This window comes from Proteiniborus ethanoligenes, assembly GCF_900107485.1.
In the GTDB taxonomy this organism is placed as follows: Bacteria; Bacillota; Clostridia; order Tissierellales; family Proteiniboraceae; genus Proteiniborus; species Proteiniborus ethanoligenes.
Map to the genome: position 1 here is coordinate 57,672 of NZ_FNQE01000003.1, position 82,254 is coordinate 139,925.

Annotated in this window: 66 protein-coding genes, 2 other RNA genes, 1 riboswitch and 1 other annotated feature; of the genes, 15 read left to right on the plus strand and 53 right to left on the minus strand. The window is 32.5% G+C overall.

Features of this window, described 5'->3' with window-relative positions; all coding sequences use genetic code 11:
• Positions 1-30 precede the first annotated feature (30 nt).
• Both BLV37_RS02265 and BLV37_RS02270 read right to left on the minus strand, forming a co-directional pair.
• Entirely contained in the window at positions 31-2,199 is a 2,169-nt protein-coding gene (locus BLV37_RS02265) for a diguanylate cyclase (protein ID WP_176967829.1), read from the minus strand.
• A 218-nt stretch (positions 2,200-2,417) separates the two neighbouring features.
• Entirely contained in the window at positions 2,418-3,032 is a 615-nt protein-coding gene (locus BLV37_RS02270; RefSeq protein ID WP_091726678.1) for an acetate uptake transporter, read from the minus strand.
• A 214-nt stretch (positions 3,033-3,246) separates the two neighbouring features.
• Between BLV37_RS02270 and BLV37_RS02275 the strand changes: the two genes are divergently transcribed.
• The gene (locus BLV37_RS02275; RefSeq protein ID WP_091726681.1) at positions 3,247-3,426 is read left to right on the plus strand and encodes an H-type small acid-soluble spore protein; all 180 of its coding nucleotides are present in this window, start codon (positions 3,247-3,249) and stop codon (positions 3,424-3,426) included.
• A gap of 81 nt (positions 3,427-3,507) precedes the next feature.
• On the opposite strand, the gene citG is transcribed toward BLV37_RS02275, so the two are convergent.
• The 10 genes from citG to glmS are packed head-to-tail and all read right to left on the minus strand — an operon-like array spanning position 3,508 to position 13,283.
• Positions 3,508-4,380 carry a triphosphoribosyl-dephospho-CoA synthase CitG gene (gene citG, locus BLV37_RS02280; protein ID WP_244270450.1) on the minus strand — a complete coding sequence of 291 codons (873 nt, stop codon included), beginning with the start codon at positions 4,378-4,380 and terminating at the stop codon, positions 3,508-3,510.
• Positions 4,381-4,432: 52 nt separating this feature from the next.
• Positions 4,433-4,921 (minus strand): citrate lyase holo-[acyl-carrier protein] synthase, encoded by a 489-nt coding sequence (gene citX, locus BLV37_RS02285; protein WP_091726682.1) that lies wholly within the window; start codon positions 4,919-4,921, stop codon positions 4,433-4,435.
• A complete protein-coding gene (gene citC / locus BLV37_RS02290) occupies positions 4,918-5,955 on the minus strand; it encodes a [citrate (pro-3S)-lyase] ligase (RefSeq protein WP_091726685.1) in 1,038 nt (345 codons plus the stop codon). The genes citX and citC overlap by 4 nt, the downstream gene beginning before the upstream one ends.
• A gap of 4 nt (positions 5,956-5,959) precedes the next feature.
• A complete protein-coding gene (citF, locus tag BLV37_RS02295; RefSeq protein ID WP_091726687.1) occupies positions 5,960-7,501 on the minus strand; it encodes a citrate lyase subunit alpha in 1,542 nt (513 codons plus the stop codon).
• A 13-nt stretch (positions 7,502-7,514) separates the two neighbouring features.
• Positions 7,515-8,387, minus strand: a complete 873-nt coding sequence (locus BLV37_RS02300; protein ID WP_091726690.1) for an HpcH/HpaI aldolase/citrate lyase family protein — start codon at positions 8,385-8,387, stop codon at positions 7,515-7,517.
• Positions 8,388-8,398: 11 nt separating this feature from the next.
• On the minus strand, positions 8,399-8,662 hold the full coding sequence (citD, locus tag BLV37_RS02305; RefSeq protein ID WP_091726692.1) for a citrate lyase acyl carrier protein: 264 nt from the start codon (positions 8,660-8,662) through the stop codon (positions 8,399-8,401).
• Between the two features lie 44 nt (positions 8,663-8,706).
• Complete coding sequence (locus BLV37_RS02310) at positions 8,707-9,954, minus strand: methylaspartate ammonia-lyase (RefSeq protein ID WP_091726695.1); 1,248 nt, start codon at positions 9,952-9,954, stop codon at positions 8,707-8,709.
• Positions 9,955-9,985: 31 nt separating this feature from the next.
• Positions 9,986-11,437: a methylaspartate mutase subunit E gene (locus BLV37_RS02315; protein WP_091726698.1), complete on the minus strand. Its 1,452-nt coding sequence runs from the start codon at positions 11,435-11,437 to the stop codon at positions 9,986-9,988.
• 11 nt (positions 11,438-11,448) lie between these two features.
• On the minus strand, positions 11,449-12,840 hold the full coding sequence (gene glmL / locus BLV37_RS02320; RefSeq protein ID WP_091726701.1) for a methylaspartate mutase accessory protein GlmL: 1,392 nt from the start codon (positions 12,838-12,840) through the stop codon (positions 11,449-11,451).
• Positions 12,841-12,872: 32 nt separating this feature from the next.
• Positions 12,873-13,283 (minus strand): methylaspartate mutase subunit S, encoded by a 411-nt coding sequence (gene glmS / locus BLV37_RS02325; protein ID WP_091726845.1) that lies wholly within the window; start codon positions 13,281-13,283, stop codon positions 12,873-12,875.
• A 646-nt stretch (positions 13,284-13,929) separates the two neighbouring features.
• Between glmS and spoVB the strand changes: the two genes are divergently transcribed.
• Entirely contained in the window at positions 13,930-15,471 is a 1,542-nt protein-coding gene (gene spoVB, locus BLV37_RS02330; protein WP_091726704.1) for a stage V sporulation protein B, read from the plus strand.
• A gap of 62 nt (positions 15,472-15,533) precedes the next feature.
• Here spoVB and BLV37_RS02335 read toward each other — a convergent pair whose 3' ends face one another.
• On the minus strand, positions 15,534-16,703 hold the full coding sequence (locus tag BLV37_RS02335; RefSeq protein ID WP_091726707.1) for an aminotransferase class I/II-fold pyridoxal phosphate-dependent enzyme: 1,170 nt from the start codon (positions 16,701-16,703) through the stop codon (positions 15,534-15,536).
• Positions 16,700-17,179 (minus strand): Lrp/AsnC family transcriptional regulator, encoded by a 480-nt coding sequence (locus BLV37_RS02340; protein WP_091726709.1) that lies wholly within the window; start codon positions 17,177-17,179, stop codon positions 16,700-16,702. Before BLV37_RS02340 ends, BLV37_RS02335 begins: the two co-directional genes overlap by 4 nt.
• Before the next feature lie 46 nt (positions 17,180-17,225).
• Positions 17,226-17,475, minus strand: a binding site (T-box leader).
• Positions 17,476-17,708: 233 nt separating this feature from the next.
• Here BLV37_RS02340 and BLV37_RS02345 point away from each other — a divergent pair.
• On the plus strand, positions 17,709-19,181 hold the full coding sequence (locus BLV37_RS02345) for a methyl-accepting chemotaxis protein (protein WP_091726711.1): 1,473 nt from the start codon (positions 17,709-17,711) through the stop codon (positions 19,179-19,181).
• A gap of 35 nt (positions 19,182-19,216) precedes the next feature.
• Here BLV37_RS02345 and ssrS read toward each other — a convergent pair.
• The 3 genes from ssrS to BLV37_RS02360 all read right to left on the minus strand — a co-directional run bounded on the left by ssrS (position 19,217) and on the right by BLV37_RS02360 (position 21,728).
• Positions 19,217-19,394, minus strand: a non-coding RNA gene (ssrS, locus tag BLV37_RS02350) — 6S RNA.
• 152 nt (positions 19,395-19,546) lie between these two features.
• Positions 19,547-21,310, minus strand: a complete 1,764-nt coding sequence (locus BLV37_RS02355; protein ID WP_091726713.1) for an ATP-dependent metallopeptidase FtsH/Yme1/Tma family protein — start codon at positions 21,308-21,310, stop codon at positions 19,547-19,549.
• Positions 21,311-21,437: 127 nt separating this feature from the next.
• Entirely contained in the window at positions 21,438-21,728 is a 291-nt protein-coding gene (locus BLV37_RS02360) for a hypothetical protein (RefSeq protein ID WP_091726716.1), read from the minus strand.
• A gap of 248 nt (positions 21,729-21,976) precedes the next feature.
• Here BLV37_RS02360 and BLV37_RS02365 point away from each other — a divergent pair, with 248 nt between their 5' ends.
• On the plus strand, positions 21,977-22,705 hold the full coding sequence (locus tag BLV37_RS02365; protein WP_091726719.1) for a hypothetical protein: 729 nt from the start codon (positions 21,977-21,979) through the stop codon (positions 22,703-22,705).
• Positions 22,706-22,984: 279 nt separating this feature from the next.
• Here BLV37_RS02365 and BLV37_RS02370 read toward each other — a convergent pair whose 3' ends face one another.
• Complete coding sequence (locus BLV37_RS02370) at positions 22,985-23,878, minus strand: RluA family pseudouridine synthase (RefSeq protein ID WP_091726721.1); 894 nt, start codon at positions 23,876-23,878, stop codon at positions 22,985-22,987.
• Between the two features lie 101 nt (positions 23,879-23,979).
• Here BLV37_RS02370 and BLV37_RS02375 point away from each other — a divergent pair, with 101 nt between their 5' ends.
• Positions 23,980-24,792, plus strand: coding sequence for an NAD(+)/NADH kinase (locus BLV37_RS02375; RefSeq protein ID WP_091726724.1), 813 nt, complete (start codon positions 23,980-23,982; stop codon positions 24,790-24,792).
• 42 nt (positions 24,793-24,834) lie between these two features.
• Here the strand turns inward: BLV37_RS02375 and BLV37_RS02380 are convergent, their stop codons facing one another.
• The 9 genes from BLV37_RS02380 to BLV37_RS02420 form a co-directional block, all read right to left on the minus strand.
• A complete protein-coding gene (locus BLV37_RS02380) occupies positions 24,835-25,431 on the minus strand; it encodes a hypothetical protein (protein WP_091726726.1) in 597 nt (198 codons plus the stop codon).
• A 17-nt stretch (positions 25,432-25,448) separates the two neighbouring features.
• Positions 25,449-26,630 carry an O-antigen ligase family protein gene (locus BLV37_RS02385; protein ID WP_176967830.1) on the minus strand — a complete coding sequence of 394 codons (1,182 nt, stop codon included), beginning with the start codon at positions 26,628-26,630 and terminating at the stop codon, positions 25,449-25,451.
• Positions 26,631-26,727: 97 nt separating this feature from the next.
• Complete coding sequence (gene pepF, locus BLV37_RS02390; RefSeq protein WP_208975181.1) at positions 26,728-28,533, minus strand: oligoendopeptidase F; 1,806 nt, start codon at positions 28,531-28,533, stop codon at positions 26,728-26,730.
• Between the two features lie 133 nt (positions 28,534-28,666).
• Positions 28,667-29,434: a zinc dependent phospholipase C family protein gene (locus BLV37_RS02395; protein WP_208975182.1), complete on the minus strand. Its 768-nt coding sequence runs from the start codon at positions 29,432-29,434 to the stop codon at positions 28,667-28,669.
• A gap of 49 nt (positions 29,435-29,483) precedes the next feature.
• The gene (locus tag BLV37_RS02400) at positions 29,484-29,915 is read right to left on the minus strand and encodes a hypothetical protein (protein WP_091726736.1); all 432 of its coding nucleotides are present in this window, start codon (positions 29,913-29,915) and stop codon (positions 29,484-29,486) included.
• A 14-nt stretch (positions 29,916-29,929) separates the two neighbouring features.
• Entirely contained in the window at positions 29,930-30,373 is a 444-nt protein-coding gene (locus tag BLV37_RS02405) for a cell wall hydrolase (protein ID WP_091726739.1), read from the minus strand.
• Positions 30,374-30,461: 88 nt separating this feature from the next.
• Positions 30,462-31,871, minus strand: a complete 1,410-nt coding sequence (locus tag BLV37_RS02410; RefSeq protein WP_091726741.1) for a peptidoglycan D,D-transpeptidase FtsI family protein — start codon at positions 31,869-31,871, stop codon at positions 30,462-30,464.
• On the minus strand, positions 31,843-33,090 hold the full coding sequence (locus BLV37_RS02415; protein ID WP_091726848.1) for an FtsW/RodA/SpoVE family cell cycle protein: 1,248 nt from the start codon (positions 33,088-33,090) through the stop codon (positions 31,843-31,845). Before BLV37_RS02415 ends, BLV37_RS02410 begins: the two co-directional genes overlap by 29 nt.
• 12 nt (positions 33,091-33,102) lie before the next feature.
• Positions 33,103-33,513: an FHA domain-containing protein gene (locus tag BLV37_RS02420; RefSeq protein ID WP_244270451.1), complete on the minus strand. Its 411-nt coding sequence runs from the start codon at positions 33,511-33,513 to the stop codon at positions 33,103-33,105.
• Positions 33,514-33,797: 284 nt separating this feature from the next.
• Here BLV37_RS02420 and BLV37_RS02425 point away from each other — a divergent pair, with 284 nt between their 5' ends.
• The 5 genes from BLV37_RS02425 (at position 33,798) to BLV37_RS02445 (ending at position 42,575) form a co-directional block, all read left to right on the plus strand.
• A complete protein-coding gene (locus BLV37_RS02425; protein WP_091726747.1) occupies positions 33,798-34,247 on the plus strand; it encodes a PspC domain-containing protein in 450 nt (149 codons plus the stop codon).
• Positions 34,234-35,136, plus strand: coding sequence for a LiaI-LiaF-like domain-containing protein (locus tag BLV37_RS02430; RefSeq protein WP_091726749.1), 903 nt, complete (start codon positions 34,234-34,236; stop codon positions 35,134-35,136). Before BLV37_RS02425 ends, BLV37_RS02430 begins: the two co-directional genes overlap by 14 nt.
• 179 nt (positions 35,137-35,315) lie before the next feature.
• Positions 35,316-40,232 (plus strand): cytidyltransferase, encoded by a 4,917-nt coding sequence (locus tag BLV37_RS02435; RefSeq protein ID WP_091726752.1) that lies wholly within the window; start codon positions 35,316-35,318, stop codon positions 40,230-40,232.
• 31 nt (positions 40,233-40,263) lie between these two features.
• Complete coding sequence (locus BLV37_RS02440; RefSeq protein ID WP_091726755.1) at positions 40,264-41,520, plus strand: Rossmann-fold NAD(P)-binding domain-containing protein; 1,257 nt, start codon at positions 40,264-40,266, stop codon at positions 41,518-41,520.
• Positions 41,517-42,575 (plus strand): flavodoxin family protein, encoded by a 1,059-nt coding sequence (locus BLV37_RS02445; protein WP_091726757.1) that lies wholly within the window; start codon positions 41,517-41,519, stop codon positions 42,573-42,575. The genes BLV37_RS02440 and BLV37_RS02445 overlap by 4 nt, the downstream gene beginning before the upstream one ends.
• Before the next feature lie 29 nt (positions 42,576-42,604).
• Here BLV37_RS02445 and BLV37_RS02450 read toward each other — a convergent pair whose 3' ends face one another.
• From BLV37_RS02450 to BLV37_RS02465, 4 genes are all read right to left on the minus strand, one after another.
• The gene (locus BLV37_RS02450) at positions 42,605-42,928 is read right to left on the minus strand and encodes a carboxymuconolactone decarboxylase family protein (RefSeq protein WP_091726759.1); all 324 of its coding nucleotides are present in this window, start codon (positions 42,926-42,928) and stop codon (positions 42,605-42,607) included.
• Positions 42,929-43,012: 84 nt separating this feature from the next.
• Complete coding sequence (yjbM, locus tag BLV37_RS02455) at positions 43,013-43,795, minus strand: GTP diphosphokinase (RefSeq protein ID WP_091726761.1); 783 nt, start codon at positions 43,793-43,795, stop codon at positions 43,013-43,015.
• Between the two features lie 189 nt (positions 43,796-43,984).
• Positions 43,985-44,554 carry a xanthine phosphoribosyltransferase gene (locus BLV37_RS02460; RefSeq protein WP_091726764.1) on the minus strand — a complete coding sequence of 190 codons (570 nt, stop codon included), beginning with the start codon at positions 44,552-44,554 and terminating at the stop codon, positions 43,985-43,987.
• 88 nt (positions 44,555-44,642) lie between these two features.
• Entirely contained in the window at positions 44,643-45,929 is a 1,287-nt protein-coding gene (locus BLV37_RS02465; RefSeq protein WP_091726766.1) for an L-cysteine desulfidase family protein, read from the minus strand.
• A gap of 309 nt (positions 45,930-46,238) precedes the next feature.
• Between BLV37_RS02465 and BLV37_RS02470 the strand changes: the two genes are divergently transcribed.
• Entirely contained in the window at positions 46,239-47,231 is a 993-nt protein-coding gene (locus BLV37_RS02470; protein WP_091726769.1) for an aspartate-semialdehyde dehydrogenase, read from the plus strand.
• Positions 47,232-47,309: 78 nt separating this feature from the next.
• Here the strand turns inward: BLV37_RS02470 and BLV37_RS02475 are convergent, their stop codons facing one another.
• The 6 genes from BLV37_RS02475 to BLV37_RS02500 all read right to left on the minus strand — a co-directional run bounded on the left by BLV37_RS02475 (position 47,310) and on the right by BLV37_RS02500 (position 52,618).
• Entirely contained in the window at positions 47,310-48,554 is a 1,245-nt protein-coding gene (locus tag BLV37_RS02475) for a M16 family metallopeptidase (protein WP_091726772.1), read from the minus strand.
• Positions 48,555-48,709: 155 nt separating this feature from the next.
• Positions 48,710-49,189 (minus strand): peroxiredoxin, encoded by a 480-nt coding sequence (locus tag BLV37_RS02480; RefSeq protein ID WP_091726775.1) that lies wholly within the window; start codon positions 49,187-49,189, stop codon positions 48,710-48,712.
• Between the two features lie 58 nt (positions 49,190-49,247).
• Positions 49,248-50,036 carry a M15 family metallopeptidase gene (locus tag BLV37_RS02485; RefSeq protein WP_244270452.1) on the minus strand — a complete coding sequence of 263 codons (789 nt, stop codon included), beginning with the start codon at positions 50,034-50,036 and terminating at the stop codon, positions 49,248-49,250.
• A 12-nt stretch (positions 50,037-50,048) separates the two neighbouring features.
• Positions 50,049-50,846 carry an ABC transporter permease gene (locus tag BLV37_RS02490; protein ID WP_091726778.1) on the minus strand — a complete coding sequence of 266 codons (798 nt, stop codon included), beginning with the start codon at positions 50,844-50,846 and terminating at the stop codon, positions 50,049-50,051.
• Positions 50,830-51,627: an ABC transporter permease gene (locus BLV37_RS02495; protein ID WP_091726781.1), complete on the minus strand. Its 798-nt coding sequence runs from the start codon at positions 51,625-51,627 to the stop codon at positions 50,830-50,832. The genes BLV37_RS02490 and BLV37_RS02495 overlap by 17 nt, the downstream gene beginning before the upstream one ends.
• Positions 51,611-52,618, minus strand: a complete 1,008-nt coding sequence (locus BLV37_RS02500; RefSeq protein ID WP_091726785.1) for an ABC transporter ATP-binding protein — start codon at positions 52,616-52,618, stop codon at positions 51,611-51,613. Before BLV37_RS02500 ends, BLV37_RS02495 begins: the two co-directional genes overlap by 17 nt.
• 293 nt (positions 52,619-52,911) lie before the next feature.
• Positions 52,912-53,045: riboswitch (cyclic di-AMP (ydaO/yuaA leader) on the plus strand.
• A 6-nt stretch (positions 53,046-53,051) separates the two neighbouring features.
• On the opposite strand from BLV37_RS02500, the gene BLV37_RS02505 reads away from it, so the two are divergent.
• Positions 53,052-53,774, plus strand: coding sequence for a cell wall hydrolase (locus BLV37_RS02505; RefSeq protein WP_208975183.1), 723 nt, complete (start codon positions 53,052-53,054; stop codon positions 53,772-53,774).
• Between the two features lie 95 nt (positions 53,775-53,869).
• Here BLV37_RS02505 and BLV37_RS02510 read toward each other — a convergent pair whose 3' ends face one another.
• The 11 genes from BLV37_RS02510 to BLV37_RS02560 form a co-directional block, all read right to left on the minus strand.
• On the minus strand, positions 53,870-54,625 hold the full coding sequence (locus tag BLV37_RS02510; protein WP_091726787.1) for an exodeoxyribonuclease III: 756 nt from the start codon (positions 54,623-54,625) through the stop codon (positions 53,870-53,872).
• An 18-nt stretch (positions 54,626-54,643) separates the two neighbouring features.
• Positions 54,644-55,819, minus strand: a complete 1,176-nt coding sequence (locus BLV37_RS02515; RefSeq protein ID WP_091726789.1) for an NAD(P)-dependent malic enzyme — start codon at positions 55,817-55,819, stop codon at positions 54,644-54,646.
• Positions 55,820-55,840: 21 nt separating this feature from the next.
• The gene (locus tag BLV37_RS02520) at positions 55,841-56,377 is read right to left on the minus strand and encodes a Fe-S-containing hydro-lyase (RefSeq protein ID WP_091726791.1); all 537 of its coding nucleotides are present in this window, start codon (positions 56,375-56,377) and stop codon (positions 55,841-55,843) included.
• Positions 56,378-56,405: 28 nt separating this feature from the next.
• Positions 56,406-57,248 carry a fumarate hydratase gene (locus tag BLV37_RS02525; protein ID WP_091726794.1) on the minus strand — a complete coding sequence of 281 codons (843 nt, stop codon included), beginning with the start codon at positions 57,246-57,248 and terminating at the stop codon, positions 56,406-56,408.
• A 225-nt stretch (positions 57,249-57,473) separates the two neighbouring features.
• Positions 57,474-60,467, minus strand: coding sequence for a hypothetical protein (locus BLV37_RS02530; RefSeq protein ID WP_091726796.1), 2,994 nt, complete (start codon positions 60,465-60,467; stop codon positions 57,474-57,476).
• A gap of 50 nt (positions 60,468-60,517) precedes the next feature.
• Positions 60,518-60,940 carry a hypothetical protein gene (locus tag BLV37_RS02535; protein WP_091726799.1) on the minus strand — a complete coding sequence of 141 codons (423 nt, stop codon included), beginning with the start codon at positions 60,938-60,940 and terminating at the stop codon, positions 60,518-60,520.
• A 34-nt stretch (positions 60,941-60,974) separates the two neighbouring features.
• A complete protein-coding gene (locus tag BLV37_RS02540; RefSeq protein ID WP_091726802.1) occupies positions 60,975-62,039 on the minus strand; it encodes a zinc ribbon domain-containing protein in 1,065 nt (354 codons plus the stop codon).
• A 12-nt stretch (positions 62,040-62,051) separates the two neighbouring features.
• Positions 62,052-64,775: a hypothetical protein gene (locus BLV37_RS02545; RefSeq protein WP_091726804.1), complete on the minus strand. Its 2,724-nt coding sequence runs from the start codon at positions 64,773-64,775 to the stop codon at positions 62,052-62,054.
• A gap of 71 nt (positions 64,776-64,846) precedes the next feature.
• Entirely contained in the window at positions 64,847-65,569 is a 723-nt protein-coding gene (locus BLV37_RS02550; RefSeq protein ID WP_091726806.1) for a zinc ribbon domain-containing protein, read from the minus strand.
• 55 nt (positions 65,570-65,624) lie between these two features.
• Positions 65,625-66,158 (minus strand): hypothetical protein, encoded by a 534-nt coding sequence (locus BLV37_RS02555; RefSeq protein ID WP_091726811.1) that lies wholly within the window; start codon positions 66,156-66,158, stop codon positions 65,625-65,627.
• A gap of 174 nt (positions 66,159-66,332) precedes the next feature.
• Positions 66,333-67,772: a helix-turn-helix domain-containing protein gene (locus tag BLV37_RS02560; RefSeq protein ID WP_208975184.1), complete on the minus strand. Its 1,440-nt coding sequence runs from the start codon at positions 67,770-67,772 to the stop codon at positions 66,333-66,335.
• Between the two features lie 347 nt (positions 67,773-68,119).
• On the opposite strand from BLV37_RS02560, the gene BLV37_RS02565 reads away from it, so the two are divergent.
• Both BLV37_RS02565 and BLV37_RS02570 read left to right on the plus strand, forming a co-directional pair.
• On the plus strand, positions 68,120-69,568 hold the full coding sequence (locus BLV37_RS02565; RefSeq protein WP_091726814.1) for an aspartate ammonia-lyase: 1,449 nt from the start codon (positions 68,120-68,122) through the stop codon (positions 69,566-69,568).
• Between the two features lie 172 nt (positions 69,569-69,740).
• A complete protein-coding gene (locus BLV37_RS02570; protein WP_091726816.1) occupies positions 69,741-70,832 on the plus strand; it encodes an NAD(P)H-dependent flavin oxidoreductase in 1,092 nt (363 codons plus the stop codon).
• A 112-nt stretch (positions 70,833-70,944) separates the two neighbouring features.
• Here BLV37_RS02570 and BLV37_RS02575 read toward each other — a convergent pair whose 3' ends face one another.
• The 5 genes from BLV37_RS02575 to BLV37_RS02600 form a co-directional block, all read right to left on the minus strand.
• Positions 70,945-72,591 carry a diguanylate cyclase gene (locus BLV37_RS02575; protein WP_176967831.1) on the minus strand — a complete coding sequence of 549 codons (1,647 nt, stop codon included), beginning with the start codon at positions 72,589-72,591 and terminating at the stop codon, positions 70,945-70,947.
• Positions 72,592-72,829: 238 nt separating this feature from the next.
• Positions 72,830-73,169: a transfer-messenger RNA gene (gene ssrA, locus BLV37_RS02580) on the minus strand.
• Between the two features lie 41 nt (positions 73,170-73,210).
• On the minus strand, positions 73,211-77,752 hold the full coding sequence (locus BLV37_RS02585; RefSeq protein WP_176967832.1) for an AAA domain-containing protein: 4,542 nt from the start codon (positions 77,750-77,752) through the stop codon (positions 73,211-73,213).
• Between the two features lie 1,452 nt (positions 77,753-79,204).
• Positions 79,205-79,459, minus strand: coding sequence for a DUF7662 domain-containing protein (locus BLV37_RS02595; RefSeq protein ID WP_143031470.1), 255 nt, complete (start codon positions 79,457-79,459; stop codon positions 79,205-79,207).
• 306 nt (positions 79,460-79,765) lie between these two features.
• Complete coding sequence (locus BLV37_RS02600) at positions 79,766-81,382, minus strand: hypothetical protein (protein WP_091726827.1); 1,617 nt, start codon at positions 81,380-81,382, stop codon at positions 79,766-79,768.
• A 588-nt stretch (positions 81,383-81,970) separates the two neighbouring features.
• Here BLV37_RS02600 and BLV37_RS02605 point away from each other — a divergent pair.
• Positions 81,971-82,254: transposase (locus BLV37_RS02605; protein ID WP_091726831.1), on the plus strand; the 284-nt coding region annotated here is incomplete at its 3' end.

Below are 82,254 nucleotides of genomic sequence, written 5' to 3' on the forward strand. Positions count from 1 at the left end.
AAGTATCTTTAGTTCTCTTTAGACCTTACCTCACTCCCCTATAACCTTATCCAAAAATACTTTTACTATTCTAGGATCAAATTGCTTTCCTGCTTCTTCTTTTAAAATTTTAATAACTTCACTTTTCTCTTTAGCCTTTCTATAGGGTCTATCATTAGTCATAGAATCATAGGCATCTGCAACAGCTATTATCCGAGAATTTAATGGTATCTCTTCACCTTTTAATCCTTTAGGGTATCCATTTCCATCATATCTCTCATGATGATATAGTACATCTTCAGCAAATATGCTGTATTCATTTGAAGAGCTTAGGATAGAATAGCTTACTTCTGGATGCCTTTTTATTTCTGTCCTTTCGCTTTCCTCTAGCAGCTCTATCTTTATAATAATGTCTTTATCTATGGCAATTTTCCCAATATCATGTAATAATCCAGACATCTTTAATTTGTTTAATTCTAACTCGTTTAATCCTAGTGCCTTGCCAATACTTACACTAATTTGACTTACTCCATTTGAATGCATTTCTTCTAAAGGTATCTCATGAAATAGTTTCTCAAGGATTATTTTTATTGTCTCCCTACGCAAGTTTGTACGTTGTGAAGTTTTAAGCTTATACATATTAGTTTCAGCTATCTTAAAAACATCCTCCATGCTCTCGCTTTTTTTTCTTTTAGTATCACAACCATATGAAATAGATAGATTGATAGCTTCAATGTTTTCTTTTTCAACTGCCTTATGAATTCTGTCCAGAATTATTACTGCATCAGAGTAGTTTGTTTTTGGCAATAATATGACAAATTCATCTCCACCAATTCTAGCTATAATGTCATCAGTCCTACATTCTTTTTTAATTATTTGTCCAACCTTTTTTAACATCCTATCTCCTGATTTATGACCAAAAGCATCATTTACGAGCTTTAGCCCATTTACGTCAATCATTGCTAAGCTCAAAGGTAGATTTCTCTCTGTGTCTAATCTTTTTAATTCTTCCTCAAAAAACCTTCGATTATACAGCCCTGTTAATTGATCGTGGAAGCTCAAGTATCTTATTTTATCTTCAATCTCTTTGAGATAGGTAATATCAATATCTATTCCACGAAAAGCTAATACTTCTCCATGCTCATCTAAGATAGGAAACCCATTGCTCAATAACCAAATAACCTTATTGTTTTTATTCTTTATTCTATATTCATAGTCAGAAAGAATTCCTTTTTGTTTTAGCACAGCATAACCATGCTCCATAATTTCCTCTCTATCTTCTTCCATGGCTAAATCATAAAAGTACATTTTACCTATAACTTCTTCTGGTTTGTATCCAAATACCTTTTCACAAACAGGACTAATATAAGTATACATCCCTTTTTTATCTACTTCCCAAGCGACAGAACGACTAGCCTCTGCTAGCTGCTCATATCTCAATTGACTTTCTTTAAGCAATTCTTCTGATTTTTTTCGCTCTGTTATATCTTCATAAATTCCCATCATACCATATATATTATTATTGTTATCGTATAAAGGAATTTTACTAGTTCTAAGGAATCTTGTTTCTCCATCACTATTAATTAGACATTGTTCATAGTCGAGCATGGAACAACCTGTTTCAAAAACATATTGGTCTTCTTTATGATATATATCCGCAAGCTTTCTCCAACTCATTTCATAGTCATCCTTGCCAATGACTTCTTTTGACGAGGAGAATCCTGCATCCCTTGCAAAGCTTTTGCTACAACCTAAATATTTAAAATCTAATCCCTTCCAAAATATTCTAGTGGGAATGGTATCCATTACATTCCATAGCATTCTTTCAGATGATTCTAGCTTTTCATGTAATAATTTTTGTTTTGTAATTTCAATAATGCTAGTAATAAAGTAATATTTTTCTGGTGAATAAACCTGAATTTTATACCATTTGCCAAAAGGCTCAAAATACTGCTCGTATTCTTCCTCTCCACCATTTAGAGCAATATTCCCATAGATTCCAACCCAGTTAAATTCACTTTCATATATTTGAGGTAATACTTCACTAATTCTTTTGCCTATGATATCTTCAGCTTTAAATCCTGTGTATTTCTCAAAGGCATTATTAATCTCAATATATTCATAGTCACAAGGGTTGCCTTTAGAATCGCATACTATTTTATGATAAGCATATCCTATAGGCGAATTATAAATTACACGTTTATAAAACTCTTCTCTCATAGCCATCCCCCTTTTAATGTCCCAATAGCTGTTAATTATTTTAAGTATCGTTTGCCTAAGGAATTATGTCGAATATGATTGTTATATCTTTACCCTATTAATGCTATTTTAAATAACATTTACAGTAATAGTTCCCTTTATTTTAAGTCAAGTTAAATTGCTTCTTTGCAATAAAAAAACTTCAATATGAATATTCATATTGAAGTTTTAGGTAGCTCTTATTTGAAAATACCAAAGGGTTTTCCTACTGGTAAAAATATCTTTCCAAAGTGTTCATTTAGTACTGAAGCAGCTGAACCATAAAAAGACAAAATAGCTATGATTAGTTCTGAATAAGCTGCTAATTTATGTGGAAGCTCGCCCATAATGCCAAAGCTGTCAAGGGTAAGTCCTATAAATAATAAATCAATAAAGAAGAAAATAATAAACAATACCTTGTGTGTCTCCATAGCACCTATAGTCATAAATATAGAGAATATCAAATAGCCTAAGAATGCAAAGCCTAATTGTTTTGGATCCACATTTAAAGCTAATTTTTCACCAAATACTCCCATTTTTATCATCCAAGATACAGCCATTCCCATCCAAAAGAATGCATATCCTCCAAAAGCCGTTGTACCAAAGACATTATTTTTCTTAGAGTCACCAATGCAAGCAAGTAGTTGCGCAAAAGCACCTAAAAATATTGCCCAAGGAATTACAAAGGATAACCCAGTTGTTATACCTAGCTTCTGTGATGATGCGACTAATGTTACCATTGCCAATCCAAAAAGACCTAGTGCTGATGGATCTGCAGTTACAATTTTGATGTTTTCTGTTTGATTTTTTACCATGATTTCCTCCTTTAGAATAACTTAACCTCATCAATAATACCATCTTTAAATATTTTTGCAAGTAAATAATTTCAAGATATACATACTCTGTGCTTTTATCAATGATATGATAGCTCCTGTCAAAGTTTTACATAGCATATTATGTTTAAAAAAGAATAAGTATTGGTTTTAATGTAGATAATATAGATGTTTAAATCACTAAGGAGGTAACTTTATGGATAACAAACGTGCAAAAGAAATTGTTTCTTCACCTGTTATGGTTAATGTCACATATGATGGTATTCCAGTTTATATCGACTCAGTAAACGAAGGTAATAATACAGCTAAAATTCACTTCCTTAATCAACCAGATTCTAAGCAAGAAGTATCTATTACAAATTTGGTAGAACATTAAAGGTCAATAAGAAAAGCCTTCAACATCATGCCTTTAAAAGAGCTGTTGAAAGCTTTTCTTTGTATTTGAAGCTTTATAATATTAGGAATAATTTTCCAAAAGGTAGAGCATTAATGTAACAGCTAAAAGATCTGCAGAGCCTCCAGGACTAATATTTCTATAAATAAAATCCTTATCTACTTCAAGAATTTTTTTCTTGCCTTTCTCTGTGAATATACCACCTAGAGCTAATACTTCCTTTGCTTTTGATTTAACATATTCTAGTGCGTCTACGCCATGTCTTCCTAATATGTTTACATCTTCTGTAATAGTCATAAGATGAAATATAACCTGTACTAGGTTGTCGTTTAAATTGCCTTCCCCTTTCATAAGCTCTCGAAATATGGGTAAAGAGTGGTATCTTACGGTTGAAAAACCTGATTCTGCTTCTCCTCGAATTCCTTTGATACCATGATTTTTATATAATATCTCTCCATAGGTTAAAGAATCCTTATTGTCTAATTTCCCTAGCTCTCTGCTGACAATGCCTTCTGCTATATCCTTCACTTTGTGGCAAATATCGTCTATATCCATTTTTTGTTTTTTTGTTTCTTTATGCTGTAATCCTGCAGCTGCTGCAATAATTCCTAATGAAAATATCAAGCCTTTATGGGTATTGATGCCCCTAGTTGCATTAAACATTTTATTCTCCCCCTCAATACCTATAGGACGAATAATATTTAATAACTCTTTATTTTCTTTGCCTTCAAATTTTAATCCTTCTAGTGCACAATTGTAGAAGGTATATACTTGGGATGCACTGCTTTCCATAAATGTATAAAAATCCATGTCCTTATGAGCCCCCGAATTATTACGATCTACAAGACCTGGCTTGGGTGTAGCGGCGACTTCCAGTAACATGGATTTAATAGCTATTTCACTAATATACTCACAAAACCCATAATTTATAGACACTTTATCTCCCCCTGTAAACTCTACAAAATTGCCTTAGTTTATTAGCTTCTAGTTATATATTATAATGAATTAATTGATTGACCCTGTCTACGACTTCCTGAAGGCTATGGCATCCTGTTCTCATGCATATCCTAGCATCATCGCTACAAATAATGCATCTTCTTGATTCAATACCTAAGCTTTCTCTGCTTATAGGACTTCCATCTGTTTCATAAACATCTATATCAAATATTCTGCCTAGTGAATGATTTGCTTCTAAGGATACTGCAATTTTTTTAGCTTCCAGTGATTTAAAATTAGTTGCAATTAATATACTACTTCCGTCATGACCAGATAATACCTGTATATGCTTACTATTTTCAGTAAATCTTTCCCTTAATAGCTGCTGCAAAATTCTAAAAGCACTTTGGGCTTCAATAGTGTTTTTGTTATCTCCAGGGTAATTTATTTTGCCACAAACTACAGGCATTGAATATTTGATTATTAAAGATAGTATTTCACAATATCTCTTCTCTCTATCTTGTAAAATATTATTAATCAATGGGGAGTTTCACTCCTTTTAGCTTTTTCTATAATTGGTCTAGCCTGAGTGGACATTAAATAATCATAGGTAACTTTAGGAACTAGATTTTTTAATATATAATAGTCTTCAGTTTTAATGAGTCTTCTTACATATGAAGCACTGATAGGTATGTTTTCTGAATTTAATCTGTTAACTTCTACTACTTCTATGCCATGCTTTGGCAATATATTTATTAGGGCTTCATTGTATCCATTTGTAATGCTACAATAGGGTTCTGTTCCTACATACCTCTTTTCTATATTGAAGGCAGGTCTTATGTATTTGCCAAATATCTCTGCATCTAGTTTAGCATAAGCATCCATCTTTATATCTTCTTGTCTTAAAAAATAGGATGGAAAGGTAGCAGATGAAATAATATAGCTACCACCAGACAAAACATGGACATTGTTCAAGTCCTCTGTTCCTGCTTTCACTAGTTTTTTTCTTACTTCAAAGGGAAATAGAGAACGATCCTCTTCAACAATAAAAACAACTACTTCATCATTTTCTATAGATGCCCTTTCTATTAGATATCTATGACCTAAAGTAAAAGGATTGCAGTTCATCACAAGAGCCGCTCTTTTCCTTTTATCTAAGCCACTATCCTTAAACATTTTTTCCACATATCTATTAACATTAGACATGCCACCCTCTAATAAAGCAACTTCCTCCACCCTTTCCACTTCGCTATAATTAAGCTCTTTAAATAAAGAAAGGTTTTTAGGCTCTGTGAATATAAAGGTTTCATAAATCCCCTTGTCAAAAAGTTGATCCGTAAGATAAGTTATAAGCTTAGAAGCTATGCCTTGCTCTCGAAATTTTTCACTTACGGCAAAACACTTTAATATTTTCCCAGCACTAGAGCAGGTTCCTATTATTTCATCCCCATACCTTGCTACAATTGTATGCTCTACATCTTTATCTAAAAGCAGATTAAAAGTTGATAGGAAGCTCTCAACTTTTAACCTTTCATCAGTATTTAAATCAATATTCCCAATTTTGATACTATACATAATATCAATCCTTTATCTTTCTTACAACATCTATGACAGTACCATCTCTATATTCAATAACAGCTACTACTTCGTCATATAGCTCTACTTTTTCTGGAACCCCTGTCATTTCCTCAGCCATATTTTTTAGAGCTTCAATAGACATAATTGGTAGGTTAGTCTTTTCTAATTTTTGTATCAAATCCTTCCTTGAAGGATTGATTGCTATGCCTCTTTCTGTAACCAGCACATCGATAGTCTCTCCTGGAGTAGTAACAGTTGTAACACGGTCAACTACAATAGGAAGCCTTCCCTTTATAAGCTGTGTAACCACAATAGCTAGCTTTGCTCCAGCAGCTGTATCGCTGTGACCTCCAGAACCTCCCATAATCATGCCGTTTGACCCTGTTGTTACATTGACATTGAAATCTACATCTATCTCAGTTGCCCCTAAAATCATAACATCAAGATTATTTACTACTGCACCTTTATTGTGAGGATTCCCATACATAGATGCAGACATTTTCTGATGCTTTTTATTATCTCTATAGGACTTTACTGCCTTTAAATCAAAGCATTGTACATCAAAAAGTGCATCGAATAATCCTTCTTCAAACATTTCAACCATGTATCCTGTAATTCCTCCAGCTGCAAAGCTTCCTTTTACATTATTTTTCTGCATCAATTCTTTTACATAAGCAGCCACTGCTAAGGATGTACCTCCTGCTCCAGTTTGAAATGAAAATCCATCCTTTAAAAGCCCTGATATCTGGATAAGTTCCGAAGTCATTTTAGCTATTCTAAGTCCTACTGGATCCTTAGTTATTTTTGTAGTACCTGATACAATCCCCTTTATATCACCGATGCTTTCTACTTCAACAACATAATCTACATACTCTTGACTAATCTCAATAGGACATGCAGGGTATGGTATAAGATTATCTGTTATAGCCACTGTTTTTTCTGCATATTGAGCATCTGGAACTGCATAGCCTAAAGCCCCACAGGCTGATTTACCTTCTACACCGTTAATATTGCCATAAGTATCACAGGTAGGAGCCGCAATAAAAGCTATATCTATTTCAACGTCTCCAGCTTCAATGGCTCTTGCTCTACCTCCATGGGTATGCATAATAGCTGGATTTTTTAATTGGCCTCTTGAAATAGCCTCTGCTACAGGTCCTGAAATATAGTTTGCATAAATTCCCGTAACTACACCAGTTTTAATATATTCCACAAGAGGCTCATGTATTGGAAAAATAGAACTGGCTGCCACTTTTATATCTTTAAGACCCATTTTAGATATTTCCTCTAAGACCATATTTAGCACATAATCACCATTTCTCAAATGATGATGGAAAGAAACTGTCATACCATCCTTAATGTTACATTTCTGAAGAGCATCTCTAATAGAATCCAATAGTTTTTCTTGTTTTGGAACAGCACTTTCAAGTTTTACAGGTTTTTTTACTACTTGCCCTAAGGATGCAAAAGCGCCTTTAAATGGTTCCACTTCTCCATACCCTTGAATGTATTCAGGGATTTCTCTTCCAAGTATATTCCTCATATATCTACACCCCTTACACCAAGCCTGCAAGCTTTGCTTTTTTTAGTACATTCTGAGCTCTCATAATAATTGGTGCATCGACCATTTTTCCATCTAATGAAAATACGCCCTTACCTTGTTTTTCTGCTTCTTTCATGGCGTTAATCACAGCCTGAGCATACTTTATTTCATCTTCAGAAGGTGCAAAGATTTCATGGATTGTATCTATTTGTCTTGGATTTATTGCAGCCTTTCCAGTCATACCTAGGGATTTTGCAGTAAAGATATCTTTTATAAATCCTTCCCTATCATTCATATCAGCAAAGGGCGTGTCTATGGCATCTATTCTACAAGCCTTACATGTGACAGCTATCTTGCTTCTTGCATAAAATATTTCTTTGCCTCCTGCTGTTCTTTTCACTCCAAGATCTGCGGTTAAATCCTCTGCTCCTAATAATACTCCTATTACTCTTTCAGAAGACTTGATTATATTATATACATTCTCAAGACCATATGCTGTTTCAATTAAAGGAAAAAGCTTGATATTCCCTAATTCAAATCCCTGTTCTTTTTCAATCTTAGTAAGCATTTCACAGGATTTTTGCACATCTTCTTCTGTTGCTTTAGTTACCATTAGAGCATCTGGCTGCACTCTAGCTATTTCCTCAATATCTTTAATACCAAAATCAGATGAAAGTGGATTAATTCTTACAACTATTTCAGTACCATAAAAATCTAAATCTTCTAGAGCATTTTTAACTAATAATCTTGCAGCATCTTTTTCTGTAATACTTACAGCATCCTCAAGATCTAATATAATACTATCCGCCCCGAGAATCCCTGCATTTTGTATCATGTTTGGATTGTTTCCTGGAATAAAAAGCATAGTTCTTCTAGGTCTCTCCACAAAATCACCCCTTATATTGCTCTTTTAATTGCTGTTTCAACTCTTGCCCTTATAGTGTAATCTAAAGCTCCTCTATCCTTGGCAACAAGGTGAATATTATTAATATTAAGCTTATCCAAGGTATTTAGGATTACTTCCTCAATCTGCTTTCCAAACTGTTTCATAACAATACTTTCAAGGTCAATTATGATTCCACCTTCATCATTTGGTTGAACCATAATATATATATCGCTTGATTCCATAGTACCTGCCTTTGCAGGAGTCTTGATATTCATAGATATCACCTACTCTTGTTTTTTTATACTCTTATTGTCCCTTCTTATAGCATATTTCTTCTATTTGCTAGTGCAAGAACCCTATTCATTTCGTTATGGACAATCATAAAACCTTCATCCACACCCATCCCTGGTTTTGCAAGACATTGATCAGCACCACAGGCAATGGCCACATTTACGCATACTTGAGCAGATCTATCTGTTTCATTACATGTTCCTCCACAATAAGCACCTATACCATTTTCTTTACAGTATAAAATAGCTTCTACTGTATTATTTATTCCTCCTAGGTCTGGTGTCTTGATTTGAACCATGTCTGCTGCCCCTTCATCTACAAATAACTTGATATCTTCTAATGTATTACACCATTCATCAGCAACAAGTTCGACTTTACTCTTTCTCTCTCTAAGCGCTAATCTTAGTTCCTTAAGAGCTTGTACTTGTTTTTCTCTATCTTCAACGTCCATTGGACCTTCTATACGAAGTTTAAAAGGTGATGCAATTTTTCCTAATTCTTCAAGATAATCTGCCATTTTTTCAGTATCATTATTAAAGGCAAGACCAATTGTTCCATAAACATCAATATGAAGAATAAATGTATCTTCTTCTCTAGCTCTTAAGGTTTCTATCCTTTTCTTTAGCCAAGCAATATATTCCTTTAGCTTTTCTCCCTTTTTTCCTAATTTGGTTTCAACATTGTTAAACAATGCATGCGGCAACACATCTGCACCTTTAATTATCATTTTATCTACATTGTTATATCTATCGTCACCTGATTGAGTAAAAATAGGAATTCTTTTTAATTCAATATTAGTATTATATTCTTCCTTAATAACTTCTGCCATTGTAACTTTTTTTACTTTAGAAGTAGCATCAAGAATAGCTTGGGTCACACCATATCTTATAGCTGTATGAAGTTTTTTACCTTCTACAGTCATATTATCAACTTCTTCAGCAAGCTCTTTAAAGCTGATTATTTCTCTTCCTATTAGTTTTGGCGCAATATGTTTTTCAATAATTGGAATAAATTCTTCAGCAAGAAATAGGGGGTCTCTTCCTCCTGCTCCTGAGTATTGCACTGCTGCACAATCTCCATGGGCTACTTGACCGTCCTCTAATACAAACATTACTGAGATAGACTCTCCCGCCTGCCTAATCTTTGAGAAACCTTCTGTAACAGCTTCACCTACATATGTAAAACCATCAAACTCTGCACCTTGTTTAATTGCTCTTTGATCGTCAAAATAAAATCCTGTTCTTCCCGGTGAGCATACAATGTCTACAATTTTCATTACAATGATTCCTCCCATATATTATCTATTATTATTTTTCAGGTTTCCCTACAAGTGTTCCTTTACCTACAGCATATATATCATCAACAACCATTTGGAAGCTAACTTGTCTTCCTTCTGATTTTGCTCTTTCCTCTAGTAATTGTTTATTAAAATCTTTTATTTCCTTTGTCATAGGAATGTTTCCGAATTCTAAATATCTCACTGCACCATTGTTGTCTCTTGCTGGTAGCATTTTCCCTACATTGTATTTGCTTGGTGCAAAGGGAACATCTATAACCCCTGCTTCAAAGGCTTTTACTGTGCCTATGGCAAAGTCTCCTTTACCTAATTCAAGTACCTTATCTAATATGCATTTTGTCTCAGCTTTTATTAACTTTATTTCTAATTCAAGCTCTTTTGACATCTGTAATCTTTGACCTTTTAGTAAATTCAATGTTTGCTTTGTTGCCTTTATCCCTTGTGCATTGGCTTCCATAGTCGGAATACCTACTGCTTCATGTGGTGTTTTTACGATTACCTTTGTTGCTCCTGCTAGAGCCGCTGTTGCTGCTCCCCATGAAATTACGCCAAAGGCCTTTGATTCATCAGCTGGAAAACCGCCCATCCATTGATGAAATACTGTTGTTAAATCTACCTTATATCCATAAGTTTTAAAATACTCTTCTGATAATTCTATAAGGCTTCTAATAGCAGCCACATCCTGTACTAAGTTTCCACACTGTCCATATCCTAGAGTAAGACTTTTCACACCTTGTTCTGCGGCAAGCAATCCTTCTATAATTGCTACGGCATTGGACATGCTTGGCGGTACAAGAGTTCCTGTTAATGGTCCAAAAGGCTCTCTATTAATTTCAATACCCATTTCCTCATATAAACCTGCAAGTCTATCGCAGTATTGCCAATCAAGTAGTGATCTTTCTACACTTACACTTTTAGCATAAGGAATATTATAAGATATTCCGCCACCTTCATTGGATGTCCAACCACCTGCATGAATAATTTCTGCCAATAGTCTTGAATCTGGCGTACCATGTCTTGCTTGCAAGGGAGTTTCTACTGCTGCCAATACTTTTCGGCAATTATGTACTCCATGATTTACTGCAGGAAATCCATTTAGCATAGAACGATTTGTTTTAATGCTTTCCTCTATACCTACTTGGCATTCATTATATCTATTTTGTCTTGTGTAGCTATCAATTGTACAAGGTAAAAAATCTGCTTCACCTTCATTTTGTAAGTGTTGTAAAAGCTTAATATGTTCATCCACTAATGCAACACCAGCCCTAGGCTGTGCAAGAGTAATTCCTTCTTGTTTTGCCTTTCTAAGCTTAGCTGCGAAGTTTTTATGCTCTGGAATACCCTTTAAAAATTGTGCTGCTTCTTGTAAATCTACATCTTTTCCAGTTGGCCAGTGGGTCAGCACTTCCTCTCTTACCTTATTAAATTCAGCCTCGGTCCATTTTTTGTTTTTAAGTTCCATTTCACTTCCTCCTATTGTAGGTTAATAAGATATTTTTTTAATATCCTAATTGCTTTATCAGGATATTTAACTGCCATAAGCCCCATTACAGAAAGAATATAGTTCTTATCTATTAACAGTTTTGGTTCTATTGGTTTTAAATATTTAGGGTTATCTTTGCTATATAAACCAGCTTTCAATATTTTTTCTGGATTTTTACTATGAACGAGGACCCCGCCTGTACCTATTAAATATTTAGTGTTTAATAAATCTTTTCCAGTCTGTGAATATATCTTGCCCATTGGAGTATAAACATCTTCTATCTTCCCTACATGTCGCTCCATTGCCACCTCTGTTGCTACCATACTCAAGGCTTCATCAAATTCTATTTCTTCATAGGTTTTTGGAACTTCGCTTACATTTTGTGCTAGATAATGACATCTTTCTTCTATGTTATATTTTAAATCTGGAGCAAATTTTTTTATTTTACGTGTTGCTACAGCTTGCCAAAGAGATTCTGCACTTACTCGCATACCAAGATCGCCTTCAACAGTTCTTTTCTCATAAGGTTCCTGTAGGCCCGTTAACATAACTCCTGCTTTTGTAGGCTCTCCCTCCGCTATAGAATGAATATCTGTTGTAGCACCTCCAATATCTACAACTATTAAATCACCTATACCATCCTCTTGGTCTGTTCCGTCTGCTAAAATTTTTGCTGCATTAAGCACGGCTGCAGGAGTTGGCATAAGAATACCATTTATAAGCTCTTCTGCTCCACTCATTCCCTTTGCTTCAACAATCTTATTCATAAATATTTCTCTTATAGCTTCTCTTGCAGGTTCAACATTCAGCACATTGAGCTTAGGCATTACATTATCTACTATGCGATAATACACGCCTTGCTTTTCAAACACTTCTTCGATCTCGTCACTAGCACTTTTATTTCCTGCCACTACAACAGGTACGTCTTTTATATTCATAGCTATCATCTTTGCATTATGTATGATACAGTCCTTATCTCCTCCATCTGTTCCCCCTGCTAATAAAATAATATCTGGTTTTTTCTGCAATATATCTCTAACTTCTCTTAGAGTCAGATGGTGACTATATACTTCCAGAATTCTAGAACCTGCACCTAGTGCAGCTCTCTTGGCAGCTTCTGCTGTAAGGTCTGGCACCAGACCAATAGCAACCATTTTTAGACCTCCTGCTGCACTGCTACATGCAAGTATTTCGTTAAATTTAACTTCTTTATCTTTATATTTTTCTTGCATTATCTTATATGCATTTTCAAATCCAATCATAATATCGCTTTCCACTGTTGTTAATGCCTTGGTACTACAAATAATTTCTTCGTTTTCTATGTCTACTGCCGTAAGCTTTGTATAAGTGCTGCCAAAATCAATTAATAATAGTGCGTCCATTTTTATCACCTTTAATATGTAAGATATTTTTTCTAAACTATTTTCAAATCTTCTTTTAAATCCCTTATTCCCATTTGTGGTGTTGTTCCTGGAGCATATACACGGTTAAAGCCCATATCCTTAAATCTTTTCTCTACTGATTCCCAATCCTGCTTCCCTACTACAAGATTGCCACCAGCATATAGTAATATATCCTTTAAGCCTGCTTCTTCACACTTTTCTCTCAATCCTCTACAGTCAATTTCTCCATGCCCATAAAGAGATGAAACTAAAATTGCACGTGCATTTGTTTCAATTGCTGCATTGATGAAATCTTCCTGTGAGCTTAGTACACCAATGTTTATTACTTCAAAACCAGCTTCTGTAAATGCATAATCAAGAATTCTATTTCCAACTGCATGACAATCTGCCCCTATAACTCCAAGTACTATGTTGTTTTTCATAATGTTTCCTCTCCTATCCCTATCTATGTTCATTGTGTGTAGAAACACCTCCTTAATATATTGGCTTATTGAGCTAAGCCAATCCATCTCTATAATAACACTCTTTAACAAACTGTCTAATGTAACATTAGGCTATAATATGTACTATATTGATGTTTTTAATTGATAATTCATTTTATAGTTGTATAGTTCCTTATTCCTTATGTTTTCTTTGTTTTAATCTGTTTTGGGAATGAAAGTCAAAAATATAACAATATGTTAAAAAATCTTTTAGAAAGTAATGCAGGATATTTATTTACAATCTCATAATTGGTTTGTTCTATATATAAAATTAGTATTATTTATGATGATTTTATACTCTGTATAATATGTTTAGGCTATCCAGCTACTAGTTTATAGCTATTATTTGTTTTGTTTTTATGATTATAATAGTTCTTAAAGCTTTACTCATCTTCTGCTTTTCAGGTTTTAATTGCAACTTTATTCTAATAGTCTTGCACTATTTGTATTTTTACACAGTAGCTTAGAATCTTGATTTAAATTGTTAAACTTTTGTCATATTCATCAAATAAATGGATTCGTAATATTCTACTTCTCATAAAAATATATATTATATAAGCTTAATTTGTTTTTATGGGGTGGTGTTTTGAATAAATCTAATTTTTTATATGGAGCATTTGTTCTTGCAATAGTTAATTTTATTGTAAGATTTATTGGATTTGGATATAAGATTATGCTATCAAAATTAATTGGCCCTGAAGGAATAGGGCTTTTTCAGATGGCTTCTCCAATTCTAATGTTTTTTATAACCTTCACTACAGCGGGGGTTCCCATAGCCGTATCTAAGCTAGTAGCTTCTCAAAAGGCTTCTGGAAATAATCAAGGTTGCAAAAAAGTTTTAAAAACTGCACTCCTTCTTGCTTTTTCTATGTCCTCTATATTTATTGCTATTATAGTTCTATTTGGGCAATTTATCTGCTCTAGAATATTAAAAAACGATGATCTATACTACTTAATAATAATGCTCACTCCTGCTATAATGATAATATCCATATCTGCAGCTATTAGAGGATATTTTTACGGTTTAAAAAAAGTCAGTCCTGCTGGAATTTCTCAAATTATTGAACAGCTTTCTAGAATACCCTTTGTTATAGTTACTATACACTTTTTCCAACCTATAAGCCCTAAGTATGGAGCAGCTATTGCAATTATTGGAATAAGTGTGGGAGAGATTTTAGGACTTTTGTGGTTAGTCCTTCATTACAAGCTATATTCTAGTTCGCAAGCACGTCTATCATTGAAAAGAGAGGTTCATGCTACTTTTCTATCTAGAATATTATTTATAGCTGCACCTATTACTTTTTCCAGATTAATAGGTATCATAATGCAATTAGCAAATACAGTTTTGATTCCACAGAAGCTTGTAGAGGCTGGTTATACTTCAAAAGAAGCAGTTTCAATATTGGGTAAGGTTATGGGAATGACTATGCCTATAATTTTTTTGCCATTTATAGTTACTTCAGCATTAATAGTAAACATTATTCCAAATTTATCGGAAGGTTTTGAGCGAAAAAGCTTTGGTTCTATTAGAGCTAATATAGAATTATGTATCAGACTCACTCTACTGATGGGCATACCACTTACTACTCTATTTGTTTTGTTTTCAAAGCCAATTGCATTGACCTTGTATAATGATAAGCAAATAGCTTCATATTTAAGTTTTTTAGGGCTAAGTACTGTTTTTATGTCTCTTCAAAGTACATTAGCAGGAATATTAAATGGAATTGGTAAGCAAGTCTCTGCAACATTAAACAGTTTTATTGGCATGTGTTTTCAGCTGTTTTTCACATACTCTTTAGTCAGCAATCCTTCATATGGAATTAATGGGTTTTTTATTGGATTTATTACTTCAAGCATAATAATATGCACTCTGAATTTCATAACATTAAGCAGAGTAATAAGTTTAAATGTAAAAATTCTAGATTATATAATAAAGCCAGTATTTGCTTCTATAGCTGGTATATTTTCAACAATTTTTTTATACAATCTGCTACTGAATTCAACTATTAGAAGCTTTATTACATTATTAATAAGCCTTGCAATTGGAGGCTTGGTTTACCTGTTCATTTTATTTTTCACAAGAGCTCTTCCAGCTTCTCTAACAAAAAGGCTTTTTAACCTTAAGTAATTAAAAAGCTGTAGAAAGATAAACACATCAGCAGGATAAAAGGCTGATGTGTTTATTTGGGATTAATTTTTATGACTTACAACAAATCTTTCTATTCTCTTTAGAGCTTCTACAATATTGCTCATGGAAGATGCATAGCAAGCCCTTATGAATCCTTCTCCACTTTCTCCAAATGCATTACCTGGTACTGCTAGGACTCTTTCCTCCATAAGGAGTTTTTCACAGAATTCATCTGAGGTCATGCCTGTTGATTCAACAGATGGAAACACATAAAAGGCACCTAAAGGCTCAAAGCAGTCTAAGCCTATTTTTCTAAATCCATCTACTAATACCCTTCTTCTTCTATTATATTCCTTTACCATTTGTGTGACGCTATTATCTCCGTGTTTTAAGGCTTCAATTGCAGCATATTGTGATACTGTAGGAGAGCACATAATAGCATATTGATGGATTTTTTTCATTGCTTCTATTAGGATTGGGTGCCCACACACATATCCTAGCCTCCAGCCTGTCATTGCATATGCCTTAGAAAACCCGTTTATTATTATGGTTTTATCCTTCATTTCTGGAAAGCTTCCTATGGATACATGTTCCTCGGAATATGATAGTTCTGCATATATTTCGTCAGATAATACAATTATATCCTTATCCTTTAGCACCTTTACAATCTTACTTAACTCTTCTCTATTCATAATAGCACCTGTCGGATTGTTAGGGTATGGAATTATAACTACCTTAGTTTTTGGAGTAATAGCCTCTTCTAACATTTCAGGTGTAAGCTTAAATTCGTCCTCTGCTCTAAGATTTAATACCTTTGGTGTAGCACCTGTAAAGGTAGTGCATCCTTTATATGCAACAAAGCTTGGCTCTGGTATAATAACTTCATCTCCAGGACCTACTAATGCTCTGAGAGCTATATCTATGCCTTCGCTGCCACCTACAGTAACTATTATCTCGGTTTCTGGATTGTAGGAAAGGTTAAATCTTCTATTTAAGTATTTTGAAATTTCATTACGCAACTCTATAAACCCAGCATTTGAAGAGTAATGAGTATGTCCTTCTTCAAGAGAATATATTCCAGCTTCCCTTACATTCCAAGGTGTAACAAAATCTGGTTCTCCTACACCTAAAGAGATTACATCATCCATTTCATTTATCATATCAAAATATTTTCTTATACCAGATGGAGGCATATTCCTTACATTATCTAAAATCATATTTTCTAGTATCATATAATAATTACCTCTCTATTGTCGATTTTCTTTGATTTAAATATAGTTCCATGCTCTTTATATTTTTTAAGAATAAAATGTGTAGACGTACTAAGAACATATTCTTGTACTGCTAGCTTTTGAGAGACAAATAAGGCTACTTCTTTCATGGTTTTTCCTTCAACTATAACTGTTAAATCAAAGCCCCCTGACATTAGGTAACAAGCCTTAACCTCTGAATACTTATATATTCTTTCAGCTACCTTATCAAACCCTACTCCTCTTTGTGGAGTTATTCTTACTTCTATTAATGCTGTAACAGTATCTTTCCCAGTATTTTCCCAATTTATCAATGTTGTGTAGCCAGCAATTATACTTTTTTCCTCAAAATCCCTAATGGCTTCTCTTACCTCTTCAACTGTTTTTCCAGACATTGTAGCTATTTCCTTGTCTGTATATCTACTATTTTTCTCTAAAATCTCAAGAATCTCTTCCATTTTACACTCCTCCTATTATTATATAATAAAAAAATCCTCCATCCCAGAAAGGGACGAAGGATTTACTTCGCGGTACCACCCTAATAAGCAAATAGATTGCTCTCTCAGTTAGAATATATAAATATTCTATCCTCTATAACGTGAGGACACGTCAGTATCTACATTAAGAGTAAAGCTCTTATTTTTCAACATGAGATTCAAAGACTGCTTCCATAAAGTTCCCTTACCAAAGTTCCACCAACCTTTAGCTCTCTAAAAAGGTCCCTAAATGTACTATTTCTTATCATTATCTTTAGTGATATTAATATTTCTATATATTATATCCTTTACTGAGATTAATATCAACTATTTTTTTATTTTAATAGAATTTACTATATCAAAAACCGACAAAAAGTTTAATTCCTTTCAATTTGGGTAGATATATATATTATGTGCGAAACAGTTTAGGCTTTTATAGCGTTTCAATGGATTTAAATTATAATTTATATTATTTTTAAAAATATATAAAATCTTTTAAGGGGTGAATTTTGTGTTTAAAAAAACTTTTCGTAAACCACCATGTGAAGAAGCAGAATGCATTGTAAAATATGTGGAAGACTCTTTAAGGGGTAAAAGAGTTGACAGTCCTGACGTTAAATATCCTCTTCATAATCGTGTATTAGAGCATTTTGAAAAGCTCCTTGATAATGAAAGTAAAATGTCTAAATCTGCAAAAGAAATTCTCAATATAGCTAGTTCATTAAGTAGCTTTGATGTAGGTATGTCCCATATTTCCTACCAACTAATGGACTTTGCTGGAGAGATGGCATCTGTTAGTGAATCTAACCTTGCAATAGTTCAAGAAACAACTGCAAGCATGAACCAAGTAAGTGAAACTATAGATACAACTACTGACACTTTAAACAATCTTGCAAAGGAATCTGATTCACTAGCACATAAGAATAATGAAAGTATGGGTTTGCTTAAGGAAGTCCAATCTCTTAAGGATAATGTTATACAGGATACAGGAGTTATGAGTGAAAAAATACAGCAATTAGTAGATTTAGCTACCGAGGTTGGAAGAATAGTAGAAAGCGTTCAAACAATTGCAGAGCAAACAAATTTATTAGCTCTAAATGCAGCTATAGAGGCAGCAAGAGCAGGAGAACATGGTCGTGGCTTTGCTGTAGTGGCTCAAGAGGTTCGAAAGCTAGCTGATGATACTAAAGAAAATCTACAGGGAATGCGACAGTTTGTAGAGCGTATTCACGAAGCAGCACAGGATGGAATAGAAAGCTTAGATAACACTTTAGAGTCTACTGGTCAGATGAGTGACAAAATTGAAATGGTATCAAAAACCGTTGGTGAAAACATGAAAATGCTTAATAGTGTAACTAATAATGTAGACGTAATACATAAATCTATGCAGGGCATAAGGGTGGCTGCTAATGAAATAAATCACGCTATGGAAGCTTCAAGTATTGATGCTGAAAAGCTTAGCCACATGACACAAAGCATACATAATGAAGCAACACAAAGCGTAGAGTTTGCTAAGCAAATATCCCAAATGGATAATAAGCTTTCTGAAATCGTTAGTAGCATTTTTGCTGGTCTTAAGGGTGGAAGCAATGCTATTACAAATGAGGAAATATTAGAGGTTATTAATAAAGCTAAGAAATCTCATGTTGAATGGGTGAAGGGACTAAATAAGATAGTAACCGAAATGCGCAGCTATCCAATTCAAACTGACTCTAAAAGATGTGCCTTCGGTCATTTTTATCATGCAATGCACATAGATCATCCAACAATCATAGATGATTGGAACCATATAGACAAAATTCACCATGATTTTCACGGCATAGGAGATGATGTAATAGCTGCAGTAAAGAATAATGATTCTGTAGCTGCACATAAGCTTTATGATGAAGCAGACAGCCTCTCAAAGCAAATGCTATCTCTCTTAGAAAAAGTTGAGAAAAAAATCGAAGGGCTTATTGAAGATGGAATAAAAATATGTAGATAAAATATAAAATCCTTAAGCAAATTGCTTAAGGATTTTATATTCCCGGGATGCCGTTTGCCTAGCTAATTCACACCCGCATATCTGCAGGTGGGTGTCCTGCCACTAGATTCTGATTACCAATGTAGTTAGGCCTATCATCCACTAATGAACTTAGACTCCCGTATAAACTATGTCGGTTGAATTACCATAGACTATCGCACATCTCAGGAAGAATTCTATAATTCAATTATACTATACTTTAGCAAAATATCAAATTAAAATCTTTAATTTTTTTTGCTATTATCTGCTATTATCTAGGTTTGATTAGATAACGGTAGTTATTTCTTAATATTTTAATGAATTCTTAGTCTGCTAAAACAAAATAATTAAGCACATTTATTAATTATTTTATCTAGTTCTTCTTCGTCTATACTTTCATTTTCCAACAAGCTATTGGTAATACTTTCCAATGTGTAAATATTCTCTTTTAATATTTGTAGAGTATTTGAATAAAGTTCATTTACTATGCTTTTTGCTCTGTCTAATATATAAGCATTGTTCCCAAGGCTATCTCCTAATAGCAGCTCATAATTTAATAATCCTGCTTCTTTATCCATACCGTATTTTGCAATCATTGCAAATATCATATCTGTAGTCTTTTGTAAGTCATTTGAAGCCCCTGTAGTTATTTTATCTTTACCAAAGATTAGCTCTTCAGCAGCCCTTCCACCAAGTGCAATCATAATATGGTTTAATATATCTTCTTTAGATTGATATAACTTATCTGGAGGAATGTTCATACTAAATCCTCCTGCTCCTTTAGTACTGGGAATAATACTAATTTTAGTTACCCTATTTAGTGGAGAAACAAGCTTAGTTACTAATGCATGTCCTGCCTCATGATAAGCAGTAACCTTTCTTTCTTCTAAGGATATATAGCTTCTATCCTTTTTTTCTTCTCCTGCAATAACAGTATAAAAAGCTTTGTCTATATGATTCATATCTATACTGCTGTGGTTGAATCTAGCAGCTATCATAGCTGATTCGTTCATAAGGCTTTCTAGCTTTGCACCACTGAAATATACTGTTTGGTAAGCAATTCTTTTTAAATCGACACTGTCGCTTATTGGCTTGTTTTTGCTATGGAGCTCTAATATTTTATATCTAGCATTAATATCTGGAAGGCCAACCTCTAGCTGTCTATCAAATCTGCCTGGCCTTAATAAGGCTTCGTCTAATGTGTCTATTCTGTTAGTGGCAGCAACTACTATAATGCCTTCATTTCCCTTAAAGCCTGACATTTCTGTTAGCAATGCATTAAGAGTTCTATCACTTTCATCAGATGCTCCATTAGCAGAGCTACCTTTTCTTTTTTTACCAAGAGCATCTATTTCATCTATAAAGATTACACATTTTTCAGCTCCTCTAGCTTTTTTAAATAAGCTCCTTATTCTGCTAGCTCCAAGTCCAGCATAGACTTGGATAAAATCCGAACCAGTTACTGCATAAAATGGAACCTTTGCTTCACCTGCTAAGGCCTTTGCGAGTAATGTTTTACCAGTTCCAGGAGGTCCATAAAGTAGTACCCCCCTAGGCATTCTAGCGCCATATCTTTCATATTTTTCAGGTTCTCTAATAAAATCTACCATCTCTCGCAGGTTTTCTTTTACTTCTTCGTTTCCCGCCACATCATCAAAGGTTGTAGAAAATGGTACATTTCCAGCATCTTCAATAGTTGACATTTGAGTCATTTCTTTTTGAGCCTGCTTCGATGAATTTTTATTTAAAAAGTAAAAAAATCCACCAAATACAATTAAAACAAAAAATATGGTTAATATATCCTTTATTGTGTTATTTCCATTAGTCTCCCATACATTTATTCCATAGCCTAAAAGCCTTTCTTTAAATCCTTCTGCTCTTGGATTATCTGTTTCAAACAGGCTTCCATCTTTGAATTCACCTGTTATTTTTGCGTCCTGACTCAAATAAACAGTTTTTATATTACTGTTTTCAAGGTTTTCATTAAATTCTACATAGGATATTTTTTTTATCTGTGTATCATTTCTAAAAAAAACAAATATAGAAACTAATACTAAAACCATAACAGCAATTAGTACAATTAAAACTTTTTTGCTTTTTAGTAATTCCATACTTGTCCCCTTTCTAGTTTACATAATATATAAAAATTATAACACAGTCTTGCTATTATGTCTATTTAAAACATTTTGGTTAACATAATTAATTTTAATTTAGAGGGTGTGAAAACCCTCTAAATTTTTATTCGTTTCCTTTTAATATTTTTAGTAATCTATCCAAATTTTGACTTTGCTCTTCATTTAGCATAGGTCGTAAGCTTTCTAGCTGCTTAAGCTTTGTTAGAAATTCTTCCCTTCCCATATCATCCTTTAGTTTTTTGTTCAGCTTTATTATTTCAAATACAATTTCTTCTCCTGACTTGTTTGAATATTGTTCCGCAATATTTTTGATTGTGTCTAGCTGCTCCTGCGTAGGTTCTATTTTTCCCTTAATCTCCTCTATTACTTCCTCTATTTTTTTATTATTGTCCATGCTTTTTCCTCCTCATTAATTTATATATAAATCTATGTAAAAAAGAGCATGTCATATTACACAATCAGGAAATTTAATTTCCCCTTTGCTAAATTTTCTTTTTCTTTACTTTTCTCCATATGAATATTTTGTAACCATATCTCTTATATCCACATACTATGGTTATATATTGACTAAAACCAAAGATAGTGTACGAATAATAAATTATATTTAAATAGTTTTTAAATTTTATATTAGGAGGAGTAAAAGTGAACGAAATTCTTTCAGTTCCTTCAGATGGAGAGATTACTACTCAATCAAATTTACATATTAATAAATTCATACTGCTCATACCTTTAATATTATTAGTAGTTAAAAGCATGGATGGGTTAAAAAGAAAAAGCAGTGATATATTTAGTCTCGGAAGTGAGCTGATAGCTTCCATAGATTATGAAAGTTTAAGTGAAAAAATAGACATGCTAAAAAAAATAGGTCCCTATTTACCTGAGAATCTTATATATTCTCTAAATTCAATTGTCCTCATAGGAGAAAAAGCAGTTAAAGTAATAGGGTTAATGGATTTTGTTTCTACTAATAAATCTTATCAGCCTATTTCGTCTATTGGAGAATTAAGCAGTAAGGATAGGATTAACGGTATTCTTTCTACTATAAAAGATGATATTTCTGATGAAAAAGTAAAAAATATAAAGCCTGCAATAGATATAATTTTGAATTTTGATAAGTACAAGGATCTGGTTAATATGTTTTCAAGCTTAAATTCTATGACAAATAAGATTGAAAAAAAACCAGCACCAACTGAAAAAACAGAATCAGTTATAGAGCCTAGTGAAAGTAATAAAAATCAATTAGAAAGCATGATAAATCTAATTAAGCCAATATTAGGAGATAATCCAAATATATCTACGGAAAAAATTAGTGATATGTTTAAAATGCTCCAAGTGCTGAATATGAATAATGCATCTGATAATAAAAATTAAAAATAAACTTTTCTCTTTGTCCTTTGTAACAAAAAAGTTAAATGATTAATATATTATACTAACCAAAGATTTGGTCACAATTAATTAAGGGGGTTTATTCATGGGAAATAATAATTGCTTTGGCGGTAATGGTGATTCCCTACTATTCTTCTTCCTACTTCTAGTAATAATCTTCTGTGGATTCTGGGGAGATAACGGTTGGGGATGCGGTAGATAAGGCTCAAAAAATTACAAAGTACAAAATGCGGAGCAAGTCATATGTTCTCCGCATTTTGTGATTTAATCCCTTAATTTATAGAGCAGCTCTTTCATATCCTCAGGTAAATTAGCCTTTACTTCTTTTTCTTCTCCTGTTCTTGGATGGTTAAATTTAAAATAATGTGCATGAAGTGCTTGCCTATTTATAAGATCGCTCTCTTTGTTATATAAAATATCTCCGATTATTGGATGACCAATATACTTCATATGTACCCTAATTTGATGGGTTCTTCCTGTTTCTATTTTTACTTGAACTAAGGTGGCGTCACTATATCTTTCTATCACTTTATATTTTGTTAATGCATGCTGCCCATCTTTCATTACTTCTCTTATCATAGGTTCATCTTCTTTTTTCCCAATAGGTGCATTTATTACACCATTTTCTACCTCTATAACACCTTTTACAACAGCAGTATACATCTTTTCTATACTATCTTCCTCCATTTGCTTAGATAACTGCTGATGAGTAAAGGAATTTTTTGCAATTACTAATATTCCTGATGTGCCCATGTCTAATCTATTAATAAATCTAACCTTTTTCTTTATATTTTTGCTTTTAAAATAATATGCTACACCATTTCCTATTGTATCATCTAGATGACTTTTAGTAGGATGTACTACTATATTAGGCTGTTTGTTTAAAATCAAAAGATCATAATCTTCATAGATAATATCTAGAGGTATATTTATTGGAATACTATTTTCTATCTCATCCTCCATTAATATAGCTATTTTATCTCCCCTTTTTACTATTGCATTACCTTTAGATAATTTCCCATTTAGGTATAGCTGATTATTTTTTTGAAGCCTTCTTGATAGTCTTCCAGATATTCCGCGATTTTCTCTTAATTCTTCCTCTATAGATAGACCTGGCGTCTTTACATCAAAAACTATAATGCTTTCACTTTCTTTCATATATTTTTGCCTCCATTTTATATTTGATAAGATTAGTGTATAATATACTTATATTATTTTATTCCTGCTATTTTTGCAAATAGGATTTGGGGGGAGATAGCTTGATTAAAGAAAATAAAAAGATAGTTAATATTATACATAATAATAATCCTCGCTCTAAAGAAACTTCAATTATTTTAGAAAAAACACTTAATCAATATGGATATATTGTCTCTGATGAATTTGATAACAATGCTATATTAAATATATGCATAGGTGGCGACGGTGCTTTTTTAAGAGCTGTTCATAAATATGGTTTTCCTTACATACCTTTTATTGGTGTAAATACAGGCCACCTAGGATTCTTTCACGAGATAACTCCAGAAAGAATTCATAACTTCGTTGAATGTTTTTCAAAAGGAAAATATAAGCTTGAGGATATATATTTAGCTGAAGCCATTGTGTGTACAAGAACTAGCTGTATAGAGCTTGTAGGAGTAAATGAAATTGTTATAAAAGGCATCGATTCAAAGGTCATTCACCTTGATGTTTCCATAGAGGATGATCTTTTAGAACGATTTAGTGGAGATGGATTAATTGTTTCTACTCCTAGTGGGAGCACTGCCTATAATCTTTCAGCAGGTGGAAGTATTGTATATCCAAGCTTGAAAACATTGCAGCTTACTCCTCTTTGTCCTATTAACTCAAAGGCTTATAGATCTTTGTTAAACAGTGTAATAATTCCTGATGGAATGACTATAAGAGTTAATCCTGAATACAGAGATGAAAATACTGTTTTAATAATCGTTGATGGAAATCAAATAAACTGTGACAATGTAGTAGAGATTAGCTTTAAGCTTTCTGATATGACACTAAGGAGACTTACTTTAGATAGTCAAAGCTTCTGGGCTAAGGTTAAGGATAGATTTATTTAACAAATCAGGACTGAAAACATTTCAGCTTTTCAGTCCTGATTTCTATATTGTATACTTATCTGTAATATTATAGTTTAAAACAAGCTTTGTTTTGTTTTTCATTTCCATTGCAATAATATAATGCCTAAAGTTACTTGAACAAAACCTGTCTAGCTCTTTGAAATTCATTTCAGCCTCTATTTCGTAAATGGACACATCAACCTTTTCCCATCCACAAGAGTACAATATATCGGCTGATTCTTTACTTATCAATTCTAAGGGTATTGACCCGAATACGTTTCCACCTTCAACGTTATTTGAGGTCCAAAACCTATTATGAAGCTCTAGTACCTTTGCTCTCTTAAGCTCATCTGTTCTTTTTTGATTAAATATTTCTAAATAGTCTCCATCATAATAGTTTTTAACTAAAATAGGCTTGTATAAAAAAGGTAATGTGCTTATATACATGAAGCCCGGATATTCTTCTACCGTATCCATATAGTCATGAAAACCATTAGAATTTGTACATTGTTTTTTTATCATATTAGTCATATCTAATAATTCATTAGCTAATTGATTTACTCTATCATAATTGTCACAATAAACATATGATTCCATTTCGCTTACAAGTCTTTTTATAGCTAGTATTGTATTTCGCATGTCATCACCTTTCCTACCTATTCATTTAATAAGCCTTTGTTTATACATGTGGTTATATCTTTTTCCCCTAGGCTTATTCCAATTAATAACCATAAAAAAATTGATAATTGTGATTGAAAGCTTGTTCCATCGAATAAGCCATTTGATAATATTGCAATATAAAAACCAAAGGAAATTAAGCCTATTTCTTTGTTTTTATACACATCCGTCTTAATTCTCTCCCAAACATATTTTATAAAACAAAAGAAAAAAAGCAAGCCAATTATACCTGTATCCACTAACTTTTGCAGATATATATTATGCACATGTGATACGTAAGCCTTTATTGTGCTTGAATATAGTGGAAGCCTTTCCCAAGTAGTCCCTGGCCCTATTCCTAAAATAAAATTATCCTTTATTATCCCTATAGATGCAGACCATATTTTCTTTCTATAGCCTATACTTGAATCAATCGCAATATTTTGTGGATATAGTCTTCCTACACCTCCTAATATATCAAAGGTTAAAAATACTATGGGAAAAAGCACTGCATATCTTATATATTTTTTATTTACTATAGATAAACCTGCTAATGATACAGATAAGGATAGCCAACCACTACGTGAGTAGGTTAAAAGCAAGCACATTAATGATAATATAAAGCATAATACTCCAATAAGATTATATTTCTTATTCTTATTTGATTCAAAATACACTAATCCAGCAAGGCTTGTTAGGTTTAAAAAAAGTGCTAAAATATTTGGGTTGAAAAATGTTGCATATGCTCTAAAGCTAATATTGTATACATTACTATCTACCCAGCTCTTTGGAATATCTCCATTAAAATAAAAATATTGGACTATTCCCATACTTGAAATCACTATACCCAACAATATTATTAATAATAAAATCTTATGGATACTATCATCATCTAAATAAGAACCTACGATTGAACAAAACAATATCTTCATAATATACAAAAGAGAAAAAAGTATGCTTATGTACCATAATTCAGAAAACAATGAAGACAACAGGGTTGATAAAACCATAATTATCAATATTTTATTATGGGATAGATAGCTCCATATGATTCTTTCCTGCTTAAATAAAATCAATAAAACTATTAATATTCCAATAAAAAAATATGATGCAACTGGTAATATTGCACCTAGTATTAGTATCAATGCTATTAAGTACAAAATAATTTTGTTAAGTTTCATTGTATGCATACTCTCCTATGTATATAATTTTATTATTAATACAGCATTAAATCAATAGTAAAGGCTTCCTCATTTTTTTTTGAGGAAGCCTTTACTATTATAACAATTCTTCCATTTTGTTTACAAGATCTCCAAAAAGCTTTAGTGCTTTTTCAATAGGTTCAGGTGTAGTCATATCAACGCCTGCCTTCTTTAAAACATTTATTGGATAATCTGAGCTTCCACTTTTCAAAAATCCAATATAATCATTGACTGCACTTTCTCCTTCTGAAAGTATCTTCTGTGATAGAGCAATAGCAGCAGAAAATCCAGTTGCATACTGATATACATAAAAATTGTAATAGAAATGTGGGATTCTAGCCCATTCTATAGCTATTTCATCATCTACTATAATGTCTGGTCCATAGTATTTCTTGTTAAGCTCTTTATACGTTTCACATAGCCAATCTGCAGTTAGAGACTGACCATTTTCAACATGCTGATGAATAGCAAGCTCAAACTCTGCAAACATTGTTTGGCGATAAACAGTTCCTCTAAATTGCTCTAGGAAATGGTTAAGAAGATATAGTTCTTCATCTTTACTCTTCACCTTTTTAAGCATATTGTCCATTAGTAATGCTTCATTAGTTGTAGATGCAACCTCTGCTAGGAAAATACTATATCTACCATATACAAATGGCTGGTTTTTCTTTGAATAATAGCTATGAAGCGAATGTCCCAATTCGTGAGCTAATGTATATACATTATCTAGTGTATCTTGATAATTCAATAATATAAATGGATTAGAGTCATAGGTTCCCCATGAATATGCACCACTTCTTTTTCCTCTATTCTCATACACATCAATCCATCTAGATTTTAATCCTTCTTCTACTATGCTTACATATTCTTCTCCAAGTGAATTTAAGCCCTCTAGAACCATTTCTTTTCCTTCTTCATATGGAATCTTCATATCTACATCCTTTACTATAGGTGTATATAAATCATACATATGAAGCTCGTCTAAGCCTAAAGCCTTCTTTCTCAAGGCTACATATTTATGTAATGAATCTAAGTTATTACTTACGGCTTTAATAAGATTGTGATAAACTTCAGCTGGTATGTTATTCTCATTTATTGAAGCTTCAAGGGCATTATTATAATTTCTAAGCTTTGAGTAGAAAATATTCTTCTTTACATTACCACTTAAGGTTGCTGCAAATGTGTTTTTAAACTTATAGAAGGTATCATAAAAGGCTTTGAAGGTATCATGTCTTACCCTTCTATCCTTGTTTTCCATTAATGGAATATAACTTCCATGAGTTATTTCAACATCATTTCCACTTTCATCCTTAATTGAAGGGAACTTCAAATCAGCATTGTTTAACATTCCATATACTGTTTCTGGCGAGACTGCTATTTCTCCTGTTTGAGCCAATATTGCTTCTTCTCTTGGTGAAAGAACATGTTTTTTCTTTCTCATAATATTGTCTATGCTGTGAGAATAAACCTTAAGCTCTTCTTTTTCTTGGAGATAGCTGTTTATCTTTTCACCGTCCATCATAAGAATTTCTGGAACTATAAAGGAAATACTTTCCTCTGCTTCTACCATTATTCCAGTTGCTCTATCTGTTAAAGCCTGGTATTTGCTGTTTCTAGTGTCTTCATCCTGCTTCATCTTTGCATATGTATATATATTTCCAACTAGTCTAGAGATTTCGTCATGTAGAGATAGTGCTTCAAATAAGGTTTCACTACTGTGGTCAAGCTGACCTTTGTATTTCTTAACCTCGTTGAAAAGGCTCTTTACCTTTTTAAAGTCTTCTTCCCAGGCTTCATCACTTACATATAGTGAATCTAAATCCCATTTATACCTAAGTTCAACATCTGCTCTTTCTCTTGGCTGTTTTAATTTATTTTCCATATTCATCCCTCCTTATGTTATATATATATTCTATACTTTTTCAATATTTTTTTCCATACTAAGCTAATTTATAAGATTAAAGTTTTACATTAACCTTGAAATATCTCATAAATACTATGTTTAATACTTATTGTTAAACCTTAACATCAACCTGTTCTACTTCCTTTAAAAACATTATCAGGCATCCAGCAGTTGTTCTCTGAGAAAGAGGTAATGAACAACGAGTTATTTTATAAAATCTAATTTGATCATCTTTTATTTTTTTGAACTGCTTATGAATTCTTAAAGCTACTTTAGTATTAAACCTTACATATTCTCCTATTTCATCAAATGTTATAGGCTTATCCTTAGTCCTAAATGTTTTTACCTTATCATAGGATATTTTAACAAAGTTTTCATATTGCCTATGATTGTCTAAAAGCCTTATGTTTACATGTTGAGGTATGGTAAGGTCTTGTATTATATGAACACAAGCCCCCAAGTAAAACATCGACTCTTCAATATGGTTTTCTCTAAAGCTTTGTACTGCTATTTTATAATATTTTTGAGTTAGCTTAAGAGCATTTCCATGGCCATATAGTCCTTTTTTCTTTTGAGGATTATAAAAATGGTTTATACTTTTAAAATCCTGATCTGCCCATACTGCTCCCTTGTTTATTTCTTCAATTTGCTCTGAGTACAATTTGAATTCATTATCATATCTGTATTCTTTTAGTAAATTAAGTGCATGTATATTGATAAATTGATGAACCTTTGCTTCTGTTTTTATCACAGTTTTTTTAAATGGATTTACTGCTTTTAATATGCTTCTAAAGGCTTTGCCATAATATATTTCTATAGCTTTCATAATATCTTCCTTTGCAATATAATATTCTTCATTTCTATGATGCCCAAAAAACAAAAAAAGAAGATTAACTTTTACATTAATCTTCGATATTTTAAATTAAATATTAATAAAATACGGTCACAAATTTAATTGAATACAAGTCACAAATAAGGAGATCATCAGTTCTGCTTTCCCTCATGACTATATGATCTATTCCTACATCTACAAGTATTCCCTCTCTATCTAAAAACATATTAGTTCCAAGAATAAACTCAGCCTTTATAGGTCTTCCTATTACAGTTTTTAAATAGCCCTGTATATATTCTTTGTCCATAACTGGTGGACCTGGTTGTTGAGGCATTGTACCTGTAGGTGGTTGAGATGGGACTGGCTGAACCCCTGGAGTGCCTGTTGGTGGTAAGCTTGGCTGTACACCAGCCCAAGGTGGAACACCTATAGGGTTATAAACAGTTCCTGGAGGATACATACATGGGGGCATCATTGGTGCTGCAGGTATCATATATTTATTGTTATCACCATTTTGTTGATTTCTCATAAAAACCCCTCCCTTTACGTGCTACTATATAGTTGTGTTGGGTCATAGAAGCAATGCTGACCTATTCTTGAGTTCCATGTCCCTGAGCCATTATAGGGAAATGTCCTTGGACAGTTTGGGACAAATGGATTCATATACCATAAGCTTCTACCAATGTTCCAAAGCTTATTTCCTGATAAAGCCCAATCTGCTATCTGATAATGAATATCCTCTGGAGGATTAGCCCAGATAGTCTGTGGATTAGTTCGCCCTCCTATAACACTTCTCATACAGTCAAATTGACCTTGTTGATTTATTACTTTTCTTAAGTCTCCTTGGCATACTCTTCTATATTCACCATCTGGTACATGGACTCGATTCATTACTACTGTGGCTACTGCTTTCATTCCAGTGTCTCCTTCTCCACCAGATTCGCATCTTATGATTCTAGCTAATAACTCTCTTTCTGAATACGCCATTGTGCCACCTCCCTTGTCTTTTGCTACTATTAATATATTTAAGTCCGTCCGTATTTGCTACAAAAAAATAAGGAGGTATAAATACTCCTTACTTTTTATTTAATACCTGTATTGCTTTTTTCATTAAATCTCCTGCTATTGGTGCTGCTTCAGTTCCTCCTGTTTTGCCGCTGTTTTCTATAATAACTACTACTGATACTAGTGGTTCATCTGCAGGTGCAAAGCCTACAAACCAAGCATGTTCTTTGCCTGTTTCGTTTTGTGCAGTTCCTGTTTTCCCAGCTACCTTTATGTTTTTAATTCTTGCTTTTTTTCCTGTACCTTTTTCTACAGTTTGAATCATCATTTCTTTTAGTCCTTGAGATACTTCCACGCTAGTCGCTTTTGATAAGATTTCTGTTTTACTGCTTTTTAATACTTTACCTTCATTATTTACTATTTCTTTTACTAGTATGGGCTTTACAATATCCCCATTATTAGCTATTGCTGAAGCTACCATGACCATATTTAAAGGAGTGACTAAAAGCTTCCCCTGACCAATTGCAGAAGCTCCAAGTTCTGGCTTATTGCTTATCTTTTCAGGAAAAATAGATTTAGCTGTTCGTAGGTCAAAGGGTATATTACTATTAAGCATGAATTTTTCTGAGGTTTTTCTAAGCTTATCTTCTCCCAGCTCAAGGCCTATTTGGCTAAAGGCAACATTACAAGATTGAGCTAAAGCTTCCCCTAAGTTGATTTCTCCATGTGCACTTCCTTGATAATCCTTAAGAATATATCCGTCTATATTTATTGAGCCTTCACAGTTATAAGTCTCAGATATCTTATCTCTTTCTAAGGCTGCTGCTGCAACTATTATCTTAAATATAGAGCCTGGAGTATAAACACCCATAGTTGCTCTATTTAATAAGGGACTATCTTCACTTGAAACGATATCCTCCCATTTTTCCTTTAAATTTGAGGGATTGAATGAAGGACTGCTTACCATTGCATATATCTCACCATTCTTAGGATTCATAAGCACTATTGCACCTTTTTTCCCATTAAGTAATTTGTATGCATAGCTTTGAATGTCATGATCTACAGTTAATATAAGGTTGTTTCCTAAGGCTTCACCATCTGTTAAAATGTTTTTCAATTCTTCAATAGGGTTCATGTCTTTTAATCCAAGTAGCTCTTTATTATAAACTGATTCAATTCCAGATTTACCATACTCTTTATAGCTATACCCTATTATATGACTGTATATCTCACTATACTTGTAGGCTCTAGCCTGTGTTCCATCCCTTTTCTCGCTACTTACTAGTACAACTCCTTTTCTGTCTGCTATATTACCTCTCAAGATATTCTCTTCATTAATCCATTGTCTTTTGTTATAGCTATTCCCCACTATTTTATCAGCAGTAAATATTTGAAAATAGCTAATATATAATATTAAGCTAATAAACATAGTACATAAAACTATTAGCAACCTAATTATCCTCTTGACTTCTGTGTTCATCTTCTTCCTCCTGTTCTATATCAAGCTCTTCAGAAGCAACCTGCAAAATCCCTAGAGCAGCAAAGCTAGATACTAATGAGCTTCCTCCATAGCTGACAAAAGGTAGTGTTAGTCCTGTTAGTGGAATCATTTTTATAACTCCCCCTAATATAATAAAAGCTTGATATCCTAGCATGGAGGTTATGCCTAATGCTATTATTCTGAAAAATTTATTTTGTTGAGAAATAGCTATCTTTAGTCCTCTGTATACTATTAGAAGAAACAAAAGAATTACTGCAATACCTATGAATATACCCATTTCCTCACATATTGCTGAAAAAATAAAATCATTATGGACTAATGGTATAAATTCAGGATGACCAAGACCAATTCCTGTACCAAAAAATCCACCTGATGCAATAGCAAATAAGGATTGAGTTATTTGATAGCCTTTCCCATCAATAAAAGCCCAAGGATTTAACCATGTCTCTACCCTAACCTTAACGTGGTTAAAGATAAAATAACTTATAAAACCTACAAATACAGCTCCTATCATATTGTATATTATCAATCTTCTATCCTCTTCATACACATACAACACAGTCATAAATAAAAGGAAAAAAATCAATGCAGTTCCTAAATCCTTTTGTATAAATAAAAAGCCAATATGTGCATAGACTACAGCTAAAAAAATAAGCTTATTGTTATATTTTTCTTTGTACACATAATAAGAGGCAAGAGAAAATACAAACAACAATTTAATCATTTCTGCAGGTTGAAAGCTAAAGCCATAGATAATTATCCAGTTTGTAGCACCTCTATTTGTAGTGCCAAAAATTAATGTAGCTAAAAATAAAAATAATGATGCTCCTAAATAAAAATAAAGCATTTTATCCCATTTTCTTATGTTTTTAACTATGAAATAAGACAAGAAAAATACTACTATTCCTACTCCAAACCAAATTGTTTGTCTAAAGCCAAATGCTGGGTTTATTCTGTAAATCATAATAATTCCAATACTAATCAGCATAGTAACTATTAGAAAAATATAGCTATCTCCATTTGAAATCTTATATAGAAGAAAGCTAGATAAATATATAGTTAATATTAATAGCACCGCTGAGTATAGAATGTTCTTTCCAATCCCAGCATTAAAAGTAACTAAAAGCAACAAAGCTAATATATTTATTATCATTAAAAGGTTCTGTGGTGCTTTATAGCTAAAAAGTTTTTTAATCAATACTAACACTCCTTAGTCTCCTTTTACAAAGAGAAACTCTACCTGTCCAAACTTTATTCTATCGCCATCCTTTAGCTTTACAACGTCTTCTACCTTTATATCATTAACTAAGGTTCCATTTACACTATTTAAATCTTCTAAGAAAAATTCATTTTCATCAAGAGAAATTTTAGCATGATTTTTAGAAATATAGGGATCTCTTAGAACAATACTATTTTGAGTTCCTCTTCCAATTGAGACGTCTTTTTCTAATACATATACTTCTCCAATTTTAAAAGATAAGGTATCCTTTCTGTTTATAAGCTTTAAATAAGAGGTTCCGTCGCTAATTGCTCCTCCCATACTCTTAATATCTAGGTATATCATTCTTATTATTCCTATAATGAATAGATAGATTAGCAATATGAGTAAATATCTAAACATTAATGAAAGTAAACTAAACACTAAACCACCACCATAAGCATATTGTCCTTATGCTACTAATCTATCATAAAGCATGGACTTTTAAAATACTTATTATAAAGCCAATAATGAGTATTCCCCAATTATCCCTTCGTAATCTTATATATATTATAATTTGTCATTAATTTTGAAGTACTATAAAATAAGATTACGTCTACATTTATGTTAAATGCTATAATAATATAAATTAAATAATATTATTTGCTAAATAGTAATTTGTGTAAGAGAGAAAGGAGTGTTTTTATATGGACAAAAGACTTTATCGTTCAAGAGATAACAGAATAATTAGTGGGGTTTGTGGTGGATTTGCAGATTATTTCCAGATGGATCCTGTTATTGTAAGGCTAATATGTGTATTGCTGTTTTTCGCAAAAGCTATTGGGGTTCTAGCATACCTATTATGCATGATTATTATTCCTGAAGCACCTTTAGGATATAGAAAAGAAGAGCATGGTGGAAATATAAATTCAGATTCAACCCAGTGGTATACACAAAATAATCAAAAGTCAGAAAAGGATTATGAAAGAAATAGAAGAATTTTTGGTCTTATTTTAATTGGATTAGGTGTTTTTGTCTTTGCAAGAAAGCTATTTGTTTGGTTTGACTATGTTAACTTTGGGGGCATTCTCCTAGTCCTTGTGGGATTATATATAATATTCAAGGGAAGAGGAGGAACAGGTAATGAAGAAAAGTAATATTACCTTGGGGATAGTTATAGTATTCATTGGAATATTTTTATTGCTTAACAATTTAAATCTAATTCAATGGTCCATAATTGATGTGGCACTTGATTTATGGCCTTTGGTTTTAGTAGCTGTTGGAGCATCTATAGTTTTTAATAGTGATAGAACTATAAAGACCATAATCTGGGTTTTGTTCTTCCTTATAATCATAGGCTATGGATTTTATCTACAGTATAAAGCCTCTGAGCTAAACTCTAATCTTAACAATAATATAGGTGTTGAATACACAATTGAAAGTAATATTAAATCATCAATCTTAAATCTAGATCTTGCTGCTGTTGACTTAAACCTTAATCCTTCAGAAAGCTTTTTGTTAGATGGATTTGTTGGTAGTCCAGATGTTAAGAAAAATGTTGAGTATTTTAACAATGGAGAAATTGCAAAGTTTACTTTTAAAGAAAATGTTACAAAAATGTTTTGGGGAAGAAGCTTTAACAATAAGAATAGCTACAAGGGTAATTTTTATCTTAATGATAAAATCTTCTGGGATATTAATGGCCATATTGGTGCCGTAAAAGGTAATATGGATTTAAGAAATCTAATGGTCAATAATATTGATATGGAATTTGGTGCTGGTGATTTAAAGCTGCTTTTAGGAACTAATGTCCCAAACTTAAATGTGGAAATTGAAGCAGGGGCAACAAATATTGATTTAGTTGTTCCAAAGGACTTAGGAGTAAGAGTGAAGCTTGAAGGCGGATTGAAGCACAGCAATCTTAAGGAATTAAATTGGAAGCTTATAAATGGCTGGTATGTTTCTCCTAACTATGAAGCTGCTTTATCTAAGGCAAGCATAAATATTGAAATAGGAGTAGGAAATTTAGATATAAAAGTTGAATAAAAAAAATTTCAGTATACTCTCTTCTTTAAAAATGCATTTTTAAGGAAAGAGAGTTTTTTTGTTGAAATAAAAGTATGAGAACATATTGCCCATGGATTACCTTTACTAAGAAGCTATTAAATGGTAAAATTATTTAAAAGAATATTCATTAGTCACCAACTACTTAACAGGAGGTCTCTATGGATACTAGAGCATTATATGAAAATATATATGATAAGCTAGTAAAAACTTTACTTCATGAAGGTTTTATAAATAGCTTTTCATTAAACAAAAAAAAGATTAGTGAGTACATATCAGATGAGTCATTTAAAAGCAAGGTCTACAGCTTAGCTCAAAAAAAGGATTTTAGCTGTTCTTCAGTACTTGACCTTTGTCAAGGCTTATTTGAACTAATAGATAATATTAACAAGCCCAATAACTGGCTAAATTATGCATACCAATATGCCCTTAATAAATCCTTTTCTAATGCTGTTGAGATAAGCTTTGAACCAATGTTTGAATCTCGGGTCAACCTTTATTTAAAGGTACTTCATGATATTTCTGAAATTGAAAAAACAATAGACACTGATACCTTTATAGGTACATATCCGCTTATTTTCCTACAATCTGAAGAAGAAAAAAGCTCCGTTAACTACTCCTCTGAGTACATGATATTTAAAAAAGCTTTCAATCAAAATTTTGTTTATGAAATGATGAAGCTACATCAAGAGCTGACTAATCATAATACTCTTGAGCATATTTGTGGTGTTCATTATTTAGCATTACATATAGGAAAACAGCTACAAAATAAGAAGCTTCCTATTGATCTTGAAAAGGTTTCAGGTGCTGCAGCTGGTCATGATATTGGGAAATATGGCTGCAGCAGAAAAGAGCTTGAAAAAGTTCCTTACCTGCACTATTACTATACTGACCAATGGTTTAAAAAATATGACATACATTATATAGGCCATATTGCTACATACCACTCTACTTGGGATCTAGAACTAGAAAACCTGCCTATAGAATCTCTAGTCCTAATATATTCTGACTTTAGAGTAAAAAACATGGAGCTTCCTAATGGTAATAGGAATATGCACATTTATTCCTTGAAGGATTCATTTGAAATAATATTAAATAAATTAGACAATGTAGATTTAGAAAAAGAAAATAGATATAAAAGAGTTTACGCAAAGCTAAAGGATTTTGAGGATTATATGATAAGCTTAGGAATAAATATAGACTTAGAAGAAATAATCATTTCGGAGCAAAAGAAAAAACATGTTTCATTAATGCAAGGTCAAGAAATAGTGGATAATATTAAATACAAAGCTATAAATCATAATATACACCTAATGAATATCTTTAGAAATGAAGCATCTTTAAATACTATTTTAGAAATGGTTGCTAGTGAAGGTGATTGGAAAAAACTTCGTGGATATATTAATATTTTTGAGGAGTATTCCACATTTTTAACACAAAAGCAAAAAATTATAACCTTAAATTTCCTTTATGATTTTTTAACCCATAAGGAGGAAGATGTAAGAAAGCAATGTGCTCAATTAATAGGAACCTTTATAGCTATTTTTGATGAGGTATATAGGAAGGAAGTACCCGATGATGTAGTATTGAGCCCACCAGGTATATCCAGCAGTGAGCTATTAAATAAATACATCAATTCATTCTTATTTCCTGATCATAAAATAATTGAAGCTCATCAGGAATGGATAGGGTTTAGCCTAGGAGATATGATTGCCTCACTATTTAAACATTGTAGCCTAGAGCAAGAAAAAAATTATATTTATGTGCTTTTAAACTACTACGAAAAAGTGCATGTATTTAACGAGGATACTGTTTTTTACTTAATTCAAACTATAAAACATATTCCCTTCAACAAACATAAGGACATAGAATTAGAAAAATTATTCAACTTTATATATAAAATACTCTTAATAGACAACCTAGACGTTGAGCTTTCTATTTTAGATTCTATATATTATTTAACCTATCAAATAGATAAAGGCAGTGAGTACTTTAACAAAATAATCCATATACTATCTCAGAAAACAGATTACTCCCAAGTGCCAGCAATCAACTATTTAAAATATAAAATATCCCAAAGCTTAAGTTTCCAAATTACAATAAAAGAAAAATTCAAAGGCTTTTTCTTAGCTGATTATGAAAAGTCACCAGATGTATTTCTTAAAAATCTTAAAACTGCAACAGGATGGATAACTAAAAAAATATCTGTAGATTTTCTTCTTGACCTTGCTCTAGAAGAAACAAAAAAAAATGGTCTTCATACAGCAATGCACTATTGCAATCTCATCAAGGTAAGTGCAACTGAAAATGTTAGGACTCATGCTGGTAAGGCTCTTCTACAGCTATTTCCTAGCTTATCCCTTGACGAACGAAATGATGTTAGTGTTGAGCTTTTACGTGCCCTTGAAATGCAAGGATTCCAGTTTACAAAATATATCCCTCCCTATTTAGGAAAAATGATGCTGTATTTACATCCTACAGAGCTAGATGAAATAATAGATGATTTTATTGAAAAAATTAGACAATCTAGTCCACAGATTACTTTTCTACTACTCAGAACTATTGGAAGTGCTGTTTCTAACTATCCTACATACAAGGAGAGATTTCTCGAGGAAGAAGAAAAGCGTATGGATAGATTGATGAAAATGCTTGGTATTCTTTTAAATGGTTTAGTTAACTACGACTATCAGATAAATCATGAAGCCTTCAGGGTAATAGGTAAGGAAATACTTGGTTCAGAAGACCTTAGCTTAAGAGAAAAGGGAGAAATATTCCATCTAATTTCAAAAAAAATCCTTACTTTACTAGATAAAATAGATGAAAATGAGCTTGTTTTCTTAAATAATTCTGCTGCCCTTAATCATATCTATAGATTTATATCTGATTATGTATTCTATTATGGAAAAATACAAGCTAAGGCTAATTACAATGTGGCATTTTTTCCAGGAACCTTTGATCCTTTTTCCTTGAGCCACAAAGAAATAGCAAAGGCGATAAGAGACTTAGGATTTGAGGTGTATTTGGCTGTTGATGAATTCTCCTGGTCTAAAAGAACTCAACCTAATCTATTGAGACGGGAAATAATAAATATGTCTATTGCTGATGAGCTTGGAATACATCTGTTCCCTGAGGATATACAGATAAATATAGTAAATGACCAAGATTTGAAAACCTTAAGAAGTTGTTTTCCTTATTCAAATGTTCATATGGTTGTAGGAAGTGACGTCATTTTAAATGCTTCTAGCTATAAAAAGGAAAAAACTATAGATTCAATCCATAGCTTTCCTCATATTATCTTTGATAGAAGAAGCTTTATTTCTACTGAGTATGATGATGCAAAGCTAGAGAAGGCTATAAAAAATATTCAAGCTGAAACTATAAGATTATCATTGCCACCACAATATGAGGAGATTAGCTCAACTCAAATCAGAACTTATATAGATGAAAACAGAGATATTTCTCAGTTGATAGATCCCCTTGCACAAAAATATATTTATGAATATGGAGTATATAGAAGAGAGCCCCAATATAAGACTTTATTTAAGGCTACTTCAAAAACTGTTGAAGTAATAAAAAACATTAATGATGACTTGCTTTTTAAACTATGTTCTCTCTTTTTTAAAGATGATGAAAGGGCCTTTGATAAAATATCAGGAATAAAATCTAAATCTGATTCACACATAATTTTGCTTAAGGATAATGAGAATGATGGGAAAATTCTGGGCTTTTCAATGTTTCATTGGATTAGATCTGGAACTCTATATAGTCAGTTCGAATCCCAGGAAATAGCTGAATACATTAGGACTAATACCCTAGGCAGAGTATTGTTGGTAGAAGGAATATATACTGACCCCCTATCTAATAATATCCATGACTTAAATCAAATATTGCTTACTGAAACCCTTGCTCTATGTATTTCAAAGGACTATACTTATACAGTTTATAGAAATCTAATAGATTATCCTGTGTATAAGCATATATATGAAACCTTAAGACTTCAAGGATTTCAGCCTTTACCCCTTTCCTGTGGAGATAATACTATATTTACAGTAAATATGGGCAATCCTTGTACTTTAAGCTTAGACATTGAAACAGTAATTAAGGAGCCTTTTAAAAGCAATCCTAATATAATTAAAGTCATTAAACTAGCTAGAAAAAAACTACAGCTTGCATTAACTAGTCTATATCCTGGAAATCTTATATTGTCATTTGATAGGGATATGATGCATAAAACCTTAATAGATAAAATTTGCGAAACTAATCATGTTCCAGTAGAGGTCATGGAGCCTAGGACTTTGGGAAGTCATGTATGCGTACCCTTTGGCTCCATATTAAAGGACTCTATAATTCCAAATACTGTGACTAAATCAATGCATATAGAAAAAATATTCCAGCCTGATTTAAAGTACTCTAATGTTGGCCCCTCTCAGTACTATATGAGTCTTAAAAATCAAATTAAGCTATTAGGCTCTTTTAATAAACCAGTAATCCTAGTAGATGATTTATTGCACAAAGGCTATAGAATAAGAGCAATAAGTCCCTATTTAGAAAAGGAAAAAATAAATGTAGAAGGGATAATAGTTGGTATTCTTTCTGGAAGAGGAAAGGAATTAATGGATATGCAAGGAAGAAAGGTTGATTTTGCTTATTTCATACCTAATTTGAGAGTATGGTTTAATGAAAGTGCAATGTATCCTTTTATTGGAGGAGATACAGTATGGAGGGGAGATTCGCCTCAAAGATATATGATGCCATCTATTAATTTTATTATGCCTTATATGTCTCCTACATTTATGAAAAATACAAGGGGCGATGCTATTATTAACTTGTCAGAAATATGTATATTAAATTCTATAGATGTATTAAATGCTATAGAAAGAGAATATCTTATTTCTAATGAAAGAAACTTTACTCTTAAACATCTAGGCGAAGTATTTACCTACCCTAGATGCCCTGATTTAGGCAAAAATATAGAGTATGACCTTAATCTTAAGCCTTCTGAATATTTGCAAAATGATTTAGAACGATTAGGAAGGATAAAGGATGTTGTTAGTTGTTGGTTAGAAAACAAGTATTAGATTAGCTACAACTATAATTCTGTTCAAAAATATTGGAGGGATGCATGTGTATTTTTATAAGGTAAATGAAAAAACATTGTTTTCTTTTAGAAAGTATAATGAGCTTTATGAAATACAAGAAAGAGAAGCTATAAATTCAGAAGGAATCCTCTATTTTCTTACAGAGCTAGAGTTAAAAGCATCTAGAAGGAGCTTCTCTGTTTCAGACCCTTCATTGTTATATTTAAAAAATGAAGACTTAAGCTTGCTAAAAACACCTGAAAAATTGGACTATGAAATTAATGATTGGATTCTTAAGAAAATCTACTCTAATAAGGTCATGGGAATTAATACAAACTATAGCTGGAGAAGCCTTTTAGACTACTCTCACCCAGCAAAGTGGAAAATAAACCTAGTAGGACTTGGTGATGTAGGAGGAATTCTATTAACGGGACTTAGGCTTTTAGGAAGTAGCTGTATATCCCAGATAGGTATATACTCAAGGTCTAAGGAGTCTACTACTAGATGGGAGCTAGAAGCAAACCAAATACTAGATGCCTTTAACGAAGAGGAATATCCCTTAGTCAAGGCCATACCTAAGGAGGAGCTGTTCAATTGTCATATGTTTGTATTTTGTGCTTCAAAAAATGTACCTCAGGTTGGAGAAGATGTAAAGGATGTTAGGCTTTATCAGTTTGAAAGCAACTCTAAAATCATAAGTGAATACGCCCATATGGCAAGAGAAAAAGGCTTTAAAGGAATATTTGCTGTAGTGTCAGACCCTGTTGATTTACTGTGTAAAGTTGCCCTTATAGAAAGCAATAAGGACTCTCAAGGCATAGTAGACTATAATGGACTTGCTCCAGAGCAAATAAGAGGCTATGGGCTTGGAGTAATGAATGGACGAGCTGCCTATTATGCTTCTAAAAATCCACTTACAGCATCATATGATGCTGAAGGACGAGCCTTTGGTCCACATGGTCAGGGCTTAATAATAGCTAATAGTATTGAAAATTATGATGAAAAGCTATCTGAATATCTAACTGAGAAAACCTTGGGAGCTAATCTAGAAGTTAGAGCTGTTGGATATAAGCCTTTTATAGCCCCTGCCCTATCCTCTGGTGCTCTTTCAATAATAGCAACCATAAAAGGTAACTGGCACTACAGTGCTACCTATATTGGTGGAGCTTATATGGGTGCTAAAAACAGATTAACCCCTTCTGGAACAGAGCTTGAAAGATTAAATCTCCCAGTTGAGCTAGAAAGAAAATTAGAGGAAACCTTTGAAAGGCTGGCTGATATTATATGATGGATCTATACCTAATAATACCTGAAAAGACCTCAGATGTATTATCTCAAATGATTGATGAGATTATAGAAGGCTGGAACCCAATATTTATTAGGGATGAAAAAAACCTTCCTAATCTACAAAACAAGAGAATAATTTTTGCTGTTGAGCTTAACGATGCAGGTATTAACTTAGGATTATATAGGATTCTTACAGAAATATTCAGAAGAGGAAAACAGGCCTTATATAGCTCCATAGGTGGAATCCTTATGCATAGTAATACTGAACTGTATACTAAAACAGTTGCAAGAGATATTATATTTTTAACTAATGAGCTTGGTCTTTCTTTCCTAGGAAGGCCCTTAGTAGAAGCAACTGGTTCTTTAAGTAATTTCTTAACTATGCAAAAGGTATCTAAAAAACCACTGATTGATGTCTGTTTAGATAGCTGTAGAGACTTAAGCATGAGACTTAAAGACCCTCATCTCTCAGCTGTTGAAAACCCTAAGATATTAGTGCTGCATGCAAGTAGTGAGCATACTTCTAATACCCTAATGCTATGGGATATGGTAAAGAAGCATTTAGGAAGTCATACTGTTAATGAGATACATATAGAAAATGGAACTGTACAAGATTGCATAGGATGTCCCTATAAAATATGTAAGCATTATGGACAACAGACTAGCTGCTTTTACGGTGGAATTATGGTGGAGGAAGTATATCCTGCAATACTTGATTCCGATGTTTTGATTTGGCTTTGTCCTAATTATAATGATGCTATTTCAGCAAATCTTTCAGCAGTAGTCAATCGTTTAACTGCTCTTTTCAGAAAAACAAAATTTTATAATAAAAGCTTTTTTAGTATTATAGTATCAGGAAACTCAGGCAGTGATTCTGTAGCAAAGCAGTTAATAGGCGCTTTAAATATAAATAAAACCTTTAGGCTTCCACCTTATTTTAGTCTAATGGCTACTGCAAATGATGCAGGCCATATAAATAAGGTTGAAAATATTCATGATTTAGCTAAAGAGTTTGCATTGAATGTAATAACAGAAACAGAAAAACGGCTAAGATAAAAAATAGCCGTTTTTGTTTATAGTAAATTTTATAACGCATCCTCATCAAGTTCTTCTCTTAAGCACATTAGTGCTTCCATAAAGGCAGGAAATCCAGCTGTAGGTGCTACTAGCATAAGAGAATGCTCTATTTCCTCTCTTGTACATCCACATTTTAATGCTTTTCTAATGTGAGTTCTTACAGAATAATGATGCTTGCATGCTGCAGATATTGCCACCTTTATTAACCAGCGAGATTTCTCATCAAGTGGCCCTCCATCATTATGTAATTTTTGCCCATAAGTTTCATATGCTTCGTATATGTGTCCGTATTTTTCTAAAAAATACTTAAAGTTCTTTTCTATTCTATCCATTCTAATACCTCCTTGGTTATTAATGCTTTGTTAATTATTATTACCCTTATGACAAAACATTAACCAAGCTAAATGAAAAGAATTTTATAATATCATATTATCTAATTCTCTACTAAATTTTTTAAGCTCATTTACATCTCCTATTTCCTGTAATATTAAAAATCTTTCTTGCACTCCTTCAAATTCCTTAATTCTTCCTGTAAAATATAGATTTTGTATTTTTCTTAGTATATCTACGATTAAAGAAGATTTCATCTGAAAAAGTTCTTGAGCATCTACAATATCATCCCTGATTTCAGACATTTCCTTATCTAAGAGAAAAGCTGCCTCTGCTGCATTTTTAAGACGTTCTTTTATATCCTTTGGAATATTTTTTGAGAATTTGTAGTTAAGAGAATGTTCAATAGTAGCCCAGAAATTCATAGCAAGTGTTCTTATCTGTATTTCAGCTAATATTTCCTTTTCTCCAAATACAGTATGAACCTTGTATTTAATTATTATGTGATAACTTCTATATCCGCTTTCCTTAATATTAGTTATATAGTCTCTTTCCTCAACTATTTTTATATCCTTGCCGTCCCTGTCTCTTATAAGCTGAACCACTTTTTCAATATCATCTACAAGCTGACACATAATACGGATACCTGCTATATCCTCAATTTCCTCTTCAATTCTATCCAGTGGAACATCTCTAAGTCTAGCCTTGTCAATAATGCTAGATATAGCCTTAACTCTTCCTGTTACAAATTCAATAGGCGAATATTCATCAAGTCTCCTATACTCATTTCTTATTGCCTTAAACTTTACCTTCAGCTCTTCTACAGCTTGTTCATATGGTATTAATATTTTCTCCCAATATAAAATCATATAATCCCCCCTGCCTTTATCCTATATTATTACAGCTAAATAAAAGCATATCTTAAAATCAGTTAAATTATTCAATCATTAATACAGCTTAAGGTCAAGATTATAGGATGGTATACTTGATGTTTCCCCAAAAATATTATACTACTTATTAGATAAATAAAGCAACTAGCTACCAATTCTCTTTTTAGCTTATCTAAATTTAATATTATTTTCCTCTAATGAATCTATTATAACTAGTGATTGTAGGTTAACACCTTTTTTTCTTAAAAGCTCTCCCCCATCTTGAAATCCTTTTTCAATTACTATACCTATTCCTTCTAGCTTTGCCCCTGCTTTATTTATAATATCCATTAGACCCAATGCAGCTTGGGCATTGGCTAGAAAATCATCTATTATTAGTATACGGTCTTCTGGGAGGATATATTTTTTTGAAACTCTTATCTTGTATGTTCTACCCTTTGTATAAGAATATACATCACTATCATATGTTTCTTTATCTAGGTTTTTAGTTTCTATTTTTTTTGCAAATACTACAGGTACATTGAAGTATTGAGCGGCTATGCTTGCTATAGCAATGCCTGAGGTTTCAAGAGTAAGTATTTTAGTGATATTGTTGTCATTAAATAATCTTTTAAATTCTTTTCCTACCTCATTTAAAAAAGCTATGTCTAGCTGATGATTTAAAAAGCTATCGACTTTTAAAATATGTCCCTCTTCTACTCCCGCTTCATCTAATATTTTTTTCTTTAGCAGCTCCATTTGATAACCTCCTATTATGAAGGGACATATCTACTAAGAACGTCCCTTAAATTAATATATATTATTCTTATAATATTTAATCTATATATTAACTCTTATTTAACATAATATCAAGAATTAACTTGTCTGTTTCACCCATTCCCTCTACACCAATATTGGCTAAGTTTATAATAGTATTTTCGATATCCCTGTCTATAATACCCTCCATATGAGAAACTTCTATGCCATCAATAGCTAATAATGCAGATTGTACAGCAGCACTTGCACCGGTGGATACCTTAAGAGCACATCCTATCTTAGCTCCATCACATATCATGCCTGAAATATTACCAACCATGTTTTTTATTGCATAGGAAATATTTTGTACATCTCCACCTAATATATATGTGATTCCACTGCTTGCACCACCTGCAGCAATTACACAGCCACATAAGGCAGAAAGCTTGCCTAGATGATGTTTAATATGGATTGCAACTAGATTACTTATGACTAGAGCCCTAATAAGCTTCTCTTCACTTACATTTAATCTCTCTCCCACTGCTACAACAGGTAGCATAACTGTTATACCTTGGTTTCCACTACCAGAGTTGCTCATAACAGGCATCATGCATCCTGCCATTCTTGCATCTGATGCTGCTGCAGTCAATGCCATAGCATGAGTCATGATATCATTAGATAAAATGCCTTTATGGATATTTTCAATTATTTTTTTACCTACCTGTAGACCATATTCTTTTGATAAGCCCTCTTCGGCTATTGCTTTATTAAGCCTCATACCTTCTAAAATAAATTTTACTTCTGATACATCTACACTTGTTGCAAAATCATATATTTTTTCTATGCTTAATTCTACTTCATTATCTTTTTTCTGTATAAGATTATCTAATTTTTCAGTATTGTTGCAGACTATATCCCCATTATGCTCTATGTACTCAATGTTAGAATGTTCTCTTCTAATAATTACCTTTGAGTACTCATCATCTTTTCTACAGATACATTCAATATATAGCTTTTCACATTTACTCTTTAAGCTTACTGATACTTTTTCAGACTTAACAAATTCTTTTGCTAATTTTATGTCTTTCTCTGATATATATTTTAGTACCTCTAAACCTTCCTCTGATCTACCTCCTATAGCACCTAAAGCTGCTGCTATACTAAGTCCTGTCATGTCTGTTCCTGGAATACCTACTCCCATTCCATTTTTTAAAATATTTCCACTTACTAGTATTTCAATCGTATCAGGAAAAGCATTTAATATCTCCTTTGCCTTTGCTGAAGCTAATGCAACTGCAATAGGCTCAGTGCACCCAAGAGCAGGAACTATTTCTCTTTTCAATAATTCTATAATTTTATCTTTCTCATAAAACTTCATATTATCATTCCTTTCAAACAATATGCCATAAACCTTTTGCTTTAATTTTATCATATTTACCTTAGAATAAAGAATCAATTACAAAAATATTATATTTTGCACAAATAGTATAATAGCTCATATGATAATATTAAATTATGGTCTAGGTTATTAATCTTCAATCATTCTAAAAATTTGTCAAATGATTATTATTCATGGATTTTAAATATATCATTTTATTTTCACGGGCTTTATGTGTATAATAGTATAAATAATAGTTCTATTCAATAGTGATAGAAGGTGTATTTTACTTATAGTGGAGGTGTTACTTTGAAAAAACTAAATGTTGCAGTAGTTGGTGCCACAGGAATGGTAGGAAGAACAATTATTAAAATGCTGGAGGAAAGAAGCTTTCCTATTAACAATTTATATCTTTATGCTTCTGCAAAATCAAAGGGTGCAACAGTTCAATTCAATAATTTGGAATATATTGTTGAAGAGCTAAATGATGCTTCCTTTGATAGGGACATAGATATTGCCCTATTTTCCGCAGGAGGAGATATAAGTAAAGACTATGCTCCCAAGGCAAAAGAAAAAGGTATAGTTGTAATAGATAATAGTAGTGCTTGGAGAATGGATAAGGATGTTCCTCTTATAGTGCCTGAGGTAAATCCACAGGATATAAAATGGCACAATGGTATAATATCTAATCCAAACTGCTCGACAATACAGGTAGTTGTGCCATTAAAGCCACTTCATGATGCTTTTAAGATAGAAAGAATTGTCTATTCAACTTATCAAGCTGTTTCAGGCTCAGGTGTAGGTGGCATTGCAGACTTAGAAAATGGAATAAATGGTATAGCTAACAAAAAATATCCTCATCCAATTGCGTACAATTGTATTCCACATATAGATACATTTATGGATAATGGATATACTAAAGAGGAGTTGAAAATGATTGAAGAAACAAAAAAAATTCTAAATGACCCTAGCCTTAAAATAACAGCTACTACGGTTAGGGTTCCAGTTAAGAATTGCCATAGTGTGTCTGTAAATCTCCAGTTTGAAAGAGCTTTCGAAATGCAAGAGATATATGAGGTTTTATATAAGAGTAATGGAGTCGTAGTTGAGGATAATACGGATAAGAACATATATCCTATGGCAATAACTGTAGACGGTCAAGACCAGGTATATGTAGGTAGGATTAGGAGAGACTTCAGTGTAGAAAATGGAATAAATCTATGGGTTGTGGCAGATAATGTTAGAAAAGGAGCTGCAACTAATGCAGTTCAAATAGCAGAACTAGTAGCAAAAAACTTATAAATACTTATGTAATAGTCTGAAATTCTAAAGTTCTACTATATAGGGCTGCTCAAAATGAGCAGTCCTATTATTATAATTTTATTTTTGGCTTAGTAGCATATGAATTGTAGGATTGATTAAAACTTTTTTAGCCACTTCATATACATCTTCCGCTTTAATATTATTTAAAGCCTCTAAGTCTTCAACAAATGCGTCTATTCTTTTATTCATAAGTCTTTGATGAAGAACATAATTGCCTAAGCCCTCAGAGTCCTCAAGAATAGAAGCTATACCTGTTTTCATTACTTTTTTCATTAAAGATATATTGCTCTCATTTATTAAAGCATGTTTGTTTACTATGCTTTCTATACAATAATCTATGGTTTTCTTAGCCTCAAATATATCTTCTTCAGATGTGGAAGAGTATATATACAATGTCTTAATATAATCAGTAATATCTATTTCAGAATATATGTCATAGGCAATGCCCCTTTCCTCTCTCAATGCTCTAAAAAGGATAGAATTTGGACTTTCACCTAGCTTATGGTTTAATATGTCTAAAGCAAGCTCTTCATCTCTAGTTAGATTATAAAAGGTGTAAAGATATACAATAGTGTTTTGCTCTATTTCCTTTTTATATGAAACTAATTCAACATTACGATTTTTTTCAACTATTATTTCTTTCTTCTTAAGTTCTTTACTTTCCCACTTTTCAAAAAACTCCCTTGTCTTTTCGAAAACCTCTTCGTGCTCCAATGATGATACTATACTTATTGCACTATTATTGGGGATATAGTATCTATTATAAAAAGCTATTATTTCATCCCTGGTAAAGCTTTTTACGAGGCTTTCTTTGCCTAATATATCGTATTTTAGAGGACTTTTTTCAAAGCCTGCTTTATTCACTTGGCTAAAGCTATATTGCTCTACATCATCATAGCCATTTCTAAATTCAGCTAGTATTACTCCTCTTTCCTTATCTATTTCCTCTGATGGAAAAGTTGAATTAACAATAATATCAGATAATATCTCCATAGATGCTTCAAGCTCATTAAAAAGAGCTGTTATAGAAAATACTGTGGAGGTATAGGTTGTGTAAGCATTGTATGAACCTGCTCTATTTTCTAGATCTTGATCTATATCTATGTTTGTCCTTGATTTAGTACCTTTAAAAAGCATATGCTCAATAAAATGACATAGTCCCTTTTCATTTTCCTCTTCATTAACAGGACCTATATCAACTCCTAAATGTATAGAACAAAGCTCTGTGTCTTTCTTTATAGTAATTATCTTAAGTCCGTTGTCTAAAACATACTCTTTCCAATCAAAAAACTGTCTTCCCATTAACAATACTCCTAACCTTAATATTAAAGGAATAATTTCTATCCCTAACTATGATATTATAAATGATTTATAGATAAAATGATAGTCTTTAATACTAAAATTTAAACTGGCTGTATTGAATACTTCATACAGCCAGTTTAAAAATTAAATAATAATTACATATTATTATTTATAAATTCCAGAACCTTCATTGCATGTCCACTTGCTTTTACTTTTCTAAATTCGCCTCTAATTATTCCCTCTTTATCGATTACGAAGGTTGACCTTTCCGTACCTATATACTCCCTTCCATAAAGCTTTTTAGGCTTTAACACATGATATAGCTCGTGTATTTTTAAATCTTCGTCACTAAGCAAAATAAAAGGCAATTCTAGCTTTTCACTAAATTTAATATGAGATTTAATACTGTCCTTGCTTATACCTAGTATTATTGTGTCTAGCTCCTCGAACTCAGAATGTAATTCTTTAAACTCTGAAGCCTCAGTAGTGCAGCCTGGTGTGTTGTCCCTAGGGTAAAAATAAAGCACCACATTTTTTTTCCCAACAAAATCAGATAATAAAATATCTTTTCCCATGTCTGATACAAGGCTAAAGCTTGGTGCCTTCTCTCCCGTCATAGAAGTGTTAATACTCATAAAATGGTCCCCCTTTTTAGTATCTATTTATAGGACCTAATACCCACAATTTATATCTCTAATCATCTTTTATCCTCTTTTCAAAATGCTGATAATCCTTTAAAGAGCTCCATTCTCCTCCCCAAGTCCATCCTCTAGTTATAAAGGCATTATAACAAACATCCCCTTTTATTATCATGCCTTGCCTTATATTATCTCTATCTAGATATTCCTTTCCTTCTTTGGGAAGTATAATCTCATCCTTTATATAAGGGTTTTGTACTGGATTTATATCAATGGCCACACCATAGCTATGGTTTGAAAACACTCCTTTTTTACCTGTTACCTCTCTTGAGCAAAACGCTGATGAGTTGTTGTCTGACATTGACAAATCATCGTCTGCACCATATTCATCAATTAGCCTAATCTTATCAATAGGGAATCTAGCCTCATAAAGCTCTTTAAATATTTCTATAACCTCCATGGCTAGTTTTTTGTGTACTATCAATTCTCCTACATGCTCTATATCATCAAAACCCCAATATGTAACACATATGTAGGATAGCTCATCTATATCCACAGGAGAATTCTCTTTGTAGGATAATCCAGATATTTTTTCTATAATGTCTTCTGTTAAGCTACTATACATAAAAACAGGTAATACATTTTCCTCATCAGCTTCATAATTATCACCTTTATTGATGACATTAGTATTCAATATGCTATTATCTTGTAGTATTATTTCCATATCTGATTTTTTCTTATTACCTTTATAAGCCTTGTTCAATACTAGTGACACCATTAGCAAAATTATTATTGCTAAGGCTAGAATCCTAATAATATCAATACTCCTTTTATTCTCCGCCATTAGTTACCCCCTTTAAAGCTTATTTACTATTAAGTTTCCTGATTCATATTTCTTTAAGCCTTTATAGAAAAACCAATATGCGAATATTATCCAAGCTGCTGTAAAAAATAAGAGCACTAAAAACCATTTAAAAGAAAAATATTGTAATAATCTGACAGGTACTAAGGATATAAAAGCTGCTGGGATAATAGTATATATAATATATTTTGCAACTCCCTTATATATTCCTTCTGGATATATACTAAATGTAATCATAAATTCAAGAACTAATCCACTAATTCCTTGTGAATTACCCATATAAAAAGTCAAGGAATTTACAAGTATCAAAACACTTGAAAAAATCAAAGCACCTGTAGTACAGAAAAATAGAAACAATAAAAAATCTGCTAAATTTACTCCATTAATGCCTATGAATAGGATAATACCGTATAATATATCTCCCCATGCAGAAACAACAGTACTAGATGAAATAATATTTATAAGAACATCTTTAGGCTGTAATAAGTATGGATCAAGCTCCCCATTAACTATCATGTGAGTTATTCTCCTTATGTTACCAAACAGGACAAAGCTAATTCCATAAGATACTGAAGATATAGCCCAAAGCATCATAACTTCCTTAAAGCCATAGCCTCCTATACTCTCTACATTTTCGAATAATATCCACCAGAAAAATATAAAGGAGGCATTATTTATAATCATACCAAAGGTTTGAATAATAAAGCTAGTTCTGTACTCCATAGATGCAGAAAGATTGAAGCAAAAATACTTAGCTATTAGATTTAAGGTTTTCTTAACCTCCGTTAACATTTAATGCCTTAACCCCCTTTCTGTAAATAAACATAGAAAGTAAAAAAAAGAATAATAAGTATCCAAGCTGAAAAAACAATGCTTTGGAAAAGCTAGAAAAAGAAAAATCAACTGCAAGCCTAGCAGGACTATAAGTTACATATGCAAAAGGAAGCTTTCTAGCTATTTTTTCTATCCATTCTGGGAACATTTCTAGGGGTATTAGCATACCACCCAATGTAAATACTAGCTTACTATAAATCCAATAAAAAGCACTGTTTTCTTCTACCCAAAAAGATGTTAAGGATAAAGATATATGGACGAAAAAATTTATCCCAATACCTAACAATAATGAAAGTATGACAAAAGGTAAATGAATTAGCTTAAATCCTGTTAAAGGGCCTACATAAAGAATACCTATGACTAATCCAATAGCTATATTAGTAATCAATTTAACTCCAATTTCTCCTAGAGAATTTGAAAAGCAATAAAGTATATAGTTATAAGGTTTGTTCAGCATATAAGCTATATTCCCATTTTTAACATCTGTAGAAACCTCATTAAATACATCTGAACGTGATAGAGTAACCATTTCTGTAACTATCAAATACCATATCATCTGGCTCAAGCTAAGCCCTGCAATAATATCTCCTTTTTGCCCATATATGTTTTCCCAAAGCATTAACATAATATAGATGATAAAGGCTAAGAAAAAATTTCGAGCTATAAAGTTTTCTACATATACAAGATTATTTGATAAACTTATTTTGCATATAAATAAATATTTATATAGTTTTTTCAAAATTATCACCACCTAAGCTCTTTTGCAGGTATATATGTGAAATTATTTCTTCTAAGGGTGGCTCAGATATGGTAATATCTGCAACTTTTCCTACTTTCATTAATTCGCCTATAACAGTATCAATATCATGAATAGAGCTATCCACCTTTACTTTAGCAGCGTATCCTCTATGCTTTATTACGTCTATTTTTTCACTTAATATCTCTACAGGCTCATTGTATTTAATATCTATAATCTTTTGATTCATATAATTATACTTTAAGTTTTTTACTGACTCATTTAGTACAATTTCACCATGGTTTACTATTAGTACTCTCTTACAAATTCGTTCTATATCTCCAGCATCATGAGAGGTTAAAAATATAGTAGTTTTATTTTCTTTATTTAATCTAATAATTAACTCACGTATTTTTTGCTTAACTACAACATCTAAGCCTATGGTTGGTTCATCTAGAAATATTACTTCAGGGTTATGTAAAAGAGAAGCTGCTATTTCACATCTAATCCTTTGTCCTAATGATAGCTTTCGCACAGGTATTTCAAGAAGCTCTTCTATTTCAAACAATTCAGTCAAATACATAATTCGTTGCTTAAGCTGAGAGTTTGAAATTTCATATATTCTACCTAGAAGCTGAAAGCTGTCTATAGGTGGTAGATGAAACCATAGCTGCGATTTCTGTCCAAATACCGTCCCTATTTTGTAGGCTAACATTTTTCTTTGAACTGACGGGTTAAGTCCAAGAACACTGATTTCTCCAGAAGAAGGATATAAAATTCCTGTAAGCATTTTTATCGTTGTAGATTTCCCTGCTCCATTTGGTCCAATGAATGCTAATACTTCTCCCTTTTCAACATTAAAGGAAACATTGTTGACAGCTTGAATCTCTCTGTATTCAGGATTTAATACTGCCTTCATACTACCTCTCAATCCTGCCTTCTTAGTTTTAACACGAAAAGTCTTTTGTAAATCTCTAACCTGTATAATGCTCATATTTACCCCCCTCAAATTATATAATTAAAGCCCGGAAGAAGAGTCAATGAGACTCCTCCTCCAGGCTTTTCTCCTAGAAGTGTAGATAATAATCATCCTGTATCGCTTGGACCAAGCACTTTAAATTAAAGCCGGAACCCTAGATACACTCTCAAATATTACCATATAATTTACCATCTAATTCCTTAAATGTCAAGTACAATATTATTTTTATTATAACTTTAGTATTCGTGGTAATTTTCACCATAGGTTGACATAATATCTTGGGGCTTATATAATATGAACTATGTTAAAACACATATTTGCTGAATCCTAGTTTTTCTAGGTACGGAGGAACCAACTAAGGGGTTAATCTATGGATGTCATAGTAGGGAGCCTTCTGTCCCGAACCCGTCAGCTAACTTCGGAAGCAAAAAAGAAGGGGTGTTTTCATATGAAAATGCATCAGAAGAGGTTTATCACTTCATTATTTCTTTTAACATTATTAATCTTACTGAACATAACTAGTGTCTATGCTGCTGGAAGTAATACAGGCTCTTATGTAACATTAAAACTTGGTAGTAGAGGTTCTGAGGTTTCAAGGCTACAGCAAGCTTTAAATAACAAAGGCTTCTGGGCAGGAAATGTTGATGGTATTTTTGGACCAAGAACTGAAAAAGCAGTAATTTCATTTCAAAAAGCTAACAGGATAACTATTGATGGAATAGCTGGTAAGCAGACTCAATCATTATTATATGGTTCATCTAGCTCAGTATCTCGTGGGACAAGTATAGGTAGAAGCTCAAGCTCATCAGATGACCTATATTGGCTTTCAAGGATAATACATGCAGAAGCTGGAGCTGAACCCTATAAGGGAAAAGTAGCAGTTGGAAGCGTTGTATTAAATAGAGTAGCTTCCAGTGCTTTTCCAAACACAGTAAAAGGTGTAATCTTTGAATACTACAAAGGCATACCTCAATTTAGTCCTGTAGCAGATGGAACTATATACAATACTCCATCAGCAGAAAGTGTACAAGCAGCTAAAGATTCTCTAAATGGTGTAAAGCCAGTTGGAAATTCAACTTATTTTTTCAATCCTGATAAAGCAGAAGGTAAATGGATTGTAAATAACAAAACATATGTAGCACGTATAGGTGATCACGTGTTTTACAAATAGTAAGATTAATAGCGCAACATATCCTTATGGAAAAATCATAAAAACCTTGGCCCGTTTTATCTAACCAAGGTTTTTATCTTTGCTTGCTATTTTTCTCAATAATTTATTTCTAGTAATACTGGACAATGGTCGCTACCCATTATCTCTGAATGAATTTCTGCACCCTTTAGCTTTTCCTTTAGCTTTTCAGATACAACAAAATAGTCAATTCTCCAGCCTACATTCCTTTCTCTAGCTCGTCCCATGTAGGACCACCAAGTATATGCATCCTCTAGGTCTGGATAAAAATATCTAAAGCTATCTATAAAGCCATTATCTAAAAGCACTGTCATTTTTTCTCTCTCTTCATCTGTAAAGCCTGCATTTTTTCTATTAGTACTAGGGTTTTTTAAGTCTATTTCTTTATGTGCTACATTTAAATCTCCACATAAGATTACAGGTTTTTTTGAGTCTAGTTCTTTAAGATAGCTTCTAAAGTCATCCTCCCAATTCATTCTATAATCCAGTCTTGCCAGCTCTCTTTGAGAGTTTGGAGTGTATACATTGACTAAAAAGAATTCTTCAAATTCTAAGGTTATTACTCTTCCCTCTTGATCATGCTCTTCAATTTCTATTCCATATTTTACAGATAAGGGTTTTTTCTTTGTAAATATAGCCGTACCTGAATAGCCTTTTTTTACTGCATAATTCCAGTACTGGTAATATCCTTCTAAATCTAATTCTATTTGGCCTTCCTGTAGCTTAGTTTCTTGAATACAAAACATATCTGCATTTATTTCATTAAAGTATTCTAAAAAACCTTTTTTAACACATGCCCTAAGCCCATTAACATTCCAAGAAATAAGTTTCATTCTTTTGCTCCTTTCAAACTATACTCTAGCCACTCCATCATCTATAGCAGCTTTTTTTACTGCTTCTGCCACTGCTATTGCAACTTCCTTGTTAAATGGACTCGGTATTATCATATCTACATTTAGCTCTTCTTCTTTAACTATATTTGCTATTCCATAGGCTGCTTGTATCTTCATGTTTTGGGTGATTCTACTAGCTCTTACGTCTAAAGCACCTCTAAATATGCCTGGGAATGCCAGTACGTTATTTATTTGATTAGCAAAGTCAGATCTTCCTGTGCCTACTATGAAGGCCCCTGCTTCCTTTGCATCATCTGGCATAATCTCTGGTATAGGGTTTGCCATTGCAAATATCATGGATTTTTCACCCATTGTTTTTACCATTTCCTTTGTTAAGCAATCTGCTGACGACACTCCTATGAACACATTTTTACCAACTATTACATCCTTTAATTCACCATCTAGTGAAGCTTTATTAGTTATTTCAGCCATTTCTTTTTTTATTGGGTTTAAATCCTGTCTATTTTTAGATATGGCTCCTTTTCTATCACACAATATTACATCCTTAACTCCAACACTTAATAATAACTTAGCTATTGCAATACCTGCTGCTCCAGAACCATTTATGACTACTTCTAAATCCTTAAACTCTTTTTCTGCTAATTTTAATCCATTAATAAGTCCAGCTAATACTACTATAGCTGTTCCATGCTGGTCATCATGAAATACTGGTATGTCTAATTCCTCATCTAGTCTTTTTTCTATTTCAAAGCATTTAGGTGCTGCTATATCTTCTAGGTTGATGCCTCCAAATACTGGCTCAAGCAATTTTACTGTTCTAATTATTTCTTCAGTATCAGTTGTTTTCAAGCAAATAGGAAAAGCATCTACATCTGCATAGGCTTTAAATAATATGGATTTTCCTTCCATAACTGGAATTGCACCATAGGGTCCTATATCTCCTAAGCCTAATACTGCTGTCCCATCACTTACTACAGCAACAGTGTTGCTTTTAAAAGTGTATTCATATACTTTTTCTTGATCATTAGCTATTTCTTTACAGGGTTGAGCTACTCCTGGAGTATATGCTATGGATAAATCATCTTTATTTTCTACCTTAACTTTACTTTGAATACTTACCTTGCCCTTATTATTTCTATGCATTTCTAACGAAAGCTTATTATAATCCTTCATTTAACCCAGCTCCCTTCAAGTTTATTTTGTATTTTCATATAAATTGTTACCATAAATATCTATACATACTATTAATGGCATATTTTCTACTGTTAGTTTTCTTATGGCTTCTGTGCCTAAATCATCATAGGCTATTACTTCTGACTCTTTAACTGAGCTTGCTATCAATGCGCCTGCTCCACCTACTGCTGCAAAATATACAGTTTCATTTTTTTTCATGCTTTCTATTACTTCCTTACTTCTTAATCCTTTTCCTATCATGCCCCCTAAGCCCAATTCAAGCAAAGGTATGGTCATAGTGTCCATTCTGTAGCTTGTTGTAGGTCCAGCAGAACCAATTACTTTTCCAGGCTTTGCTGGAGTTGGGCCTACATAATATATTATAGAATCTTTTATATCAAAAGGTAAAGCTTCTCCTTTATTTAATGCTTCCATCATTCTTTTGTGTGCCGCATCTCTTCCAGTATATACAGTACCCGTAAGAGATACTACATCTCCTGCTTTTAGTTCTCTTAAAACTTCCTTTGTTAATGGAGTTTCTATAAGTTTAACAGTCATTTTTTCACCCCTTATGGTCTTATATTATCTATAGAATTATTGTACTATGCCTTGAAGAATGGCAATTTATATTTACTGCTACTGGTAAGCCTGCTATATGAGTAGGATATGCTTCTACATGTACATCTAAGGCTGTGGTTAACCCTCCTAAACCTTGAGGTCCTATGCCTAAAGCATTAATCTTTTCTAATAATTTTTCTTCTAGCTTAGCTAGATGCTCTTTATTGTTTTTTGATCCAATTGGTCTTATTAAGGCATGTTTAGCTAAATTAGCTGCTTTATCCATTGTGCCACCAATGCCTACTCCTACTATTATAGGAGGACATGGATTAGGTCCTGCTTCTTTAACTGCTTTAAGAACGAAATCTACTACGCCCTCTTCTCCATCTGATGGCTTTAGCATCTTTATTTGACTCATGTTTTCGCTTCCAAAGCCTTTAAACATAAGCTCTATTTTAACCTTATCACCAGGTACAATATTATAATATATAACTGCTGGAGAATTATCTTTAGTGTTATTTCTTATTAGTGGGTCTTCTACTACAGATTTTCTTAAATACCCTTCCCTATAGCCATCTATAACACCTTTATTTATAGCATCAGTTATACTACCATTAGTAAAGTGAACCTCTTGTCCAACCTCTACGAAAGCTACTACCATGCCCGTATCTTGACATAATGGTGTTTCATTTTCCTTTGCTACTTCAGCATTTTTTATCAGCATGTCTAAAACCATGTTTCCTACTGATGAAGTCTCTGCCTTTTTTGCATTTATAAAAGCTTCCTGTATATCCTCTTCAATATAAATGTTAGAAGATATACATTTTTCAGCAACTAGCTTTTGAATAATCTCTACATCTATTTGTCGCATTTCATCCACCTCTTTGTTTTTTTATAAGTATAATTATATTATATCTTAAATATAAATTCTTATCTTCTGCATACTTAAATTATCCCTATTCTTCATTCTATCATAGATTTCAAAATCCTTCTTTATTACAAAAAAGATAGAAAAAAAGATATTCTCTATTAGTCTTTTAGAGAATACCTTTTAAAAATTTTATTTTTGTTTGTATTGGCTTACATTTGCATTTTTTTAATAGACGAATACTGGATCAGCTGATGGATTAAGTGGTGAGGTTGTAAATGGGAAGTTCCCGAACATATTTCCAAAAATATAGTCAAAAAGCTTATCCTTGATTTCCATTACATCAAGGAACACTATTATTGAATTATTTGGGTCTTTTTCATCATCCCAGATATTAATATTGATAATAAGCCTTCCACTTTTATCCTCAAACTCTACTTGTGTAGCCTTTGTATAAACTTTTGCTGCTCCAGCTCCGCAAATCTCCTCAACATATTTCTTAATTACTTCTACTTCCTTTTCTCTCCATCCTGATGCATTGGAATCAAGGGCCTCTTTAACCCATTCTCCTGCATATTTATTAAAATATTCTTTTGCTTTTGGGTTATTTGCAAGCTCATCAAACTTCTCTGAAACTACAAATTTAAATGCAGTAGAGGTTAAATCGCTAAGTCCTGCAAGTATGGCATCATAGAATCCTATAGGCTTGCCGTCTGGTCCTACATCATTGTAGTAATGATTAACAATTTTTATTACTGTAAAGCTGGCAAGTATGAAGCCTGCCTTCTTTATATTTGTGTCTGAGCTTATCTGTGTCATCAAAGAATTTTCAAGCATTGCCATAAGGTTTCCATTTACTCCTCTAAGCTTTTCATCAGGACTTGAGATACCTTCTCGATACCATATGTTTTCACTTATTAGTCCAACAAGAATTTCCTTTGTAGGTGATAAGAGAGCTTCTCCTACTGGACCTGTATAAGCCATAGCAACATATGAGAATGCCTGGTCTCCTACCCATTTTACCCACTCAAGCCCCCAGATAACCCAGTCCAAAGCTTCTGCAAAATTAATGTTGTCTTGAGCCTCGTCTAGAAGCTTTATTCTAGTGATTTCATAAAGGCTCTTGTTGAGTAGCCTTATTTCCTTCGGTGACATTATGTCATAATTTTCCTTTATGTGTTTTATTACGTCGCTCCAGTCCTCAGGAGGCATGTATCTCTTTATCCGTTTTAGTAAAAGCTCTAACTCTTCTTTCTTTTCCTTCATTTCATTAAATGGTTCTCCGATTAGTCTAATTGGCAAATCCAAATGGTAATCCTTACTATCATACTCACAATCTATAGGAAGCATTAGGTAATGCTTCGTTTTGCCCTCAGGTATTTGCATTTTAGGTTGAAATTTATATATTCCCCTATTTGTGGTTTCCTCTATTTCATATTTAAACACCTTTGCTAGATTTTCAGTTTGTACTGTACTACCTTTTAGATTATCAAGCTTAATATTAGCTTTTGATAAATCAACAAGCTCAGCTTTATACTCTCCTTTTTCATCGACAGAGCTTACTGCCAATTCAACCTTGAAGCGTGTTGCAAGAACTTCCTCTCCGACTTCTGCCTTTTCATTATCAGAATAAGCACCTATTTGAGCATATCCATCTTTATCAAACTTTATTATTGATATGGATATGCCCTCAGGGTATATGGCTACACGAAATGCTTCTGAAATATTATCTGTATTGCTTTCAGCAATCACTTCAACATTAAATACTTTTCTTTGTGTGCTAGATTTTTCAGATTTTACACTTTGATTATTCATTATAGCTTTATATTTAAAATCCTTTATTTTTTTAAGCTCTACTTCAAATGGACTATTGTCCTGAGGCTTTAGACTAACCTTAGGAATTTCAACAAAATCATGTAGTGAAAATAAAACTGTGTATTCTCCATTATCCCCCTCTATCATAACCTTTTCCATAAAAAGATTCTTGCCCTGTTCTTCAAATTTAATATAAGGTTCTCCTACAAGTTTAAAACGAACATTGTTGCAGAAGGAACCACCTTCACCATTAAAGACAAAGCTAACAATTCCCTCTGATGGGCTTTCTGCGCCTTTCACAGACTCGGCCTCCACTGTTGCTCCAACATAGTTGCTTGCAATTGTCGTTGGTCCTATTTTCATATGTGCGTTTTCTGAAAAAATGGAGATTTTTTGAGTTAAATCCATCCTATCTATTTCTACTCCTTCTGAATTTATCTCCACCATACGTGCATATACTACTACTGCTGGCTTATCATAGCGTATGGAATCTCCAAATTCCTTGTATATGACCATTTTGTATGTGCTGCCCTTACTATCTTCTACCTTGCTGCTGCCATTATTGGCTCCTGCTAATACTCCTAATCCTGCGGCTAAAACTGATGTAGTTATGCCCACTACTACTGCCTTGGCCACTGAATTACTAGTTTCTCCTGATGTTTTAGATGCTTCTGTGTCTATTGTTTGATCTATTGATATATTATTTGCTTTCTCCGGTGGCTCTGTTTCAGAGGTAGTAACACTTACTGCTCCTTTTAGTGTTGTATTTGATTTAAAGGTATATCCTAGACCAAAATAACCATCTTCAGATTCGTTAACTGAACTCTCTCCATCATCATCTGTTACAATTTTAGTCACTAGGTTTTTATCTGTATCTGTCAATGCTCCACCGTAGCTAAAGATTGATTCTGAAACTTCAGACATAGGTAAACCTAGGACAAATTCTCCACTACAATTCACCTTCCACTGTATTGTTTGCTTTAAATCAGTGTTTTTTTCTGTAACATCTGCAGTATAGCTAAGAATTCCTTTTACGGAAGGATATCCTGTCACCTCATCATATACAATATCCCCTTCTAGTTTAAGGGTTCCGCTTCCACCTATGCTTGTAAAGCCGTATCTATGTTCTACTGGCAAACTGCCTGAGCCTTCAAAATATACTTTCTCATCTGGATGTACTTTAATATCAAAGGTCTTAATAATTTCACGAAGAGGTGCCTCATAAGGATAGCTGTCATTCCAATCATTAAATTTAGTTATAGTTTCATCATATCTAATGTGTACCTCTTCAAATTTATCTTTATAGTTATCAGGCTCTGCAAAGGCTAATATGTTTTTAAATGGTATCGCAATAACTATTATCATTATTATTAATAGTAATCTTGCTAGTTTTTTCTTCCCTTTCATACGGACTACACCTCCTTATCTTCATATTAAATAATGCAGTGATGCACTATTTAATCGGTCTTTTTATTCATCGCTACAATCAAAAATCCACCTATAACTAAATATATAATTTGACTTAAGCCTGGTTTTGTTTCTTCTTCTAAAGCATTGATATAAGGAAAAAACGAAAAATATTTAACAGCAGTAACAGTATTTGGGTGCTTTATAAATACTCCATCACTAATTTTTTTTGTAAATCCGTCTATGCTTCTCCCATCTTCTAATTTAAATGTATAGCTAACAACATAAGTATATCTTCCAGGGGTAGCCTCTGAGCGTTCTCCTCCTTCACGTCTTACATTAGTAATTAAGGCGGTTTCTTTTACACCAAAGGCTCCCAAGGCTAAGGTGCTTAATCCCCATAGAATAAACATAATCCCTATGACAGTTATTAATATCCGTATCCCTATACTTCTAATTTTTTTCTTTTTCATGATTTTCAATCCTTTCCCTAAAGCCTGCTGCTGGCTATGCGGTAGCCATATCCTTATTGCTGCTACCTGATGCTATCCTTAGAATAAGTGCTACAGCAATGAAAATGATGCCAACAACATAGCAGGTAAATCTAAATGGTATGGTGGAAAATAGTATGGAAAGAGCAAAGCCAGTTGTTATTCCTGCAATTGTACGATTTGCAAAGGAAGTACCCATAGATTTCTTCTTGCTTAATTTGTTTAAAACTGACATTATAAAGCCTCTTAGAAATCCTGTATTTCTTGATAGAGCTCGCAATGCCATTATAAACCCAACTATTCCTGCCATACTATTGATTAGTGAAGCATTAGCATTTAAAAAATTATAGATAATCAATGCAATGCCTGAACCTAAAAATAATGGAACCGCCTCACTTATATCTTTTACTGCAAAGGATTTTAATAATGTCTTAATGCCTCCTCCTATACCTTTAAATGGTTTCTTACCTGAAAAAATTGGAAGAATTAATGCTGTTACAAAATATGCATATAGACCTTTCCCAACAGTTCCTCCAATTATGTTTAACAAGCCTTGACCCATACCTCCTCTAGCAAAGGTGAGAAATGATAAGTATCTAATTGGTGTATTATATACTCCGAGCATAGGCAATATAGTTAGGATTATCCAGATAGCAGCCATAACTATTGCAGGTATAAGCTTCTTCTTATCTCTAAAAGCATTCTTAAGGCCATTAAAAATATTCTCTATACCTTTAAGTAAATACTTTATCGGTCCAAGAGTACTTCCTATATTATTTATTGCAGGCATAGTCTGTGTGAATATCATCTCTCCTGATGTTGTGGCGTCAAAACTAGTATTGTCAAATATCTTTCCAGGGCTTGAAACTTTGTCTAAGTTAATTTTTCGTTTCTTTTCATCTTTGGACTTAACTTCTTCTTCTTTTTGGTTTTCTTTTATTGGTGGTTTTGTTTTGTATGCTTCAGGCTCAAGCACTTCTTCTTTTTCTAATTCTTCAGCTATCTTACTTCCACATGAAATACAGAATTTACTATCTGGTTTTATTTCTGCTCCACACTCTATACAGAATCTATTTCTCATTTTTCTTCCTCCTTATCCACCTATTTTTAATTTTTCTATATATTCTAGTAATGCATTTACGCCCTTGCTTATATAAGCATCCGCTTTTTCTGCTGCTTTATCCATGGTATCTAACCCATATTTTGCTGCTTTAGATACATTTTCGTTTACTAGCTTTTGGTCAGTATCTGCTATACTTATTTTTTCTACCCACCTGCCCTTACCTAGCTGGTTTAGATAATCTCCTAGTAATACTCCTGCCCCTTTTCCAACAAAGTCTAGAAGCCCTCTTTTTACTGCCTCTGTTATACCTATTGGATTGTTATTGTCATCTTTATCAAATTGCCAATGGTATCCTATTCTATATAGAACATAGCTTGTTAACCAAATTACCAGCTTTTTCGGTTCATCTGCTTTAGGCACTTCTATAAGTCCATCTGTTGAACCAAGGCTTTCGACTGCTCTGTCAATTGCAATATCTTTTGTTAACTCCCAAATATTTTTATCTGTACCTGCATAAAGCTCCCCACAAAGTTTTACAAAGCTGCTTTTAACATTTGCTACTATAAATCCAGTAATAGGTCCTCCTATTGGTGCTAAGGCTAGGTCGAAGGCTATATCTCCTATATATACTACTAAATCTAATGTTGCTATTGCCTCATCATACCATGCTGCTTCTAATAGGTATTCTTGGGATTCCTGAATAATAGACCTTTCTGCTATGCTCCAACAGTTTCTACGGAACAATCTAAAGTCCTCTATCCCAAGATTATTTCTTGCTTTTTCTAGCTCGTATAGCTTTTGACCTCTAAATCTAGGAGCCATATATATTTCTATAACTCTTTTACATGCCTGATATTCTTTTTCATAATCTGCTTCGTATTGTAGAATGTCAGGTATTAGATCTATTTCTGTTTTGCTTTCAAAGGTTTTTACCCCATATGTTGCAGTGATTTCCATTGTACCTTTTACTGGTTTTGTAGATGGGAAGTTTTTTTCTGCTCTGGCTATATATCTCTTTGATTTTGTTAGTACATTGTTTTCATCAGGCTTTATTTCCATCCCTATAAGCTTAAATATTTCTCTTTCATCTATTAAACTAATTTCTATACTATCCCCTTTTACAAATTCTAGGGTGCTTTTACCTTCACTCCAAACTCCTAATTTTACATCAAATATGGTTTTTTCCATTTGGTCACTGTCTATACTTACTTTGTAGCCTCGAATTTCTTTTGGCTTTCCTAGGAAGTCTGGTAATACTCCTTCGTAGCACATTTCTACATAAAATATACTACTTACATATTCTTTTTCCGTTTCTGCAATTATTTCGCAGGTGAAGGATTCAAAAAATTTATCAAGATTTTTCTTATCTGCCTTATCAGTAACAATTATAAGGTTGTTACCATTTTTATCTTTTCCTACTTCTAGTCTAAATTCATGTACATCCTTCATAGACTTCAATGTGGTTTTTGGTTCTTTTTGAAAGTCTATTAGCTTAAATGGTAGCTCAAAGCTTTTTCCCGAGTTAGCTAATACAAATATTTGATGATTTGATAGCTCTATTCTGGCCTTACCTATTAGCATAAATTTTACATTGTTTTGGAATACTCCACCTTTTCCTGTAAATTTAAAGCTGATTATTCCTTCGTTTGCTAGTATAGTATCTTCTGTTGCCCTTGCGTATACTGATGCTCCTACATAAGAGTCTGATAAGGTACTAGGTCCTATGTCTAGTACTCCATCCTTTGAAAATATTTGTATCTTCTGTGTCAAATCAGGTCTTTCTATCTCCACACCTTTGCTATTTATCTGAATCATTCTTGCATATACGAATACAGGTTCTCCATTGTATTTAATCTTATTGCCAAATTCCTTATGTATTACCATTTTATAAGTGCTTTGTCCTTCTTCTCTTTCTTCTCTACCTTCTAAAAGAGTTCCTGAGCCTCCTGCCGCTGCCCCTGCAGCTCCTAAACCTGCTGCTACTCCTGCGACTGCTATTGCCTTAACTATACCTAAGACTATTTCTTTAGCTACTTCAGAGCTTGTTTCTCCAGGCATTTCAGATGCTACAGTGTTTTCTGTTTGAACTGCTATAGTAGGATTGTTTTGAAAAATTTGAAAATTGTAGCCAGAAGGTGGAAATTCATTTGAAAGGTTTCTATATACCTCTTGATTTTCTTTGTTATAATGAATTCTTGTTAATGACATATCTACACTTTTACTAGTCTGTGGATCATAACCTAGGCTTAAGTTTTTGCCACTTTCTCCTTTTATCCCTGCGACAATATAATAAGGTCCATCATAAGAAAACTGTAAAACATTTTTTACTGCCTGGGTTTCATAATCAATCCAATTGTGGTCTCCATCTGCTGTATAATATGCATCAATATAAAAGGACATGTTGCCATAGAGAATCATTGTATCGTTGGAGGAGCCATTCATTTTAACTATACTTCCCTCCATGGAAATTCTTCCATATCCATACCATTGTGAATGTCTTGGTTCAGCTTCGTAATAGGATACCTCGTTGCTGTAAGTAAACTTTTCGTCAGGTCCAACCTCCACATCTATATCCTTTAAAAGCTCATAATAGAATGGTGGATAATCATCTAACAGGCCTTCTATTTCATATTTTGGACTCTCATAACGAATAACATATCCAGAATCGGCTAAGGCCTTAAATGGAAACATGAACGCTATTAAGAAGTATAATATTAGTACTGTACTCAGCTTTCCATATAATTTATGATTCATCCTTTATACCTCCTCAGCTAATAACTTGATTAGAATCTTATACTAGTTTAATTTGTTTAGTTATGGTTCTATTATTTTAACAAGGGACATTTACATCTAAAGCAACAGTCGCTTTGCATATCATTTAAGCTACCACAAGCATTGCAGAAAATATATTTATCTCTGGATTTATCATACTTTTCATAGGAGTTTAATCCTCCATGATAACGAACTCTGTCTCCTATTTGATAATAGTTGTATATTGTGTCATTATCTTCTCTTCTGATTTTATGCTTCTTTCCATTGTCACTCTTGATATAAACAGTGTACTCAATGTAATCAACCCAATAATGGTCATTATCACCACTACCAGTACTCTGTCTATGTTGTTTCTTTTTTATGGTTTTGTCTATGACTGTTCCATCCCAGGTTTTCCCTCTTTTTCTACCTAATATTTGGAATAGTGCTATTAAAATAAACATGCCACCAATTCCAAAACCTATAAACAAGGATTGAGGATTTTCCATTTCTGAGCTGGTTTCGCCATATATAAAAAAACCTATAATTGCTGCTATTGCTAAGACAATTGAAAAAATTGCACTCCACCTATTGCTACTCTTTATATACTTTTGAAATGCAGGATCATAAATCCTATTAGAAAAACCAGCTAATCCATAGCCAACATTAGGTGATGTGGCTCTTGTCCTTTCTTCTTCTACTCTTTTCTCAGGTATTCTTTCTCCTTGACTGTTTCCACAAAATTTGCAAAACTTAGCTTCATTTGGTAAAGCCGAACCACAATTTTTACAATACATAAAATCCCTCCTTTTTAGATATAAAAGAAATATTTAAACAATGAAAATAATCAAATCAAGTAAATAGTATAGGAACTATGCCTGTTTCATAGCTAAACCTCTCTATGAAGTTCTGTAACTCATACTTGTTCATACTGCCATGTAAGATTTTAATCATTTTAGTTTTTTTATTGCTAGAGTATGTAAAACAAATATATTTAGAATCTACTTCTATCTTCTTCAATATAATTTTATCTATATTAAATTTGATAACCTTGGAGCCTAATAGTATACCAAAGCATGAAATATATACCTCTATTCCATCCACAAAGGAAACTCCATTATCTTTTACATTAGTCTCCTCTTCTATCTTGGCAGATTCTATGTGTAAAATTTTACTTTCCAAAATCAACTTAGCCGTTTTAAATTTATTGTATTGATATATAAGAAGTATCAATAAGGTTAAGGCAATAAGGAAAATAACTATGAAGTTTAATCTAACACTATTTTTTAATATGAATATTTCCTTAATTAGAAAAAAAAGCACAATAACTGTACTTAAAAAGCTTAATAAGCTAAGTAATGTAAGCTTCTGCTTTATTGCCTTCAAAGTAAACCCACCCTTCACAAACAATTGTAATTCTCATGGCTTTGTATGATGCTATGATAATATATTAAATATTTTTTGCATAAAAGTATCCACCCAAAACAGGTGATTTTATAGAAAAAGCCCCTCACCCTTTTTGGGTGAGAGGCCTTAATTATAGTATTTTACTCTATTTTACTATTTAGTTGTTTCATATTCTCTTTCTAGCATTAGCTTTACTAGTTCCGTTTTACTTTGTATATTAAGCTTAGAATATATGTTTTTAATATGAGTTTTCACTGTGTTTTCACTTAAATATAACTCATCTGCAATCATTTTATAAGTTCTTCCCTTTAATAATAATGAGGCAATTTCACTTTCACGTCCAGTCAACAGACTATTTTCAACAAAGCTTCCTATTATTTTTTTCCTCTCATTAGATGACATTTGAGATAGTTCCGATAAAAACACATGGTTTTTCAGCAACACAGAAAGCCTTTTGTTAAGCAGTGGAAGCATGATTAAGATAGTAAACACTACTACCAGAGCAATAATAGATGAATTATAATTATGTGGGTCACTAGAAATAGTTATACTTCCAACAATTCCTCCAAAAAGGACTCCTAACACATTAAAAGATAATCCTATGCCTAGAATTTTTGCTGGGTTGTTGCTGTAATCAAGCATTTCTCCTAGTATGCTCCACCAAAAAAGATCATATACACCACAGGCTCCTAGCATAAGAGTATTTACTATTAAATAGCTGCCAGCAGAACGGTCCAATGTCATAAAAGACAGAAAAGCAAAACCTATCATTGCAATGGCAACATATAATATATAAGCACGATTAAATTTTGGAGATAGATTTTTCATAACACTTAAGGCGATAATATATGGAACAGCCCAATACCAGCTCACAAGTCCCTTGTGATGTGCAAAGGATGGATTAATGACCTGATACATGAGCCCTGAATTAATAGTAATAATTACAATAAACAAGCACAAAAATATAAGAGGTTTCGTCGGATTTAATAGTTTCGGTGCTTCTGTAGAAGAATCTTTATTATATGTTCTATAATCAGATGGTAATTTTAAAGCAAATAAAAAAGCTCCCATAAGCATAGCAATAGATACAAAAAGGCCTATGTAAGGAGATATATTTATGGCTATCATGTTAATTATTATCATCAAAACATTTGAATAAATCAATACATCGGCGGCTGTTTTAATTCGTTCATTAGATGGAGTGTAGGCTTTAAAATAGAATCCCCAGCTTCCTACAGAAATACCTGAAAGAAAGGAAGTACATATCAAAGAAACATACCATGTTATCGAAAAGGAAAAGAAGAATATTGTGCTTCCTAATATACAGCTCAAAATTGAAAATATCATTATTTTTTTTACTGTTTTTATGTTTTTGACAAAAAATCCACAGGAAAGTAATCCAAGGAAATGAGAAGCAATTGTAAAAAATATTAAACCTTGAGGATCAATATTATGTAAATTGGCAATAGCATATAACACCTGTCCTTCAAAAGGAAGAGCTAGTAACCATGAAAAGTACAATGAAAAAACTATAATCGAAGCTTTGCGATGATTTGCTGACATGTTAGTGTTGTTATTCCATTGACTTAACACTATTATCTCCTCCTATAAGCCTGTCTATTAAAGTATACCTATTTATTAAATTATATCATAAATTAATTTAATAATAACTTACTTGTAAGTATAAAAAAATTAAAATTATTCCAGAAATTTTTATAGACCTTATGTTAATAATAATTAATTTGTTAAATATTATTTACAATTCAGAATATTGAGGATACCCTGCATAAAACCAACTGTTTGACAATAATATAACAAACATATTGACTAATATCCTATTGATTATATTACATAAAAGGACTATAATGTTGCTGGTGAAGTTTATATATTAAAAGTACTTACATGTTTCGATAAATTATATTCCTTAGGAGGAAAGATATATGGAAAACATTAAAAATAATACTCTCTTTAGAGAAGAAAGTGATTCAATAGGCTCAAAGAAGGTTCCTGTAGAAGCATACTATGGTGTACAAACCTTAAGAGCTGCAGAAAATTTTAAGATAACAGGCTTCAGAATGCATAAAGAGTTTATCAATAGTCTTGCTCTAGTCAAGAAAGCATCTGCTATTACAAACAGAGAGGTTGAGCTTTTGAATAAAAAAATTGAAAGCGCAATTATACAAGCTTGCGATGAAATAGTTTTAGGTAATTTACACGATCAATTTATAATAGACCCAATTCAGGGTGGTGCTGGTACATCAGCAAATATGAATATTAATGAAGTAGTAGCAAATAGAGCTATAGAAATATTAGATGGAGAAAAAGGAGACTATAGTATAGTTCACCCCAATGACCACGTTAATATGGGCCAATCGACAAATGATGTTATTCCAACTGCTGGTAAAATAACTATTCTAAAGCTTCTTCCAAAAGTTATTGAACAATTAGAAAATCTGTACGAAGCATTTCTGGCAAAATCGGAAGAATTTGATGATGTAATCAAAATGGGAAGAACTCAAATGCAGGATGCAATTCCTATTAGATTAGGCCAAGAATTTAAAGCGTATAGCTCCGTGGTTAAAAGAGATATTAAAAGAATTACAAATGTACAGGAAGAGCTAAAGGTTGTGAACATGGGTGGAACTGCGATTGGCACAGGTATGAATGCTGATGATAAGTATTTTGAAAAAGTAGTACCTAATCTTAGCATAGTAACTGGTATCGATTTAGTTCAAGCTGAGGATTTAATAGATTCAACACAAAATTTAGACTGTTTTGTTTCTGTATCATCAGCTATAAAAACATGTGCTGTTAGTCTTTCAAAGATAGCAAATGATCTAAGACTTATGTCTTCAGGACCAAGAACTGGCTTTGGCGAAATAAATCTACCACCTAAGCAAAATGGTTCTTCAATAATGCCAGGTAAGGTTAACCCTGTAATACCAGAGGTAATGAGTCAAGTAGCCTTTAAAATCATAGGCAATGATGTAGCTATTACAATGGCAGCAGAAGCTGGTCAATTAGAGCTAAATGCTTTTGAACCACTAATATTCTTTAACCTTTTCCAATCTATAGAAATGTTAGCTAATGGAATTAATACATTCACAGAAAACTGTATACAAGGGATAACTGCTAATAGAGAAAGATGTAAGGAATTGGTAGAAAACAGCATCGGAATCGTAACTGCTATATGCCCTCATGTAGGCTATAAGAAAGCAGCTGAAGTTGCAAAGATTGCAATGAATACTGGTGAACCGATTAGAAATATTCTATTAAAAAATAAACTTATGACAGAAGCAGAAATAAATGATGTGCTAGATCCAATAAACATGACTGAGCCAGGTATATCAGCTAAGTATCTATTAAACTACAAGAAAATAGACTTATAAAAACTTCGGGGAAATTCCCCGAAGTTTTTATCTTTAGATACTTAGATAGAAGCTTTTATCAACTTTAATTTAGGTATTTACTTTTATTGCAGAAAAATGTATACTTGATATTAGTACCTGGTGTTAGTAATTGTTATGAATATATAGATGAAAGTGTGTAAGGAGGATATCCATGAGTTTACCTGAATTAAGAATTGGCAGTCTAGTTGCAAAGGTCCCTATTGTGCAAGGTGGTATGGGAGTAGGAATTTCCTTATCATCTTTAGCTGGTAATGTATCTTTAAATGGAGGAATAGGCGTTATTTCTGGAGTTGAAATTGGATTTGATGAACCTGATTATTTTGTTAATAAAAAAGAAGCTAATATTAGAGCATTAAGGGAACATATAAAAAGAGCAAAAGAAATCTCTAAGAATGGAATTATCGGCATAAATATAATGGCTGTTCTTAATAACTTCGAGGAAATGGTTAGAGAGTCAATTAGAGAAAAAATAGATATTATATTCTCTGGGGCTGGTCTCCCTTTGAGCCTCCCAAAATTCACCAAGGATACTAGCACGAAAATTGCTCCTATAGTATCTTCCAGTAGAACAGCTTCTATAATATGTAGAAATTGGGACAAACACTATCAGGTTGCTCCTGATGCTATAGTGGTTGAGGGGCCTAAGGCAGGAGGCCATTTAGGTTTTTCTATGGAGGGAATTTCTGATCCATCTAATGAACTTGAGGTATTAGTAGGCGATGTATTAAAGGCTATAAAACCCTTTGAAGAAAAATATAATAAAAAAATTCCAGTTATTGCTGGTGGCGGAGTGTTCAATGGTGCAGACATAGGAAGATTGTTAAAGGCTGGTGCATCAGGAGTGCAAATAGGAAGCCGTTTTGCAGCTACAGATGAATGTGATGCCTCTTATGCATTTAAGCAGGCTTATGTTCAATGTACGTCCAATGATATTGAGCTTATTCAAAGTCCTGTTGGCATGATTGGTAGAGCTATCAAAAATGATTTTCTAGCTGGGGCAGAATTAGGATTTAAAAAGCCTATAAAATGTATCACTAACTGCTTAAAACCTTGTAATCCTAAAGAAGCACAATACTGTATAGCTAGTGCCTTAATAAATGCTCAAAAAGGAGATTTATCATCAGGGTTTGTGTTTGCTGGAGTTAATGCTCCTCTTATAAAAAAAATTGTACCTGTAAAAGAATTAATGGGGGAATTAGTAAAGGAAACAACAGATTATCTTGTAGATTCCACAAATATTTAAACCATTATATTGTAAAAATTATTTAAAGCCTTGAATCTAATCAAGGCTTTAATATCATTTATGTTAGAGGCGGTAAGGCATGCTCTCTAGTAATTCCCTATCGGTATCCTTATTATTTTAAAGTCTTCATGTCTCTTAAAATTGTCATATTCCTTCCCATTTCTTTAGCCCTATAAAGCTCCCTATCTGCAATTTCCATTATGTTTGCTATTGAGCTAAAATCTGAGCTATTGCCTATGACTCCCCCTACGCTTATGGTTACATTCCTATGCTCACCTTTTTCCATATAGTAAAGACCTAATCTCTCGACTTCTGCTCGAATAAGATTTCCTAGCTCTAATGCATCCATATAGCTTAAAGGGGTGGAAATATATACAAATTCCTCTCCTCCATATCTCCCGAAGATATCATTTCTATTGCTCTGAATCTTCCTTGTACTATCTGTTATCTTTCTAAGACATATATCTCCCTGGGAATGTCCCCAATAATCATTATATTTTTTAAAGTTATCTATATCTATCATAAATAATACTATTTGTTCTTCCTTTGAGGACATCTCCTCTAGAATTTTTTTAAGATAAGCGTTTATACTTCTTCTATTTGGAACTCCTGTCAATTCATCTTCGTAGGCTTTTTTCTCAAGCATTTCATTTGCCAGCTTTATCTTTTCTAGTTCATCTTTTTGAATTGCTATCTCCTTTTCAAGCCTGGTTTTTATCTGCTCAAATTTGCCTATCGTTTCAATGTTTTTTAGCTCTATATTTATCATTTCTAATTTATTACTAAGATTAGAACTCATGACTTGTTCATTGAGACTATAATAATTCTTATAGTATTTTAGAGCATTCATATAATCTCCTTGGCTTTCATGATATTCAGATGTTAGCCTGTAGATTTGACATATTTTATTCTTAGCTCCAACATCATCTGCAAATTCAATAGCCTTTTCGTAGAAATTCAGGGTTTTTCTAGATGCCTTTACCAGGTGAAGCTGGGCAATATTTAGCAATACATCTATTACATAATATTTGTTATTTATATCTTTAAGTCTTTCAAAAGATCGAAAGTAATATTCTTCAGCCTTTTTAATATCTCCTATTTCAAAATAAACCTTTCCAATTCTATTTTCAATCTCTCCTAGACTAACCATGTCATTGCTATCAACAAGTATATCATAGCTTTTGCAATATACCTTAAGGGCTATCTCAAATTCTCCTTTATCACAGTGAATTTGGCCTATATTACTCAATATGGCAGCATGGTATAAAGAAAAATCGTTTTTAACAACAATATCAATAGCCTTTTCATAATACTCCATAGCCTTATCATATATACCTGATTCTCTGTATACTTCTCCAATGTTGTTCAAAACCCCGCTTAGCAAAAAGTCATCCCTATTAAATTCTAGCATGTCTTCTAGTTTAAGAAAATATCTTAAAGCTTCTTCATATAATGAGCTATAAAAATATGCAATTCCTATGAGATTCAGTGCCTTTACCTGACCAGCAATATGTTCTCTAGCTTCAAATATTGAAAGTGCTCTAAAGGAATAATCAAGCATACTGCTCCTATCTGACTTTATTCTGTAGGCAAAGACCATGCCAATAAGAGCATACCCCTCTTCCAATCCTAAGTTGTTAGCTTTAGCTAGATCGTAAGCCTCCTCACTTATTTCCAGAGACTTGTCCGGATTTACGGATGCTATGGTTTTTGCATGATGAAGTTTGTTATATATTTCATCTGATATTGTTTTATTCATTGTCATCAAGTCCTTGTTCACTATGTATGTGGTATTTTTTATAACCTAATTATATTATAGTTTATATCGTTTTTCCACTTAAAACTTTAAGATTTCTTAACGAAGATTCATCTGTTTTAAGTAGGGTGTCTTTGATGAATACTAAAATGCATATATAGAGCAGGTAGTTATAAATTTCATTGCATAATAAAATAAAAGCCTTGACTAGAAAATCTAATCAAGGCCTTTATATCATTTTTGGTGGAGGCGGTGGGAATCGAACCCACGTCCGAAAGCATTTTATAAAGAGCTTCTCCGAGTGCAGTTGCTAGTTTGAGTTATCGCCTCATAGGACGCCTAGCAACAGGCTTCCTACTACACTATCTCCAATTTATCCACTATAGGTCGGAGAGCCCCCTATAGTAGTTCCCTGCTTACTTGACGCCTAGCATCTAACGGGCAGGACCGTTAGAGTAGACGAGCTGCGCTTAGGCAGCTAGTGCGTAATTATCGTTTGCGTTTAATTTAAGTTTGCCACTTTTTACGTTGCTTGGCGACAACGACTCGCTACTCCAGACTAAAATAAACTCAATACTACCTGATGATCTCATAAATCAAAACTCCTATGTTCTTCATCAAACTATTCAACATCTTTATTGGAAAATTCCCATTCATCCATAATACGTTCAGCAGTAGCAACAACTCTTTGTTTCAGCTCAGTATCTTGAGCACTATTGATTTGTATGTTTTGTTCGGGTTCAATTTCAAAATCGGTAAGCTCGGATATAACTCGATTCATAGTCTCATTTGGATTTCTGTAATATTCACTGCCACGAATACGAATAAACTTCCAACCAAGTCGTTCAAGAATAGCTTGTCTTTCCATATCAGCACGAACTTTGTCATCTCCACTGTGATACAATTCACCATCACATTCAATAGCAATTTTTTTATCACCACATACCGCTACCATATCAATTCTATAAGAACCAACTGGCCACTGCTGAATAATATGATAACCGTTTTTGACAAGATAGTTTGCTACTGAAATTTCAAAAGGAGAATCAGCTTTTGCTTTTATTTCTGATTCTTGCTGATCAAAGTCCGAAGGATTAGTCACATATTCAATCAATTCTTTTCTCATATCTCCAGATTTTAAATCATTATTGACATCCAAAGAGTGGACAATCCAAAGTTGGTTTTTAGCTCTACTTACTGCTACATTATAGCGCTGTTTTGTTGATTTCCCAATACCTTCTCCTGTCAACCTTAAAGGTCCTTCACCCTCGTTACTATCAACTAAAGAAATGAAAATTACATCTCTTTCATCTCCTTGAAAATGAGAAGCATTACCACACAATATTTTCCGTTTTTCGTAGTCTTGTGGTGATATTTTCTCAATCGCAAGGTCATTGATATCTTTCGCTTGCTCGTCGCCTAACAAGGAAATTGCACCAAATGTCATTCCTTCATATTCCGGTTGTTTCATACAAGAAAGCATAAGTGCAACAATGTTCTTTGCTTCAATATCATTACACTTTCTTCTATCCCGTTGACCATCAACACGATATGCAACAGTTGCCGGTTTAATAGGTACATTACTATCATCACGTAGAGGCCTAATTTTATAATCATAAGACAAACGGTTACTATATCCTATAATGCTTGGAACACATCTAAAATGTTCCTTAAGCATAAGGGTTGGAAAAGTCGTTTTTGCAATGTCGTACAAAGACGACTTCATATCATATAGGTGAGCATTAGGAATAACTCCTTTAATGTACATATCAGCTAAATTTGACATTTTGTCTACGTCTACACCGACTGCAGAAGGACTAACTTGTTCATCATCCCCAACAATAATAATCTTTTTCGCAAGGTACATTATGGCTAATGCTGAAATATCAGACTGACTTGCTTCGTCAATAATAACAATATCGAACTTATTCTTAGTTGGATCTAAATTTTCTAATGCTTTATTTATTGGCATAATCCATGCAGGAACAGCACTTTGGCACTTTGTCATAAGTTTTTGAGCTTCTCTTTTTAATTTCGGAGCGGTTTTACCAGTACCTTTGCCAATTTTTTTTGTAGTGAGTTTCCATCCCTGCAATGCTTGTTTTTGGCTTATATCAACTTCTATTCGTGATAAAAGATAATACCATGCTAAGTTTTCAGCAAGCTTGGCGGTAGCTTTTTTTAGCTCTGAATTAAGGTACACAGATTTGTGCTGTAACTCTTCAAAAGGTTGCGCTGTAATCTCATCAATTATTCCTGCAAATTGTTTCCATTTCCAAGCATCTACAATGTTTTCAGGAACTAAACTTTCTCCGTGAATTCCTATTCTATTTTCTATCAATTTTGCCCATTCTGGAGCACGTTCAGCAATAGATTTTAGAATCCGCCTTCTTTCAGATTGATAATAATACTTTGTATATAATGCATCAAGTGTTTCGTAGTGGTCTCTATAGGCATCAACATTTTCGCTTTTTATTGCAAATAAAATATTCTTGCAAACTACTGATTGAGAACTATTGAGACCTACTTTTTTATAATTTTCTATAAATGCAGTCTCAATTCTTGGTATATTAACATAGATAATCTCAGCAAGTTTTAAATATTGTGGTACAATTTGATACATTAAGTTTATAAGATATTCGACTTCTTGAATTGGGTAAGTGTACTGCGTAGAATCATTAATACAAGACTGACAAAAGCCACAGTCTATAAACATAGTTTTTAACTTTACATAAGTTTCATTATACCAATTTAAGTAATATTCAATCTGGGTTACAAAGCTTATACAGGACTGTTCAGGTTCATCCCCAAACTCCGTAAAAGCAATACCATTATGTTTTTCAATGAGTTCCGTCCATAATTCTTTGATTGCTTTTCTTTTAAGTTTTAAGATAATGATATAAATTATGATCTTGCATTCCTCAGATGTATTGATTTCATGTCCGTTTATTTTGAGATTGGAAATCAGAGCCTTCCATTCTTTATGCATGAAAAGTGATAAACCATTTATTTTCTTACCTGCATCAAAATGAGCCTTAATTTCTTTCAGTACTCCTATACTTTTTTCAGAAATATTTTCTTCAGAAGCATCTAATCTTTTTCCAATGATTATCGGTGCTATATAGCTTGAAAACTGGTAAGTTTCTTGAATTGAATCAACTAAACTATTCCAAACATTCTTAAATCCACCGCCTTTTTTTCCTGCTAAAATTGCATTAAGTTGCCAATCAACAAATTGCTCTGATACACCACTTTTTAATACTGATCTTAACTCATCCGCTTTTGTAATATCAAAGCTTACACACAATGGCCTGCCCTCGATATTTGCAGTAAAATGATTCAAATCAATCTCTATATATCCATCAAGTTTTTGATTAATGTCTTGCAGCGATTTTATATGATTTTTCTTCTCTTCTATTAAATCTAGAAATTCAGAAGGAGAAAGTAAATCTTTCGGATTTGGCAAATTATAATTTAACTCCGTCTCTTCTTTTATGGAAATCTTATTGTTTGTTTGATATAATAACTCTAAGTCTGAAATAGACACTGGTAATGGCTTGTACAGAGATACTTTCCCAGGCAAATACGATAAGCTATCTTGGTTGTCGTGTACAAAACGAGCCGCCTCCGCTACACTATATCCTTTGCCACCTAATATAACTGTTTCATATTCTTTGTACTTTATTGAATAAAGTCGTTTTCTAACATCAGCTAAATCTTCTAAAATGCGCTCCCGTTTTTGCTTTAATTTGGTGGTATTTTCTGAAAGTTGTAATGATGTATGAGAAGATATATATTCTGTTATTCCATCGACCGAACGTTCCATATCTTTGTTGTTATCGTCTAATACAGCAACGCATAAATTTTGCAATTCTGGAACAACTTTTTCTTTGACAACAGATAAAGCCTTTTTGGTATGGCTGGTAACTAAGATGTTTTTGCCTTGTGCTAAAAAATGTCCCATTAAATTTGCAATTGTGTGTGTTTTACCTGTTCCCGGTGGTCCTTGCACTAAAACAGCATTATAGTTTTCAATTCTTTTAGCAATTTCAAGTTGTTCTTTATTTGCTTCTTTGGAAAGAAGAATATCCTTATCTTCACCGCTGATTGCTGCCAAGCTTTGGCTGAAATCAAGTTGTTCCATTCCTTCATCAAGCTGTGAAACATTTTCGCCAATTAGATTTAATAAAGGTCCAGACAATTCCCCTGTTTCAGAAATTTGTTCAATAATTTCTTCAAGTGCTTTTAATACACCACCGGTTCTCTTTCTGATGAAGAAAACTGGATTATTGTAGATAGTAACCTTATCAAATATATTTACTGTTGTATTGAAATTTTCTTCATATTTACTGTCGGAATGAAGACGATGAGCAAAGCTTTTTAAGTAATCTGGGGTATCATTTCTATCCAAAGGATGATAAAAGTTTTCTGATAATTCTTCCTTTAATCTCTTAACAGAACTATGATTTATGTAATCGATTTCTTGAAGTAGCATAGTGTAAATTTCAGAATTGGTATTGGTATCAGAAATTGTTAGAATATTATTTTGAGAATCAAAATTTAATGCAACCCTTTTCAATAATAGAGGATGATAAGTATGTATTGATGTGCTAACTTCACAGTCCAAAATACCTTGTCCAACCATAAACTCTATGGTTTCGGAATCACGTTCTAAATCAATATATGAATAATATAGTTCATTGAAAAAATCTCTTGTTTTAGCTATTTTTCTTTGACGAATAACCCATGAATCACGTTTTTTGCCCCATTCTCTATACGCTCTAACCCGCTCTTCGTCATCTGTAAACAGTACAACAATTTCTTCACCTTTATCGTACTTCATAAGTTTTTGTATTGGAGTAACAGAATGCGTAAAATCATTCCAATTGCTTTCAATCCATTTACTTAGCGAAGATGGCATTGATGGACATTGTTCAAATTCGGGTTTTCTAACTTGTAAAATTATTGCAGACTCTGTTCCCTCATCATTAACTTCATCAGTTCTATCAAAATAATTAAAAACGATATTTTCTTCATCAACTGGAATTTCGTATACAAACTTACACCACTGTTGTTTTCTTACATCAGTAATCACTTGAATCCGCTGAGCATATAATTCTTTAATATATTTAAACAAGCTAATTGCCTTTTCTGTATTATTCATAATCATTCGCCTCATTTCCACAAATTTGAATTCTTCATGAGCATATCATAAAGATGTTAAGTACAATACCCAGATAGAATATTGGGTTAATGTCATCTTAAAGTCTTGTCTTAATAAGTCGTCAGATTCATGCAAATGCGCTTCCAGTTTTAGTATATTTATAATTTTAAGCTTTCTTTCAGTTCATTTCAAATTCAGTAATATCAACTATGTTCCGGTTCAAGCACTTACAAATTTTATAAAAGCTTTCCAAATTTATAGGTTGCATTCACTTAACCGAATCGAAATTTTATATGCGATTTGCGCCTATTACTTTAAGCTATCTCTTTAATCTGTCTTATTAAATTTTTTCAATTAAGTACTTCCATAACTTATCATAGTTCATGGCCATTTTGTTCCCTCTTAGCTATGGGGCATTACACTGACTATATTTTATCATAGTAAAAACGAAAATTGAATATTACCTTACAATAATATAAATTATGAGTTTACAAAAATAAAAAAACTGTTGATTTAAATACCTTCTTATACACAGACTAAAATAGATTCCTATAATCAAAGGGTCAGGCTTGAATTATTCCCTTTTTTTCTTATTCACGTTCCTGTCCTCTTACTTGTACAGCTCTTTATTTTAGATAACATTGATAATAGGATATTTAACTTTCTTGCTAATTTTGTACCCGTCATATTAGAATATTTTTCACTTATTAATACGATAGCTTTTCTTATATCTGAGTATTTCTGAGTATTTTTTTATTAATTCTAAGTAAACTTGTTTATCTCCCTATTTTCCGAAAATAAAATCTTAATTGCTACCTCATGCCACTACATGAAGTAAGCACCCTTTGTGTTCTATTCTGGGCCTTCTAGCCATCTTGTCAACTTTTTATTTTTTTCTTGTATTTTTAATAAGTGAATAATTCAAGCCCGACCCCTTTTTGTTTCTGCAGTCTCTTTGATTGTGCCTTCAGAAATAAGAGCAGGAAAAACAACCTTGAGTTGAGAATCTAAGCAAATGCAATAAAAAAACTCATTTGTTCTTCCTATAAAAAAATTCTTTATATAATTAGCGGCTATTTCCATATTTTTTAATTGAAGTAATATCCTTAGGATCAGAATCAAATACTCCTGAAAGCGATCCGTAATTCATTATTAAACTATGTGCAATCTCATTTGTATCTTTATATGGTATTGAATAAAACGATAATAGTTCAAGAACTTGATGATCCTCAAATCCATCAAGTCCTTACTTAAGAAGTCTGTTTTTTACTCTCTTTCTATGTCCCTCATGTAATTTCTTTTCCATAGCACACCTTCATGTATAATTACTTATTTACCTACAACCATTCTACATAATTATTCCAATTCCTTTTTTATCATACAATATTATTTGTCCTTAGAATGATTAAGACCTACAATGCTTACATTGTGTTCACCGCCGACTACACTACTCTAACTTTTCTTAAATGTTATTAACTCATTTCCTAAATCAACATCAATAGTTCTATAATTTGCGTTCATCCAGCCATAAGCTACAGAATGTGTCTTAGTGTTAGACCAAAAAGCACGATGTACTTTTGCCGATAATGGTAATGAATCGCCTATTAAGCTCTCAATTTGAGCAAAAGACAAAGTCAGCTTATCCTCATTGCTTTTCTCTAAGAACCTAGTTAAACCTATGTATTTATCTCCTTTTGGCATACCCATCTTCCCCTTCCAGTATATTAAAGTAAATAAATCTTATTCCTCAACTTCTATTAAATTGTTCATACTTATTAATATATAATCAACGTAAAAAACTTCCAAAGTTTAATGTCAAATATTTCTTATAAAGCATGTTTTAAATAATTACTCCTTATACCTAATATCAATTACAATTTTTCTAAGGATATAAAGTTCAAATACTCTCAACTCTACATTTTTTGAAATATAATTGCTAATTGAACCATTGAGTCGTCCTCAGGAAAGCTTTTATAACATCTTACCAAAATAATAAATTAAATCTACCTAATGTTAATACTTATTTGGATCCTTAATGTAATCAACAACATAATAATCCATTTCTTTTTGTATTAATTTATAAATCCAATAATATTCTTTTATTTCTATAGCACCTTTTTTCTCTTTCTTTATTTTTTCATGTGCCCATACATAATATGTCTCCCCATTAGTCCTTACTTCACCAATTTCTAATAATAAATATTTTTCTTTAACATCTCCTCTGTTGAAATTTACTATATTTTTAGAAGCTTGACTATCCTTTAAAACTAATTCTAATACATAATCCTCCCCATTATTAACATACTCAATCCATTCATAATTAAATCTTGCAATAGAATCAATTATCTCTTCTCTATATGAATAGAACTCTCCCTCAAACTCATACCTCTCATTATTATCGACAATAATTGAAGTTTGTATTTCATTAAGATATAAGTCTTCTAAATCTGGATTATACTTGAGTCCAGGATTATTAGCATACTCAATTATACGTTTAACAAAAGTATTTTCAGTAGTATTTTCTGTAGTAATCTGCTCATCACTTCTCATAAAATACAAAATTTGCTCGCTTATTTCTTCAATTGCTAGGTCACTATTTTTTAATAACTCTTCAAATTTATTGCCATTTTCTATTATTTTACTATTTGATTTATTAATTTGAATATTATAATCTTCAATAAGTTTTTCATAATTTTCTGCTTCTTCAGCATGATCATCAGCGTATTTTTGGGCTCTATCCAAGTCTCCACTATAAAATATACTTTCAAATTCCTTATTTATTTTATTATACTCTATTTCTAATTTGTTTTTTTCTTTTATATTCTTTTCAATATTATATAGTGCTGTTTTTATCTCGCTTATATTTTGATAAGGCTTTATTATCTGTTCTACCCAAACTTTACTCTTTGAATTATAAGCAGACTGCTCAAGTAAATCAACATGATTAAAGAAATAGCTAATAAGTTTACCTAACTTTAATAACTTATCAACTTCTTCTTCTAATTTTGTAGTGCTGTAAAATTGTCCTGTAGCTTCAAGATTGATCCTTTCGCCCATACTTAAAGTACTATCCATAGCATCAGTTAAAATTCCATTACTCTCATTTTCTATTAGATGATACTGTCCGGCTATCTTATTAGTAATGCAATTTAACACACTCTCTCTGTCATATTTATCAAGCATTCCAAGTATCTCTTTCAAATATAAATCATCTTTTTCATCCCAGTAAACTCCTAAATCTCCAGTATCATTTATATATATCTCAATTAATGCCGCCTCATCAATTGTAGAAAACTTTATATTGTTTTTATTGAAATTTTTGAGTATTTCGTAATCGACCTCATCATCATAATAAGTGCTATTTGTAAATTCATACTCAAGCTGCAAAAGTCCATTTTTAGTTTTGTTTTTGCATATAACTTCAATAGCACTTATAATATTTTTGTGTTTTTCTGTTTCCTTTATGTTGGTACTAATATAACTTATCATTTTATCAGTATCATTGTTCTTTAAAGCTTTTTCAAAGGTTGTTCTCTCAATTATTGGATTAAAAAGATAATGTAAAAGTGCAATTAAAATACAAAAAATAACTGTCACTGAAAATAATTTAATAGAGCATGTATATATCATAGAAGATTTTTGTTTATTTTGAACTTCATTACTATCAGTTTTTAATCCATCAGGAATATATTCTTTACTCTCTTCTACATAGTCATAATCTTGTGCTTTATTATTTTCTTTATCTATAGCTTACCCTCCTTAATTTTCCTCTAATATTAAATTTGATTCAGGAAAAATTTCACGAATAGCGCCCTTTAATTTCATATATATTATTAATTTCTCCTTAAATCTTCATATTCCTTCTAAAATTAACAATATACCACATTCTAATTTCGTACTAATTTTATTTTGAAATCATTTTATTAAAGATACATCTTTTCAAAATCAAATGCTAAAGATATAATATAATTGAAAATAATTCTCACATGATAACAAGAAAAAATATTAAGATTATACCCCATTGATTGAATACCGATAAGATAAAGCCAACAACGCTTACTTTACTTGCGTTGTTGGCTTTATAGAATAGGATTGTTACTTTGTTATTTATGCGTTTAATTGTCTACTAAAATAACTAAGCAACCTATTTAGCCCCCTAACCGTTTTGGACAATCACACACGATTATAGTAAAATATAATCAACAGGAGGTTGCCAGAATGAGAAGCAAAAATACAAGATATCCAGAAGAATTTAAACGTCAAATTGTTAAAGAAGTAGAGGAAGTTGGTAATGCAACTTTAGTAGCAAGAAAGCATGATATTGTCCCAGGCACGGTTACAAGATGGGTTAGAGAATCAAAGGAAGCTAACAAAACGAATAATCCTCTTAATATAGATTATAGCACTAATTCCTCCTTAGATAAGGAGAATGAGCAACTAAAGAAGCTATTAGGCGAAAAGGATCTTGAAATAGCAATCCTTAAAGACCTACTAAAAAAAAC

What these genes read in the sequence shown, in the direction of transcription:
- BLV37_RS02265 (WP_176967829.1), bottom strand. Translation starts at nt 2,199, where the DNA reads ATGAGAGAAGAGTTTTATAAACGTGTAATTTATAATTCGCCTATAGGA.
- BLV37_RS02270 (WP_091726678.1), bottom strand. Translation starts at nt 3,032, where the DNA reads ATGGTAAAAAATCAAACAGAAAACATCAAAATTGTAACTGCAGATCCA.
- BLV37_RS02275 (WP_091726681.1), top strand. Translation starts at nt 3,247, where the DNA reads ATGGATAACAAACGTGCAAAAGAAATTGTTTCTTCACCTGTTATGGTT.
- citC (WP_091726685.1), bottom strand. Translation starts at nt 5,955, where the DNA reads ATGTATAGTATCAAAATTGGGAATATTGATTTAAATACTGATGAAAGG.
- citF (WP_091726687.1), bottom strand. Translation starts at nt 7,501, where the DNA reads ATGAGGAATATACTTGGAAGAGAAATCCCTGAATACATTCAAGGGTAT.
- citD (WP_091726692.1), bottom strand. Translation starts at nt 8,662, where the DNA reads ATGAATATCAAGACTCCTGCAAAGGCAGGTACTATGGAATCAAGCGAT.
- BLV37_RS02310 (WP_091726695.1), bottom strand. Translation starts at nt 9,954, where the DNA reads ATGAAAATTGTAGACATTGTATGCTCACCGGGAAGAACAGGATTTTAT.
- BLV37_RS02315 (WP_091726698.1), bottom strand. Translation starts at nt 11,437, where the DNA reads ATGGAACTTAAAAACAAAAAATGGACCGAGGCTGAATTTAATAAGGTA.
- glmL (WP_091726701.1), bottom strand. Translation starts at nt 12,840, where the DNA reads ATGGACGCACTATTATTAATTGATTTTGGCAGCACTTATACAAAGCTT.
- glmS (WP_091726845.1), bottom strand. Translation starts at nt 13,283, where the DNA reads ATGAAAAACAACATAGTACTTGGAGTTATAGGGGCAGATTGTCATGCA.
- BLV37_RS02335 (WP_091726707.1), bottom strand. Translation starts at nt 16,703, where the DNA reads ATGATACTAGAAAATATGATTTTAGATAATGTAAGGAATATGCCTCCA.
- BLV37_RS02340 (WP_091726709.1), bottom strand. Translation starts at nt 17,179, where the DNA reads ATGGAAGAGATTCTTGAGATTTTAGAGAAAAATAGTAGATATACAGAC.
- BLV37_RS02355 (WP_091726713.1), bottom strand. Translation starts at nt 21,310, where the DNA reads ATGGAATTACTAAAAAGCAAAAAAGTTTTAATTGTACTAATTGCTGTT.
- BLV37_RS02360 (WP_091726716.1), bottom strand. Translation starts at nt 21,728, where the DNA reads ATGGACAATAATAAAAAAATAGAGGAAGTAATAGAGGAGATTAAGGGA.
- BLV37_RS02370 (WP_091726721.1), bottom strand. Translation starts at nt 23,878, where the DNA reads ATGAAAGAAAGTGAAAGCATTATAGTTTTTGATGTAAAGACGCCAGGT.
- BLV37_RS02380 (WP_091726726.1), bottom strand. Translation starts at nt 25,431, where the DNA reads ATGCGAAATACAATACTAGCTATAAAAAGACTTGTAAGCGAAATGGAA.
- BLV37_RS02385 (WP_176967830.1), bottom strand. Translation starts at nt 26,630, where the DNA reads ATGAAACTTAACAAAATTATTTTGTACTTAATAGCATTGATACTAATA.
- pepF (WP_208975181.1), bottom strand. Translation starts at nt 28,533, where the DNA reads ATGGAAAATAAATTAAAACAGCCAAGAGAAAGAGCAGATGTTGAACTT.
- BLV37_RS02400 (WP_091726736.1), bottom strand. Translation starts at nt 29,915, where the DNA reads ATGAGAAATCAACAAAATGGTGATAACAATAAATATATGATACCTGCA.
- BLV37_RS02405 (WP_091726739.1), bottom strand. Translation starts at nt 30,373, where the DNA reads ATGGCGTATTCAGAAAGAGAGTTATTAGCTAGAATCATAAGATGCGAA.
- BLV37_RS02410 (WP_091726741.1), bottom strand. Translation starts at nt 31,871, where the DNA reads ATGAACACAGAAGTCAAGAGGATAATTAGGTTGCTAATAGTTTTATGT.
- BLV37_RS02420 (WP_244270451.1), bottom strand. Translation starts at nt 33,513, where the DNA reads ATGTTTAGATATTTACTCATATTGCTAATCTATCTATTCATTATAGGA.
- BLV37_RS02425 (WP_091726747.1), top strand. Translation starts at nt 33,798, where the DNA reads ATGGACAAAAGACTTTATCGTTCAAGAGATAACAGAATAATTAGTGGG.
- BLV37_RS02430 (WP_091726749.1), top strand. Translation starts at nt 34,234, where the DNA reads ATGAAGAAAAGTAATATTACCTTGGGGATAGTTATAGTATTCATTGGA.
- BLV37_RS02435 (WP_091726752.1), top strand. Translation starts at nt 35,316, where the DNA reads ATGGATACTAGAGCATTATATGAAAATATATATGATAAGCTAGTAAAA.
- BLV37_RS02445 (WP_091726757.1), top strand. Translation starts at nt 41,517, where the DNA reads ATGATGGATCTATACCTAATAATACCTGAAAAGACCTCAGATGTATTA.
- BLV37_RS02450 (WP_091726759.1), bottom strand. Translation starts at nt 42,928, where the DNA reads ATGGATAGAATAGAAAAGAACTTTAAGTATTTTTTAGAAAAATACGGA.
- yjbM (WP_091726761.1), bottom strand. Translation starts at nt 43,795, where the DNA reads ATGATTTTATATTGGGAGAAAATATTAATACCATATGAACAAGCTGTA.
- BLV37_RS02460 (WP_091726764.1), bottom strand. Translation starts at nt 44,554, where the DNA reads ATGGAGCTGCTAAAGAAAAAAATATTAGATGAAGCGGGAGTAGAAGAG.
- BLV37_RS02465 (WP_091726766.1), bottom strand. Translation starts at nt 45,929, where the DNA reads ATGAAGTTTTATGAGAAAGATAAAATTATAGAATTATTGAAAAGAGAA.
- BLV37_RS02475 (WP_091726772.1), bottom strand. Translation starts at nt 48,554, where the DNA reads ATGGGAAGACAGTTTTTTGATTGGAAAGAGTATGTTTTAGACAACGGA.
- BLV37_RS02480 (WP_091726775.1), bottom strand. Translation starts at nt 49,189, where the DNA reads ATGAGTATTAACACTTCTATGACGGGAGAGAAGGCACCAAGCTTTAGC.
- BLV37_RS02485 (WP_244270452.1), bottom strand. Translation starts at nt 50,036, where the DNA reads ATGGCGGAGAATAAAAGGAGTATTGATATTATTAGGATTCTAGCCTTA.
- BLV37_RS02490 (WP_091726778.1), bottom strand. Translation starts at nt 50,846, where the DNA reads ATGTTAACGGAGGTTAAGAAAACCTTAAATCTAATAGCTAAGTATTTT.
- BLV37_RS02500 (WP_091726785.1), bottom strand. Translation starts at nt 52,618, where the DNA reads ATGAGCATTATACAGGTTAGAGATTTACAAAAGACTTTTCGTGTTAAA.
- BLV37_RS02505 (WP_208975183.1), top strand. Translation starts at nt 53,052, where the DNA reads ATGAAAATGCATCAGAAGAGGTTTATCACTTCATTATTTCTTTTAACA.
- BLV37_RS02510 (WP_091726787.1), bottom strand. Translation starts at nt 54,625, where the DNA reads ATGAAACTTATTTCTTGGAATGTTAATGGGCTTAGGGCATGTGTTAAA.
- BLV37_RS02515 (WP_091726789.1), bottom strand. Translation starts at nt 55,819, where the DNA reads ATGAAGGATTATAATAAGCTTTCGTTAGAAATGCATAGAAATAATAAG.
- BLV37_RS02520 (WP_091726791.1), bottom strand. Translation starts at nt 56,377, where the DNA reads ATGACTGTTAAACTTATAGAAACTCCATTAACAAAGGAAGTTTTAAGA.
- BLV37_RS02525 (WP_091726794.1), bottom strand. Translation starts at nt 57,248, where the DNA reads ATGCGACAAATAGATGTAGAGATTATTCAAAAGCTAGTTGCTGAAAAA.
- BLV37_RS02530 (WP_091726796.1), bottom strand. Translation starts at nt 60,467, where the DNA reads ATGAAAGGGAAGAAAAAACTAGCAAGATTACTATTAATAATAATGATA.
- BLV37_RS02535 (WP_091726799.1), bottom strand. Translation starts at nt 60,940, where the DNA reads ATGAAAAAGAAAAAAATTAGAAGTATAGGGATACGGATATTAATAACT.
- BLV37_RS02540 (WP_091726802.1), bottom strand. Translation starts at nt 62,039, where the DNA reads ATGAGAAATAGATTCTGTATAGAGTGTGGAGCAGAAATAAAACCAGAT.
- BLV37_RS02545 (WP_091726804.1), bottom strand. Translation starts at nt 64,775, where the DNA reads ATGAATCATAAATTATATGGAAAGCTGAGTACAGTACTAATATTATAC.
- BLV37_RS02550 (WP_091726806.1), bottom strand. Translation starts at nt 65,569, where the DNA reads ATGTATTGTAAAAATTGTGGTTCGGCTTTACCAAATGAAGCTAAGTTT.
- BLV37_RS02565 (WP_091726814.1), top strand. Translation starts at nt 68,120, where the DNA reads ATGGAAAACATTAAAAATAATACTCTCTTTAGAGAAGAAAGTGATTCA.
- BLV37_RS02570 (WP_091726816.1), top strand. Translation starts at nt 69,741, where the DNA reads ATGAGTTTACCTGAATTAAGAATTGGCAGTCTAGTTGCAAAGGTCCCT.
- BLV37_RS02575 (WP_176967831.1), bottom strand. Translation starts at nt 72,591, where the DNA reads ATGAATAAAACAATATCAGATGAAATATATAACAAACTTCATCATGCA.
- BLV37_RS02585 (WP_176967832.1), bottom strand. Translation starts at nt 77,752, where the DNA reads ATGAATAATACAGAAAAGGCAATTAGCTTGTTTAAATATATTAAAGAA.
- BLV37_RS02595 (WP_143031470.1), bottom strand. Translation starts at nt 79,459, where the DNA reads ATGGGTATGCCAAAAGGAGATAAATACATAGGTTTAACTAGGTTCTTA.
- BLV37_RS02600 (WP_091726827.1), bottom strand. Translation starts at nt 81,382, where the DNA reads ATGATATATACATGCTCTATTAAATTATTTTCAGTGACAGTTATTTTT.